The organism is Streptomyces sp. CAI-85 (genome assembly GCF_013363615.1).
In the GTDB taxonomy this organism is placed as follows: Bacteria; Actinomycetota; Actinomycetes; order Streptomycetales; family Streptomycetaceae; genus Streptomyces; species Streptomyces antibioticus_B.
In genome coordinates this window covers 229,301-342,413 of record NZ_JAANNX010000004.1, presented here as the reverse complement: position 1 = coordinate 342,413, position 113,113 = coordinate 229,301, and the positions used below count along the sequence as shown (strand labels likewise).

103 protein-coding genes and 5 pseudogenes (2 of these 108 cut by a window edge) are annotated in these 113,113 nt (G+C 72.1%); 54 read left to right on the top strand and 54 right to left on the bottom strand.

Features of this window, described 5'->3' with window-relative positions:
* Positions 1–35: the start of a cell division protein ZapE gene (zapE, locus tag G6W55_RS08745; RefSeq protein ID WP_175520213.1), read on the bottom strand. It extends 1,072 nt beyond the left edge of the window; 35 of the gene's 1,107 nt are visible here — the first part of the coding sequence; its start codon is at positions 33–35; the stop codon falls past the left edge of the window.
* Positions 36–72: 37 nt separating this feature from the next.
* Here zapE and G6W55_RS08740 point away from each other — a divergent pair, with 37 nt between their 5' ends.
* The 4 genes from G6W55_RS08740 (at position 73) to msrB (ending at position 3,421) form a co-directional block, all read left to right on the top strand.
* Positions 73–858, top strand: coding sequence for a pyrimidine reductase family protein (locus G6W55_RS08740; protein WP_175520212.1), 786 nt, complete (start codon positions 73–75; stop codon positions 856–858).
* A 180-nt stretch (positions 859–1,038) separates the two neighbouring features.
* The gene (locus G6W55_RS08735; RefSeq protein WP_030789634.1) at positions 1,039–1,512 is read left to right on the top strand and encodes a hypothetical protein; all 474 of its coding nucleotides are present in this window, start codon (positions 1,039–1,041) and stop codon (positions 1,510–1,512) included.
* A 90-nt stretch (positions 1,513–1,602) separates the two neighbouring features.
* Complete coding sequence (murC, locus tag G6W55_RS08730; RefSeq protein ID WP_175520211.1) at positions 1,603–2,988, top strand: UDP-N-acetylmuramate--L-alanine ligase; 1,386 nt, start codon at positions 1,603–1,605, stop codon at positions 2,986–2,988.
* A gap of 25 nt (positions 2,989–3,013) precedes the next feature.
* Positions 3,014–3,421, top strand: a complete 408-nt coding sequence (gene msrB, locus G6W55_RS08725) for a peptide-methionine (R)-S-oxide reductase MsrB (RefSeq protein WP_175520210.1) — start codon at positions 3,014–3,016, stop codon at positions 3,419–3,421.
* Positions 3,422–3,467: 46 nt separating this feature from the next.
* On the opposite strand, the gene G6W55_RS08720 is transcribed toward msrB, so the two are convergent.
* The 3 genes from G6W55_RS08720 to G6W55_RS08710 all read right to left on the bottom strand — a co-directional run bounded on the left by G6W55_RS08720 (position 3,468) and on the right by G6W55_RS08710 (position 6,783).
* Positions 3,468–4,484: a lysylphosphatidylglycerol synthase transmembrane domain-containing protein gene (locus G6W55_RS08720; protein WP_175520209.1), complete on the bottom strand. Its 1,017-nt coding sequence runs from the start codon at positions 4,482–4,484 to the stop codon at positions 3,468–3,470.
* Between the two features lie 149 nt (positions 4,485–4,633).
* Positions 4,634–6,094: a cell wall metabolism sensor histidine kinase WalK gene (locus tag G6W55_RS08715; RefSeq protein WP_175520208.1), complete on the bottom strand. Its 1,461-nt coding sequence runs from the start codon at positions 6,092–6,094 to the stop codon at positions 4,634–4,636.
* On the bottom strand, positions 6,091–6,783 hold the full coding sequence (locus G6W55_RS08710) for a response regulator transcription factor (protein ID WP_078635367.1): 693 nt from the start codon (positions 6,781–6,783) through the stop codon (positions 6,091–6,093). The genes G6W55_RS08715 and G6W55_RS08710 overlap by 4 nt, the downstream gene beginning before the upstream one ends.
* 164 nt (positions 6,784–6,947) lie before the next feature.
* Here G6W55_RS08710 and G6W55_RS08705 point away from each other — a divergent pair, with 164 nt between their 5' ends.
* The 5 genes from G6W55_RS08705 (at position 6,948) to G6W55_RS08685 (ending at position 11,331) form a co-directional block, all read left to right on the top strand.
* A complete protein-coding gene (locus tag G6W55_RS08705; protein ID WP_175520207.1) occupies positions 6,948–8,294 on the top strand; it encodes a ferric reductase-like transmembrane domain-containing protein in 1,347 nt (448 codons plus the stop codon).
* 19 nt (positions 8,295–8,313) lie between these two features.
* Entirely contained in the window at positions 8,314–8,700 is a 387-nt protein-coding gene (locus tag G6W55_RS08700) for an FMN-binding protein (protein WP_078635372.1), read from the top strand.
* A 116-nt stretch (positions 8,701–8,816) separates the two neighbouring features.
* The gene (locus tag G6W55_RS08695; protein ID WP_175520206.1) at positions 8,817–9,980 is read left to right on the top strand and encodes an ABC transporter ATP-binding protein; all 1,164 of its coding nucleotides are present in this window, start codon (positions 8,817–8,819) and stop codon (positions 9,978–9,980) included.
* Entirely contained in the window at positions 9,977–10,666 is a 690-nt protein-coding gene (locus tag G6W55_RS08690) for an ABC transporter permease (protein ID WP_175520205.1), read from the top strand. Before G6W55_RS08695 ends, G6W55_RS08690 begins: the two co-directional genes overlap by 4 nt.
* Positions 10,663–11,331, top strand: coding sequence for an ABC transporter permease (locus G6W55_RS08685; RefSeq protein WP_175520204.1), 669 nt, complete (start codon positions 10,663–10,665; stop codon positions 11,329–11,331). The genes G6W55_RS08690 and G6W55_RS08685 overlap by 4 nt, the downstream gene beginning before the upstream one ends.
* A gap of 103 nt (positions 11,332–11,434) precedes the next feature.
* On the opposite strand, the gene G6W55_RS08680 is transcribed toward G6W55_RS08685, so the two are convergent.
* Genes G6W55_RS08680 through G6W55_RS08665 form a run of 4 tightly spaced genes read right to left on the bottom strand, consistent with a single transcriptional unit; the run spans position 11,435 to position 15,767 of the window.
* The gene (locus tag G6W55_RS08680) at positions 11,435–12,034 is read right to left on the bottom strand and encodes an ATP/GTP-binding protein (protein WP_175520203.1); all 600 of its coding nucleotides are present in this window, start codon (positions 12,032–12,034) and stop codon (positions 11,435–11,437) included.
* Positions 12,021–12,461: a DUF742 domain-containing protein gene (locus G6W55_RS08675; RefSeq protein WP_175520202.1), complete on the bottom strand. Its 441-nt coding sequence runs from the start codon at positions 12,459–12,461 to the stop codon at positions 12,021–12,023. The genes G6W55_RS08680 and G6W55_RS08675 overlap by 14 nt, the downstream gene beginning before the upstream one ends.
* Before the next feature lie 43 nt (positions 12,462–12,504).
* The gene (locus G6W55_RS08670) at positions 12,505–12,981 is read right to left on the bottom strand and encodes a roadblock/LC7 domain-containing protein (protein WP_030793193.1); all 477 of its coding nucleotides are present in this window, start codon (positions 12,979–12,981) and stop codon (positions 12,505–12,507) included.
* Complete coding sequence (locus G6W55_RS08665; RefSeq protein WP_175520201.1) at positions 12,978–15,767, bottom strand: sensor histidine kinase; 2,790 nt, start codon at positions 15,765–15,767, stop codon at positions 12,978–12,980. The genes G6W55_RS08670 and G6W55_RS08665 overlap by 4 nt, the downstream gene beginning before the upstream one ends.
* Before the next feature lie 390 nt (positions 15,768–16,157).
* Between G6W55_RS08665 and G6W55_RS08660 the strand changes: the two genes are divergently transcribed.
* Both G6W55_RS08660 and G6W55_RS08655 read left to right on the top strand, forming a co-directional pair.
* Positions 16,158–17,126, top strand: a complete 969-nt coding sequence (locus G6W55_RS08660) for an ABC transporter substrate-binding protein (protein WP_175520200.1) — start codon at positions 16,158–16,160, stop codon at positions 17,124–17,126.
* A 25-nt stretch (positions 17,127–17,151) separates the two neighbouring features.
* Positions 17,152–18,699, top strand: coding sequence for an aromatic amino acid ammonia-lyase (locus G6W55_RS08655; protein ID WP_175520199.1), 1,548 nt, complete (start codon positions 17,152–17,154; stop codon positions 18,697–18,699).
* 13 nt (positions 18,700–18,712) lie between these two features.
* Here G6W55_RS08655 and G6W55_RS08650 read toward each other — a convergent pair whose 3' ends face one another.
* The 7 genes from G6W55_RS08650 to G6W55_RS08620 form a co-directional block, all read right to left on the bottom strand.
* Positions 18,713–20,107, bottom strand: coding sequence for a glycoside hydrolase family 43 protein (locus G6W55_RS08650; protein ID WP_175520198.1), 1,395 nt, complete (start codon positions 20,105–20,107; stop codon positions 18,713–18,715).
* 138 nt (positions 20,108–20,245) lie between these two features.
* A complete protein-coding gene (locus G6W55_RS08645) occupies positions 20,246–20,662 on the bottom strand; it encodes a roadblock/LC7 domain-containing protein (protein ID WP_175520197.1) in 417 nt (138 codons plus the stop codon).
* An 11-nt stretch (positions 20,663–20,673) separates the two neighbouring features.
* Positions 20,674–22,932, bottom strand: a complete 2,259-nt coding sequence (locus G6W55_RS08640) for a nitrate- and nitrite sensing domain-containing protein (protein WP_175520196.1) — start codon at positions 22,930–22,932, stop codon at positions 20,674–20,676.
* A 58-nt stretch (positions 22,933–22,990) separates the two neighbouring features.
* Positions 22,991–23,986 (bottom strand): substrate-binding domain-containing protein, encoded by a 996-nt coding sequence (locus G6W55_RS08635; protein ID WP_175520195.1) that lies wholly within the window; start codon positions 23,984–23,986, stop codon positions 22,991–22,993.
* Between the two features lie 266 nt (positions 23,987–24,252).
* On the bottom strand, positions 24,253–24,708 hold the full coding sequence (locus G6W55_RS08630) for a tellurite resistance TerB family protein (RefSeq protein WP_030793173.1): 456 nt from the start codon (positions 24,706–24,708) through the stop codon (positions 24,253–24,255).
* A gap of 49 nt (positions 24,709–24,757) precedes the next feature.
* Positions 24,758–25,198, bottom strand: a complete 441-nt coding sequence (locus G6W55_RS08625; RefSeq protein ID WP_175520194.1) for a DUF6114 domain-containing protein — start codon at positions 25,196–25,198, stop codon at positions 24,758–24,760.
* Positions 25,195–25,863 carry a DUF6230 family protein gene (locus tag G6W55_RS08620; protein WP_175520193.1) on the bottom strand — a complete coding sequence of 223 codons (669 nt, stop codon included), beginning with the start codon at positions 25,861–25,863 and terminating at the stop codon, positions 25,195–25,197. The genes G6W55_RS08625 and G6W55_RS08620 overlap by 4 nt, the downstream gene beginning before the upstream one ends.
* Before the next feature lie 637 nt (positions 25,864–26,500).
* Between G6W55_RS08620 and G6W55_RS08615 the strand changes: the two genes are divergently transcribed.
* Positions 26,501–27,136: a Tat pathway signal sequence domain protein gene (locus G6W55_RS08615; RefSeq protein ID WP_175520192.1), complete on the top strand. Its 636-nt coding sequence runs from the start codon at positions 26,501–26,503 to the stop codon at positions 27,134–27,136.
* Between the two features lie 18 nt (positions 27,137–27,154).
* Here G6W55_RS08615 and G6W55_RS08610 read toward each other — a convergent pair whose 3' ends face one another.
* A complete protein-coding gene (locus tag G6W55_RS08610) occupies positions 27,155–28,117 on the bottom strand; it encodes a lytic polysaccharide monooxygenase (RefSeq protein ID WP_175520191.1) in 963 nt (320 codons plus the stop codon).
* A gap of 359 nt (positions 28,118–28,476) precedes the next feature.
* On the opposite strand from G6W55_RS08610, the gene G6W55_RS08605 reads away from it, so the two are divergent.
* Complete coding sequence (locus G6W55_RS08605; RefSeq protein WP_175520190.1) at positions 28,477–30,294, top strand: S8 family serine peptidase; 1,818 nt, start codon at positions 28,477–28,479, stop codon at positions 30,292–30,294.
* Between the two features lie 117 nt (positions 30,295–30,411).
* On the opposite strand, the gene G6W55_RS08600 is transcribed toward G6W55_RS08605, so the two are convergent.
* The gene (locus tag G6W55_RS08600) at positions 30,412–31,098 is read right to left on the bottom strand and encodes a ScbR family autoregulator-binding transcription factor (RefSeq protein WP_175520189.1); all 687 of its coding nucleotides are present in this window, start codon (positions 31,096–31,098) and stop codon (positions 30,412–30,414) included.
* A 198-nt stretch (positions 31,099–31,296) separates the two neighbouring features.
* Here G6W55_RS08600 and G6W55_RS08595 point away from each other — a divergent pair, with 198 nt between their 5' ends.
* The 5 genes from G6W55_RS08595 (at position 31,297) to phsA (ending at position 38,492) form a co-directional block, all read left to right on the top strand.
* Positions 31,297–32,199, top strand: coding sequence for a ScbA/BarX family gamma-butyrolactone biosynthesis protein (locus G6W55_RS08595; protein WP_175520188.1), 903 nt, complete (start codon positions 31,297–31,299; stop codon positions 32,197–32,199).
* A 71-nt stretch (positions 32,200–32,270) separates the two neighbouring features.
* A complete protein-coding gene (locus tag G6W55_RS08590; RefSeq protein WP_175520187.1) occupies positions 32,271–32,918 on the top strand; it encodes a ScbR family autoregulator-binding transcription factor in 648 nt (215 codons plus the stop codon).
* A gap of 55 nt (positions 32,919–32,973) precedes the next feature.
* The gene (locus G6W55_RS08585) at positions 32,974–34,158 is read left to right on the top strand and encodes a damage-control phosphatase ARMT1 family protein (RefSeq protein WP_175520186.1); all 1,185 of its coding nucleotides are present in this window, start codon (positions 32,974–32,976) and stop codon (positions 34,156–34,158) included.
* Between the two features lie 131 nt (positions 34,159–34,289).
* The gene (cyc2, locus tag G6W55_RS08580; RefSeq protein WP_175520185.1) at positions 34,290–36,479 is read left to right on the top strand and encodes a germacradienol/geosmin synthase Cyc2; all 2,190 of its coding nucleotides are present in this window, start codon (positions 34,290–34,292) and stop codon (positions 36,477–36,479) included.
* Positions 36,480–36,569: 90 nt separating this feature from the next.
* A complete protein-coding gene (gene phsA / locus G6W55_RS08575) occupies positions 36,570–38,492 on the top strand; it encodes an O-aminophenol oxidase PhsA (protein WP_175520184.1) in 1,923 nt (640 codons plus the stop codon).
* On the opposite strand, the gene G6W55_RS08570 is transcribed toward phsA, so the two are convergent.
* Positions 38,480–39,214: a hypothetical protein gene (locus G6W55_RS08570; RefSeq protein ID WP_175520183.1), complete on the bottom strand. Its 735-nt coding sequence runs from the start codon at positions 39,212–39,214 to the stop codon at positions 38,480–38,482. The two genes, phsA and G6W55_RS08570, sit on opposite strands and share 13 nt — an antisense overlap.
* An 87-nt stretch (positions 39,215–39,301) precedes the next feature.
* On the opposite strand from G6W55_RS08570, the gene G6W55_RS08565 reads away from it, so the two are divergent.
* The 4 genes from G6W55_RS08565 to G6W55_RS08550 all read left to right on the top strand — a co-directional run bounded on the left by G6W55_RS08565 (position 39,302) and on the right by G6W55_RS08550 (position 43,162).
* Positions 39,302–40,168 carry a LysR family transcriptional regulator gene (locus G6W55_RS08565; RefSeq protein WP_175520182.1) on the top strand — a complete coding sequence of 289 codons (867 nt, stop codon included), beginning with the start codon at positions 39,302–39,304 and terminating at the stop codon, positions 40,166–40,168.
* Between the two features lie 107 nt (positions 40,169–40,275).
* Positions 40,276–40,845 (top strand): PDZ domain-containing protein, encoded by a 570-nt coding sequence (locus tag G6W55_RS08560; RefSeq protein ID WP_175520181.1) that lies wholly within the window; start codon positions 40,276–40,278, stop codon positions 40,843–40,845.
* Positions 40,846–41,000: 155 nt separating this feature from the next.
* Positions 41,001–42,128, top strand: coding sequence for an aminopeptidase P family protein (locus tag G6W55_RS08555; RefSeq protein ID WP_175520180.1), 1,128 nt, complete (start codon positions 41,001–41,003; stop codon positions 42,126–42,128).
* Positions 42,129–42,190: 62 nt separating this feature from the next.
* Positions 42,191–43,162, top strand: a complete 972-nt coding sequence (locus tag G6W55_RS08550; protein ID WP_175520179.1) for an aminoglycoside phosphotransferase family protein — start codon at positions 42,191–42,193, stop codon at positions 43,160–43,162.
* A 49-nt stretch (positions 43,163–43,211) separates the two neighbouring features.
* Here G6W55_RS08550 and treZ read toward each other — a convergent pair whose 3' ends face one another.
* A complete protein-coding gene (gene treZ / locus G6W55_RS08545) occupies positions 43,212–44,957 on the bottom strand; it encodes a malto-oligosyltrehalose trehalohydrolase (protein WP_175520178.1) in 1,746 nt (581 codons plus the stop codon).
* Positions 44,958–45,129: 172 nt separating this feature from the next.
* Here treZ and G6W55_RS08540 point away from each other — a divergent pair, with 172 nt between their 5' ends.
* From G6W55_RS08540 to G6W55_RS08530, 3 genes are all read left to right on the top strand, one after another.
* Positions 45,130–45,681: a DUF1707 and FHA domain-containing protein gene (locus tag G6W55_RS08540; protein WP_175520177.1), complete on the top strand. Its 552-nt coding sequence runs from the start codon at positions 45,130–45,132 to the stop codon at positions 45,679–45,681.
* 171 nt (positions 45,682–45,852) lie between these two features.
* Complete coding sequence (locus tag G6W55_RS08535; RefSeq protein WP_375372439.1) at positions 45,853–47,172, top strand: M14 family zinc carboxypeptidase; 1,320 nt, start codon at positions 45,853–45,855, stop codon at positions 47,170–47,172.
* Entirely contained in the window at positions 47,169–47,717 is a 549-nt protein-coding gene (locus G6W55_RS08530) for an SSI family serine proteinase inhibitor (RefSeq protein WP_205071161.1), read from the top strand. The genes G6W55_RS08535 and G6W55_RS08530 overlap by 4 nt, the downstream gene beginning before the upstream one ends.
* Before the next feature lie 41 nt (positions 47,718–47,758).
* Here the strand turns inward: G6W55_RS08530 and G6W55_RS08525 are convergent, their stop codons facing one another.
* From G6W55_RS08525 to glgX, 3 genes are all read right to left on the bottom strand, one after another.
* Positions 47,759–49,009, bottom strand: a complete 1,251-nt coding sequence (locus G6W55_RS08525) for a M14 family zinc carboxypeptidase (RefSeq protein WP_175520176.1) — start codon at positions 49,007–49,009, stop codon at positions 47,759–47,761.
* A 176-nt stretch (positions 49,010–49,185) separates the two neighbouring features.
* The gene (gene treY / locus G6W55_RS08520; RefSeq protein ID WP_175520175.1) at positions 49,186–51,564 is read right to left on the bottom strand and encodes a malto-oligosyltrehalose synthase; all 2,379 of its coding nucleotides are present in this window, start codon (positions 51,562–51,564) and stop codon (positions 49,186–49,188) included.
* A 123-nt stretch (positions 51,565–51,687) separates the two neighbouring features.
* Positions 51,688–53,796 (bottom strand): glycogen debranching protein GlgX, encoded by a 2,109-nt coding sequence (gene glgX, locus G6W55_RS08515; RefSeq protein ID WP_175520174.1) that lies wholly within the window; start codon positions 53,794–53,796, stop codon positions 51,688–51,690.
* Between the two features lie 191 nt (positions 53,797–53,987).
* Between glgX and G6W55_RS08510 the strand changes: the two genes are divergently transcribed.
* The 4 genes from G6W55_RS08510 to G6W55_RS08495 all read left to right on the top strand — a co-directional run bounded on the left by G6W55_RS08510 (position 53,988) and on the right by G6W55_RS08495 (position 58,357).
* Entirely contained in the window at positions 53,988–54,812 is an 825-nt protein-coding gene (locus G6W55_RS08510) for a Tat pathway signal sequence domain protein (RefSeq protein WP_175520173.1), read from the top strand.
* Between the two features lie 72 nt (positions 54,813–54,884).
* Positions 54,885–56,204 carry a copper amine oxidase gene (locus tag G6W55_RS08505; protein WP_175520172.1) on the top strand — a complete coding sequence of 440 codons (1,320 nt, stop codon included), beginning with the start codon at positions 54,885–54,887 and terminating at the stop codon, positions 56,202–56,204.
* Positions 56,205–56,306: 102 nt separating this feature from the next.
* Positions 56,307–57,545, top strand: coding sequence for an SAV2148 family HEPN domain-containing protein (locus G6W55_RS08500; protein ID WP_175520253.1), 1,239 nt, complete (start codon positions 56,307–56,309; stop codon positions 57,543–57,545).
* A gap of 86 nt (positions 57,546–57,631) precedes the next feature.
* Positions 57,632–58,357, top strand: a complete 726-nt coding sequence (locus G6W55_RS08495) for a 3'-5' exonuclease (RefSeq protein ID WP_175520171.1) — start codon at positions 57,632–57,634, stop codon at positions 58,355–58,357.
* Between the two features lie 59 nt (positions 58,358–58,416).
* Here the strand turns inward: G6W55_RS08495 and G6W55_RS08490 are convergent, their stop codons facing one another.
* Positions 58,417–59,280, bottom strand: a complete 864-nt coding sequence (locus G6W55_RS08490) for a phosphotransferase enzyme family protein (RefSeq protein ID WP_175520170.1) — start codon at positions 59,278–59,280, stop codon at positions 58,417–58,419.
* Positions 59,281–59,372: 92 nt separating this feature from the next.
* Between G6W55_RS08490 and mgt the strand changes: the two are divergent.
* Positions 59,373–60,615, top strand: a pseudogene (gene mgt, locus G6W55_RS08485) (macrolide-inactivating glycosyltransferase).
* Between the two features lie 60 nt (positions 60,616–60,675).
* Here mgt and G6W55_RS08480 read toward each other — a convergent pair.
* Positions 60,676–60,786, bottom strand: a pseudogene (locus tag G6W55_RS08480) (aminoglycoside phosphotransferase family protein); the annotation flags it as partial.
* A 395-nt stretch (positions 60,787–61,181) separates the two neighbouring features.
* On the opposite strand from G6W55_RS08480, the gene G6W55_RS08475 reads away from it, so the two are divergent.
* The 7 genes and pseudogenes from G6W55_RS08475 to G6W55_RS08455 all read left to right on the top strand — a co-directional run bounded on the left by G6W55_RS08475 (position 61,182) and on the right by G6W55_RS08455 (position 65,828).
* Positions 61,182–61,484 carry a helix-turn-helix transcriptional regulator gene (locus tag G6W55_RS08475; protein ID WP_175520168.1) on the top strand — a complete coding sequence of 101 codons (303 nt, stop codon included), beginning with the start codon at positions 61,182–61,184 and terminating at the stop codon, positions 61,482–61,484.
* Positions 61,485–62,457: 973 nt separating this feature from the next.
* Complete coding sequence (locus G6W55_RS08470; protein WP_175520167.1) at positions 62,458–62,802, top strand: hypothetical protein; 345 nt, start codon at positions 62,458–62,460, stop codon at positions 62,800–62,802.
* Positions 62,799–63,449 carry a DUF5819 family protein gene (locus G6W55_RS08465; protein WP_175520166.1) on the top strand — a complete coding sequence of 217 codons (651 nt, stop codon included), beginning with the start codon at positions 62,799–62,801 and terminating at the stop codon, positions 63,447–63,449. Before G6W55_RS08470 ends, G6W55_RS08465 begins: the two co-directional genes overlap by 4 nt.
* Complete coding sequence (locus G6W55_RS08460) at positions 63,446–64,570, top strand: HTTM domain-containing protein (protein WP_217686651.1); 1,125 nt, start codon at positions 63,446–63,448, stop codon at positions 64,568–64,570. The genes G6W55_RS08465 and G6W55_RS08460 overlap by 4 nt, the downstream gene beginning before the upstream one ends.
* A gap of 28 nt (positions 64,571–64,598) precedes the next feature.
* Positions 64,599–64,897 (top strand): annotated as a pseudogene (locus tag G6W55_RS38540) (rRNA adenine N-6-methyltransferase family protein); the annotation flags it as partial.
* Between the two features lie 13 nt (positions 64,898–64,910).
* A pseudogene (locus G6W55_RS38535) lies at positions 64,911–65,124 on the top strand (macrolide-inactivating glycosyltransferase); the annotation flags it as partial.
* A gap of 158 nt (positions 65,125–65,282) precedes the next feature.
* A complete protein-coding gene (locus G6W55_RS08455; RefSeq protein ID WP_030793080.1) occupies positions 65,283–65,828 on the top strand; it encodes a DUF1697 domain-containing protein in 546 nt (181 codons plus the stop codon).
* A 126-nt stretch (positions 65,829–65,954) separates the two neighbouring features.
* Here the strand turns inward: G6W55_RS08455 and G6W55_RS08450 are convergent, their stop codons facing one another.
* The 16 genes from G6W55_RS08450 to G6W55_RS08375 all read right to left on the bottom strand — a co-directional run bounded on the left by G6W55_RS08450 (position 65,955) and on the right by G6W55_RS08375 (position 82,048).
* Positions 65,955–66,710 (bottom strand): transglutaminase-like domain-containing protein, encoded by a 756-nt coding sequence (locus G6W55_RS08450; RefSeq protein ID WP_254876153.1) that lies wholly within the window; start codon positions 66,708–66,710, stop codon positions 65,955–65,957.
* A gap of 66 nt (positions 66,711–66,776) precedes the next feature.
* Positions 66,777–67,517, bottom strand: a complete 741-nt coding sequence (locus G6W55_RS08445) for a sirohydrochlorin chelatase (protein WP_175520165.1) — start codon at positions 67,515–67,517, stop codon at positions 66,777–66,779.
* An 11-nt stretch (positions 67,518–67,528) separates the two neighbouring features.
* Positions 67,529–68,452 carry an ABC transporter permease gene (locus tag G6W55_RS08440; RefSeq protein ID WP_175520164.1) on the bottom strand — a complete coding sequence of 308 codons (924 nt, stop codon included), beginning with the start codon at positions 68,450–68,452 and terminating at the stop codon, positions 67,529–67,531.
* A complete protein-coding gene (locus tag G6W55_RS08435) occupies positions 68,439–69,224 on the bottom strand; it encodes an ABC transporter ATP-binding protein (RefSeq protein WP_175520163.1) in 786 nt (261 codons plus the stop codon). The genes G6W55_RS08440 and G6W55_RS08435 overlap by 14 nt, the downstream gene beginning before the upstream one ends.
* Before the next feature lie 36 nt (positions 69,225–69,260).
* Positions 69,261–70,373: an aliphatic sulfonate ABC transporter substrate-binding protein gene (locus G6W55_RS08430; protein ID WP_175520162.1), complete on the bottom strand. Its 1,113-nt coding sequence runs from the start codon at positions 70,371–70,373 to the stop codon at positions 69,261–69,263.
* 235 nt (positions 70,374–70,608) lie between these two features.
* Entirely contained in the window at positions 70,609–71,937 is a 1,329-nt protein-coding gene (locus tag G6W55_RS08420) for a sulfate adenylyltransferase subunit 1 (RefSeq protein WP_175520161.1), read from the bottom strand.
* 2 nt (positions 71,938–71,939) lie between these two features.
* Positions 71,940–72,875: a sulfate adenylyltransferase subunit CysD gene (cysD, locus tag G6W55_RS08415; protein ID WP_175520160.1), complete on the bottom strand. Its 936-nt coding sequence runs from the start codon at positions 72,873–72,875 to the stop codon at positions 71,940–71,942.
* Positions 72,872–73,432 carry an adenylyl-sulfate kinase gene (gene cysC, locus G6W55_RS08410; protein WP_063754151.1) on the bottom strand — a complete coding sequence of 187 codons (561 nt, stop codon included), beginning with the start codon at positions 73,430–73,432 and terminating at the stop codon, positions 72,872–72,874. The genes cysD and cysC overlap by 4 nt, the downstream gene beginning before the upstream one ends.
* 6 nt (positions 73,433–73,438) lie before the next feature.
* A complete protein-coding gene (locus tag G6W55_RS08405) occupies positions 73,439–74,149 on the bottom strand; it encodes a phosphoadenylyl-sulfate reductase (RefSeq protein WP_175520159.1) in 711 nt (236 codons plus the stop codon).
* Positions 74,146–74,325, bottom strand: a complete 180-nt coding sequence (locus G6W55_RS08400) for a hypothetical protein (protein WP_175520158.1) — start codon at positions 74,323–74,325, stop codon at positions 74,146–74,148. The genes G6W55_RS08405 and G6W55_RS08400 overlap by 4 nt, the downstream gene beginning before the upstream one ends.
* Positions 74,322–76,019: a nitrite/sulfite reductase gene (locus G6W55_RS08395; RefSeq protein WP_175520157.1), complete on the bottom strand. Its 1,698-nt coding sequence runs from the start codon at positions 76,017–76,019 to the stop codon at positions 74,322–74,324. The genes G6W55_RS08400 and G6W55_RS08395 overlap by 4 nt, the downstream gene beginning before the upstream one ends.
* Before the next feature lie 127 nt (positions 76,020–76,146).
* A complete protein-coding gene (locus G6W55_RS39525) occupies positions 76,147–76,230 on the bottom strand; it encodes a putative leader peptide (RefSeq protein ID WP_309474722.1) in 84 nt (27 codons plus the stop codon).
* Positions 76,231–76,357: 127 nt separating this feature from the next.
* A complete protein-coding gene (locus G6W55_RS08390; RefSeq protein ID WP_175520156.1) occupies positions 76,358–76,930 on the bottom strand; it encodes a GNAT family N-acetyltransferase in 573 nt (190 codons plus the stop codon).
* Between the two features lie 125 nt (positions 76,931–77,055).
* Positions 77,056–78,429: a hypothetical protein gene (locus G6W55_RS08385; RefSeq protein WP_175520155.1), complete on the bottom strand. Its 1,374-nt coding sequence runs from the start codon at positions 78,427–78,429 to the stop codon at positions 77,056–77,058.
* 193 nt (positions 78,430–78,622) lie between these two features.
* Positions 78,623–79,990: a GAF domain-containing protein gene (locus G6W55_RS08380; protein WP_175520252.1), complete on the bottom strand. Its 1,368-nt coding sequence runs from the start codon at positions 79,988–79,990 to the stop codon at positions 78,623–78,625.
* A 408-nt stretch (positions 79,991–80,398) separates the two neighbouring features.
* On the bottom strand, positions 80,399–82,048 hold the full coding sequence (locus G6W55_RS08375; protein ID WP_175520154.1) for an acyl-CoA dehydrogenase family protein: 1,650 nt from the start codon (positions 82,046–82,048) through the stop codon (positions 80,399–80,401).
* Positions 82,049–82,219: 171 nt separating this feature from the next.
* Between G6W55_RS08375 and G6W55_RS08370 the strand changes: the two genes are divergently transcribed.
* Positions 82,220–83,413, top strand: coding sequence for a YihY/virulence factor BrkB family protein (locus tag G6W55_RS08370; RefSeq protein ID WP_175520153.1), 1,194 nt, complete (start codon positions 82,220–82,222; stop codon positions 83,411–83,413).
* A 37-nt stretch (positions 83,414–83,450) separates the two neighbouring features.
* Here G6W55_RS08370 and G6W55_RS08365 read toward each other — a convergent pair whose 3' ends face one another.
* Complete coding sequence (locus G6W55_RS08365; RefSeq protein WP_175520152.1) at positions 83,451–84,287, bottom strand: NmrA family transcriptional regulator; 837 nt, start codon at positions 84,285–84,287, stop codon at positions 83,451–83,453.
* Positions 84,288–84,405: 118 nt separating this feature from the next.
* Here G6W55_RS08365 and G6W55_RS08360 point away from each other — a divergent pair, with 118 nt between their 5' ends.
* Both G6W55_RS08360 and G6W55_RS08355 read left to right on the top strand, forming a co-directional pair.
* Entirely contained in the window at positions 84,406–85,356 is a 951-nt protein-coding gene (locus G6W55_RS08360; RefSeq protein WP_175520151.1) for an AraC family transcriptional regulator, read from the top strand.
* Between the two features lie 10 nt (positions 85,357–85,366).
* Positions 85,367–86,059 (top strand): AraC family transcriptional regulator, encoded by a 693-nt coding sequence (locus G6W55_RS08355; RefSeq protein ID WP_175520150.1) that lies wholly within the window; start codon positions 85,367–85,369, stop codon positions 86,057–86,059.
* Here the strand turns inward: G6W55_RS08355 and G6W55_RS08350 are convergent.
* The 3 genes from G6W55_RS08350 to G6W55_RS38300 form a co-directional block, all read right to left on the bottom strand.
* The gene (locus tag G6W55_RS08350) at positions 86,036–86,443 is read right to left on the bottom strand and encodes a VOC family protein (protein WP_175520149.1); all 408 of its coding nucleotides are present in this window, start codon (positions 86,441–86,443) and stop codon (positions 86,036–86,038) included. The two genes, G6W55_RS08355 and G6W55_RS08350, sit on opposite strands and share 24 nt — an antisense overlap.
* An 81-nt stretch (positions 86,444–86,524) precedes the next feature.
* Positions 86,525–87,088, bottom strand: coding sequence for a peptide deformylase (locus G6W55_RS38305; RefSeq protein ID WP_309243659.1), 564 nt, complete (start codon positions 87,086–87,088; stop codon positions 86,525–86,527).
* A complete protein-coding gene (locus tag G6W55_RS38300) occupies positions 87,085–88,059 on the bottom strand; it encodes a helix-turn-helix transcriptional regulator (RefSeq protein WP_217686650.1) in 975 nt (324 codons plus the stop codon). Before G6W55_RS38300 ends, G6W55_RS38305 begins: the two co-directional genes overlap by 4 nt.
* Positions 88,060–88,206: 147 nt before the next feature.
* On the opposite strand from G6W55_RS38300, the gene G6W55_RS08340 reads away from it, so the two are divergent.
* From G6W55_RS08340 to G6W55_RS08325, 4 genes are read left to right on the top strand one after another with little or no spacing between them, the layout of a single operon-like run.
* Positions 88,207–89,364, top strand: coding sequence for a glycosyltransferase family 1 protein (locus tag G6W55_RS08340; protein ID WP_175520148.1), 1,158 nt, complete (start codon positions 88,207–88,209; stop codon positions 89,362–89,364).
* Complete coding sequence (locus G6W55_RS08335; RefSeq protein ID WP_078635471.1) at positions 89,361–90,065, top strand: hypothetical protein; 705 nt, start codon at positions 89,361–89,363, stop codon at positions 90,063–90,065. Before G6W55_RS08340 ends, G6W55_RS08335 begins: the two co-directional genes overlap by 4 nt.
* Positions 90,062–91,297 (top strand): hypothetical protein, encoded by a 1,236-nt coding sequence (locus tag G6W55_RS08330; protein WP_175520147.1) that lies wholly within the window; start codon positions 90,062–90,064, stop codon positions 91,295–91,297. The genes G6W55_RS08335 and G6W55_RS08330 overlap by 4 nt, the downstream gene beginning before the upstream one ends.
* Positions 91,291–92,217, top strand: a complete 927-nt coding sequence (locus G6W55_RS08325) for a glycosyltransferase family 2 protein (RefSeq protein ID WP_175520146.1) — start codon at positions 91,291–91,293, stop codon at positions 92,215–92,217. Before G6W55_RS08330 ends, G6W55_RS08325 begins: the two co-directional genes overlap by 7 nt.
* On the opposite strand, the gene G6W55_RS08320 is transcribed toward G6W55_RS08325, so the two are convergent.
* From G6W55_RS08320 to G6W55_RS08310, 3 genes and pseudogenes are all read right to left on the bottom strand, one after another.
* Positions 92,154–92,690 (bottom strand): ATP-binding protein, encoded by a 537-nt coding sequence (locus G6W55_RS08320; RefSeq protein ID WP_245177835.1) that lies wholly within the window; start codon positions 92,688–92,690, stop codon positions 92,154–92,156. The two genes, G6W55_RS08325 and G6W55_RS08320, sit on opposite strands and share 64 nt — an antisense overlap.
* Before the next feature lie 198 nt (positions 92,691–92,888).
* Complete coding sequence (locus G6W55_RS08315; RefSeq protein ID WP_175520145.1) at positions 92,889–93,521, bottom strand: VOC family protein; 633 nt, start codon at positions 93,519–93,521, stop codon at positions 92,889–92,891.
* A gap of 81 nt (positions 93,522–93,602) precedes the next feature.
* Positions 93,603–93,836, bottom strand: a pseudogene (locus tag G6W55_RS08310) (NUDIX domain-containing protein); the annotation flags it as partial.
* A gap of 124 nt (positions 93,837–93,960) precedes the next feature.
* On the opposite strand from G6W55_RS08310, the gene G6W55_RS08305 reads away from it, so the two are divergent.
* Positions 93,961–94,566: a hypothetical protein gene (locus tag G6W55_RS08305; protein WP_175520143.1), complete on the top strand. Its 606-nt coding sequence runs from the start codon at positions 93,961–93,963 to the stop codon at positions 94,564–94,566.
* 147 nt (positions 94,567–94,713) lie between these two features.
* Positions 94,714–95,583: an oxaloacetate decarboxylase gene (locus tag G6W55_RS08300; RefSeq protein ID WP_175520142.1), complete on the top strand. Its 870-nt coding sequence runs from the start codon at positions 94,714–94,716 to the stop codon at positions 95,581–95,583.
* Between the two features lie 19 nt (positions 95,584–95,602).
* Here the strand turns inward: G6W55_RS08300 and G6W55_RS08295 are convergent, their stop codons facing one another.
* Together G6W55_RS08295 and G6W55_RS08290 are read right to left on the bottom strand one after the other, a co-directional pair.
* Positions 95,603–96,631 (bottom strand): LacI family DNA-binding transcriptional regulator, encoded by a 1,029-nt coding sequence (locus G6W55_RS08295; protein ID WP_175520141.1) that lies wholly within the window; start codon positions 96,629–96,631, stop codon positions 95,603–95,605.
* A 149-nt stretch (positions 96,632–96,780) separates the two neighbouring features.
* The gene (locus G6W55_RS08290; protein WP_175520140.1) at positions 96,781–97,797 is read right to left on the bottom strand and encodes a hydroxyacid dehydrogenase; all 1,017 of its coding nucleotides are present in this window, start codon (positions 97,795–97,797) and stop codon (positions 96,781–96,783) included.
* 430 nt (positions 97,798–98,227) lie between these two features.
* Between G6W55_RS08290 and G6W55_RS08285 the strand changes: the two genes are divergently transcribed.
* Positions 98,228–100,021, top strand: coding sequence for a carboxylesterase family protein (locus G6W55_RS08285; protein WP_309243658.1), 1,794 nt, complete (start codon positions 98,228–98,230; stop codon positions 100,019–100,021).
* A 349-nt stretch (positions 100,022–100,370) separates the two neighbouring features.
* Here the strand turns inward: G6W55_RS08285 and mmuM are convergent, their stop codons facing one another.
* Positions 100,371–101,354 carry a homocysteine S-methyltransferase gene (gene mmuM, locus G6W55_RS08280; RefSeq protein ID WP_175520138.1) on the bottom strand — a complete coding sequence of 328 codons (984 nt, stop codon included), beginning with the start codon at positions 101,352–101,354 and terminating at the stop codon, positions 100,371–100,373.
* A 166-nt stretch (positions 101,355–101,520) separates the two neighbouring features.
* Here mmuM and G6W55_RS08275 point away from each other — a divergent pair, with 166 nt between their 5' ends.
* From G6W55_RS08275 to G6W55_RS08260, 4 genes are all read left to right on the top strand, one after another.
* A complete protein-coding gene (locus G6W55_RS08275) occupies positions 101,521–102,930 on the top strand; it encodes an RICIN domain-containing protein (protein ID WP_175520137.1) in 1,410 nt (469 codons plus the stop codon).
* Between the two features lie 91 nt (positions 102,931–103,021).
* Positions 103,022–104,071: a rhamnogalacturonan acetylesterase gene (locus G6W55_RS08270; RefSeq protein WP_175520136.1), complete on the top strand. Its 1,050-nt coding sequence runs from the start codon at positions 103,022–103,024 to the stop codon at positions 104,069–104,071.
* Positions 104,072–104,155: 84 nt separating this feature from the next.
* Entirely contained in the window at positions 104,156–105,847 is a 1,692-nt protein-coding gene (locus tag G6W55_RS08265) for a DUF2264 domain-containing protein (RefSeq protein ID WP_175520135.1), read from the top strand.
* Positions 105,848–105,896: 49 nt separating this feature from the next.
* Positions 105,897–106,274 carry a VOC family protein gene (locus G6W55_RS08260; RefSeq protein ID WP_175520134.1) on the top strand — a complete coding sequence of 126 codons (378 nt, stop codon included), beginning with the start codon at positions 105,897–105,899 and terminating at the stop codon, positions 106,272–106,274.
* A gap of 7 nt (positions 106,275–106,281) precedes the next feature.
* On the opposite strand, the gene G6W55_RS08255 is transcribed toward G6W55_RS08260, so the two are convergent.
* From G6W55_RS08255 to G6W55_RS08245, 3 genes are all read right to left on the bottom strand, one after another.
* Positions 106,282–106,671 carry a hypothetical protein gene (locus tag G6W55_RS08255; protein WP_175520133.1) on the bottom strand — a complete coding sequence of 130 codons (390 nt, stop codon included), beginning with the start codon at positions 106,669–106,671 and terminating at the stop codon, positions 106,282–106,284.
* A 73-nt stretch (positions 106,672–106,744) separates the two neighbouring features.
* Entirely contained in the window at positions 106,745–107,434 is a 690-nt protein-coding gene (locus tag G6W55_RS08250) for a maleylpyruvate isomerase family mycothiol-dependent enzyme (RefSeq protein ID WP_175520132.1), read from the bottom strand.
* 73 nt (positions 107,435–107,507) lie between these two features.
* Positions 107,508–107,930: an ATP-binding protein gene (locus tag G6W55_RS08245; protein WP_175520131.1), complete on the bottom strand. Its 423-nt coding sequence runs from the start codon at positions 107,928–107,930 to the stop codon at positions 107,508–107,510.
* A gap of 367 nt (positions 107,931–108,297) precedes the next feature.
* On the opposite strand from G6W55_RS08245, the gene G6W55_RS08240 reads away from it, so the two are divergent.
* The 3 genes from G6W55_RS08240 (at position 108,298) to G6W55_RS39205 (ending at position 112,667) form a co-directional block, all read left to right on the top strand.
* The gene (locus G6W55_RS08240) at positions 108,298–109,065 is read left to right on the top strand and encodes a Scr1 family TA system antitoxin-like transcriptional regulator (RefSeq protein WP_375372438.1); all 768 of its coding nucleotides are present in this window, start codon (positions 108,298–108,300) and stop codon (positions 109,063–109,065) included.
* Entirely contained in the window at positions 109,062–109,268 is a 207-nt protein-coding gene (locus G6W55_RS08235) for a DUF397 domain-containing protein (RefSeq protein WP_175520129.1), read from the top strand. Before G6W55_RS08240 ends, G6W55_RS08235 begins: the two co-directional genes overlap by 4 nt.
* A 495-nt stretch (positions 109,269–109,763) precedes the next feature.
* Complete coding sequence (locus G6W55_RS39205) at positions 109,764–112,667, top strand: glycosyl hydrolase (protein ID WP_303049893.1); 2,904 nt, start codon at positions 109,764–109,766, stop codon at positions 112,665–112,667.
* A 57-nt stretch (positions 112,668–112,724) separates the two neighbouring features.
* Here the strand turns inward: G6W55_RS39205 and G6W55_RS08225 are convergent, their stop codons facing one another.
* Positions 112,725–113,113: the 3' portion of a TetR-like C-terminal domain-containing protein gene (locus tag G6W55_RS08225; RefSeq protein WP_175520127.1), read on the bottom strand. It continues 205 nt past the right edge of the window; only the last 389 of its 594 coding nucleotides appear in the window; the start codon falls outside the window, past its right edge; the stop codon is at positions 112,725–112,727.

Below are 113,113 nucleotides of genomic sequence, written 5' to 3'. Positions count from 1 at the left end.
GCGTCGATACCGGGAGCGGGGGTGGAAGAGGACACGGTTCCCCATGCTAGTCGCCGTGCCAGACTGCCTGGCATGCGACGGCTGTTCCCTGTGACCGACCAGACAGTACCGACGGCCTCCGGCGGCGAGCGGGAGTGGAGTCTCGACGAGCTGGCCGAGGCGTACGCCTATCCGCCGCCCGCTCCCGGCGAGCCCCGGCCCTGGCTGCGGGCCAACATGGTGTCCACGCTCGACGGCGCCGCCCAGCACGACGGGCGGTCCCAGCCCATCTCCACCGCCGCCGACATGCGGATCTTCGGCACCCTGCGGGGGCTCGCGGACGTCGTCGTCGCGGGCGCGGAGACCGTACGGCAGGAGCAGTACCGGCCGGCCCGCGCGCGGGCGGAGTTCGCGGCGCGGCGGGAGGCGGCCGGGCAGGGGCCCGCCCCGGCGGTCGCCGTGGTCACCGCGAGCCTGGACCTCGACTTCTCGCTCCCGCTGTTCACCTCCCCCCTGGTGCCCACGCTGGTGCTGACCGGCGCCGCGGCCGCCCCCGACCGGGTGGCCGCCGCCGAGAAGGCGGGCGCGCGGGTGGTGATCGCGGGCGACGGCATGGGCGTCGATCCCGCGCGCGCGGTCCGGGCGCTCGCCGAGCTGGGGCACACCCGGCTGCTCACCGAGGGCGGCCCCCGGCTGCTGGGGCAGTTCGTCGCCGCCGGGGTCCTCGACGAGCTGTGCCTGACCGTCTCGCCGATGCTCACCGCGGGGGACGCGCAGCGCATCGCGGGCGGCCCGTCGGTTCCGGTGCCGCAGCGCTTCGCACTGATGTCCCTGCTGGAGGAGGACGGGTTCCTCTTCGGCAGGTACGGGCGGGCCTGAAACGGCCGTGCGGGGTTATGCGTGCAGGTGTGCGAGGTGTGCGCCCCCGGATCCGACACCCCCAAGGTCCCGAAAACGGCGGAATCTGTCGTTCCGGTTAGCTTCGGGTGGGCAGACTAGGACTCGCAGTTCCCGTGCTGGCACGGGGAAGGATGGTTTCCGCAGGAGAATGGGGCGCTGGTGTTCACAAGCGTGTTGATGATCGAGAAGGCCCTGACGTCCGCAGACGTGGAGTTCGTCGCCACCTTGCACGGGGACGAAGAGGTCTCCTTCCATGTGCTGCTCCAGCCACGCGGCGACCAGGCCGACCGGTTGCTGCGGGCCATCGACGACGTGGCGCTCGGCGAACTGGACGAGGCCGCGCGCGAGCGGGAGACCCCCGAGGGGGAGGAGGCGAAGGGGTTCGGGGAGAGAGCCCTGGAGGTCTCCCTCCAGGCACTGAACGCGGCCGGCCACGACGCGACCGGACGGCTGGTCGAGGACCATCCGCTGGACGCGCTGAAGACCCTGGTGGAGGAGGCCGGGGCGGACGAGGTGATCGTGCTCACCGACCCGCACTACGTCGAGGAGTTCTTCCACCGCGACTGGGCCTCACGGGCCCGCCACAAGGTGGGCGTGCCCGTGCTCAAGCTGTTCTCCCACAGCAAGGCGTGAGGCGTTCCGTACGGCGACGGCCCGTGCCGCAGGGGCCGTGCCATAGGGTTCGGGATGACTGAACGTTCGCCGTACCACCAGGAGACACGCATGGCACCCGGCCTTCCTCCCGCCATGGACCGACCGCACTTCATCGGCATCGGCGGCGCCGGGATGTCGGGGATCGCCAAGATCCTCGCGCAGCGCGGCGCCCGGGTGGCCGGCAGCGACGCCAAGGAGTCGGAGACGGCCGCCGCGCTGCGCGCCCTGGGCGCCACCGTGCACATCGGGCACGCGGCGGAGCACCTGGCCGACGACGCGAGCTGTGTCGTGGTCTCCTCGGCGATCCGTCAGGACAACCCCGAGCTGGCCCGCGCGGCCGAGCTGGGCGTCCCCGTCGTGCACCGCTCCGACGCGCTCGCCGCGCTGATGGACGGGCTGCGGCCGATCGCGGTCGCGGGCACCCACGGCAAGACGACCACCACCTCCATGCTGGCCGTCTCGCTGTCCGCGCTGGGCCGCGGCCCCTCCTACGCCATCGGCGGCGACCTGGACGCGCCCGGCTCCAACGCGCTGCACGGCGACGGCGAGATCTTCGTCGCCGAGGCGGACGAATCGGACCGCAGCTTCCACAAGTACGCCCCCGAGGTCGCGATCGTCCTCAACGTGGAGCTGGACCACCACGCCAACTACGCCTCGATGGACGAGATCTACGAGTCCTTCGAGACCTTCGCCGGCCGGATCGTGCCCGGCGGCACCCTGGTGATCTCCGCCGACCACGAGGGCGCGCGGGAACTGACCCGGCGGCTCGACGGCGTGCGCGTGGTGACGTACGGCGAGGCCGAGGACGCCGACGTCCGGGTGCTGTCCGTCGTACCGCAGGGGCTGAAGAGCCTGGTCACCGTCCTGCTGGACGGACAGGAGATCACCTTCACGGTGTCCGTGCCCGGCCGCCACTACGCGCACAACGCCGTCGCCGCGCTGACCGCCGGTGCCGCCCTCGGCGTCCCGGCCGGGGAACTCGCCCCCGCCCTCGCCGCCTACACCGGCGTCAAGCGCCGCCTCCAGCTCAAGGGCGAGGCCGCCGGGGTCCAGGTCATCGACTCCTACGCCCACCACCCGACCGAGATGACGGCCGACCTGGAGGCGATGCGCGCGGCCGCCGGTGACGCCCGCATCCTGGTCGTCTTCCAGCCGCATCTGTTCTCCCGCACCCAGGAGCTGGGCAAGGAGATGGGCGAGTCCCTCACCCTGGCCGACGCCTCCGTCGTCCTCGACATCTACCCGGCCCGCGAGGACCCGGTCCCCGGGGTCACCAGCGCCCTGATCATCGACGCCGCCCGGGCCGCGGGCGCGGACGTGACGCCGGTGCACGACAAGGGCGAGGTGCCGGACGTGGTCGCGGGAATGGCCAAGCCCGGGGATCTCGTTCTCACCATGGGCGCGGGCGACGTGACCGACCTGGGCCCGCGCATCCTGGACCGTCTCGCACGGTAGTTCCCCAGCAGAAGGGTTGAGGCTCATGTCGTACGACGTCGAGAAGCCGGACGAGCAGTGGCGGGCGGAGCTGACGCCCGCCGAGTACGCCGTGCTCCGGCAGGCCGGCACGGAGCCCGCCTTCACCGGGGAGTACACCGACACCAAGACCGAGGGCGTGTACTCCTGCCGGGCCTGCGGCGCCGAACTGTTCACCTCCGACACCAAGTTCGCCTCGCACTGCGGCTGGCCGTCCTTCTACGACCCGAAGGACACCGACGCGGTGGAGCTGATCGAGGACCGCTCCCACGGAATGGTCCGCACCGAGGTGCGGTGCGCGCGCTGCGGCTCGCACCTCGGGCACGTCTTCGCCGGGGAGGGCTACCCGACCCCGACCGACCAGCGGTACTGCATCAACAGCGTCTCGCTGCGGCTCGCGCCGGACGAGGGCTGAGGCCCGCGGCCCGGGTGGCGTTCTTCGCGTTGTTCAGAGGCCCCGCTCACAGGTGCCGCCGCTGCACCAGCGCCGAGAGCACCAGCATCCCGGGCAGCAGCGGCACCCACACCGTCAGCGTGCGGTAGCCGATGACGGTGGCCGTGGCCAGGGCCAGCGGGGCGCCGTAACCGGCCAACGCCAGCACCAGGGCCGCGTCCACCGGGCCGATCCCGCCCGGCGCCGGGACGGCCCCGGCCGCGGTGCTCGCCGCGAGGAACGCGAAGAGCAGCTCGGGCCAGCTCAGCGGCAGCCCGAGCGCCTTCCCCACCGACGCCACCACACACGCCTGGATCAGCGGCGCCGCCAGCGCGCCGCCCCACAGCGGCACGAACCTGCCCGGGCGGGTGTGCAGCCGGCGGACGTCGGTGAGGGCCGTGCGCATAAACCCCAGTGCGGGACCGCGCAGCGGCCGGACCACGCCGACCAGCAGCGCGCCCACCGCGGGCGCCAGCACGATCCCCACGGCCGCCAGCAGCAGGGCGCGGTCGTCGGGGATGAGCGCCGCCACGGGGGCCATGAAGAGGAAGGCGAGCACCAGAGGTGTCTTCGCCAACGCCCTGACCAGCGAGTACAGCCCGATCGACGCGGTCGCGCGGGCCAGCGGGACACCCTGCCGCTGGAGGAAGCGGACGGTGACCGCGTGGGCGCCGAGGCTCGCGGGCAGCACATGGTTCGCGGCACCGGCGGCGATCTGGGAGGCGATCAGCAGACCGGGCGGCAGCCGGTCCTGGATCGCGCCCTGCCGGACACAGGCGGCGGCGACCGCGCCGAGGTAGGTGAAGAAGAGCCCGGCCAGCAGCCACCACGGATCGGCGGTGGCCAGCCGCGCGGTGCCGTCGCGCACGGCGGGCCAGTCGACGGCCGCCCACACCCCGAGATACAGCAGCGGAAGCAGACTGAGCGCGTACCGGGCGAGGGTGGCGGCGGGGAGACCGGGGGACGGGGGCACGGGTTCCGGCGGCGGGGGGACCGGCGGGGCCGCGGCGGCGGTGGGGGCGGTGTCGAGCGGGAGCGAGGTCACGGCGCACGTCGTCCTTCCACGTCACGTGTCCGCACGCGGCAGCGGTGACGGATCAGGCCCTGGGCACAGAGGCGGGGAGGCGGGGCGCGGCGGGTACGGCGGCGCACGGTACGGCGACGCTGTGAGAGTTCTGCCCGTGCCCCCGCGCGCTACGCCCCCGGCCCGCCCAGCGGCAGCGTCACCGTGAACACCGTCGCCCCCGGCCCGCCGTCCAGGTCCAGGGTGCCGCCGTGGGCCTGGACCAGGGAGCGGGCCACGGACAGCCCGAGGCCGCTGCCCCCGCGGTCCCGGCTGCGGGCCTTGTCGACCCGGTAGAAGCGGTCGAAGACCTGGTCGCGGTCGCCCGGCGGGATCCCGGGACCCCGGTCGGCGACCCGCACCCGTGCCGTCCCGCCGGCGGCCAGCACGCCGACCGAGACCGGGGTGCCGGGCGGGGTGTGCACGGCCGCGTTGGTGAGCAGGTTGTCCAGCACCTGACGGACCCGGTGCGGATCGAGCCGCAGCCGGACCGAGGCCGGGCCCGGCAGGACCGTCAGCGGGTGGCCGTGATGGCCGGCCCGGAACGCGTCGGCCGCCTGCCCGACCAGGTCCACCAGATCGGTGTCCGCCATCCGCAGCGGGGCGGCGTCCACCTCGGCCGCGTCCAGCCGCGCGAGCAGCAGCAGATCGTCGAGGAGGAACCCCATCCGGGCGGCCTCGGCGCGCAGCCGGGCCAGATGCCGCTCCCGCTCCTCGGGCGCGTTGGCGGCCGCGTACTGGAACAGGTCGGCGTAGCCGCGGACCGACATCAGGGGTGTACGCAGTTCGTGCGAGGCGTCCGCGACGAACCGCCGCAGCCGCTGCTCCGCCTCCGCGCGCACGGCCAGGGAGGCGTCGATGTGCTCCAGCATCGTGTTGAACGCCGTCCGCAGCTCCTCCACCTCGGGCCCGCCGCCCGGCGCCTCCGCGCGCAGCGGCAGCCGGGACGCCGACTCGGACAGGTCGTGCGAGGCGATGCCGTGCGCGGTGCGCGCCATGTCGCTCAGCGGCTGGAGACCGCGCCGCAGCATCGCCCGGCCGAACACCACCAGGGCCAGCAGCGCCAGACCGAAGATCACCACCTGGATCGTGACGAGCATCCGCACGGTGTCCTCGATGCCGTCCAGCGGCGCGCCGCTGACCAGGATCACCCCGGGCTCCACCTCACAGGCCCGCAGCCGGTACCCGCCCTCGCCGTCGAGGTGCGCGGTGCGCAGCACCTCGGTGCCGGTGGCGGTCCGCTCACGGGCCAGGGCGGTGAGCACACCGACGTCCTCGGGGACATCGGCCGGGTCCTCCGGCCCGCGCAGCACGGGGACGCCGCCCCGGACGTCGTACACCGCGTAGTACCACCTGTAGTACTTCTTGCCGGCGAGCGTGCCGGAGTCCGCGATGCTCTTGGACTGGGCGACCTGCGCGAGCTTGAGCTGGTCGTCGAGCTGCGCCGACAGATAGTCCCGCATGTACGTCGTCAGGGCGGTGCCCACCACGGCGAACACCACCAGCGCGAGCGCGCCGAGACCCAGCGCGAGCCGGGTGCCGAGCCGGAGCCGCCGGTACGACCGGCGCAGGCCCCTGAGGCCGCCGCTCATTCGGACGCCTGGCGTATCGCGTACCCGAAGCCGCGGACCGTCCGGATCAGCGGGTCCTCGCCGGTCGCGTCGAGCTTGCGGCGCAGCCGGCTGACGACCAGTTCCACCACGTTGGAGCGACCGCCGAAGCCGTACTCCCAGACATGGTCGAGGATCTGCGCCTTGGTGAGGACGGTCGGCGATCTGCGCATCAGATAGCGCAGCACCTCGTACTCGGTCGGGGTCAGGGTGAGGGGCCGTCCGGCGCGGCGCACCTCGCGGGTGTCCTCGTCCATGGTCAGGTCCGCCACCCGCAGGACCGAGCGCTGGAAGGCGGGCCCGGCGCTGCGCCGCAGCACCGTCCGCAGCCGCGCCATCAACTCCTCCACCGCGAACGGCTTCACCAGGTAGTCGTCACCGCCGCGGGTCAGTCCCGCCACCCGGTCGGCCACCCCGTCGCGGGCGGTGAGGAACACCACCGGCACCATCGTGCCGGAGCGCCGCAGCCGGTCCAGGACACCGAAGCCGTCGAGGTCGGGCAGCATCAGGTCGAGCACCACGATGTCCGGACGGAACTCCGCGGCGCGGCGCAGCGCTTCCTCGCCCGAGTTCGCGGTGACGGCGTCCCAGCCCTCGTAGCGGGCGACCGTCGCCACGAGGTCGGCGATCGGCGGGTCGTCGTCCACGACGAGGAGTCGTACTTTTTCCACCCGCCCATACTGCGCCACCGGCCCCGGACCGCAGCAGCCCCGTCCGCCGCCCGCCGAAGATCGATACGCCTTTGAAAGTCGTACGACAGGAAAACGACAGCGAAGCACGGCGAAGCTCGGGTTCCGAGGATCCGGACCAGGATCCGATCAAGGAGCTTCCTTCCGTGACGACCGTCCCCACCGCCCCGTCGCCGCCCGTGTCCCCCACCTCGGTACGGCCCGCAGCCGTGGCCCGCACCGGCCTGTACGCGCTGCTCGCGGCGAACGCCGCCGTCGTGACCCTCCTCGCCGTCCAGGCGGGCTTCGCCTCCAACGCACTCGTCGTCATCGGCCGGTTCGCCGGGCTGTACGGCGCCCTGCTCATGGCGTTCCAACTGCTGCTGGTCGCCCGGCTGCCCTGGCTCGACCGCCGCATCGGCATGGACCGGCTGACGAACTGGCACCGCTGGACCGGCTTCGGCCTGCTCCGGACGCTGGTCGCGCACCTGGTGTTCATCACCTTCGGATACGCCCGGTCCTCGTCGCTGGACCCGGTGAGCCGGCTCGTCGACCTGGCCGAGACCGTCGAGGGCGTGCTGCGCGCCACCGTCGCGACGGCGCTGATCCTGGTCGTCGGCGCCGTCTCCGCCCGCCGGGCCCGCCGCCGACTGGCCTACGAGACCTGGCACTTCATCCATCTCTACACCTACGCCGCCGTGGTCCTGGCCTTCACCCACCAGGTCGCCGTCGGGACGACCTTCACCGCGTCGGCCGCCGCCACGGCGTACTGGTACACCCTGTGGATCACGGCCGGGGCGGCACTGGTGACCGGCCGGCTGCTGCTGCCGCTGCGCCGCAACCTCCGCCACCGGCTGCGCGTCGAGGCCGTCGTCCCCGAGAACGACCAGGTGGTGTCCGTGTACATCACCGGACGGCACCTGGACCGACTGCCCGCCCGGGCCGGCCAGTTCTTCCTGTGGCGGTTCCTGACCAGGGACCGCTGGTGGCAGGCGAATCCGTACTCCCTGTCGGCCGCGCCCGACGGCACCCGGCTGCGGCTCACCGTGAAGGCGGCCGGTGCCGGTTCCGCGTCCCTGCGCCATCTGCGGCCCGGCACCCGGGTGTTCGCCGAGGGACCCTACGGCGCGTTCACCGCGCTGCACCGCACCCGACCCGCCTCCCTGCTCATCGCCGGCGGGGTCGGCGTCACGCCGGTCCGGGCGCTCCTGGAGGAGATCGACGGGCATGCCGTGGTGGTCCACCGGGTGGCAGCGGAGCGGGACGCCGTGCTCCACGACGAACTGCGTCAACTGGCCCTCGCCAAGGGCGCCGACCTGCACCTGGTCACCGGGCCGCCGGTGCCGGACCGGCTGGGTCCGCGCGAACTGGCCGCGCTGGTACCGGACATCGCCGAACGGGACGTCTTCCTGTGCGGGCCGCCGCCGATGATGACCGCGGTCCTCGGCACCCTGCGCGAACTGGGCGTGCCCGCGCGGCAGATCCACTTCGAACGCTTCAGCCTGGCCGGATGAAACAGGGAGAAACAGCACCGTGAAGCGAGCTCTGCCCGTCCTGGTCCTGTCCGTGGCGGGACTGATCCCCGTCTGGCGCTACGAGCCGTCGGCCCCTGCCGCGTCGTCCGTCTCCGTGGACCCTGCGGAGGGAAGCGCCACCGCCGGGGACACCGTCACCGGGACGACCGTCCGCACCGAAAAGGGCGACGTCCAGGTCCAGTTGACCTACGACGGGGACACGATCACGGCCGTGAGGCTGCTCAAGCAGCCGGACCATCCGCAGACCGCGGCCGCCGTGCCCCGGCTGATCGCGGCGACCCTGGAGGCGCAGAGCGCGGACATCGACACGGTGTCCGGCGCGACGGTCACCAGCGACGGCTACCGGGAGTCCCTCCAGGCCGCGATCGACGCGCGGGGCGCCTGACCCGTCTCCCGTCAAAACCCCCGCAACACAAGCGGTCTAGACTCTCCCCGCAACGGCTCGAACTCAGATGGCCGAGAACGGGCGGATCGTGGCAGACCCGAAGGGCGTTCGGCGTTTTGATACGGATAGATTCAGTCACCAAGCGGTACCCGGACGGCACGGTGGCGGTGGACCGGCTCTCCCTGGAGATACCGGACCGCGCGATCACCGTCCTCGTCGGCCCCTCGGGATGCGGCAAGACCACGACACTGCGGATGATCAACCGGATGGTGGAACCCAGCGAGGGCACCATCTCCATCGACGGCCAGGACACCCGGCAGCAGCCGGTCAACAACCTGCGCCGGTCGATGGGTTACGTCATCCAGAACGCCGGGCTCTTCCAGCACCGCACGATCGTCGACAACATCGCCACCGTGCCCCGGCTGCTGGGCTGGAGCAAGGACAAGTCCCGTGCCAGGGCACGGGAGTTGATGGAGCGCGTCGGCCTCGACGCCTCGTTGGCCAAGCGCTACCCCTACCAGCTCTCCGGGGGCCAGCAGCAGCGCGTCGGCGTGGCGCGGGCGCTCGCCGCGGATCCGCCGGTGCTGCTGATGGACGAGCCGTTCTCCGCCGTCGACCCCATCGTCCGCAAGGGTCTCCAGGACGAACTTCTGCGCATTCAGGCGGAGTTGGGCAAGACGATCGTCTTCGTCACGCATGACATCGACGAGGCGGTCAAGCTCGGCACCATGGTCGCCGTACTGCGCACCGGCGGCCGGCTCGCGCAGTTCGCGCCGCCCGCCGAGCTGCTCTCCCAGCCGGCCGACGCGTTCGTCGAGGACTTCCTCGGCGCCGACCGCGGCATCCGGCGCCTGTCGTTCTTCTCCTCCGCCGGACTCGACCTGCTGACCACGCCGATCGTCGCCGTCGACGCGAGCGCCGCGCAGATCGCCGCCCGCACCTCCGACGACGTCCCCTACCTCCTCGTCACCGACCTGGACGGCAGGCCGCTCGGCTGGAGCGAGCCGCGGGAGCTGACCGCCGGGGACGTCGACACCGGCCGGCTGCTGCCCTACGGGCGGCCGTTCGTCGCCGGGCGGGACTCGCTGCGGGCCGCGCTGGACTGCGCGGTGCTCTCCCCGACCGGCTGGGCGGTCGCCGTCGACGGCGAGGGACGGGCCGCCGGTGTCGTCTCCCAGACGGCCATCGGCGAGGCGATCCGCGGCGCCCACGCCACCGAGACCGACGCCGCCGACGCCCTCGCGGAGCGGCCCGCCGCCGTGCAGAAGGCCGCCCGGTGAACCGCTTCTTCGACATCCCCAGCGACCTCCAGCACAGTTGGGCCGGTCTGATCGGGCTCCATCTGCGCGAGGCGCTGCTGCCGGTCCTGGGCGGACTGCTGCTCGCGCTGCCGCTCGCCCAGCTCTGCGTCCGGCTGCGCTGGCTGTACCCGCCCGTCCTGTGGGTGACGACGGTCCTCTACGCGATCCCGTCGCTGGCGTTCTTCGTCGTCCTCATCGACTACACCGGCCAGACCGAGACCACGGTGATGATCCCGCTCACCGTCTACACGCTCGTCGTCCTGGTCCCGGCGATCGTCGACGGCGTCCGCTCGGTCCCGCAGGAGACCCTCGCCGCCGCCTCCGCCATGGGCTTCGGACCCGTACGCCGGTACGTCCAGGTGCAGTTGCCGATCGCCGTGCCCGCCATCATCGCGGGCCTGCGGGTGGCGACGGTGTCCAGCATCAGCCTGGTCAGCGTCGGCACCCTGATCGGCAACCAGGGCGCCCTCGGCAACCTGCTGCACGACGCGACCATCTACAACCGGCCCGAACTCGCCTGGAACGCCGTGCTCACCATGGCCGTCCTCGCGATCCTCGCCGACGCCCTGCTGGTCGGCGCCCGGGTCCTGCTGACGCCGTGGATGCCGAGCGGCACGGCGGGACGCGCCGACCTCCGCGCCCGCAAGGAGGCGGTGGCCCCGTGAACGTACTCCACTACGTCCAGGCGTTCTTCGGCGACCACGCGCACTGGCAGGGCTACGACGGCATCCCCACCCGGGTGGGCGAGCACATCGGGTACACCCTGGAGGCGCTCGCCCTGGCCGCCCTGATCGGACTGCCGGTCGGCCTGCTCACCGGGCACTTCGGGCGCGGCGGGAACACCCTGTCGCTGATCGCCACCGCCGCGCGGGCGCTGCCGACCTTCGGTCTGCTGGTGCTGATGACCATGCTCATCGGCTTCGGCATGCTGCCGGTGATGATCCCGCTGGTGGTGCTCGCCGTCCCGCCGATCCTGGTCACCACCTACGAGGCGGTGCGCTCCGTCGACCGGTCCCCGGTGGACGCCGCGCGGGGCATGGGCATGCGGGAGGCCGGGGTCCTGCTGCGGGTCGAACTCCCGGTCGCCCTCCCGCTGATCCTGGGCGGGCTGCGCTCGGCGGCCATCCAGATCGTCTCCACGGCCACCATCGCCGCGTACGTCAGTCTCGGCGGCCTCGGCCGGTACATCGTCGACGGTCTCTACCAGCGCGACTACGAGAAGGTCGTCGGCGGCGCCACCCTGGTCGCGGGGCTGGCCCTCGTCACGCTCGGGCTGTTCTGGGCGGTGGGCCGGGTCGCGGTCTCGGCGGGGGTGCGGCGGAGCGACTGACCCGGGCCGGACGCACAAGGGCGGCTCGCCGGACGGTCTTTCCGTCCGGCGAGCCGCCCTTCGTGTCCGAGCCACCCTTCGTGTCGCGGCGTACGGCCCGTGCTCAGCTCTGGGTGCGGGCCAGTGCCTGTTCCAGGACGACCAGCAGCGCGTCCCGCACCGAGCCCCGTTCACGGGCGTCGAAGACCAGGATCGGGACGCCTTCGGACACGTCGAGGGCCCAGCGGACCTCGTCCAGCGTGTGCGCGACCCGGCCGTCGAAGGCGTTGACGGCGACCGCGAACGGGATCTGCTTGTGCTCGAAGTAGTCCACGGCCGCGTAGCAGTCGTCGAGCCGGCGGGTGTCGACGATGACGAGGCCGCCGACGGCGCCCTCCACGAGGTCGTCCCACATGAAGCCGAACCGTTCCTGCCCGGGGGTGCCGAACAGGTAGAGCTTCAGGGTCGGATCGATGGTGATGCAGCCGAAGTCCATCGCGACCGTCGTGGTGGTCTTGGTCGGGGTGTGGCTGAGGTCGTCCACACCCGCGGCGACCTCGGTGATGGCGGCCTCGGTGGTGAGCGGCTCGATCTCGGAGATCGAGCCGACGGCGGTGGTCTTGCCGACGCCGAAGCCGCCCGCGATCACCAGTTTCACCGGCAGCGGCGGCCGCACGGCGGCCTGGCCGGTCCGGGTGCGGACCAGCGGTTCAGTCGGAGTCACGGAGTACCCCCCGGGAGTCGGGGATGGCCCGCAGGCCATCGATAACCCTGCGCAGTACGGACGCGTCATGGGTGACGCCGGAGTCGGGCACGTGCACGGAGAGCTGCCCCGCCGTCCGCAGGTCCTCGGCGAGGACCCGCACCACGTTCAGGTGCAGCTTCAGTCTGGCGGCGATCTCCGCGATCGACTGCGGTTGCCTGCAAGCGGCGACGATGTCGTGCTGTTCGAAGGAGAGCCGGTCGAGCACGGCGAGTCCCTCACTGGTGGCGACCAGTTGGGTCTCGACTGGCATCGTCCGGCCGGACGACGCCTCGCCCGCGCCCGCGACCCGGCCCGCGGTGACCAGGAAGGGCCGTACGGCGGACGCGGGGCGGACCGGTACGAGTCCGTCGTCGTCCACGTCGTCCGGAGTCCGGCCGTCCGCCATCGGTGTCGTTCGCTTCCTCTGCGGTTCCTGCGGTGCCGGACGCTCAGCGCGTCCGCGTGGCGCCGACGCTGTTCTTCAGCTCCAGCACGAGCTGCGGACTGAGCGCGGTGCCCGCGCGGTTGGCGAACACCGTCATCTCGTAGGCGATGTTGCCCAGCTTGGCCTCCTTGTCGGTGACCACGCCGAGCACGGCGCCGCTGCCGATCGCGGAGACCAGGACGTGACCGCCCTCCAGATCGATGATGACCTTGTTCAGACCGCCCAGGCCGTAGTTGCCGGAGGCGCCCGCGGCGAGGCTGGTGATGCCGGAGACGATCGCGGCCAGCCGCTCGGAGTCGGCGTGCTCGCGCAGTTCCGACACGGCGATCAGCAGGCCGTCGGAGGACACCGCGATCGCGTCCACGACGCCCGCCGTCTCGGTGGCGAAACGGTTGAGCAGCCAGGTGAAGTCGGCTGCCGCTGCGCGCAGATCGGTCGGCGTGGCGTCTCCCGAGGGAGTCTCACCTGTCGACGTGCTCACTGCTCGGCTCCTTCCGGAAGGTGGTTCTGGTGGTGCTCGGTGGGGGTGGGTTCGGGGCTCGGTTCAGGGTGCCGTTCGGGTGTCGGCTGCGGGTGCGGCCGCGTGTGTTCGCCGGTGTCGCCGACCGAGTCGCGGTGGGCGCGTTCGACGGCCTCCTCGAACTCCTCCAGCGCGCTGCGGACGGCGTCCGCGTCGGCGGGGCGGGCGGCCTGGCGGGCCGCCTGCTGGGCGGCGTCCGGGGTGGTCCGCAGGGTCGCTCCGCGCACCCGGCGGCGGAGGGGGCGGGGGCCGTCGTCGCCGGTGGCCATGGCGGCGGCGGGTGAGGCGTGGCCGTTGGCGGGTGTGCGGTCGGGGCTGGGTGTGGGTGCGGGTGCGGGTGCGGGTGCGGGTGCGGGTGCCGGTGCTTGTGCCGGTGTCCGTGCCTGTGCCTGTGCCGGTTCCTGCTTCGGCTCCGGGGCGGTGGCCAGGGGCGACGTGCCCTCGGAGCTGGTGCGGGGGGTCGGGACGGCCGGGACGCCGGAGCGTACGGGGGCCGCCGGCGGGACGGGGGTCACCGGGTCGGGTGCGTCGGCGGTCTCCTGCGGGGCGGTCGCCTCGGAGGATGCCTCCTCGACGGACTCGTGCCCCGCGGCCGTCTCCTGCTCCTGCTCGCGGCGTGGCACCCGGCGGGGGAGCGGGCCGGCCTCCTCGGCCTCCTCGGTGACGGCCCAGGACGGCACGGAGTTCGCGCGGGACGGGCCCGCCGACGGCGCCGACGGGGCGGGCAGCTCGGCCGGGGCCGAGGCGTCCGCCGGTCCGTCCACACCGCTCAGCGTCAGCAGCAGGGACGACGGGATGGTCACCTCGGCCGTCACACCGCCGCCCGGGGTACGGGAGAGGGCGACGTCGATGTCCCAGCGGCGGGCCAGGGCGCCGACCACGAACAGGCCGAGCACCTTCGTCGGCACCAGGTCGAGACGCTCACGGCGCACCAGACGGGCGTTCTCCTCGGCCAGCCGCTCGGCGCTCATGCCGAGGCCGTGGTCGGCCACGGTGATCGTCGCGCCGCCCTCCGAGGAGTCCACCGCCACCTCGACGGCGCTGCCCTCGGGCGAGAACGACACCGCGTTCTCCAGGAGTTCGGCGATCATCAGCGTCAGGTCGCCGATGATGTCGGGCTCCACGATCGTCTCGGAACCGGCGTACAGCCGTACCCGCTGGAAGCCCTCGATCTGGCCGAGCGCGGCGCGCACCACGTTGGTGAGCGCGGTCGGCCCGGAGTCGAGGACGGTCTCGCGGATGCCGGCGAGCAGCATCAGGCTGTCGGCGTTGCGGCGGAGCCGGACGGCGATGTGGTCGATGGAGTAGAGGCGTTCGAGCAGCGCCGGGTCGGTCTCGCCGCGCTCCACCGCGTCGATCAGGGCGAGCTGACGGGTGGTCAGGTTGCTGACGCGGCGGCCGACGTTGCCGAACATCTCGGCGACGTTGCGCCGGCTGAGCACCTGGCGCTCCAGCAGGGCGGCCGCGGTGGTCTGCACGTTGTTGAACGCCTCGGCGAGTTCGCCGATCTCGTCGTCCGCGGTGACGGGCAGTTCGCGCAGCTTCGGCGGGCCGGACTCCTCGGCGTCGTCGTCGGCCACCCGGGCCAGCTCGCGCCCGGCGATGTCGGCGACCTCCTGCGCGGCGCCGGTCAGCGCCAGCACCGGCCGGACCACGGAACGGCGGACCAGCACCGAGAAGGCGATCCACAGGACGAAGCTGAGCAGCGCCAGGTTCAGCAGCAGACCGGCGCGCAGCTCGGCGCTGGAGGCGGCCTCGTCGGCGCGGTCGGCGATGTCGTCGATCAGCGACGTGGTGATCTTCAGCCGCATCTCGGACTGCGCGCTGTACTCGGGGTAGGAGGCGAGGGCCGCCCGGAACGCGGTCCGGATGTCGGCCTTGGACTCCGCCTGCAACGCCGAGGGATCCACGGCGAGTTCGGCGAAGTGCTGGCCGATCACCGCCTGCGAGGAGTTGTGCTCGATGCCGTGCAGCCGGTCGGTCTGCGCCTCGGTGGCGAAGCGGGCGAACCGCTCGGCCTGGTACTGGTACACCTCGTAGGAGCCGACCGCGCCGGTGAACTCGATGAGCGCGTTGCTGTCACCGGTCCGGGCGGAGAACACGCCGGTCTCGTAGGCGCCGTGCGCGGCGTCGGCGCGCAGCAGCGAGTCGAGCAGATTGCCGGTGAAGGTGGTCGCCAGACCGGTGTTGCGGTCCAGACCGAGGCCGTCGATGAGGGCCTTGGACGCGTTCGCGTACGCCGGGTCGATGTTGTCGGCGGGCAGATAGCTCTGCTCGATGGTGTCCCGCAGGCCGGCCAGACCCTGGACCTCGCGCAGCGCCTGTGCCTCGGTGTCGGGCAGCCGGTCGCCGAAGGCGTCGACCACCTTGCGGACCTGTGCGTCGACCGCGAGCTGGGACTGCCGGTAGGCGTCGGTGGAGGGCGTGCCCCCGTCGAACGACGCCTGGTAGCGCACGGAGAGCAGGACCGCCTGCTGGTGCTCGTCCTGGAGTTCGGCGACGAGCTGGGCCACCTGGGCGCTGTCCCGCACCAGTTGGGCCGCCGACTCGGCACGGTTGGACTCCTGCACCAGATCGACGATCAGGTACGTGAGGAGCAGGGCGATCACCGTCAGCGGGATACCGACGAGTACGTTCAGCTTGCGCTGGAAGGGCCATCGGTCGGCGAATCCCCGCAGTCCCCGTCGCGGGGACGACGGTGCCGAACGGGCCGACCGGGCGGGCGCGTCCACCTCTTTCGTGGACACCGGGCCTCCTTCAAGGGGGTGTTGCGAGCGTGATGACGGGCACACGTGTGACCGGATGTGCGGAACGGCACCCGAGCGGCCCCCGCACACCGCCGTGGTTGACGTCAACTCTGGGGACACTATCGCTTCTTTGTACGGCCCCGTGTGTTGCCCTACGTCAAGAATCCATTACGAAGCGCCCCCAGGTTCTGCACGTTTGGCGGCCGAACAACACACAAGTCCCCACGAAACAAACCCAATCGGCAGTCGGACCGCACTTGACTGACCAAGAACGGGGTGGATTGGATCAGGCCAGGGCGTTTACCCGTCCGCCGGCCCCGGCCGTGCCGACGTCATGCCCGACAGCTCCACCGCGACACGTCCTCGCCCCCCAGAGCTCGGAACGGAACCGTGACTTCCAACGCCCACAGCAGCAGGTCCAGGTCCTTCAGGAACCACCCCGGCGCGGCGGCGGTCGCGCTCGCCGCGAGCGCGGCCCTGCTGGCGGGATGTTCCTCCTCGTCCGACGACACCGCCGACGACCCCCTGGCCGGTGACAAGGCGGCCGGCGGCACCGTCGTCGTCGGGTCCAACAACTTCGCCGAGAGCATCCTGCTCGCCGACATCTACGGCGAGGCCCTGAAGGCCAAGGGCATCAAGGTCTCCTACAAGCCCAACATCGGCAGCCGCGAGACGACGTACGGCCTGCTCAAGAACGGTTCCATCACCGTTCTGCCGGAGTACAACGGCTCGCTGCTCGCCTACCTCGACCCCAAGGCCGAGCAGAAGTCCCTCGCGACCGTGAACGCGGCCGCGTCGGCCAAGCTCGACTCCAAGCTGACGCTGCTGGAGTCCTCGCCGGCCGAGGACAAGGACTCCGTCACGATCAACGCGGAGACCGCCGAGAAGTACAACCTCACCGGTGACTCGACGCTGGCCGACCTCAAGGACATAGCGCCCGAGCTGATCCTCGGCGGCTCGCCGGAGTTCCAGACCCGGCAGCAGGGCATGGTCGGCCTGGAGTCGGTGTACGGGCTGAAGTTCAAGTCCTTCAAGGCGCTCGACGCGGGCGGCCCGCTGACCCAGGCGGCGCTGAAGAAGAACACCGTGCAGGCGGCGGACATCTTCACCACGGACCCGACGATCACCAAGGAGAAGTTCGTCGTCCTCCAGGACCCGGAGAACCTCTTCGGGTTCGCCAACGTGACGCCCCTCGCCTACAAGAGCGGCCTCACCCAGGAGGCGATCGACGCGCTGAACGCCGTCTCCGCCAAGCTGGACACCAAGACCCTGCTCGACCTGGACTCCCAGGTGCAGTTGGAGAGCAAGGACCCGCTGGACGTCGCCAAGGAGTGGCTCAAGTCGGTGGGCCTGGACTGATCCCGGCCCCACCCCTGAACCACCCGTGGACCGCACCCCGGACGGCCCCGGCCGGGTCGTCCTGAACGGCACCACCCTCACCGTCGGCGAGCTGATCGCGCTCGCCGACGGTGCGGCCGTGCCCGCCGTCGCCCCCGAGGCACGCGACCGCGCCCTGCGCTCCTGGCGCGCCGCCGAACGCCTCGCCGCCACCGGGAGCCTGTACGGCCGTGGCACCGGCGTCGGCGCGCAGCGCTCCGTGCCGGTCGACCCGCACGACGAGCGCGCGCACGGGCTGCGGCTGCTGCGCAGTCACGCGGGCGGCGCCGGGGCGCTGCTTCCGGCCCGCCAGGTCCGCGCGATGCTCGCCGTCCGCGCCAACCAGCTCCTCGCCGGCGGCTCCGGCATCCAACCCGCCTTTATCGACGCCCTCACCGAGGCCCTGCGCCTGGGCGTCCACCCGGAGGTCCACGAGTACGGCGCGGTGGGCACCGGCGACCTCACGGCCCTCGCTCAGACCGGACTCACGCTCATAGGCGAACGCCCTTGGGTGGAAGGGGAGTTGACGGCTGCGGTGCAGCCCGCGGTGCTTCAGGGCGGACCCGCGCCAGAGGACGCACCGCCCGCGGTGCCGGCGGGGCCCGCCGCGCTTCCCGCCCCCGTCACCCTCCGTCCCGGTGACGCGCTCGCCCTGCTCAGCAGCAACGCGCTCGCGCTCGGGCAGGCCGCCCTGGCGCAGTCCGGTCTCGACACCCTCCTGCGGGCCACCCACGCCGTCGCCGCGCTGTCGCTGGCCGCGGTGTCCGGCTCGGCGGAGGCGTACGCGGCGCCCGTGCACGCGCTGCGGCCCTACCCCGGCGCCGCCCGCGCCGCCGCCGAGGTACGGCGTCACCTCGGGCTGGACGAGCGGGCCCCGGGGCCGCCCGGCCGGCGGATCCAGGACCCGTTCGGCTTCCGGGCCTTCCCGCAGGCCCACGGCTGCGCCCTGGACGCCGCCGACCGGCTCCGCGAGATCGTGGAGGTGGAGGTCAACTGCCCTTCGGAGAACCCCGTCATCACCCCCGACGGCACCGCCGCCCACCACCACGGCGGCTTCTTCGCCGCGCCCCTGGGCCTGGCCCTGGACGCGGCGAACCTCGCCCTGCTCCAGACCGCCCAGCTCTCCGCCGCCCGGCTCACCGCGCTCGGCGACCCGGGGCTCACCGGACTGTCCGCCTTCCTCGCCGTAGGGCCCGCGAGCAGCTCGGGCACGATGATCCTGGAGTACACCGCCAACTCGGCACTCGCGGAGCTGCGTTCGTGCGCCGCCCCGGCCTCGGCGGGACACGCCGTCCTCTCCCGGGGCCTGGAGGAGGCGGCGAGCTTCGCGGGCCAGGCCGCCCGCCAGACCCTGCGGGCCACGGACGCCTACGCCACCGTACTGGCCTGCGAACTGGTCTCCGCCGTACGGGCGTTGCGGCTGCTGCCCGCGCCGCCGCCGGTCGACGCGTTCGCCGTGGCGTCGGCCGCCCTGCCGCTCGGCACGGACGACCGCCCGCTCACCGGCGACGTGACGGCGGCGACGGAACTCCTGCCGGTACTGGCCGCGTTGTGAGGCGTACGGCGGATCAGTGGCCGACCTGGAAGGTGGCGTCCTGCCGGTCCGTGGCCGTCGACACCGGGTCCACGCGCAGCACGTAGTCGGCGTGCCGGAGATACCGGGTCGGGTTGTTGTACGACCGGAAGGACGTCCAGCTCGCGTCCGCCAAGCCCGCCGTACGGTGGAAGGTCGCGTCGGCCGCGAACACGGCCGTGCCGTCGTCGCCGTCCAGGCGCATCTGGTAGTCGTAGTGGCGCAGATAGCGGGTCGGGTAGTTGACCGACCGGAAGGACACCCCGGAGCTGTCCGCGAGGCCCGGCACCAGCGTCCACAGCGAGTCCTTGTACGGCTCGACCGGGTAGACGTCGATCCTGCCGACGAAGCCGGAGTGGCGGACGTAACGGGCCGGGAAGTTGTAGGACTTGAGGCGGTTCCAGGCCGGGGCGCCCCAGTGGTCGAGCAGGGCGGTGTGCTGGGCCGCGGTGATCGTCGTGATGCCGCAGTGCTTGGAGTTGACCGGCTGGGTGTAGGTCCGCTGGTCGAGCGGGGTCCAGGTGCCCGACGCCAGGTCGCCCGACTGCCAGGCGTAGAAGACGCCGTTGGGGGTGTACGTGTCTCCCCAGAGCCACCAGCTTCCGGTGGTGAGGGATCTGACCAGGGTCGGTGCCTCGGTGCCGCCGTGCGCCACGCCCGTGCTGAACTCCGTGAAGCTGCCCGGGTCGAGGGAGGTGGACCGGGCGCCCACCAGGGTCTGGTTCTTCTTGAAGTAGAGGTAGTTGACGCCGTTCACGCCGACGGCCATGTCGCCGTCGATCACGTCGTACCCGGGGTCGAAGAAGACCTGGGGCGCCGACACCGTCACGAAGTCGGTGGTGTGGTTCACCATCAGCACGTTGTGCCCGCTGGAGTTCACCGACGAGTAGATGATCGCGTACTGGCCGCGTCCGGCGTCCCAGAACGCCTCCGGGGCCCAACTGTGGGTCGTCATGCCGTGCAGCTTCAGCCGGTGGTAGCCGGTGAAGGTGCGCAGGTCGGTGGAGTTCCAGACGTGGATGTACTGGCTGTTGTAGCTCCAGTCGGTGCCCTTGAGGTCGGTGGCGAGCACCACGAACGTGCCGTCCTGCTTGCGCAGCACGAACGGGTCGCGCAGTCCGAGCGCGCCCTCCGTGGGCGTGACCACCGGGTCGTTCCCGTTCAGCGGGGTCCAGCGCAGTCCGTCCGTGCTGACGGCCAGGTGCAGGCCGTAGTCGGTGCCGTCACCGAGGTTGGTGGACTCGGTGAAGTAGCTCATCACATACGCGGCGTCGGCCGCCCGGGCGGTGCCTGCGCCGAGCGTCAGGGCGCCGGTCGCGGCCAGCGGCGCGGTGGCGGCCATCCCGAGGACGAGACGGCGGGAGGGGTGCGGGCGGGGCGAGGGGGTCATGCGTGCTCCAACCGGTGCCGTATGGTCGATATCTCGAACGTGGTTCGGCGAGTCGGTCAGAAGGTAGGGGTGAGGCCGAGGGGCGTCAATCGGCTCAGCGGGCTTGGCCGGAAATCGGCGACAGCCCGCTGAGTGCGATCAGATCCCGCCCAGACCGTTCCGCGGCGCCGCGCTGAGGTGCTCGCCGATCTTCTTCACCAGCATGTTCATCTGGTACGCCACCACGCCGACGTCCGCCTTGGAGCCGGTCAGCACGACGAGATTGGCCCCCGGTCCGGCCGAGGTGAGGATCAGATAGGTGTGGGCCATCTCGATGAGCGCCTGGCGCACCGGGCCGCCCCGGAAGTCCATGCTGACGCCCTTGCTGAGGCTCATCAGACCGGACGCGGTCGCGGCCAGCCGTTCGGCGTCCTCGCGCAGGAACCCCGTCGACTTGCTCACCACCATCCCGTCCTCGGAGAGCACGACGGCCTGGTTCACATCGGCGACCCGGTCGACCAGGCCGGTGAGGAGCTGGTCGAGCTGGGGGTTGGTGGCGGGGACGGGGAGTGTCATGGCGGTGTCCTTCATGAGCGGTCGGCGGGAGGGAGGGGGGTCGGGGTCTTCGGCGGGTCGGTGACCGCGTCCGGGTCTGTGTCGGCGTCCGCGTCGGTGTCCTCTGCGTCTTCCGCGCGGGCCTGGAGCGTGCCGCGCTGGAACGCGCCCAGCGAGGAGGCGGCGCGTTCTGCCGTGAAGTCGTCCGAAACGGCAAGAGAGTTGAGCGATTCGTGGTCCTCCGCGCGCGGTTCGACGACGAGGTTCGCCCGGTGAGTGCCCTGAGGCCGGGGAGTTCGCGGAGTGCGCGGGGTCCGCCGGGGGAGCGGTGCCGGGCCCGGGGCGGGGGGCCGGGGCCGCTCGTCGCGGACCACGATGTCGGGCGGGAGGAGCACGAGGGCGGTCGTGCCGCCGTACGCCGAGGGGCGCAGTGTCACGGAGATGCCGTGCCGGGTGGCGAGCCGGGCGATCACGAACATGCCGAGCCGCAGGTCGTCGGCGAGCGCCACCACGTCGAAGGCCGGCTCCACCGCCAACTGGGCGTTGAAGGAGGCGTAGTCCTCCTCGGACAGACCGAGCCCGCGGTCCTCGACCTCGATGGCCAGCCCCTCGGCGGCCGGCGCGGCCCGCACCTCGACCGGGTTCGGTGCCGGTGAGTAGGAGGTCGCGTTGTCGATCAGCTCGGCCAGCAGATGGATCACGTCGGCCACGGCGGGCGGCACGATCGCCGCCTCCTCCGCGGCGCGCACCTCCACCCGCCGGTACTCGGCGACCTCGCCCACCGCGCCGCGCAGGATGTCGGCCAGCGCCACCGGCTCGGGCCAGGTGCGGCCGGGCCGGCCCCCGCTGATGATGACGAGGTTCTCCTGATAGCGCCGCAACTGGCTGGCCGTGGAGTCGAGTTCGCGCAGCCCCTTGAGCACCTCGGGGTCCCGGTGGGCACGTTCCAGGGTGTCGAGCTTGCCGAGCTGGAGGTTGACCAGGTTCTGGCTCTGCCGGGCGATGCCCAGGATGACCTTCTGGAAGCCGCGCCGGGTGTCGGCGAGTTCGACCGCGGTGTGCACGGCGGTGCGCTGGGCCGTGTTGAACGCCTGGGCCACCTGGCCCAGTTCGTCGCCACCGTAGTCCAGGGGCGGGGCCGCCGAGTCCACGTCGACGGTCTCTCCCCGGTCGAGCCGCGTCACCACGTCGGGGAGCCGCTCCTGCGCCAGGCTCAGCGTGGCCAGCCGCAGCCCGCGCAGCCGCAGGGACAGCGACCGCGTGATCCGCCAGGACATCGCCACGCACAGCAGCAGCGCCACCAGACCGCCGGTGCTCAGCGCGCCCGCCTTGACCAGCAGCCCGGTCGCGTCGTCCGCGCTGCGGGTGAGGAGCGCCCCGGTCTCCTGCCGGATGAGCGCCGAGTAGGCGTCGGAGACGTTCACGAGCGCCGCCCGCCACTGCCTCCCCACGTCCGGCAGCGGGATGTCGCCGTCCGCGGTGCGGTCCGGCCGGGCTGCCAGCACCTGGTCCTCGATGGCCTCCAGGGTCCGCCACTGCGCGCTCCGCAGGATCTTCTCGGTCCTGGTCTTCGTGGAACCGGTGAGGGTGGGGACGATCTGGTCCCGCACCAGCCAGCGGCGCGCGTTCACGGTCTGGGTGAACGCCGCCCAGGTCGGCTCGTCCATCCGCCGCCGCGGTCCGGCCAGGGTGAGGTAGAGGTCCTCCTCGGAGACCAGTTCCGCCGCGTGCTCCAGCGCGACGAGCGGTCCGGCCTGGGAGGCGAGGTCGCCGTCGTCGACCTGCGACAGCTCCTGGAAGGCGTGGATCTGGTCGTCGATGATCGAGGTGTACTGGTCAAGCGCCTGCGCGGCCGTGATGTCGGTGGGGTCGTCGACCTGGCCCCGGTAGTACTCCAGGCTGCTCACGGAGGCGACCACCGAGTACATGCGGTCCCGGACCCGGGCGGGCGCCTGCTGGATGTCGTCGGCCCGCGAGACGAGCCGGGCGACCGCCTCGTCCGTCTGCAGCCGCGCCGCCTCCAACGGCGCCCTGGCCCCCTCGGGCGTGGCCAGCCACACGGCCGACAGGCTGCGCTCCCGCTGGAGCGCGAGCGTGGCCTCGGTGCCCATGGCGCCGGTCGACCGGCTCAGTTCGGTCTGCGCGCGCAGCCGCAGTCCCTCCGAGAACATCTGGATCGTCGTCACGCTCCACATCGCGGCGAGGGTGACGCCGGGCACCAGGGCGAGAAGGATCAGGGAGAGACGTATGGAGCCGATACGGCGGCGCCGGGCACCGGTCCGTGCAGACATGGTCGTCCTAGCGGGGAGGCATGCCGGACGCGCTGTCCGGGCGGGGCCAACTTAGCGGTCAGCGGGTGCCGTTGGCGGCGAAGCGGGCCACCGAGGCGACATCGGCCTTCGTGACGAAGGCGGGGCCGGTCAGCACCGGGGCCACACCGCCGCCGCTGACGTTGCCGTTGGTCTCGTGGAGCCAGAGCGCGTCCACGGCGAGATAGCCCTGGAGATAGGGCTGCTGATCGACGGCGAACTGCACCCTGCCGTCGCGGACCGCCTCGACCAGCTCCCCGGTGAGGTCGAAGGTGGCGACCCGGGCCCCGCTGCCCGCCCGCTTCACCGACGTCACCGCGGCGAGCGCGAACTGCGCCCCGTTGGTGATGACTTCGTCCACGTCGGGGCTGCGGCGCAGCGCCGCCGTCACGGCCGCGGTCATCGCGTCCATGTCGGTGCCGTCGACATAGAGCATCTCGGTGCGCCCGGCGAAGGTCTTCTTCACGCCAGCGCAGCGCGCCTCCAGGGCGATGTTGCCGCGCTCGTGGATGACGCACAGGGCGTGCTCGGCGCCGAGGTCGTCCAGCCGGTCGCCGACGGCGCGGCCCGCGAGGCTCTCGTCCTGGCCGAAGTACTCCAGGAGTCCGGCCGAACGCCAGGCGTCGATACCGGAGTTGAGGCCGACGACCGGGATCCCGGCGGCCCGGGCCTCGGCCACCGGCTTCGCCATCGCCCGCGGTTTGGCGAGTGTCACCGCGATGCCGTCGGCCTTGTCGCGGATCGCGTCCCGCACCAGCCGGGCCTGTCCGGCGGCGTCGGCGTCGCTCGCGTACGTGAGGTCGACGCGGTCCTTGGCGGCCGCCGCCTCGGCGCCCTTGCGGACGCGTTCCCAGAAGACGTCGCCCTCGGCCCCGTGGGTGATCAGGACGACCTTGATCCGGCCGGGCGCGCGGCCCGCCGCGCCGGAGTCCGGACCGGGGGAGGCGCCGGCGGTGCAGCCGGCGAGCAGGGGACCGAGGAGAAGACAACAGACGGCGGCCAGAACGGCCGGGGCGGTGGCGCGGGGAGTGGTCATGGGGGGCTGCACCTCGCTGTGCGGCAGAGCAGGAGGAAGGGCCGGCTCCGCCGGTGCGCGGGGGTGGGGCACCGGGGGAGACCGTGCGTAGGCTCGGAGCCAACCGCCAGTGACCACCGGTAGTCAAGTGAACGCCCGTACATACCTGAGGACTTGCCGCCGCCGGGGTGCCGTGCGGCCTACGACCGCCCCCGCAACCGTGCGTCCCGAGGGGCGGGCCGGTGGTGCGTCCGGCCCGCCCCCGGGACTCACGGAGGTGGGGTCGCTCAGAGGTCGAACTCGTGCGGCGGCAGGTCGAGGGCGTAGCACGCCTCGCGGACGACCGCCTGCTCGTCCTTGTCGAAGTGGCCGTCGGCGCCGCCGATGACGATGCCGATCTGGACGACGGCCCGTGCCTCGGCCGGCTTCTTCTTGGCCTTGGCCACCTCCTGGAGCACGCTCACCTTGCCGAAGGCGAAGTCGGCGGTGAGCTTGTCGAGGTTGGCCTCGAAACGGCGGCGCAGATCGTCGGCGGGGAAGTTCTGGAGCACCTCGTTGCCCGCGATGAGCTGGGCCACGCGCTGCCGCTCCGAGGGGTCGACGGTGCCGTCCGCCGCCGCGACCAGGGCGCACATCGCCATGCTCGCGTCCCGGAAGGCACCGCTCTTCAGGTCGTTCTTCTTCGCCGTCAACTGGGTCTGCATCGTCGACGCGGACTCCTTGATGCGGTCCCACAGGGCCATGTGCGCTCCTGACGCTCGTGATCCAAATGCCTCTACAGCAATGTAGAAACTATCGGACCGACGAAAAGGTTCCGGCGTCAGCGCGCCGCGCGCGGCGGCTCACCCTCGGCTCCTGGTCGGGCAGCCAGCCGAAGGTCAGACAACTGCCCACGACCCCCAGCAGGATCCCGACGACGAAACCGCCGATGTTCGACGTGAGCCAGGTGCCCAGCGACAGCAGCACGGCCACCACGGAGTAGAACAGCCGCTGGGCCGGGTTGAAGAGGATCAGCAGACCGCAGAGCACCATCAGGGCCGGCAGGAGATAGCCCGCCAGGCCCTGCATGCCGACGTGCAGGATCACCGGCAGCGGTGCCTTCATGGTCAGCAGGATCTCCCCGCCGGCCAGCGTGAGCAGGACCCCGCCCGCGAAGGGCCGGCGGCCCCGCCACTGCCGGAAGCTGCTCCGCCCCCGGCCGAGGCCGTCCCGCCACCGCCGGGCGCGGCTCACTGCGGGCAGCCCTTGCCGCCGAACCGCATGTGCAGGTTGGGGAGTTTGAAGACGGCGGCGGTGGCCGCGTAGTTGTGCTGGTACAGGTCGGTGATGACGACGCTGTCCGCCTGCTGGCCGTATACGCCCTCGGGGCCCTTGATCGGCACCTTGTCGAAGGTGCTGGAGTCCCGGCCGATCTCGATGTTGTTGAACTCGGCGTTGCCCGTGATGTCGTCGGAGTCGATGGCGAGGTTCTTCACGCTCACCGGCGTGGAGCCGTCGCCCGCGGTCAGCACGAGCTGGATGCCGCCGAGGTCGACGCTCTGGCAGAGATTGGTCAGCTTGCCGTTCTTCACGACCGAGGTGACAACCAGCACCTGACCGCCGGTGTCGCCCTCGTTGGGGCTGTTCTCGATCATGTTGTCGAGGCCGCCGAACTGGGCGAACCCCTCGCCTTCGAGTTTGTCGGCGGTGACCACGAACGGCATGCCGGAGATCGCGAACTGCACCCCGAGGGCTCCCTCGGCGGTGAGGACCGCCAGTGCGGCGGCGACCGCGGCGGCGGGCACCGCCATCACCGCGGCCCGGCGCAGCCGGACCCGGCCGCGTCTGGCCGCGGATCCGTTCTCCGGCTCCCCGGGGGTGTTCTCGGCGGACGACGTGACGTCCGAGGACGAGGCCATGTCTGCTCCCATGCGCTGAAGTCGTGCGAGGTGGGCTTCAGTGGCGCGTTGTCCTGGCGCGGACAGCGGCTGCCGCGCACCGCCCCTGCGACTCCCGGAGGACGTAAGGGCTTTCTGGTTACGCGGCAGTAGCCATCGAGGAAGTTACCGATGGTTACACCAAGGGGTCAAGGGAGTTGTGGAAAAACCGTGTTCATCGCCAACTTACCTACAAAGTATTGACGTTGACGGAGTATCAGGTCTACAACTCTCGGTGGCCCCAGCCCGGATCCGTGGCGCCGGATCCGTTCCCGCGGCGTGCTCCGCCGCGTCCCGGACGTTCGCATCACGACCGGCGGTTTCCGTCCCCGCGACGGGCCGCCGGCGCACGAGTCCGCATCCCCCCACGGAACCGGCGCGGCCGGCCGGAGAGTACCCACCCCCCCGTGCTTTCCGGCCGGCCCCGGCCGGTCCCGCCCGGCCGCCGTCACCGGTCCTTCACGTACGGAGAAGACGTCCCGGCCCGGCGACGGCGGCCCCGTCGACCGCCATCCCCCCATCACCCATCCCCCCCATCACCCCCCATCGACCTCCCATCACCCCCATCGACCCCCACAACTCCCCCATGAGCGTCATCAGTTGAGAAAGAGGCACCCGCATGCGTATTCGCCCCCTCCTTGCTGTCGTCGGCACCGCTGTCGCCCTCACGCTTCCGGCCATCACCCCGGCCGCGGCGGCCGGCGCGGTCCTCACCACCGCGGGCGGCGACGTCGCGGTCGGTGACGTCCTGAACGCGTCGCTGGCCTCCGGCACCAACGCCACCCTCTACTCCAGCGCGACCGGCACCAGCGGCGTCACCTGTGCCGGCTCCGAGTTCGCCGCCACCGTCACCGACAACCCGGAGGCGCCCGGCACCGCCACCGAGTCGCTCACCGCGCACTCCTTCGGCAACTGCTCCGCGAACGTGGTCGGCGTCCTCGGCGTCACCAGCATCACCGTCAACAACCTGCCCTACACGGCGAGCGCCTCCTCGGACGGCACCCTCACCGTCACCCCGGCGAGCGGCTCCACCATCCAGACCACGGTGGTGCTGCGCACCCTGCTCGGCTCCATCAACTGCGTCTACCAGGCACCCAGCCTGACCGGCACGTCCGACAACACGGACAGCAGCATCACCTTCACCGCCCAGCAGTTCACCAAGTCGTCCGGCTCCTCGCTGTGCTTCGCCAACGGCTACTTCACCGCGAAGTACGCCCCGGTGACCAGCGGCGGCGCGGCGGTCAGCGTCAACTGACGCTCGACGTACAGCGGTTCAGCGCCTGCGCAGGCGCAGGAACAGCGCCGTGGCGCCGGTGAGCGCCAGCACCGTGGCCGCGCCACCCGCCAGCAGGCGGGTGGACGGTCCGGAACCCGCCTCGGTGGCGTTCGCCACCGGGGCGCCCTGCCCGGTGTCGGCGGCGGACTTCGCACCGTCGCCGGTCCCCGCCGCCGCGGTCGACGCCGACGGGCTCGCGGAGACGGGGGACGGGGACGACGACGGCGACGCGGACGCCGTGGGCGTGGCCGAAGGGGACGCCGACGGCTTCTTCGTCGCCGTCCCGCCCTGCTGCGCCCCGGCCCCGCCGCCCGTGCCGCCGCCCGGGAACACCACGTCCGAGCACGAGTAGTACGTGTCGGGCGTGCTGGTGTTCTGCCAGATCGTGTACAGCACCTGACGGCCCGTCCGGCCGGCCGGCAACTGCGCGGCGAACCGGTACGCGCCGTTCGTCAGCTTGGGGTCCTTGATCTCGGCGAACGGCCGGTCGGGGAGGTCGCTCCAGGTCAGCGGCCGCGACGGGTCGTAGCCCTGCTTGGTCAGATACAGCTTGAACGTGCCCGTGTGCGGGATCGTCGACGCGTACGTCATCCGCAGCGTCCCGCCCGGTGTCACCTTGGTCGACGGCCAGTCGGAGCGCGCCAGGTCGAGGCCCTTGTAGGCGGGCAGCCCGCCGCTGCACAGCTTGCCGTCCGGCACGGTCTGCCGGTCCCGGCCGTTGACGTTCGGGACGCGCAGGTTGTCCCAGGCGGTGAACGGGGAGCCGTTCGCGGCGACGGCGGCCCGGCAGGCCGCGCTGCCGTTCTGCGCGCCGTCCGGGGAGCAGCCGTACACCCGGCTCACCGGATCCGTGGGCGCGCCGTGCGCCAGGGCGGGACCCGCGGCCCACAGGTTCACCAGGAGCGGGGTCACGGCGGCGGCCGCCAGGGCGGCGGTGCGGTGTGCGGTCATCCGGGGCATCGGGGAGGTCTCCTCGGCCGGCGGGAACGGTCTGTCCGCTCCAGTACGGGAATCCGGCCCGGCGCGTTCACCGCGGCGAAGGGCCGGTACGCGCCCCCGCCGTAGGGGCCGAAGCGGGGCATCGGCGGTCAAGTCGCCGAGGTGGAGGGTGGGTTTCCGGCCGGATCGAGGGTTTCCCCTGTATCCCTGTGACCTTTTCTTTGCCTATCGTTCCACCACAGCCGACCCACAGGTAACCCCTGGACGAGTCCGCTGCCGCGTTCTGGCCGGCCCTCGCGCCCCACCCCCCTCCGCTTCGACGTCGAAGCGTCTCGACCGCCGCTCCGCGCTGCCCGGAGCCGGCCAGGAAAGGCACGCCCTTGCGCCCCACACCCGCTCCCCGGCGGAAGCTGATATCCGCCGCGGCGCTCTCCGCCGCCCTGCTCACCGTCGCGTCCACCGCGTCGGCCGCCGCCCAGGACGCCGTCGTCCCCGGCTCGTCCGCCGCCGCGGCCGCCGTTCCCGCGGCACAGACCGAGGCCGCGCCCGGCACCCCGGCCGAGCGTCTGATCGTCGGCTACAAGTCCGGTGCCGCCGAGGCCACGTCGAACGCCGCCGCGAAGGCCGACGCCGCCGCCAAGGGCGAACAGGCCGGCGAGGACCTCGACTTCAGCCGCCGGCTCGGCACCGGCGCCGCCCTCGTCGACCTGGGCGAGAACCTCACCGGCGCGGACGTCGCCGACGTCGTCGCCCGCTACCGGGCCGACCCGCAGGTCGCCTATGTGGTCCCGGACCGCCTCAACACCCCCAAGGCGGACCCCAACGACACCGAGTACGCCAAGCAGTGGGACCTCTTCGAGTCCACGGCCGGCATGAACGTGCCCGGTGCCTGGACCACCACCACCGGCGCCGGTGTGACCGTCGCCGTCATCGACACTGGTTACGTCGCCCACTCCGACCTGGCCGCGAACGTCGTCGCCGGCTACGACTTCATCGGCGACACCGCCGTCTCCGCCGACGGCGACGGCCGCGACGCCAACCCGGCCGACCCGGGCGACTGGTACAACGCCAACGAGTGCGGCTCCGGCGTCCCCGCCGCCTCCTCGTCCTGGCACGGCACCCATGTGGCCGGCACCATCGCCGCCGTCACGAACAACAACAAGGGTGTCGCGGGCATCGCGTACGGCGCGAAGATTTCCCCGGTCCGGGTCCTCGGCAAGTGCGGCGGCTACGACTCCGACATCATCGACGCGATCACCTGGGCGTCCGGCGGCACCGTCTCCGGTGTCCCCGCCAACGCCAATGTCGCCAAGGTCATCAACATGAGCCTCGGCGGCGACGGGGCGTGCACCTCGGCGACCCAGAGCGCGATCACCGCCGCCGTGAACCGCGGCACGACCGTCGTGGTGGCCGCAGGCAACGAGAGCGACAACGTCGCGAACCACTCGCCCGGCAACTGCAACAACGTCATCTCGGTCGCCGCGACCAACCGCACCGGCGCCAAGGCGTCCTACTCCAACTACGGCTCCCTGGTGGACATCTCGGCCCCCGGCGGCCAGACCAGCACCGGCACCGCCAACGGCATCCTGTCCACGCTGAACTCCGGCACCAAGACGCCGTCCACCGAGAACTACGCCTACTACCAGGGCACCAGCATGGCCACCCCGCACATCGCGGGCCTGGTCGCGCTGCTGAAGTCGGCGAACCCGTCGCTCACCCCGGCGCAGATCGAGGCCGCGATCAAGAACAACGCCCGTCCCCTGCCCGGCGCCTGCTCCGGCGGCTGCGGTGCGGGTCTGGCGGACGCCGCGAAGACCGTGGCGGCCGTGACCGGCACCGGCGGCTCGACCGGCACCGTCTTCTCCAGCAGCACCGCGGTGGCGATCCCGGACCGGGGCGCCGCCGTCGAGTCCCCGATCACCGTGACCGGCCGCACCGGCAACGCCCCGAGCGCGCTCCAGGTCGGTGTCGACATCACCCACACCTACCGCGGTGACCTGGTGATCGACCTGGTCGCCCCCGACGGCACCGCCTACCGGCTGAAGTCCGCCAGCTCCTCGGACTCCGCGGACGACGTCGTCACCACGTACACGGTGAACGCCTCCTCCGAGACCGCCAACGGCACCTGGAAGCTGCGCGTCCAGGACACCGCCGCGCAGGACACGGGCCGGATCAACGGCTGGAAGCTGACCTTCTAGACCGTGAACGACGGGCGGGCCGGCCGGTGTGGATGGACACCGGCCGGCCCGCCGCACGTCTGTCCTGAAGAGGCGCCCTCAGGGGCGGTCGTCAGGGGGCGTCCTCAAGAGGTGTCCTCAGGAGGCGGCGCGTTCCTCGGTGTGCTCCTTGGTGTGCTCCTCCGCCCACTCCGGCGACGCGGCCAGCACCCGCAGCCCCCGGTCCGCCCGCGCGTCCAGGGCCGGCAGCAGGCCGGGCACGGCGATGCTCGGCAGGATGTGCTTCCACAGCACCGCGAGACGGTCGCCCAGATCCGCCCGGCCGGTCAGCGCCCGCGACATCAACTGGACGCCGGTGAACGCGCCCACGAGCAGTTCCACCGTCTCCGGCGGCTTCACCGTCGGCAGCAACTCACCCCGGTCACGGGCCACTTCGAGCAAGGTCGTCAACCGCCGCGCCCACTGGAGGAACGGCTCCCCGTGATCCACCCCGGCGGGCGTCTCCTGGTCCACCGCCAGCCGTACGCTGCCCCGCAACAGCGCGTTGCCCAGCAGCCGTTGGCCCACCACGAACGTCATGTCGACGATCTCCTGGAGCTTGCACGGCTGCGGCGGCACGGCCCCGAACGGCACCTGCTCGTCCAGCACGGCCCGGGCCAGCGACTCCTTCGACGGGAAGTGGAAGTACAGGGCGCCCTTGGTGACTTCGGCGCGCTCCAGGACCATGGCGATGGTGGTGGACGTGTAGCCGTGCTCGTCGAAGACCGCGCCGGCCGCTTCCAGGATCGCCCTGCGCGTCCTGATGGCGCGCTCCTGTTTCGCCATAAGAGCCCCTTAACGGCACCTAGTTGGCCGTTCCCACCGATCGTCCACTGGTCCGGCCCGATCATAGGATGCCGTCGACTGATCTCATTGAAAACAAACCGGTCGCCTCGTACTCTAACGCCAACCGGAGCGGACGGTCCGCCGTCTGCCGTTGCCTTCGGGAGACCGTGGGAACCGTGGGGACCCGTAGGGAGAGACATGACTCGACCACGGCAGCTTGCCGACGCTCCGACGCTGACCGCAACCGTGCCGCGCCAACTGGTGCACCGTGCGGCCGTCGCGGAGACCCTGCTCACCGGCTGGCGGCGGACGGCCGCCGACCGCTTCACGGTGTCCGCGCAGTGGCCGCGAGCACACGGGTTACACGTGTCCCCCGACTGGACGGCCTACGACCCGCTGCTCGTCGTCGAGTCCGTCCGGCAGGCCGGAACGCTCCTCGCGCATACCGAGTACGAGGTACCCCTGGATCATCAGTTCGTCCTCCAGGAGTTCCAAGTCGACACGGAGGCAAGCGGGTTGGCCGTCGGGGCGCTCCCGGCCGAACCCGAGATCGAGATCGCGTTCACGGACGTCGCCCTGCGCGGCCGCCGGCTGACCTCCGCCCGCTACACCGCGCGCGTCCTGCGCGACGGCGGCCAAGTCGCCTTCGCGGACGTCGCCTTCACCAGCGTCGGCCCGTCCGTCTACCGCAGACTGCGCGGCGGCCGCACCCCGCACTCGGTGACCGTACCGCCCGTGCCGCCCGGGCTGCCGCCGGCCACCGTCGAACGCCCCCTGCCCACCGACGTCGTCCTCGCCGCGACCGGACGCCCCGACCGCTGGCGACTGCGAGTAGATACCGCACACCCCGTTTTCTTCGACCACCCGCTGGACCATGTCCCCGGCATGCTGCTCCTCGAAGCCGCCCGCCAGGCGGCCCGGTTGCACAGTCCCGCGGGGCGTGCGCCCGTGGCGTACCACGCGCGCTTCCACCAGTACGCCGAGCTGGACGAACCCCTGTGGATCGACATCAAGGGCGACGACGCGACGGGCCTGCAAGTCGTGGGCACACAGGGGGAGTCGACGTTTTTCGAGTGCCTGGTGGGCACCGCGACGCCGTGAGCTATTGTGTACAGGGGGTAAGAAACAAACGGCACGACCCGTTCTTTACCGGCCCCGGGAGAGTCCACTCGATGGCGAGGCAGTTACGCGCCGAACAGACCCGCGCGACGATCATCACGGCCGCAGCCGATCTGTTCGACCGGCACGGCTACGAGTCGACCAGCCTCAGTGACATCGTCGAGCACGCCCATGTCACCAAGGGCGCCCTGTACTTCCACTTCGCGGCGAAGGAGGACCTGGCGCACGCCATCATGGAACTCCAGTCCCAGGCCTCCCGCCGCGTCGCCGGGGACATCGACGACCGGGGCTATCCCGCCCTCGAAGCGTTGATGCGCCTCACGTTCGGCCTCGCGCGGCTGTCGGTCGAGGGTCCGATCGCCCGCGCGGGGCTCCGCCTCGCCACCGGGGGAGTCGCGGTCAAGCCGCCGCTGCGCCATCCCTTCACCGAATGGCTGGACCTGATGAGCCGTCGGCTGGTCGGCGCGGTCAAGGAGTCCGACATCCACCCCGACGTCGACGTGGACGCCGTCGCGCACTCCCTGGTCTGTTTCTTCGTCGGCACCCGGGTCGTCGGCCGCTCCCGCGAACCCGCCGCCCGGCTGCCCCGCCGGATGGCCGAGATGTGGCACGTCCTCATCCGCGGCCTGGTCCCGGTGCCCCGCCGCCCCCGCTACCTCACCCTGGCCGCCCGCCTGGAACGGGAGATCATGGCCGGCTGACGGCCGCGGCGAGGACGACCCGGGAAGGCGATGGGCGCGCGGTACGGTGAGCCGCATGCCCGACACCCCCGCCCCGCCGCCCGTGATCCTCGGCGACGAGCCCGGCTCCTTCCCCCACGGCGTCCTGGCCGAGCGCCACCCGGCGATCATCCGGCAGGTGCGGGACGCCTTCCCCTACGACCCCGCCGTCCACCACGCCCTGGACGCGCTGCTGGAGAGCTGCACCAAGGGCGTGATCGAACCGCTCCCCGCCGAGGCGCACGACCTCGCCCACTGGCGGGAGTGGGGCCTCGACGGATACGTGGGCCGGTCCTGGTTCGACGTGCCGTGGCTGTGGTCCGAGAGCTACTTCTACCGCCGACTCCTCGACGCCGTCGGCTACTTCGGGCCCGGTGTCTGGCAGGGCATCGACCCCTTCCGCCCCTTCAAGCTCGCCGAACTCGACGCGCCCGAGACCGACGAGGAACTGGCCGCCCTCGACGCCCTGGAGACCCGCCCCGCCGACGAACGCGCCCGCGCCCTGCTGCACGGCTCGCTCTGGGGCAACCGCGCCGACCTCGGCTTCCGCCTCTCCGACAGCGGGGCCGCCGCGCGCGACGCGGTACCGGCACTGGTCGCCGACGACAGCGAGGCGCTGTGGGCTCTGCTCCCACCCGCTGACAAGGCACCCACCGTCTGTCTGATCGCCGACAACGCCGGCCGTGAGCTGATCCCCGACCTCCTCCTCGCCGCGCACCTCCTCGCGACCGGCCGGGCCGGACGGGTCGTCCTGCACGTCAAGCCGTACCCGTACTACATCTCCGACGCCACGCCCGCCGACGTCGTCGACGCCCTGCGGAGACTGACCGCCGCGCCCGGAGCGGCCGCCGAGCACGGCCGACGGCTGTGGGCGGCCGTGGCGGACGGCACCCTCACGGTCCGCGCCCACCCCTTCTCCGCCGCCCCGCTGCCGTTCACGGACCTCCCGCCGGACCTGCGCGCCGAGTTCGCCGGGGCGGCCCTCACCCTCGTCAAGGGCGACCTCAACTACCGCCGTCTGGTGGGCGACCGCCGCTGGCCGCCGACCACCCCGTTCGCCGACGTCACCGCGTACTTCCCCGGCCCGGTGGCCGCCCTGCGCACCCTGAAGTCCGATGTGATCACCGGCCTCTCCGCCCGGACCGAGGCCGCCCTGGTCGCCGCCGAGGAACAGCGCTGGCGCACCGGCGGCACCCACGCCCTCGTCCAGGTGCGCCCCTGAGGGGACCTGGGGGACCCGGGGGTCCACCCCGAACTCCCGCCCCGCGCACCCCTTCCCGCCCGATTCACTGGATGGTGTGATCATGTGGTGCCGTGCGGATGGGTGCCGAAGGGCACGGGTAGGGCCCGGCCATGAAGCAGCCGTTCGAACTCCCGCACTTCTACCTGCCGCACCCCGCGCGGCTGAACCCGCATGTCGAGGAGGCGCGCGCGCACTCGACGCGGTGGGCGCGCGACATGGGCATGCTGGAGGGGTCCGGGATCTGGGAGCAGGCCGATCTCGACGCGCACGACTACGGTCTGCTCTGCGCCTACACCCACCCCGACTGCGACGGCCCCGCCCTGTCGCTGATCACCGACTGGTACGTGTGGGTGTTCTTCTTCGACGACCACTTCCTCGACATGTTCAAGCGCACCCCCGACCGCGCCGCCGGCAAGGCGCACCTGGACCGGCTCCCGCTGTTCATGCCGCTGGACCCGTCGACACCCGTCCCCGAGCCGCTCAACCCGGTCGAGGCGGGCCTGAAGGACCTGTGGGCGCGCACGATTCCCGCGATGTCGCCGGACTGGCGCGCCCGGTTCGCCGTCGCGACGGAGCATCTGCTCAACGAGTCGATGTGGGAACTGTCCAACATCAACGAGGGACGGATCGCCAACCCGGTCGAATACATCGAGATGCGCCGCAAGGTGGGCGGCGCCCCCTGGTCGGCCGGTCTCGTGGAGTACGCGACCGCCGAGGTCCCCGCCGCCGTCGCCGGGACGCGGCCGCTGCGGGTGCTGATGGAGACGTTCTCCGACGCCGTCCATCTGCGCAACGACCTGTTCTCCTACCAGCGCGAGGTGGAGGACGAGGGGGAGAACAGCAACGGCGTGCTCGTCCTGGAGACGTTCTTCGGCTGCACCACCCAGGAGGCCGCCGACACCGTCAACGACGTCCTCACCTCCCGTCTCCACCAGTTCGAGCACACCGCGTTCACCGAAGTCCCCGCCGTCGCCCTGGAGAAGGGGCTGCGGCCCGACGAGGTGGCCGCGGTCGCCGCGTACGCCAAGGGACTTCAGGACTGGCAGTCCGGCGGCCATGAATGGCACATGCGCTCCAGCCGCTACATGAACGGCGGCGCGGTCTCCGCCGCACCGTGGCAGCGGCTGACCGGCCCCGGCACCTCCGCCGCCGACGTCGGCGCGCTGCTCGCCTCGGCCGCCGCGGAGCGTCTGCGCGCGTACGCGCACGTGCCGTTCCAGAAGGTCGGCCCCTCGCTGCTGCCCGACTTCCACATGCCGTACCAGGTCGAGCTGAGCCCGCACCTGGAGGCGTGCCGGCCGCGGCTGACCGCCTGGATGCACACCATGGGCATGCTGGAGGAGGGCGTCTGGGACGAGGAGAAGCTCGCCGCCTACGACCTTCCGCTCTGCTCGGCCGGCCTCGACCCGGACGCCACCCCGGAGGCCCTCGACCTCAGCGCCCGCTGGCTCGCCTGGGGCACCTACGGCGACGACTACTACCCGCTGGTGTTCGGCGGCCGCCGTGACCTCGCCGCCGCCCGGCTGACCACGGCCCGGCTGTCGGCCTGTATGCCGGTGGACGGCGAGGAGGCGCCCGTCGTCCCCGTCAACGCCATGGAGCGCGGTCTGATCGACCTGTGGGCCGTCACCACCGCCGCGATGACCCCGGACCAGCGGCGCACCCTGCGTGACGCGGTCGACGCCATGACCGAGAGCTGGGTGTGGGAGCTGTCCAACCAGCTCCAGAACCGCGTCCCCGACCCGGTCGACTATCTGGAGATGCGCCGCGCGACCTTCGGCTCCGACCTCACCCTGAGCCTGTGCCGGATGGGCCTGGGCCCGGCCGTGCCGCCCGAGATCTACCGCACCGGGCCCGTCCAGGCCCTGGAGAACGCGGCCATCGACTACGCGTGCCTGACCAACGACGTGTTCTCGTACCAGAAGGAGATCGAGTACGAGGGGGAGATGCACAACGCGATCCTCGTCGTGCAGCACTTCTTCGGCTGTGACTATCCGGCCGCGCTGGCCGTCGTCCACGACCTGATGACCCAGCGCATGCAGCAGTTCGAGCACATCGTCGCCCACGAACTCCCGGTCCTGTACGACGACTTCGACCTGCCGGCCGAGGCGCGCACGGCGATGGACGCCTATGTGGCCGACCTCCAGAACTGGCTGTCGGGCATCCTCAACTGGCATCGCCGGGTGGACCGTTACAAGTCCGCCTACCTGGCGAGCCGGGCGCACGGGTTCGTCCCGGACCGCTCTTCGGCCACTCCGCCCCCACACCTGATGCTTTCCGGACTTTCATATACGGAATAGGGCATTCGGGGAACTCGGGAGGGGCGCCGGGCGTCTCATGGGGCAAGGGGAACGACCGACAGAACACGGGGGTGTTCGACCTTGACCGACATGATCGAGCAGAGCGACGACCGGATCGACCAGACCGACGGCGTCTTGGCGGACGGAGTCCTCGCGGACGAAGTCCTGGCGAAGGAGCGGGAGCAGGCGCCGGCGCCCGGTGAACTGACTCCGTTCGCCGCGCCGTTGACCGTCCCGCCCGTCCTGCGGCCCGCGTCGGATGACGTGACGCGCGAGACCGAGATCGCCCTGCGCCCCACCTGGGTGCGTCTGCACCCGCAGCTCCCGCCCACCCTGATGTGGGGCTACGACGGCCAGGTGCCGGGCCCCACCATCGAGGTCCGGCGCGGACAGCGCGTCCGGATCGCCTGGACCAACCGCATCCCCAAGGGGAGCGAGTACCCGGTCACCTCCGTGGAGGTGCCGCTCGGTCCGCCGGGCACCCCGGCACCGAACACCGAACCGGGGCGCGGCGGCGTCGAACCCAACAAGGACGTCGCCGCGCTGCCCGCCTGGTCCGTCACCCATCTGCACGGCGCGCAGACCGGCGGCGGCAACGACGGCTGGGCGGACAACGCGGTCGGCTTCGGCGACGCCCAGCTCTCCGAGTATCCGAACGACCACCAGGCGACCCAGTGGTGGTACCACGACCACGCCATGAACATCACCCGGTGGAACGTGATGGCGGGCCTGTACGGCACCTACCTCGTCCGTGACGACGAGGAGGACGCCCTGGGCCTGCCCTCCGGCGACCGGGAGATCCCGCTGCTGATCGCCGACCGCAACCTCGACACCGACGAGGACGGCCGGCTCAACGGACGGCTCCTGCACAAGACGCTGATCGTCCAGCAGTCCAACCCCGAGACCGGCAAGCCGGTGTCCATCCCGTTCTTCGGCCCGTACACCACGGTCAACGGCCGGATCTGGCCGTACGCCGACGTCGACGACGGCTGGTACCGGCTGCGGCTGGTCAACGCGTCCAACGCGCGCATCTACAACCTCGTCCTGATCGACGAGGACGACCGGCCGGTGACGGGCGTCGTCCACCAGATCGGCAGCGACGGCGGACTGCTGCCGCGCCCGGTGCCCGTCGACTTCGACGACACCCTGCCGGTGCTGAGCGCCGCCCCGGCCGAGCGCTTCGACCTGCTGGTCGACTTCCGCGCGCTCGGCGGCCGCCGGCTGCGGCTGGTCGACAAGGGGCCGGGCGCGCCGGCCGGAACGCCCGATCCGCTGGGCGGGGTGCGCTACCCGGAGGTGATGGAGTTCCGGGTCCGCGAGACCTGCGAGGAGGACTCCTTCGCGCTGCCCGAGGTGCTCTCGGGGTCCTTCCGCCGGATGAGCCACGACATCCCGCACGGCCACCGGCTGATCGTGCTCACCCCGCCCGGCACCAAGGGCTCCGGCGGCCACCCGGAGATCTGGGAGATGGCCGAGGTCGAGGACCCGGCCGACGTCCAGGTCCCCGCCGAGGGCGTCATCCAGGTGACCGGCGCCGACGGCCGTACGAAGACGTACCGCCGTACGGCACGGACGTTCAACGACGGTCTCGGCTTCACCATCGGCGAGGGCACCCACGAGCAGTGGACCTTCCTCAACCTCTCGCCGATCCTCCACCCCATGCACATCCACCTGGCCGACTTCCAGGTCCTCGGCCGCGACGCCTACGACGCGTCCGGCTTCGACCTCGCCCTCGGCGGCACGCGCACCCCGGTGCGGCTCGACCCGGACACCCCGGTCCCGCTCGCCCCCAACGAACTGGGCCACAAGGACGTCTTCCAGGTGCCCGGCCCGCAAGGGCTGCGCGTGATGGGCAAGTTCGACGGGGCGTACGGCCGGTTCATGTACCACTGCCACCTCCTCGAACACGAGGACATGGGCATGATGCGGCCGTTCGTCGTCATGCCGCCCGAGGCCCTGAAGTTCGACCACGGCGGGGCGCACGGCGGCCACGGCGAGGGTCACACGGGCTGACGCTCTGTCCGCGCGGCGTGCTCCACCGCGGCTCGCGCCAGCGCCCGGACCATCGGGTGCGGACGCGAGCCGTCGCCGGACAGCTCCGGCTGGAACAGGGACGCCAGGAAGAAGGGATGGCCGGGCAGCTCCGCCATCCGCACCTGGCCGTCGGTGTCGTGCCCGCCGAAGCGCAGCCCGTGCGCGGTGATGGTGTCGAAGTGGCGGGCGAGGCCGTAGCGGCAGGAGTAGCGCTCGACCGTGCGCTCCGCGCCGATCACCGAGTGCGCGAGCGAGCCGGGGGTGAGGAGCACCGTGTCCTCGTGGCCTTCGAGCGAACAGGCCAGCAGGGCCAGCAGCGGGTCGGGGGCGTCCGGGTCGTTCTCGGCGTGCGCGATGTCCGGCAGCCCGCACACGTTCCGGGCGAACTCCAGCAGCGCGTGCTGGAAGCCGCCGCAGGTGCCCAGGAAGGGGACGCCGTCCTCGCGCGCGGTGCGGATCGCGGCGAGCACCCCGGCCTCGCTGCGGTAGGGGCTGCCGGGCACCACCCACACCGCGTCGAAGCCGCGCACCGCGTCCGGGGCCTCGGCGTCCTCGGAAGGGATCCAGTAGGTGTCCAGGACCAGCCGGTCCCGCTCGGCCAGGGCGTCCAGCAGAAGCGGGATACGGGTGTGCGAGACGACGTTCGGGGAGCGGTCGCCGACCAGGGCGACCTTGGCGATCTGAGCAGTGCTGGAAGTCATGGACCTCATCCTGGGCGGGCGCCCCGGTTCACGTCCAACGATGATCACTGCACTCTCCATCAGCAGAACTGATGAGAGGGTGGCGGCATGGACCCGCACCTCCTGCGCACCTTCGTCACCGTCGCCCGCCTGGCCTCCTTCTCCGAGGCCGCCCGGGAACTCGGCTACACCCAGTCCGCCGTCTCCCAGCACATCGCGGCACTCGAACAGGACCTCGGCGCGCCCCTGCTCACCCGCCGCCCGGTCGCGCCCACGACGGCCGGCGAGCGGCTCCTCGAACACGCGGGACCCCTGCTGCTGCGCCTGGAAGCGGCCCGCGCCGACGTCGTCCGGCTGGCCGCCGCGCCCGACCTCGGCCTCACCCTGGCCGCCGCGCCGACGGCCCTCACGCCCCGGGTCCTGGCCGCCCTCCCGGCCGCCGGGGTGACCCTGCGGGTACCGGCCCGCGCCGCCGTGCCCGCCGCCGTCGCCGCCGGCACGGCCGACCTGGGCCTGGTGGACGGCCTGGCCGCGCCCAGCGACCCGCTCCGGCTGCCCGACGTGGCCCCGCTGACCACCTACGGCGTGGCGGAGGAGCCGGTCTGCGTCCTGCTGCCCGAGGCCCACCCGCTGGCCCGGCGCGGCGGACTGCGGCTCGGCGACCTCGCCGACGCGCGCTGGCTGGACGCCCCCGACACCGCCCTGCCGCTGGAGGAGCTGCGCGCCGCGAACGGCGGCCGCGGCTTCCGGCCCGCCCTGCGCTACGACGGCACCGACGTCCGCGCCCTGACCGGCCTAGCCGCCGCCGGACACGGCCTCGCGGTCCTGCCCCGCACGGTGGCCGCCGGCGTCCCGGGCGCCGTCGCCGTCCCGCTCACCGCACCCCGGGTCGTCCACCGGATCGAACTCGTGTACGCCGGTACGCCGACGGGTGCGGCGGCCGCGCTCGTGACGGCGCTGTCCGCCCGGGGCTGAGCGGGCCGCGGGGCCGCGACTACCGCCGTTGACCCTGGGTCAGTCTCACTCGTTCGTGGCAGGTCGGGCGCCGTCGCGCCGGGTAGAGCACCAGCCGGAGGCGATCCATGGAACAGACCGCGTTGCGTCCCAAGCCGCTGCCCGGCCAGGAGCCCGGCGACGACACCGACCCGGGCGGCCGGACCCCGCGCCCGCACGCCGCCCGCCGCAGGCACCGGCGGCTCGCGACCCTGCTGACCGGGCTGCTCGTCGGCACGGTCCTCGTCCTGACCGGCGTAGGACTCGGCACGGTCGGCGCGACCGTGATCGGCATGAGCAGGCTCGCGGAACTCCAGCGGGCCTCCGTGTCCACGGCGCCGCCCCGCCCGGCCGCCCCGCCCGCCTCGCCCGCCCCCGCGGAGGCGCCCGCCGCCCGGGCGACCCTCGGAGTGGAGGTCATGGACGCGGACCGGGCAGGCGCCCGGATCGTCGCCGTCGACGTCCCCGGGCCGGGCTACCGGGCCGGTCTGGTGCGCGGTGACGTCCTGCTGAACTTCGGCGGGACCCGGATCGACTCGGCCGCCGACCTGCTGCGGGCGGTGCGAGCGGCCGGACCCGGCGAGGAGGTCGAGCTGACCGTCCGTCATGAGAGTGGCGCGCACCAGCAGTTGAGCGTCGTGCCCGGCGTCGTCACCTGAAAGCCGCCCACCGGGACGAAGTGTCCGTCGGACGGCGGCCCGACCCGCTCTCCGGGCCCGGCGCGGGGCGAAAACCCGTGCGACCGGCTCGCGCGGCCCCCGCAGTGCGGGCAGGATGCTGCCCGTAGTCACCACGTCCGTCCAGGGAGGCCCGGATGACCGGCATCGCACGTGCGCCCTTCGCCGCCGAGGACTACCGGGCCCGTATGGAACGGGCCGCCGGCCAGGCCGCCGACGCCGGCCTCGCCGGACTCCTGGTGGCCCCGGGCCCCGACCTCGTCTGGCTCACCGGCTACGCGCCCACCGCCGCCACCGAACGGCTCACCCTGCTCGTCCTGGTCCCCGGCGCCGACCCCGTCCTCGTCGTACCGACCCTGGAGGCCCCCGACGCCGCCAAGGCGGCCGGCGCCCCCGCGCTCACCCTGCGCGACTGGACCGACGGCAAGGACCCCTACGCCGCCACCGCCGGCCTCCTCGACGCGTCCGGCCGGTTCGGCATCAGCGACAACGCCTGGGCGATGCATCTGCTGGGCCTCCAGCGGACGCTGCCCGCCACCTCGTACACCTCCCTCACCGAGGCGCTGCCCATGCTGCGGGCCGTCAAGGACGGCGCGGAGCTGGAGCTGATGGCGGCCGCCGCCGAGGCCGCCGACCGGGCCTTCGAGGAGATCAGGAAGGTGCGCTTCAGCGGCCGCCACGAGACCGAGGTCGGCGCCGAACTCGCCGAGCTGCTGCGCCGGTTCGGGCACTCCCAGGTCGACTTCACCATCGTCGCCTCCGGCCCCAACGGCGCCAACCCGCACCACGAGGTCGGCGGACGCGTCATCGAGGAGGGCGACATGGTCGTCCTGGACTTCGGCGGCCTCAAGGACGGCTACGGCTCCGACACCTCCCGCACCGTGCACGTCGGCGAACCCACCGACGAGGAACGCCGGGTGCACGACCTCGTCCGCGAGGCCCAGGAGGCCGGATTCCGCGCCGTGCGCCCCGGCGTCGCCTGCCAGGAGGTCGACCGGGCCGCCCGCGCGGTCATCACCGACGCCGGGTACGGCGAGTACTTCATCCACCGCACCGGCCACGGCATCGGCGTCACCACCCACGAGCCGCCCTACATGATCGAGGGCGAGGAGCGGCCGCTCGTGCCCGGCATGTGCTTCTCCGTGGAGCCCGGCGTGTATCTGCCCGGCCGGTTCGGGGTGCGCATCGAGGACATCGTCACCGTCACCGAGGACGGCGGCCGCCGTCTCAACCACACCACCCGCGAGATGGTCCTCGTGGACTGACCCCCGCGACCCCTCAGGAGCCCGGAACTGACGGAACCCACCCGAACGGCAGCGGCGCGACCATGACCCAGGCACCGGTACCCACCGCGGACACCGTCCGCGGGCTGGTCCGCGCGCTCGTCGAGGAGAGCGGCAGCGGCGGCCCGGGCCCCGAGGTGCGGCCGGTCCGCGCCGAGGAGCCCGCCTACACCTGGTGGGTCGGCCCCCGGCACGTCCTGCGGCTCGCCCCCGACCGGGACGCCTCCGCGCGGCAGCGCCGTGAACTGCGGCTGCGCGACCTCGTCCGGCCGCACGTCCCCGTCGCCCTGCCGACCGGCCTCGCCCAGGGCGAGTGGTCCCCGGGGCTCGCCTACACCCTCGACACCAGGCTGCCCGGCGGTACGGCCGAGGAGCACGACGTGTCCGCCGTCGGCGAGGCCGACCTCGCCGGGCTGCTCGGCGGACTGCGCGAGGTGCAGCCCCGGCAGGCCGACGCGCTCGGCGTGCCGCGCGCCGCCCCGCGTTCCCTGGAGGCGCTGCGCCGGATGGCCGTCGCCGCCGCCCGCCGTCTCGCCCGCGCCGACGAGTTCGACGCCGCCCTGCTGAACCAGCTCACCCCGCCCGGCGCGGCCCAGCTCGCCGCCCGGCCGGCCCCGTCCGTCCTCGTCCACCACCGGCTGCGCGGCGAGCACCTGGTGGTCAGCGCCGACGGCCGGGTGCGCGGCGTCCTCGGCTGGACGGACGCGGTCCTCGGCGACCCCGCCGAGGACATCGCCGGACTCGCCCTCGCGGTCGGCTCCGGCGCGGCCGTCCGCGCCGCCACCCTCGCCGGCTACGGCGCCCGCCCGTGCCTGCGCGGTCTCTGGCTGGCCCGCTGCGACAGCGTCGTCCGCCTCGCCGAACGCCTGGAGGGCCACGGCGCCGACGAGCCCCTGCCGCTGTTGCGGAACCGGCTGCGGCGGGCCTGGGAGGCGATCCTGCTGGAGCGGGTGACCGAGTTCCGGGAGGACGGAGGCGACGAGGACGAGGGAGACCCGGCAGGGGACGCCGTATAGCCGTATCGCCGCACAGCCGTACCGCGGGCGCTCGCCCCCGCCCCTGCTCCTACTCCTGCTCCAGCACCACGCACGACTCCGCCGGCACCCGCAGCAGTCCGTCCTCGCCCGGCCCCCGCACCGGCTCCCACGCGGCCAGGATCCGGGCCGGGCGGGTGCCGAGGGGGATCTCCGCGGTCTCCTTGCCGAGGTTCACGGCGACGCGGACGTCTCCGCGCCGGAACGCCAGCCAGCCGGCCTCGGCGTCATGGGCGACCTTGATGTCGGTGAGGTCGGGGTCCGTGAGGTCCGGGTGCGTGTGCCGCAGCGCGATCAGCTCCCGGTACCAGGCCAGCACACGCGCGTGCGGTGCGCGTTCCGGCTCGGACCAGTCCAGGCAGGAGCGGTCGCGGGTCGCCGGGTCCTGCGGGTCGGGTACCTCGTCCTCGGCCCAGCCGTGCTCCGCGAACTCCCGCCGCCTGCCCCGCCGTACGGCCTCCGCCAGCTCGGGGTCGGGGTGGTCGGTGAAGTACTGCCAGGGGGTGCCGGCCGCCCACTCCTCGCCCATGAACAGCATCGGCGTGAACGGCGCGGTCAGCGTGAGGGCCGCCGCGCAGGCCAGCAGGCCGGGGGAGCGGTGCGCCGACAGCCGGTCGCCCTGGGCGCGGTTGCCGATCTGGTCGTGGGTCTGGCTGTAGCCGAGCAGCCGGTGCCCCGGGATCCGGGTCCGGTCCAGCGGGCGGCCGTGCCGGCGGCCCCGGAAGCCGGAGTACCCGCCGTCGTGGAAGTAGCCGCCGGTCAGGGTCTTGGCGAGCGCGGTGAAGGGGGCGCGCGCGAAGTCGGCGTAGTAGCCCTGGGACTCGCCGGTGAGCGCGGTGTGCAGCGCGTGGTGGAAGTCGTCGTTCCACTGCGCGTGCAGCCCCAGGCCGCCCGCCTCGCGGGGCGTGACGAGCCGGGGGTCGTTCAGATCGGACTCGGCGATCAGGAACAGCGGCCGGTCCGTCTCGGCGGCAAGTGCGTCCACCGCCGCCGACAGCTCCTCCAGGAACGGGTACGCGCGCGTGTCCGCCAGCGCGTGCACGGCGTCCAGCCGCAGCCCGTCCAGCCGGTAGTCCCGCAGCCACGCCAGCGCGCTGCCCAGCAGGAACGCCCGCACCTCGTCCGAGCCCGGCGCGTCCAGGTTGACGGCCGCGCCCCACGGGGTGTGGTGGCGGTCGGTGAAGTACGGCCCGAACTCCGGCAGATAGTTCCCCGACGGCCCGAGATGGTTGTGGACGACGTCCAGGACGACACCCAGGCCGAGTTCGTGCGCCCGGTCCACGAACCGCTTCAGCGCCTCGGGCCCGCCGTACGGTTCGTGCACCGCCCACAGCGCGACCCCGTCGTACCCCCAGCCGTGCCGGCCGGGGAACGGGCACAGCGGCATCAGCTCGACATGGGTGACGCCCAGCGCCGCGAGATGCCCGAGCCGCCCGGCGGCCGCGTCCAGGGTGCCCTCACGGGTGAAGGTGCCCACGTGCAGCTCGTAGAGGACCGCCCCGGGCAGGGCGCGGCCGGGCCACGGGACGCGCCAGTCGTAGCGGCCGTGGTCGACGACCGCGCTCAAACCGTCCGGGCCGTCCGGCTGGCGGCGCGAGCGCGGATCGGGGCGCACCGGGCCGTCGTCGAGCGCGAACCCGTACCGCGACCCGTCCTGCGCGCGTGCCTCGCCGGTCCACCAGCCGGCCCGCTCGGGATCGCGCTCCAGCGCGCTCGCGACGCCGTCGCACCGGAGCGTCACACGATCGGCCTGCGGTGCCCACACCTCGAACTGCACGGACGGTTCCCCTTCGTCTGCTGAGCGTGATGGCGTGCGTCCATCGTGCTGCACCGGGGATCGATCCGCTTTTGAAACACCCCCATTGCACAGGGTGGCGTCGGCCACGCGCGCGTGCGGGCGTTCACTCGTTTTCTGGACACCCGGGGTTCACTGACCGACAATCACGAGCGTGACGTCGTCTTTCGAGTTCAACGCGTATCCCGCCCGGCTGTCGGACGTGGAGCGCGACAAGGCGCTGAAGGTGCTGCGTGACGGCGTCGCCATGGGCCGCCTGTCGCACGACACGTTCATCCGGCGCATGGAGCTGGCCCTCGCCGCCCGCCGCTCCGAGGAACTCGTGGCGCTCACCGCCGACCTGCCCAAGGAGAGCCGGCTGTCCCGGGTGATCTTCGGGAGCGTGGAGGCGGTGTCCGGGTTCACCGTACGGCTGCGGCGGGCCTGGCAGGCCGAGCGGCTGCCCAAGCTGCTGCTGCCGCACCCCGGCACCGAACACGCCCTGCGCATCGGCCGCGACCCGGCGAGCGGGCTGCGGCTGACCCATGAGAGCGTCTCGCGGGTGCATGCCGAACTCAGCCGCCAGGGCGGCATGTGGGTGCTGCGCGACCTCGGCTCCACCAACGGCACGACCGTCAACGGCCGTCGGGTCATCGGCGCCGCCGTGGTCCGCGAAGGCGACATGGTCGCCTTCGGCCGGATCGCGTTCCGGCTCTCGGTGAACTGACCCGGACAGACCCCCACATCGGCCCCGCGAGGCTCAAGTCCCCCCGTCCGGGGCGGTGTTGACGAACCCCTGGCCGATGACTCACTGTGCGTATGCCGGACACGCCCGGTGAACCGACGGCGCCGCCCCGTGGAGGTGTGCCCCCTGCCGCCCCTCCCGCGCTACCCGACCGTGGACGAACTCGCGGCCCGCGCCGCCCTCCTGGCCGGCCGCCGCTCACGGGACGCCCGGCTGCGCCGCGTCGGCGTCTCGCGCGCGGGCACCCCCCTGTGGCTGCTCTCCCTCGGCCGGGGCTCCCGGCAGGCCCTCGTCGTCGCCGGACCGCACGCCAACGAACCGGTCGGCGGCGCCACCGTGCTGCGCCTCGCCGAACGCGTCCTGGCCGACCCCCGGCTCACCGAGGGCGCCGACGCCACCTGGAACCTGCTGCTCTGCCTGGACCCCGACGGCCTGCGCCGCAACGAGGGCTGGCTGACCGGCCCCTACAGCCTCGGCCGCTACTTCCGGAACTTCTTCCGGCCCGGCTTCCACGAACAGCCCGAGTGGCTGCCCGACGGGGCGGCCGCCGCCGCGCTCCCGGAGACCCGGGCCCTGCTCCGCCTCCAGGACGAGCTGAAACCGTTCTTCCAGTGCTCGCTGCACGGCGTCGACGTCGGCGGCGGCTTCGTGGAACTCACCCGCGACCTGCCCGGCCTCGACCGCCGGATGGCACACGCCGCCGCCCGCCTCGGCATCCCGCGCGAACTCGGCCCCTACGACACCCTGTACTGGCCCCGGCTGGGCCCCGCCGTCTACCGCATCCCCCGGCCCCGCCCGCGCGGCCTGGCCGCCGCCATCACCGAGGCCGCCGTCGAGTCGACCTGGTGCCACCCGCTCCGCCACGGCACCGTCACCGCCGTCGTCGAGGCGCCCATGTGGGGCGTGCCCGGCGTCCAGGACGGCGCCCCGCCCGCCGACCCCGGCGCCGCGCTGCACGCCGTCAGCACCGCCCTGCGCCACGACGCGCGCGTGCTGGAGCACCTCCTCGCGCGCGTACGGCCCCACCTCGGCGGCACGCCCGACGCGGCGCGCCTCCTCGCCCCCGTGGACGACTACCTCCTGGTCTGCCCCGGCCTGGCCGACGCCTGGGACCCGGCCACCACCGACCCCGCCCGTCCGCTGCCGCCGCTCACCAACGCCCATCTGGCCGCCCTGCGGATCGCCGGCCGCCGGATCGCCGTACGCACCGCCGGCCTGCTGCACCAGCTCGTCACCCGCGCGGGCCGCGACCCGGCCGGCGCGCTGCCCGTGCTCGACCGGCTCATCGACGCCTGGTGCGCCGCCTACCGCGACGACAGCGGGGCGCGCTGGATCCCCGTCGCCCGCCAGGCCGAGTACCAGGCGCGCGTGGTGCTCGCCGCCTTCGACCTCGCCGGACGGCACGCGCCGCGCGCACGAACGGGTGAGCCGCACTGGGGGACCCGGTCCGCCGTGCCGATGCACCGGGAATGACGCACTTCCTCCCCACCGCGCCCCGCCGGCGCGCCCTTCCCGCCGTCGCCGCCGTCCTCCTCCTCGCCGCGGCCGCCGTCCCGGCCCACGCGGCCTCCGGTGACGCGCGCCCCGGCGACTGGCTCCGGCTCACCGTCACCCGGGGCACCGGACAGTCCGGCGAGACCCGCAGCGCCGTGCTGCTGTGCGCGCCGCCCCAGGGCCACTCCCGGGCCGCCGAGGCGTGCGGACAGCTCGCGGCGGCCGACGGCGACCCCGCCCGGCTCGCGCCGCGGCCCGGCGCCATCTGCGCGATGCTCTACGCCCCGGTCACGGCCCGCGCGAGCGGACGGTGGGGCGGGCAGCCGGTCGAGTTCAGCCAGACCTACGGCAACGACTGCGAACTGGAGGCGCTGACGGGCGCGGTGTTCGCCCTCGACAAGACGGACGCGGGGGACGGCACGGACCTGGCGGGGGCCGCCGGCCTGGCGGACATGGCGGGTCTCGTCGACCTGACGGACCTGGCCGAGCTGACGGGGGCGGGGGCGGCGACGTCCGGGATGTGACCGGGGGAGCGTGGGCGGTGTAGGGCTCACGCGCGTATGTCCTACGCCGCCCCCTCGCGCGCGTGCAGCGCCGCCGCGACCACCGTCCGCGACTGGTGCTCCACCTGGTGCTCCAGCGGCACCCAGCGGGCCCGGAAGCGGACGGCGAACGCGTCGCTCCACGTCTCGACGAGCTGTTCGAGACGTGGGGCCGCGTGGTCGTCGGTCTCCTGGAGGACCCGCCACAGCATCGCCGCCGCCCGGAGCGGCAGCCGGCGCGCGAAGGCGTCCACACTGCCGACGTACGCCATCGTGGTGTCCGCGGGCGGCACATGGATCCAGTCCGAGGCCAGCCCGGGCACCAGCTCCAGCGCCCACTTGGCGGCCCGCAGCAGCGGCCCCTCGTCGCCCTCCAGCCGGGGCAGCGCCTCGGTGAGCACCCGCTCCACCTCCCGCGCGTCCCGCTGGAGCCGCTCCGCGAGGCGCCGGATCGCCGCCGCCGGGGCGGGATGCGGCGCCGGGTCGTCCACCAGGTCGCTCGCCCACATCGGCACCTCCACGACCGCCGTGAGACCGCCGTAGCGGTGGGCGTGGTACCAGGTGCTGTGCCGGGCGTCGTCCGGCATGCTCGGGTAGGCCGCCTCCGCGCCGGGGTCCGGCATCACATGCACGCCGGGACCGGACGCCGGCCAGCCCGCGGCGTCCGAGGCGCCCGTCTCCACCGGGATGTGGAGCTGCGCCGCCGACTTGGCGAACGGCTCCGCGAGCCCCGGGATGTCCCGCGTCAACTGCACCCAGCTCCCGCCCAGATCGGTGCCGTGCAGCGTCACCTGGAGATAGGGGCGCAGTTCGTCGATGACCCGGGTCAGCGCCCGGGTCTCGGGCGGCAGCCGGTCCGGCGGCAGCACGGCCGGCGACCACTCCGGCTGCTCGGGCCCGGCCGGCCGGAAGAAGCCGAGGTGGTACTCCAACAGGCTGCGCGGTGCCGGGGTGATGTGCAGGCTCGCCCCGTCGGGGTCCGCGCACAGCAGGAAGTGCCAGGACGTACCGGTGCGCAACTCCCGTTCGTGCAGCACCCGTTCCGCCAGGGCCAGCAGGGTCGGGCCACCGGTCGGCTCGTTGGCGTGGGCCCCCGCGACGACGAGGACGGCGCGCCGCGCGTGCCCCACCGACAGCAGGTGCAGCGGGCGGCCCGCGCGGGAGAGACCCACCTGCCGCAGCACACACAGGCCGGGGTACTGGGCGGTCAGCGCCCGTGCGGCGCTGGTCAGTTCGGTCACCGTCGGGTAACGCAGCACCGGCAGGAGACTCACCCCCGTTATGTCCACCCTGCTCGCATTCCGCAGTACCCCACGGCCCCGGTGAACTGTCAAGTGGTCCCTCGGGGCGGCGCCAGGGGGCGCCCGGAGGCAGAGGCGCACGGGCCGGACCGCCGCGCGCCTATGCCGTCGGCACTTTTCGGCCGCAGGGCCGGGTCACCGGTTCCCGTTCAGCCGACCCGCTCCAGCAGGGCCACCGGCAGCCGTTCGAACAGCTCCGCCACGCGCGCGTGCCCGGTGAACTCCCGCCCGGTCCCCTTGGGGGCCAGCGCGTCGGCCCACCGCCCCGGCGGCAGCGGCAGCAGGGTCTCCCCCCAGCCGCCCGCCTCCGCCAGCCGCAGCGACAGCCGGGTCACCGCCGTCACCACCTCGCCGGAGCGCGCGAAGGCCAGACAGTGCGCGGCGGCCGGCCCCTCGGCGACCAGCGGCTCGTACGACGCGGACGTGCCGAAGACCTCGGGCCGCCGCCGGCGCAGCCGCAGCGCGGCGGCGGTGACCGAACCCTTCACGCTCTCCCCGGCCGCCTCACCTCCGCCGGCGGGCTCCGGCTGCGGGAAACGCACCGGGCGCCGGTTGTCGGGGTCCACCAGCGCCAGGTACTCGTGCTCCGTGCCCTGGTAGACGTCCGGCACCCCCGGCATCGTCAGATGGACCAGCGCCGTGCCGAGCACATTGGCCCGGATGTGCGGGGCCAGCTCCTCGCGCAGGGCCGCCACCCGCCGCCCCGGCACCCCGCACGGCCCCGCCGTGACGAACGCGGCCACCATGTCCTCGTACGGCGGCTCCTGCTCGGTCCAGGTCGTGTAGAGGCCCGCCTCGCGCGCGTGCTTGAGCATCGCCTCCCGGATCCGCTCCGGGTCCGCGGGGCCGAGCCCGAAGGCGGTCTGCCAGGCCGCCCAGGCGAGCTGCCCGTCCGGCTCCGCCTCCTCCGCGTGCGTGGCCCGGGCCAGGACCTCCGCCCACCGTCCGGGGCACTCGGTGAGCACCGCCAGCGCCGCGCGCACGTCGGCGCTGCGCTTGGTGTCGTGCGTCGACACCACCGTTCCGCCGGCCGGCCAGTCGCGCTGCACGCGCGCGCAGTACGCGTGGAAGTCCGCCGGGGACACCCCCGGGGCACCGGGCTCGCCACCCACCTCGTTCGCCGCGAGGAAGGGCACGTACCGGTAGAACGCCGTGTCCTCCATCGCCTTGGCGCGCAGCGCGGACGCCGTCTGCGCGAACCGGGCCCGGAACTCCGCGCGCGCGGGACCCGTCCCGCCGAGCACCAGCGCGCGCACCACGTCGACCGCGCCCGCCTCCTCGGGCACCACGAAGGCGGGCCGCGCCTCCTCGGCGGCCTCCTCGGTGACCACGGCCGCCGGGTCGCCCGAGGCGTACGGCCGGTACACCTCCAGCCGCACCAGCAGCTCCACCAGCGCCGTGCGCAGCGCCCAGGGCGCCCGGTCGCGCAGGGCGGGGTCGTGGGACGTCGCGCACACGCGGGAGGCGGTCCGGGTCAGCCGGTCCAGTTCGGCCGCCAGCTCGTGCGAGAGCACCGCGTACGCCGCCCTGCGCGCGGTGGCCGCCCAGTCGCCGCCCCGGTCCGTCTGCGGGGCCGCGAAGCGCCGGTAGTGCTCCAGCAGCTCCCCGGCGCCCTCCGGGTCCGTGAACAGGCCGTCGACGCGGCGCAGGGCGTCGTATCCGGTGGTGCCGGCCACCGGCCAGGAGGGCGGCAGGCGCTCGTCGTCCGCGAGGATCTTCTCGACGACCGTCCAGCGGCCGCCGCCGGCCTCGTGCAGCCGTTCCAGATAGGTGTCGGGGTCGGCGAGGCCGTCCGGGTGGTCGACGCGCAGCCCGTCGAGCACGCCCTCGTGCAGCAGCCGCAGGATCGTGCCGTGGGTCGCCTCGAACACTTCCGGGTCTTCCACCCGCACCCCGATCAGCTCCGAGATGCTGAAGAACCGCCGGTAGTTCAGCTCGGTGCGGGCCAGCCGCCACCACACCGGCCGGTACCACTGGGCGTCCAGGAGCTGCGGCAGGGGCAGCTCCTCGGTGCCGTCCCGCAGCGGCAGGACGTGGTCGTGGTAGCGCAGGACGCCGTCCTCGACGCGCAGGTGCTCCAGCTCGGCGCCGACGGGACCGCCGAGCACCGGGACGAGCACCTGGCCGCCGCCCGCCTCCCAGTCGATGTCGAACCAGCGCGCGTACGGCGACTTCGGGCCCTCCCGCAGCACCTCCCACAGGGCGCGGTTGTGCCGCGGGGCCATCGCCATGTGGTTGGGGACGATGTCCGCGACCAGGCCGAGCCCGTGCTCGCGCGCGGTGCGCGCCAGCTCCCGCAGGCCGTCCTCGCCGCCGAGTTCCGCACGCACCCGCGTGTGGTCGACCACGTCGTAGCCGTGGAGGGAGCCGGGCACCGCCTCCAGGACCGGTGACAGATGCAGATGGGACACACCCAGCGAGGCCAGATACGGCACCGCGGCCGCCGCGGCGGCGAACGGGAACGCGGGCTGGAGCTGCAACCGGTAGGTGGCCGTGGGCACGACGGGGACAGCGGGCGCAGGGGTCATGCAACCCTACGTACCCGCCCGGCCCCGATTCGTGTCACCCGGGCCCCGACCGGGTGCCCCCGGCCGGGTCGCCGCCCGCACGCGCGCGTGTCGTCACGCCCGCCCGTCGCCCCGTCGTCCCGGCTACGCGGGCCGCTGGAGGACCGTCATGCTCCGGTCCACCAGCGTCAGCCGGTCCCCGGCCTGCACCTTGCGGCCGCCCTCCCGGGGCACCGCGGCCGGGTCCGCCGTGTCGACGACCACCTGCCACTGCCGCCCGTGGTCCACCGGCACCACGAACTCCAGGGGCCGGGAGGAGGCGTTGAAAAGGAGCAGGAAGGAGTCGTCCGCGATCCGCTCCCCGCGCGGGCCGGGCTCCGAGATCGCGTTGCCGTTGAGGAACACCGACATCGCCGACGCCTGCGCCCGGTCCCAGTCCCGCTGGACCATCTCCTCGCCCTCCGGGGTGAACCAGGCGATGTCCGACAGCTCGTCGTGGGTGCCCTCCACGGGCCGCCCGTGGAAGAAGCGGCGCCGCCGGAACACCGGATGCTCCCGGCGCAGCCACACCAGCGCCCGGGTGAACTCCAGCAGCTCGTCGCCGTCCCGCGGCCAGTCCACCCACGCCAGCTCGCTGTCCTGGCAGTAGGCGTTGTTGTTGCCCCGCTGGGTGCGCCCGAACTCGTCCCCGTGGCTGATCATGGGCACGCCCTGGGACAGCATCAGCGTCGCCACGAAGTTCCGCATCTGCCGGGCCCGCAGCTCGCGCACCCCGGGATCGTCGGTCTCGCCCTCCACCCCGCAGTTCCACGACCGGTTGTGGCTCTCGCCGTCCCGGTTGTCCTCCCCGTTGGCCTCGTTGTGCTTTTCGTCGTACGACACGAGGTCCCGCAGGGTGAACCCGTCGTGGCAGGTCACGAAGTTGATGGAGGCCAGCGGCCGGCGCCCGTCGTCCTGGTAGAGGTCGGAGGAGCCGGTCAGCCGGGACGCGAACTCCGCGAGCGTGCGCTGCTCGCCGCGCCACAGATCGCGCACCGTGTCGCGGTACTTGCCGTTCCACTCGGTCCACAGCGGCGGGAAGTTGCCCACCTGGTAGCCGCCCTCGCCCACGTCCCACGGCTCGGCGATCAGCTTCACCTGGGACACGATCGGGTCCTGCTGCACCAGGTCGAAGAACGACGACAGCCGGTCCACCTCGTGGAACTGCCGGGCCAGGGTCGCCGCCAGGTCGAAACGGAACCCGTCGACATGCATCTCGGTGACCCAGTAGCGCAGCGAGTCCATGATCATCTGGAGGACGTGCGGGGACCGCATCAGCAGCGAGTTCCCGGTGCCCGTGGTGTCCGTGTAGAAGCGGCGGTCCTCCGACAGGCGGTAGTACCGCTCGTTGTCGATGCCCCGGAAGGACAGCGTCGGCCCCAGGTGGTTGCCCTCCGCGGTGTGGTTGTAGACCACGTCGAGGATCACCTCGATGCCCGCCTCGTGCAGCGCGCGCACCGCCGACTTGAACTCCAGCACCTGCTGGCCGCGGTCGCCCCACGAGGCGTACGCGTTGTGCGGGGCGAAGAAGCCGATCGTGTTGTAGCCCCAGTAGTTGTTCAGGCCCATGTCGACCAGCCGGTGGTCGTTGACGAACTGGTGCACCGGCATCAGCTCCAGCGCCGTCACCCCGAGCGTGGTCAGGTGTTCGATCAGCGCCGGATGGGCGAGCCCCGCGTAGGTGCCGCGCAGCTCCTCGGGCAACCCCGGATGGCGCATCGTCAGACCCTTGACGTGCGCCTCGTAGATCACCGTCCGGTGGTACTCGGTGCGCGGCGGCCGGTCGTCACCCCAGTCGAAGTACGGGTTGACCACGACCGACGTCATGGTGTGCGGCGCCGAGTCCAGGTCGTTGCGCCGATCGGGGGCCCCGAAGTGGTAGCCGTACACCTCCTCGCCCCAGCGCACCTCCCCCGCGACCGCCTTCGCGTAGGGGTCGAGGAGCAGCTTCGCCGAGTTGCAGCGCAGCCCGCGCGCGGGCTCGTACGGACCGTGCACCCGGAAGCCGTAACGCTGTCCGGGCATGATGCCGGGCAGATACGCGTGCCGTACGAACGCGTCGCTCTCCCGTAGTTCCACCGCCGTTTCCGAGCCGTCGTCGTGCAGCAGACACAGCTCCACTCGGTCCGCGGCCTCCGTGAAGACCGCGAAGTTCGTTCCGGCGCCGTCGTACGTGGCACCGAGGGGATACGCCTCTCCAGGCCAGACCTGCATGGAACGACTCTTTCAGGTGTGCCGCCGCGCCGCTGGCGCCTTGCCCCCGAGTCTCCCCGAAAGTGAGGGAACCACCTGCGACTTACGGCCCTCTTACCTGGCGACCAGCGCATACGCCGGCATACGGCGTATGCCGAACCAGTGGGGCAATCAGACGTACTCCCGCGCATCAGGGGGAGTAGGGGGCAATTGTGCGCACGACAGTGCGCCGCCACCTGGGCAAGGTGGTGGCGGGAACGGCCCTCGCGGTGGCCGCGACAGCCGTGATGGTCGGCATCACCCTGCCGGGTACGGCGGGGGCGGACGACACCGGGGGGACCAGGGCCGGACAGACGGCCGGACAAGCGACAGGACAGGGCGCGGCCGACGGCCAGGGGGGCGCGGTGGCGCCCGGCGTCGTCGAGGAGGCCCCGTCCGAGGGCCAGAAGGGCACGGGCCGCGACCCGCTCACCGACGACGAGCTGAAGCGCGTCGAGCGCATCGCGCTCAGCCGCCAGCTCTTCAACGCGGCCCAGGACGTCGAGGGCGACCGCGGACCGCAGCGCCTCGGCGTGGACCTCGCCGCGCCCGAGGCCGACGAACTGGACGACCCGAAGGCGCCCCGGCGCGCCGACGTGACGTTCTACGACTACAAGAACGACTCGGTGGTCACCAAGACCGTCAACCTCGACACCGGCAAGGTGGAGAACACCGCCACCCAGACCGGGGTCCAGCCGCCGCTGAGCAGCGCCGAGCAGGACGAGGCGGCCCGGCTGCTGATCGCCGACCCGCTCGGCGCCGGACTGCGCGCCGACTACCAGGACGCGACCGGATCCAAGCTCGCCTCGCCCGATCAGCTCCAGCTCGCGAGCATGATCTACCGCGCGGTGCCGGGCGCCCAGCCCGCCGCGCTCGACGCCTGCGGAAAGCACCGCTGTGTGCGCCTGCTGCCGAAGGTGAAGAACGGCCCGTGGATCGACGCGCGGTCCCTGGTGATCGACCTCAGCACCGGAAAGGTCGTCAAGCTCACCGGCTGAGCCGTGCCGCGTCCGCCCTTTCCGCCTTCCCGCTCGCTCCGCGTGTCCTTCATGTCTAGGAGTCATGTCCACATGCGCGTGAACCACATCAGCCGTACCCGCAAGGGAGCGGCCTTCGGCCTGTCGCTGGCCGCGCTGGCCGCCGGCGCGACCGCCGGGGCCGGCCCCGCCGTCGCCCAGCCCAAGGCGGCCCCCGCCCCGGCCGCCGATTGCAGCGCCGCCTACCGCATCGAACAGAAGCTCTCCACCGGCACCACCTGGCGCATGTGCTGGCGCTACGAGGCCAAGTCCGGGCTCGTCCTGGAGAAGGTGACCTACCAGCCGCCCGGCGAACCCAAGCCGATCCGGGTCCTCACCAGCGCCAAACTCGCCCAGATCCACGTCCCGTACGACGACGGCAAGAACGAGTACAACGACGTCACCGACTACAACTTCGGCTCCGGGCTGGTGAATCTGGCCCCCGCCGAGTGCCCCGGCGGCACCATCAAGACCGTGAAGGTCCCCGAGTCCTTCGACCCGGAGCACCCCAACGTCAAGGGCCTGTGCACCACGACCCGTTCACGCGGCCACGCCTACCGGATGCAGGCCGACACCGGCAACAAGGTCTACCAGGCCCAGGGCAAGGACCTGCTCGTCTACACGGTCAACAAGGTCGGCTGGTACGAGTACATGACGGAGTGGCGCTTCTCCGACGACGGCACCGTCAACATGAACGTCGGTGCCACCGGCAGCCTTTCACCCTTCGACTACGACGCGGGCGACGGCCGCGGCTGGCCGATAGGCAAGGGCGCCAAGGCGTACGCCACCAGCCACAGCCACAACGTCTTCTGGCGGCTGGACTTCGGCCTCGACGCCTCCTCGGCCAACAAGATCGAGCAGTACGACTCGGTCGTCAGCCCGCCGGCGAGCGGCCAGCAGGGCCCGACCGCCAAGACCAAGCGCACCCCCGTCACCAAGGAACTCGCGGGCGACGCCAAGAACATGCGCTGGTGGCGGGTCGTCAGCAACATCGGCAAGAACAAGGACGGCCACCCGCGCAGTTACGAGCTGGTCCCCGGCGCCACCACCAAGTACTCCGGACGTCCCTTCACCAAGCACGACGTCTACTTCACCGAGTACAACAAGTGTGAGATGTACGCCAACAACAACCCCCTCGCCTGCGGCGCCGGTCACCCGAAGTCCGTCGACAAGTGGGTCAACGGCCAGACCCTCAAGCACCCGGTGACCTGGGTCAACGTCGGCTTCCACCACATCGCGCGCGACGAGGACCAGCAGCCGATGCCGGTCCACTGGCAGGGCTTCTCCATCGTCCCCCGCGACGTCACCGCTATGAATCCGCTCACTCCGCCCGCCCTCGCGGGTCAGAACGGTCGTCCGAACAACGGAAGTTGAGAAACGACCTGCCCATCCGGCTGCATCGCCGACCGCTCCCGGAGTACCCTTCCTTGATCGTTGGCACAGGGAGAGCTCGGGGGAGCGGAAGGCGGTGCGCGGGTGGGCTCGGGAGGGCTGGAGCTGCCCCCTGGTGACGACAGTCACGAGGGGAACTCCACAGACGCCCCGCCCGGCACGGTGTCCCTGGCCCGGCCGATGGAGACCAACTCCATCGGCCCGGAGCTGGACTGGGACGCCGACGCCTGGCGCGAGGTACGCACCCGCGCCCAGCGGGCCGGCCGGGCCTACATCTGGCTGAACCTCGTGGAACAGCGGCTGCGCGCCGTCGTGGCCGCCGTACTGCGCCCCATCTACGAACCCGTCCACGGCGACGACTGGGTGGTCGCCGCGGCCGGCCCCGCCGGACAGGAATGGGTGCAGCGCGCGGTCGCCGTCCGCGAAGTCAGCCGCCGCAAGGGCTACTTGCTCGACCCGGCCGACGACAACGTCATCTCCTTCCTGACGTTGCCCCAGCTCCGCGAGCTGATGGTCCAGCACTGGCCGTGCTTCGAGCCGTACTTCGACGACCGCCGGGACGTCGAACTCGCCCTGGACGAGCTGGAGGTGACCCGCAACGTCGTCTCCCGCAACCGCGCCCTGTCCGAGGCCGTCCTCGGCCAGGCCGAGCGGGCCTCCGCACGGCTTCTGGAGATGCTCGGCACCAGCGGCGACGTACCGTCCGCGCGCCGGCTGCCCGTGGACGCCGTCGAGGACCTCGTCGGCGACCGGTACGCCGACGTCGTCGCCGTCCACTCCGACCGGGTGCGGCTGCTGCGCCAGTTCCCGGCCGAGGACATCTTCGACGGCTCCCGGCGCATCGACGCCATCGGCATCGGCCTCAACCTCCTGGTGCAGAACTTCTCCGGCCGCCGGCTGGTCCGGCTCGCCGAGGCAGGCGCCCGGGTCCGGCTGCTCTTCCTCAACCCGGCCTCCAGCGCCGTCAAGCGGCGCGAACGCGAACTGGGCATGAAACGCGGCGAGCTGAGCCGCTCGGTGGAGATGAACATCCTCCACATGCGCCGCGTCCGCTCCCGGCTGCGCGACCCGGGCGCCTTCCAGATCCAGGTGTACGACGAGACGCCCCGCTTCACCGCCTACCTCGTCGACGGCGACGGCACCGACGGCGTCGCCGTCGTCCAGTCCTATCTGCGGCGGATGCGCGGCATGGAGGCGCCCGTGCTGGTGCTGCGCAACGGCAGCCGGGTGGTCAAGTCGGGCGAGGCGGAAGAAGTCGGACTTTTCTCGGCGTACCGCGAGGAGTTCGAGCTGGCCTGGGCGGATTCGCGCCCTGTGTCCTGAAGGGGAGGGCTCTCCTCGCATTGTCAGTGGCCCGTGCGAAGGTGGGGACCACTGGGGGAAAGCACCACCGAGAAGGGGGGCCACACATGGCCTGGTACCAGGAGCTGCTGGTCGGCTTCGACCTGGAGACGACCGGGACGGACCCGCGCGAGGCGCGCATCGTCACAGGGGCCGTGATCGAGGTCAGGGACGGACAGGTCCTGGGGCACCGGGAGTGGCTCGCAGACCCGGGCGTGGAGATCCCGGCCGACGCCGTCGCCGTGCACGGCATCAGCAATGAGCGCGCCACCGCCGAGGGCCGCCCCGCCGACCGGGTGGCGGACGCCCTGGCCGACGTCCTGACCGGCTACTGGCGCGCCGGAGTCCCGGTCGTCGCCTACAACGCCGCCTTCGACCTCACCCTCCTCACCGCCGAACTGCGCCGCCACGGACTGCCGTCCCTGCGCGACCGCCTCGGCGGCGCGGACCCGGCACCGGTGATCGACCCGTACACCATCGACCGCCGGGCCGACCGCTACCGCCGCGGCAAACGCACCCTGGAAGCGGTCTGCGCCGAGTACGGCGTCCCGCTCGACGCCGCTCACAACGCCTCCGCGGACGCCCTCGCCGCCGCCCGGCTGGCCCGTGCGATAGCCGTCCGGCACCCCAAGATCGCCGCCCTCGGTCCGGCCGAGCTGCACAGCCGTCAGATCGAGTGGTACGCCGAATGGGCGGCCGACTTCCAGAGCTTCCTGCGCCGCAAGGGCGAGCCGGACGCCGTGGTGGACGGCGTCTGGCCGGTCCGGGAGTTGGCGGACACCCCCGCCGGCTGACGCCCCGGCCGGGACTGCGCCGGGCGCCGCTTCCCCGGCGTCCCGTCCCCGGCGCCCCGTCAGAAGGGGTGCCAGCGCACCGCCGTGTCCCTGTCCCGCAGGGACGCCACCCGGCGCTCGAACTCCGCGCGCGCCCTGGGGTTCGCGGGCGCGTGCTGGGCCACCCAGGCGCAGCTCGCCGTCTCCCGCGCGCCGCGCAGCACCCCGCACCCCTCCCACTCCCGCACGTCCCAGCCGTACGCCTCGGTGAAGGCGTCGTACTCCCGCGCGGGCAGCCCGTAGCGGTCCCGGGAGAGGGCCATCACCACCAGATCGTGCTCCCGCAGATCGGCGGAGACGGTCTCCAGGTCGACCAGGACCGGACCGCCGGGCCCGATGTGCACATTGCGGGGCAGGGCGTCCCCGTGGATCGGCCCCGGCAAGAGATGCGGGGTGAGGGCCGCGGCCGCCGTCGCGAAGCCGTCGCGGCGCTCGCGCAGATAGGCCGCGTCCGCCGGGTCGACCGCGTCGCCCGCCAGCCGCAGCCAGCGCTCCACCCCGGACAGCAGATCGCGCGGCGGCAGCCCGAAGGCCGGTGCGGGCAGGGCGTGCAGCCGTCGCAGCAGCACGGCCAGATCGCCCGGTCCGGCGGGCCGCACCGGATCGGGCAGCCGGTGCCACACCGTCACCGGGTGCCCGCGCACCAGCAGCGGTTCCGGCGCGGCCGCCCGTACCGCCGGGACGTCCGCCTCCGCCAGCCAGGCCGCGACGTCCAGTTCCCGCCGGGCCCGGTCCAGGAGTTCGGCGGTCCGGCCCACCTTCACCACCAGGTCGCCGGCGGCGAAGACGGCGTTCTCGCCCAGGGCGAGCAGCCGCGCGTCCCCGGCCGGGCCGGGCAGCACCCTCGCCGAGGCCAGTACGTCCCGCGCCGCCGCCTCGTCCATCGCCGCCTCCGTGCCGTCCGTCCGTCTGCCGTTGCCGGTGATCAGTCTCGCATTCGCACAGGTCGGACGGTGTGCGCGGATCCTTCCCGGAATTGCGGTTGCACGAGACGTCTCGTCTCGCCTAGGGTCTGTGGCATGACCCGACGACGCGCCCACATCGCCATGTTCTCCATCGCCGCCCACGGCCACGTGAACCCGAGCCTGGAAGTGATCCGTGAGCTGGTCGCGCGCGGCCACCGGGTCACCTACGCCGTCCCGCCCCTGTTCGCCGAGAAGGTCGCCGCGACCGGAGCCGAGGTGAAGCCGTGGAACTCCACGCTGCCCTCGCCCGACGACGACCCGTCGGCCTGGGGCACCACCCTCCTGGACAACGTCGAGCCGTTCCTCGCCGACGCGATGCAGGCCCTGCCGCAGTTGACCGCCGCCTACGAGGGCGACGCACCCGACCTCGTCCTGCACGACATCACCGCCTACCCGGCCCGGGTCCTGGCCCACCGCTGGGGCGTGCCCGCCGTCTCGCTCTCCCCGAACCTGGTCGCCTGGGAGGGGTACGAGGAGGAGGTCGCCGAGCCCATGTGGGCCGAGCCGAAGCGGACCCCGCGGGGGCAGGCGTACTACGCCCGCTTCCGGACCTGGCTGGAGGAGAACGGCCTGACGCTCGACCCCGACACCTTCATGGGCCGCCCCGACCGGTCCCTCGTACTGATCCCCAAGGCCCTCCAGCCGTGCGCCGACCGGGTCGACGAGCGCGTGTACTCCTTCGTCGGCGCCTGCCAGGGCGACCGCACCGGTGAGGGGGAGTGGACGCGGCCCGCCGGCGCCGAGAAGGTCGTCCTGGTCTCCCTGGGGTCGTCCTTCACCAAGCGGCCCGACTTCTACCGCGAGTGCGTGCGCGCCTTCGCCGGCCTGCCCGGCTGGCACCTGGTCCTCCAGATCGGCCAACATGTCGACCCGGCCGAACTGGGCGCCCTGCCCGGCAACGTCGAGGTGCACTCCTGGGTGCCGCAGCTCGCGATCCTGCGGCAGGCCGACCTGTTCGTCACCCACGCCGGCGCCGGCGGCAGCCAGGAGGGGCTGGCGAGCGCCACCCCGATGATCGCCGTACCGCAGGCCGTGGACCAGTTCGGCAACGCCGACATGCTGGCCGCGCTCGGCGTCGCCCGGCGGCTGGACACCGAGGAGGCGACCGCCGAGGCGCTGCGGCGGACGGCCCTCGCCCTGGTCGACGACCCGGAGGTGGCCCGCGCGCTCGACGGCATCCGGGCCGAGATGGAGAAGGAGGGCGGCACCCGCCGCGCGGCCGATTTCATCGAGGCGGAGCTGCCCCGGCGGTGACCACGGGAAAGGGCCCGTCGACTCCCCCGAGAGTCGACGGGCCCCGGATCACCCGGCCGGGCCGGCGGCGAACACCGCGTTCTCGCCCAGAGCGAGCAGCCGTGCCTCGCGGACCGCGCCGGGCAGCACTCCCGCCGCGGCCAGTACGTTTCGGGCCCGTGCCTCGTCCACCTCCCTCGCCCACGTCGTCGACCGTCGGGTACCGGCCATCCGCCGTCAGTGTCGCACCGGCTCAGGCCGGGCAGTGTGCGCGGTGCCCAGTCGCAACCCCACCTCCCTCGCGGCCGCCCTGTCCAACATCGCATGATCGAGGAGGAGGGGCGGGTGGACGGCGCCGCCCCTGGCCACGACCCGCGCCGAGATTAACAAGGGGCTACGCGATCTCCGACGCTTTCACTCTCGCCGACCACCTTGCCGTGAACTGACCTCTTCCACACGGCGGTTGGCTTATATGCACGTCAACGGGGCACCGCTCGCCTATGATCGGTCGAAACGGGGCCCCGCGTGACGTGACTTACGACCAGAGTGGCGCCACTCGGGGTAATTCATCATAACGGAGCGTAGTTATGCGTGCGGAAGAGTCGACCGCGAGGGGAACCGCGGCGTCGACAGCCCTGGCACACCAAGGGCTTGACCAGCTCACTAGGCGTGAACGAGAGGTGCTCCTGCTTTTGGCGGACGGCTTGGGGAACCGGCAACTGGCGCGAGAACTTGGAATAGCGGAACGAACGGTTCGCGCCCATTTGGCAAGTGTCATTCAGAAACTGGGGGTGCAGTCACCACTCCAGGCCGCATTGGTCGGCGATCGGTGCCGCTCAATTATTCGATCGGGTATCGCCACCGAGGAAGACATTGCCGACTACCGGTAGTTCGTTGACCCGGCGGTGATGTGGGTTGACGAACTACCGGTAGTCGCTTTCCAAGCCGCCCACGCGACCCACCACCCAACTTGTGCCCGTACGGCACGAGTGGCGCCATCCCACTGGACAGCGCTGCGACGACGGCCTCATCCACACCGGGCCCGGTGTTCCGCTGGGCGACCCCTATCCCGCCCGACCCCAGGCCTCCGGCAGTCCGACCCCGGGACCGGCGAAGGGCCGCGCATCGACGGCGTCCGCGTGACTACGGAGGAGATCCACACGGGGAAACAGGTCGAGACGGGTGCCCGCAAGCGGCCAAGATCCTCGCCTCCGGTCTGTAGGGCTGGCTGGGCGAGCTGAAGACGGCGGCGGAGGCGCGGTCGGCTGAAAGGCAGGCCGAGAACGTCGAGGGACCCAGCCGCCTGGACGCCGGTGGGAATCGTGGGGCCCTTAGCTGATGCCCGCCGCCGTCAGGCGGCGGGCATCAGTGCGTGGAAGCGGGAGGTTCTGGTGGTCACCGAGCTCGATTCTGCTGGATGTGGCCCTCGCGGTCGCGCTGGGTGAGGACCGCATGCGGGGCCTGCTGTGGGCCGAGCCGGCGGTGTTCGAGCCGGTGCCTCCGATCCGACGGTGCCCCGGCTGGTCGACAGGCTGGCAGCGTGAGGGAAGCGGGACGTTGACCGCGCTGCGGCAGACTCGCGCCCAAGTCCGTGAACAGAGCCGAAGGGTCCGTCAGCGAGCCGGCGGAGCCTCATGCAGGATCGCTGCCACAGGTATTGCCGATTGAGGCAATGCCGAAACTGGTACTGCCGCAAGTGCCAATGGCCAGTTCCTCATGCTTTCACCATAGTTGGAGGCGCGAGTCGACCGGTCGACCCCCGGCGCTTGACCGGCCGTCCTGTGCGTACGCCCAGCACATCCAGGACGCAGACACGCGACCTGGTCCTGGTAATTCGCGTTCGAAGACCTTGAGGAGAATGAGATGCGGAAGAAGACAGTCGCCACCGCAATAGGGGTGGCTCTCAGCGGTGCGGCTCTGGTGATATCCACTCAGGGCTCAGCGCAGGCAGTCAGGGCCCAGCCTGTGGCCGATACAACGACTACCTCCGGAGCTGTGAACAAGCCCGACGTTCAGCCGAGGGCCCTCGGCAGTGTGCTCAGGGGAGCGACGGTCGCCAACAGGGTCGTATCGGTCGCCAGAGCCGCACGCCAGTATCACAAGATGACGACCCGGATTGGCCAGCACCAGGCCAGGGGTGTGGGGGGAGTGGCGCCGGCGGAGGTCGAGATCGCCGGCTCTAGCGCGGACACGGTCTTCGACAAGTGACCGAGCAGTATCGCGTGGTCCGGAGGGCGGTGCTACTCACAGGCGCCGCCCTTCTCGGCGTGCACTTCACCATGACCGCGCTCTCCCAGGCCCCGCTGAGCCCCGCGAAGGTCCGCTACCAGGAGACGGTCAACGCCTATATGCAGCCGTACTTCGCCCAGACCTGGTTGCTGTTTGCCCCGGATCCCCTCACCGACGACCGGGGCATCGTGGCCCGTGCGAGGTGCGCCGACAACACGGTGACCAAGGACTACGACGTCACCACCCCGTACATCAAAGACGTGCAGGACAGCAGGTTCTTTCCGTCCCGCATGTCGCGGCTGGTCACCGGCCCTGTCCAGGAGATCAACAACAGCGACGAGTTGCTGAACCGGCTGCGCAACGATTCCCAGAACGACAAGAAGCCCCTGTTGCCCCTGATGCCTCACGAGAAGAGATCCCAGAGCGCGACGGTCACCTACCTGTCTCGCTACTCCCTGACTCAGATGCCGCAGGCGTGCGACGGAGATGTGCAAGCCGTCCAGGTACGGATGTATATCCACCAACTCCCCCCGTGGTCCAAGAGGAATGCACCGGAGGGAGCCACGGACGAGGGCAAGGTAGAGGTCTACGACTTCCCCTGGCGGAAGGCGAGCGCTCTGCGATGAAGGCCAACAAGCTGCTTTCCTCCCCCTTCTCCGCCCTCGACGACTGGTCCAGTCGTCCGGTGAGCGTGCTGGGCGTATCTGCCGCGCGGGCCCTTCTGGGTTTCGTCTGTTTCATGTACTACGTGAGCCAGTACAGCGACCGCCGCTATCTTTTCGGCCCCAATGGTGTTCTGCCCCATGACGAATTCGTCCTCCAGCTCCGGGACTCCGGCACCTTCAGCATCTACTCCTGGAGTTCTTCTCCACTCTGGTTCGACCTCGTATTCCACGCTGGGGCACTGGTCGCACTGGCCGTCATGCTGGGTATCGGCGGACGGTGCGGACTAGCTGTCCACTGGGTGTTCCTCTGGTCGATCTATCAGCGGCAACCCGTGCTTCTCGACGGCGGCGAAAACCTCGCGTACCTCGTTATCCCCATGCTTCTGCTGACTCGTTGCTACGATCGGCTGGCATTTTCGACGGGAATAGCACGCCGCCTGACGCGACGCCTGCACGGCGGGGTACGGGCAGTTTCAACGCCCCTTCACAACCTCGGAGTCGTCGCGATCTGCGTGCAGATCTGTCTGGTCTACATGGTCAGTGGGCTGTACAAGGTGCAGGGGCAGGTATGGCAGGACGGCACCGCGCTCTTCTACATCCTGCGAGTCCCCGAGTTCACCCTGCCTGGCGTGTCTGAGCTTGTCTACGGCAATGACCTGCTGGTCTACGCGGGCACCTACTCCTCGGTCCTCTTCCAGGTCTACTTCCCCCTCGGCATCCTCGTGCGGCGCATCCGCCCGTGGGCGGCCCTGGTCTCGATCGGGTTCCACGTGTCCATCGCCGTGCTCATGGGATTGACGAGCTTCGCGCTGACCATGGTGGCCTGCGATCTCATCTTTCTCAGCGGGGGCATCGAACGGACGCTCACGCTCGCTCGTCGCGCGTACAAGCGGGTGATACGACTGCGGAACGGGAGCGGCCCCGGCGGGAACTACTCTGGCGGAGACGACCCGCCGGGGCTCTCCGGCACCCCGGGCTCCGACACCGACCGCACCGAGGATCAGAACGGCCACCGCCCAGCCGTGGTGCCCGGACCGTCGCCCGAGCCTGGGGGTTACGAAGAACCGGGGGTCCTCGCATGACCACCCAGCTCGAGTACGCCCGCAAGCGCTGCTGGACCGGATCGGTCGGCACAGGTTCCGGCCCGTGCCGGGGGTGGACGCCGGGGTCCCGTACATCGATCGGCGTGCCGTCGCGCTGCTCGACGACGCCGCTTACCGAGGCCTGCGGTGTCTGGTCGAGCCGGGCTTCGCCGAGGTCGGGGGTTCGCTGCACGCGTCGCTGCGGAGGGCCCGTCCGAGGCGGCGGATCAACGCCGCGTTCCGGGCCGCGGGTGTGGATCCCGGGGTGCTCGTGGGGGAGTGGCGCCGGAACAGTGGCTGCGGCTGCACGAGGCGCTGACCCCCTGAACCTAACCAGGGGCACGAGACGCCTCGTCCCGCATACTGTCAGGTGCATGACTGTTCGTGCCCACATCGCCATGTTCTCCATTGCCGCCCACGGTCACGTGAACCCGAGTCTCGAGGTGATCCGCGAACTCGGGGCGTGTGGCCACCGGGTCACGTACGCGATCCCGCCCGTCTTCGCAGACAAGGTCACCGGGACCGGCGCCGAGGGGAAGCTCTGGAACTCGACCGGGCGCTCCCGCCGCCGGCCCGGGCGGCCAGGCCCCGTACCCGAGTTTCCTGCTTCCCCATGACGGGCTTGCCCCCTTGTGATACCGGGAGATCTCGGGGGCGATGATCAGGGGTCCGCCCACCGCCCCACCGCTGGGACAGGTCTTACGCTGAGGTCATGACGACGATGTACGCCGCACTCCTGCGCGGAATCAACGTGGGCGGCAACCGGAAGCTCCCGATGGCCGGGCTGCGCACCCTGATGGAGGGCCTCGGCCACGACGGCGTCCGTACGTACCTGCAGAGCGGCCAGGCCGTCTTCGGCACCGATCACGGCGACGAGGAGTCCCTCGCCGCTGAGCTCGCCCAGGCGATCGAGAAGCAGTTCGGCTTCGCCGTCGACGTGATCGTCCGCGACCACGCCTATCTGAAGGCGGTCGCCGAGGCCTGTCCGTTCCCGGCCGCCGGCCTCCAGCCCAAGCAACTGCACGTCACCTACTTCTCCGCCCCCGTCGACGCCGAGCGTTTCGCCGGGATCGATCAGGCCGCCCATCTCCCGGAGGAGTTCCGCCTGGGCGATCGCGCCCTCTATCTCTACGCCCCCGACGGCCTCGGCCGCTCCAAGCTCGCCGAGCAGCTCGCCCGCCCCCGGCTGACCAGGGGCTTGATCGTCACCACCCGCAACTGGAACACCGTGGTCAAGCTCGTGGAACTGACAGAGTGACCCGCCGGACGCCGCCGTAGGCGGTGCACGAGGTGATCTCGTCCGGCAGAGCCGGCCGGGGATCCTCGTACAGCCGACGCAGCTCCGCCTCACCGGATGCCTCGGATGCCGCCGCGACCGCGTCGATCACGGCGAGGTCCTCCTCGGTGAGCGAGCCGTCGTCCAGGACCGGCCGGCCTCAGTCGTCCCGGGCAGCACCTCGACCCCGTTGCGGGCGGCCGGGTCCCGGCGCACGTCGGCCCGCACGAACCACAGGCCCGTGTACGCCAGCCCCGCGATCCCGTTGAGGTCCCGCACACCGAACGACTCCGGGTCGGCCCGCCCCTCCCGGCACATCCGCCAGGCGTCGACCGCCTGCAGGAACGCCTCACGGGACAGGTCGACCGGGTCGAAGGGCACGTCGTACCCGTGGTGGACCTGCGGGTCGGCCAGCCGCAGGCTCCCGTCCGGGGCCAGGTACTCGGTGATCCAGTGGTCGGCGTGGAAGTCCTCGTCGAAGTACGTGACGAAGCCGCAGCGGATCCGGGCCGGTGTGCCCGTGGCCCGCAGCAGCGAGCAGTGCAGCAGGGCGAAGTCCCGGCAGGTGCCGACGAACCGCTCCTCGGGCGGCCGCGGTGCGGTGAGCGGCCGGTCCGAGCGGCTCCGCAGGATGCGCAGCAGCTCGCCGACGTACCGCGACTCGGCGTCGTCGCGCAGCCGTTGTACGGGGATGGCATGGCCGAAGCGCCCGCCCTCGCCGCGATGGATGATCAGATCCCGTACGAGCGAGGCCAGCCGGCCCGGATCGCGCGGGAGGCCGGTGATGCCGGCGCCGAGGTCACCGAGGTCACCGGGGTCGCTGTAGGGCGTCTGCTTCAGGTATCTGCCGTGGAAGTCGTCCATGCGGCGCATGCTCGGCCCTGCCCCTGGGGCAAGGTCGACTCCGCCCCGGGACGAACCCGGGGGCCCTCAGGCCCCTACAGCCGCCAGTGCCGGCATCCGCGCCTCGTCGTACCGTTCCAGGAGGAGGCGGGCCACCTCCGGGGACGGGCCCAGGACGTCGGCGAGGATGTCCGCTTCCGTCGCGCCGTGGGCGATGCGGTCCGGCAGGCGGCCGGGGGCCAGGACGTACGGGGCCACGGCGACCCGGGCGCAGCCCAGCCTCCGTAGCGCGCGTACCGCGTCCTCCGTGCGGGGGAGGGCCGCGGAGGCGAACGCGGGTCGCACGGCGCACCAGCCGGTGTGCCGCCACTCCCGCGCGATGTCTGCGATCACCGCGATCGCCTCCGGGTCGGTGGACCCCGCCGAGGCCAGCACGACCCCGGTCGAGGACTTGTCGGCGGGGGTCAGTCCCGCCTCGTACAGGCGCCGCTCCAGTGCCGAGATGAGGAGCGGGGACGGGCCCAGTACCTCCGCCTGGCGGATCCGCAGGTGCGGGGGCGCGTCCCGCAGGACCGCCGGGATGTCCGCCTTGGCGTGGAAGGCGCGGGTCAGCAGCAACGGCAGGGCGACCACGTCGCGTACGCCCCGCGCCGCCAGTGACTCCAACACCCCCTGCACGGAAGGGATGTTGAAGTCCAGGAAACCGGTCTCCACGCGCAGCCCGGGCCGCAGCGACCGTACCCGCCGCACCAGGGCGTGGACGGTCGCGGCGTGCCGTGGGTCACGGCTGCCGTGGGCGACGACGAGGAGGACCGGTTCCCGGTGCACGACGAACCTCCTCAGCCCTTGACCAGCAGACCGCGGCTGCGCAGCACCCGCCGCTCCAGCGGACTGAAGATCAGCAGGTCGATGGCGATGCCGACGAAGAGGATCAGGATGATCGCCTCGAACACCATCGACATCGAGCTGGCGTTGCGGCCGTTCTCCAGGAGCGCGCCCAGGCCGATGCCCAGGTCCGGCGAGGAGGCGATGATCTCCGCCGCCATCAGCGAGCGCCAGGAGAACGCCCAGCCCTGCTTCACGCCCGCCAGATAGCCGGGCAGCGCGGCCGGCAGCACGATGTGCCAGGCGCCCTTGAGCCCGGTGGCGCCCATCGTGCGGCCCGCCCGCAGGAACAGCGGCGGCACCTGGTCGATGCCGGACACCAGACCGTTGGCGATGGACGGCACCGCGCCCAGCAGGATGACCGCGTACATCATCGAGTTGTTCAGACCCAGCCAGAGCACCGCCGGCGGCACCCACGCCACCGACGGCAGCGACTGGAGGCCGGACAGGATCGGGCCGATCGCCGCCCGCACGAACTTCACCCGCGCCACCAGCAGCCCCAGCGGGGTGCCGATGGCCAGCGCGAACACGAAGCCGAGCAGACCGCGCGAGACGCTGGTCCAGATGTACTCCAGAAGCCGGCCCTCCAGCCAGGCTTCCTGGAACTCGGCGCCGACGTCGCCCGGTGAGGGCAGCTTCGTCGGATCGTCCACGATCTTGAAGGTGATCAGGGCCTGCCAGACCACGATCACCACGGCGATCGCGACGATCGGCGGCAGGATCTTGTGGACGAAGGTCTGCCGGAACGGCGTACGGCTGACGACCCCGGTCTCCAGCGCGTCGAGCCCCGCCTCCACCGAGGCGAGCCGCTGCGCCTCGTCCCGCTCCGCGTCGTCCCCCGTGCGGGTGTCCGTCGACTTCGTCTCAGTGCTGGCCATGACGGCGGATCTCCCCACGCAGGACTTCGGTGATCTCCAGGGACAGTTCGGCCACGGGCGCGTCCTCGATCCGACGCGGCTGCGGGATGCCGACCGTCCATTCGCGCGCGATCCGTCCCGGCCGGGAGGACAGCAGGATGACGCGCTGCGCGAGACGGACCGCCTCCCGCACGTTGTGCGTGACGAACAGGACGGACAGCCCCGTCTCCTCCCAGATCCGGGTCAGTTCGTCGTGCAGCACATCGCGGGTGATGGCGTCGAGCGCCGCGAACGGCTCGTCCATCAGCAGCAGCCGGGCGTCCTGCGCGAGGGCCCGCGCCAGCGCGACGCGCTGCCGCATACCGCCGGACAGTTCGTGCACCCGCTTGTCGTACGAGCCCGTCAGCCGGACCAGTTCGAGCAGTTCCTCGGCGCGGCCGCGCCGGTCTGCCTTGGCGACCCCGCCCAGTTTCAGGGCGAGTTCGATGTTCTTGCCCGCGGTCAGCCACGGGAACAGGGCGTGCTCCTGGAACATCAGAGCGGGACGCCCGTCGGTGGTGATGCTGCCCGACGACGGGTCGTCGAGACCCGCCACCAGGTTCAGCAGTGTGGACTTGCCACAGCCGGAGGCCCCCAGGAGGGTGACGAACTCGCCCGGCGCGACATCGAGGGTGATGTCGTCCAGGACGAGCTGCTGCCCGGCGGGACCGGCGAAGGACTTCGAGACGTGCTCGATGCGCGCGGCGTGCTCCACCGTCTCGGCACCGGCGGCCTTGGCGAGGGTGGTGGCCATGGTCGTCACCTCCTGGGGACTTGGCGGACCGTCGGGTTACTTGACGCCGAGACCGGCGTCGTCGACCGGGCTCTCACCCGCGGCCGCGAGGACCTTGTTGAGGAGCGTGAGGTCGTAGATGCCCTTCAGCAGCGGGTCCTCCAGGAGACCGGCCTTCACCGCGTACTCGGCCTCGGTGTTCAGCGTGGAGGCCAGCGGGTCGTTGGTGAACTGGATCGACTTCCACGCCGGGTCCAGGACGTCCGCCGGCAGCTCCTTGCCGGAGTCCACCTTGAGCTGGGCGTTGGCCGCGGCCTTCGCCTCGTCGGGGTTGGCGTTGATGTACTTGTTGGCGTCGACGGACGCCTTCAGCACCGCCTCGACGGCCTTCGGGTGCGCGTCGAGGAACTTCTGCGACACGATGATGTTCGTGATCACGAACTTCTTGTCGGGCCACAGGTCGGCCTCGTCGAACAGCACCTTCGCGCCCTCGGCGACCAGCTTGGACGCGGTCGGCTCCGGCACCCAGGCGCCGTCGATGGAACCGGCCTTGTAGGCGTCCGGGGTGACCTTGTTGTCCGTGCGGATGACGGAGATGTCACCCTTGCCGCTCTCCGCGTCGACCTTCCAGCCCTGCTCGGAGGCCCAGTTGAGGAGCGCCACGTCCTGGGTGTTGCCGAGCTGCGGGGTCGCGATCCGCTTGCCCTTGACGTCCTTCACGGACTTGATCTTGTCGGGGTTGACCACGAGCTTCACACCGCCGGAGGCCGAACCGCCGATGATGCGCAGGTTCTTGCCCGCGGACTTGGTGTAGCCGTTGATCGACGGGGAGGGGCCGATCCAGCCGATGTCGATGGAGCCCGAGTTGAGCGCCTCGATCTCGGAGGGGCCGGCGTTGAAGACCTGGTAGGTCGCCTTGGTGGCGCCCAGGGCCTTCTGGAAGTAGCCCTTGTTCACGCCGACGAGGGCGGTCCCGTGGGTCAGGTTGCCGAAGTAGCCGATCTTGACGGAGTCGAGGCCGTCGATCTTCTTCGCGCCGGCGGCGACCTTCTGGTTGGACGAGTCGTCCTTGGCGTCGGACCCGTAACCGCAGGCGGCGAGGGTGAGCAGGGGAAGTGCGGCTACGGCGGCGAGGCCGCGGCGAAGAAGCGTGGAGCGGGTGGCAGGCACGGGAGGGGTTCCTCTCGTTGGCCCGGCGGTCACGGGTTTCAGGTCGTGGCCGGGAAATCGGCAGTCGGTCTTCGTCGCTTCCGGGACGTCGGGTGGGGGGACGGGGCGCGCAGGCAGTGCGCGTACGTCAGGCCGCACATCGGGCCACCCCGCCCTGCCCGCTGCCGAGGGCGCCGCTGCCGACACGGCCGCCCTCCTTCGCGAACGTCGAGTAGTAGTCGGTGGAGTTCATGTCTCAGAAGTCCCAACCGTCGTCGTCGGACTGGTCCTTGACCGGCTCGGGCGAGGCGAACGACTCGCCGACCATGCCGGCGGTGAGCGTGGTGCCGTCCGCGGGGTCGATCAGGATGAACGAGCCCGTGCGGCGCGAGTCCGCGTAGGAGTCCACCGGCAGCGGCTCCGCGGTACGGATCTTCACCCGGCCGATGTCGTTGGCGACGAGCTGCCCCGGGTGCGGGTGCAGGGACAGGTCGTCGAGCGTGAGGCGGGACGGGATGTCCTTGACGATCGCCTTGACCGTGCGGGTGCCGTGCTTGATCAGCACCCGGTGCCCGACCGTGAGCGGCTGGTCGGCCACATGGCAGACGGTCGCCTCCACGTCCTGGGTGGTCGCGGGCGCGTCCTTGGTGGGCACGATCAGGTCGCCGCGCGAGACGTCCACGTCGTCGGCGAGCAGCACGGTCACCGACTGCGTCGTCCACGCCACGTCGACCGGCGTGCCGAGCAGGTCGATCCCGGCGATCGTCGTCGTACGGCCCGACGGCAGGACCGTCACCGGCTCGCCGACCCGGAACGTGCCGGCGGCGATCTGGCCGGCGTAGCCCCGGTAGTCGGGGTGGTCGGCGGTCTGCGGCCGGATCACGTACTGCACGGGCAGCCGGGCGTGGCAGTGCGCCAGGTCGTGGCTGACCGGGACGGTCTCCAGGTGCTCCAGGACGGTCGGGCCGCCGTACCAGTCCATGTTCGCGGACGGTTCCACGACGTTGTCCCCGGCCAGCGCCGAGATCGGGATGGCGGTGACCTCCGGGACGCCCAGCTCGGTCGCGTACGCCGTGAACTCCTCGGCGATCGCGGCGAACACGGACTCCTCGTAGTCGACCAGGTCCATCTTGTTGACGGCGAGGACCGCGTGCGGGACGCGCAGCAGGGCCGCGAGCGCCGCGTGCCGGCGGGTCTGCTCGACGACGCCGTTGCGGGCGTCGACCAGGATCACCGTCAGCTCGGCGGTGGAGGCGCCGGTGACCATGTTGCGGGTGTACTGCACATGCCCGGGGGTGTCGGCGAGGATGAACCGCCGCCGCGGCGTGGCGAAGTAGCGGTAGGCCACGTCGATGGTGATGCCCTGTTCGCGCTCGGCGCGCAGCCCGTCGGTGAGCAGGGCGAGGTCCGGACCGTCCTGGCCCCGGCTCGCCGAGACCCGCTCCACGGCCTCCAGTTGGTCGGTGAGGACCGACTTGGAGTCGTGCAGCAGCCGTCCCACGAGGGTGGACTTGCCGTCGTCGACGGAACCGGCGGTGGCGAACCGCAGCAGCGTGGTGGCGGTGAGTTCCGCGGTCGTGCTCATGCTTAGAAGTACCCCTCGCGCTTGCGGTCTTCCATCGCGGCCTCCGAGAGCTTGTCGTCGGCGCGGGTCGCGCCACGCTCGGTGAGCCGGGAGGCGGCGATCTCGGTGATGACGGCGTCCAGCGTCGTGGCGTCGGAGTCCACCGCGCCCGTGCAGGACATGTCACCCACCGTCCGGTAGCGCACCAGCCGCTTCTCGACCGTCTCGCCGTCCTTGGGACCGCCCCACTCGCCGGCCGTCAGCCACATCCCGGACCGCTGGAACACCTCGCGCTCGTGCGCGAAGTAGATCTGCGGCAGCTCGATGTCCTCGCGGGCGATGTACTGCCACACGTCCAGCTCGGTCCAGTTGGAGAGCGGGAAGACCCGGACGTGCTCACCGGGGGCGTGCCGGCCGTTGTAGAGGTTCCACAGCTCGGGGCGCTGGCGGCGCGGGTCCCACTGGGAGAACTCGTCGCGCAGCGAGAACACGCGTTCCTTGGCCCGCGCCTTCTCCTCGTCGCGCCGTCCGCCGCCGAAGACCGCGTCGAACTTCTCCGCCTGGATCCGCTCGGTGAGCGGCAGCGTCTGGAGCGGGTTGCGGGTGCCGTCGGGGCGTTCCCTGAGCACACCGCGGTCGATGTAGTCCTGCACGGACGCCACGTGCAGACGCAGCCCGTGGGCGGCGACCACCCGGTCGCGGTACTCCAGCACCTCGGGGAAGTTGTGCCCGGTGTCCACGTGCAGCAGCGAGAAGGGCACCGCGGCGGGCGCGAACGCCTTCAGCGCCAGGTGCAGCATGACGATGGAGTCCTTGCCGCCGGAGAACAGGATCACCGGGTTCTCGAACTCCCCCGCGACCTCGCGGAAGATGTGCACCGCCTCGGACTCCAGGGCGTCCAGGTGGGAGAGGGTGTACGGGCGGACCGTGCCCTCGTGCGCCTCGGCTACGGCGGTCACACCAGTCCCCTCTCGGTGAGCAGCGCGTACAGCGACGCCGCGGACTCCTGCACGGTCTGGTCCTGGGACTCGATCCGCAGATCGGGCGACTCGGGCGCCTCGTACGGGTCGTCGACACCGGTGAGCCCGGTCAGCCGGCCCGCCGCCTGCTGGGCGTACAGGCCCTTCACGTCCCGCTCGCTGCACACCTCGACGGGGGTCGCGACATGCACCTCCAGGTAGGAGGTCCCGCTCTCCTGGTGGCGCTTGCGGACCGCCTCGCGGCTGTCGGCGTAGGGGGCGATCACCGGGACGAGCGCCTTCACGCCGTTACGGGCGAGCAGTTCGGCGAGGAAGCCGATGCGCTGCACGTTGGTGTGCCGGTCCTCGCGGGAGAAGCCGAGGCCCGCCGAGATGAACTCGCGTATCTCGTCGCCGTCGAGCACCTCCACGAGGTGGCCCTCCTCGCGCAGCCGGCCGGCCAGCTCGTACGCGATGGTGGTCTTGCCGGCGCTCGGCAGACCCGTGAGCCAGACGGTGGCTCCGCTCGTCACGTGGTTCTCCAATGTCGGTGTCATGGGGGGTCAGCCGTGCAGTCCGCACTCGGTCTTGGCGCGTCCGGCCCAGCGGCCGGCGCGGGCGTCCTCGCCTTCGAGGACCCGGCGGGTGCAGGGGGCGCAGCCGACGGAGGCGTAGCCGTCCGTCAGCAGCGGGTTGGACAGCACACCGTGCTCGGTGAGGTACGTGTCGACGTCGTCCTGCGTCCAGCGGGCGATCGGTGAGATCTTGACCTTGCGGCGCCGCTCGTCCCAGCCGACGACGGGGGTGTTCGCCCGGGTCGGCGACTCGTCGCGGCGCAGTCCGGTGGCCCAGGCCGTGTAGCCGGCGAGCCCCTCCTCCAGCGGGCGCACCTTGCGCAGCGCGCAGCACAGGTCGGGGTCGCGGTCGTGCAGCTTCGGCCCGTACTCGGCGTCCTGCTCGGCGACGGTCTGACGGGGCGTCAGGGTGATGACGTTGACGTCCATCACGGCCTCGACGGCGTCCCGGGTGCCGATGGTCTCGGGGAAGTGGTAGCCGGTGTCGAGGAACACCACGTCCACGCCCTTGAGGACCCGGGAGGCCAGATGGGCGACGACCGCGTCCTCCATGGACGAGGTGACGCAGAAGCCCTTGCCGAAGGTGTCCACCGCCCACCGGAGGATCTCCAGCGCGGAGGCGTCCTCCAGATCGCGGCCCGCCTGCTCGGCGAGCGCCTTCAACTCCTCGGTGTCACGGTCTTCCTGAAGCGTCGTCATATCCGGTCCCCTCCCGGTTCGGTGCGCCGGACGCCCCGGGCGAGCAGCCCGAGGAACGTCAGCCTGAATGCGCGGTTGCACGCCGCGCATTCCCAGGCGCCGTGACCCTGCTCGTTGGGACGCAGGTCCTCGTCGCCGCAGTAGGGGCAGTGGAAGGGGGCGGCCCGCTCGCTCATGACAGGGCCTCCTCGTCGGCGCGCGCGGCCCAGGCGGCGAACCGCTCGCCGTCCTCGCGCTGGTCCTGGAACCGCTTCAGCACCCGCTCGACGTAGTCGGGCAGTTCCTGGGAGGTGACCTTCAGACCGCGGACCTTGCGGCCGAAGCCGGCCTCGAGGCCGAGCGCGCCGCCCAGGTGCACCTGGAAGCCCTCGACCTGCTCGCCGTTGCCGTCCAGGACGAGCTGTCCCTTGAGACCGATGTCCGCCACCTGGATACGGGCGCAGGCGTTCGGGCAGCCGTTGATGTTGATGGTGATCGGCTCGTCGAACTCCGGGATACGGCGCTCCAGTTCGTCGATCAGCGAGGCGCCGCGCGCCTTCGTCTCGACGATGGCGAGCTTGCAGTACTCGATGCCGGTGCAGGCCATGGTGCCGCGCCGGAAGGGGGAGGGCCGGGCGGTGAGGTCCAGCGCCTCCAGCGCCTCGACCAGCGAGTCGACCTGTCCCTCCTCGACGTCGAGGACGATCATCTTCTGCTCGACGGTGGTGCGGACCCGGCCGGAACCGTGCGCCTCGGCCAGGTCGGCGATCTTCGACAGCGTGGTGCCGTCCACCCGGCCGACCCGCGGCGCGAAACCGACGTAGAAACGTCCGTCCTGCTGCCGGTGCACGCCCACGTGGTCGCGCCAGCGCTCCACCGGCTCGGCGGGCGCGGGGCCGTCGACGAGCGTGCGGTGGAGGTACTCGGTCTCCAGGATCTGCCGGAACTTCTCGGCGCCCCAGTCGGCGACCAGGAACTTCAGCCGGGCGCGGGTGCGCAGCCGCCGGTAGCCGTAGTCGCGGAAGATGCCGATGACGCCCGCCCAGACGTCGGGGACCTCGTCCAGCGGCACCCAGGCGCCGAGCCGGACACCGATCTTGGGGTTGGTGGACAGTCCGCCGCCGACCCACAGGTCGAAGCCCGGCCCGTGCTCGGGGTGTTCGACGCCGACGAAGGCGATGTCGTTGATCTCGTGGGCGACGTCGAGGAGCGGGGAGCCGGAGATCGCGGTCTTGAACTTGCGGGGCAGGTTGGAGAATTCCCTGGTGCCGATGTACCGGCTGTGGATCTCGTCGATCGCGGGGGAGCCGTCGATGATCTCGTCCTCGGCGATGCCCGCCACCGGCGAGCCGATGATCACACGCGGGGTGTCGCCGCATGCCTCGGTGGTGGACAGCCCGACCGCCTCCAGGCGGTTCCAGATCTCGGGGACGTCCTCGATGCGGATCCAGTGGTACTGCACGTTCTGCCGGTCGGTGAGGTCCGCGGTGCCCCGGGCGAACTCCTGCGAGATCTCGCCGATCACCCGGAGCTGCTCGGTGGTCAGCCGGCCGCCGTCGATGCGCACGCGCAGCATGAAGTACTTGTCGTCCAGCTCCTCCGGCTCCAGGACCGCGGTCTTGCCGCCGTCGATCCCGGGCTTGCGCTGGGTGTACAGACCCCACCAACGCATGCGGCCGCGCAGGTCGTTGGGGTCGATCGAGTCGAAGCCGCGCTTGGAGTAGATCGTCTCAATGCGTGTCCGCACATTGAGACCGTCGTCGTCCTTCTTGAACTGCTCGTTGCCGTTGAGCGGGGTGAAGTGGCCCGCGGCCCACTGACCCTCGCCACGGTGACGGCTCACCTTGCGGCGGGGCGCGGAGGCAGCAGGGTTCTGCGGGGTGGCGGCCATGGTGAAATCGTCCTTCGGGACAGGCGGAAAGCGGCTCTGACCTGCGCGCACAGGCGCATGGGGCATGACTGCGCATCATTGCGCGGCAGGAAGCTCGAAGCGGAAGACGTCGGTGGTGCTGGGGCTCTCAGCTCACCGGACAGATGGCGCTGGACATGCGGCCGAGGTCGACGTGCCGCCGACTCACCAAGGCAATTCCAGTTCCGGACATGACGGAAGCGTGGCACGGCGTTCTGGACACAGTCCACCTTCGTCCGCGATGCGGACACCCTTGTCCCGAGATGCGAGACAAGGGTGGTGTCCGTCACAAGCTGCGCGCCACCTCTTGTCGGTGCAGGTCAGACAGGGTATGCACCCGGCCAGGGGCCCGGCGTGGACACCTCGCGCTGCTCCTCGACCTTGGTGTCGAACAGCGTGAACCCCCGGCGCTGGTAGTTCGCCATCGCGTGCTCGCCGTCCAGGCTGCACGTGTGCAGCCAGACCCGCTTGGTCTCCGGCAGTCCCGGCCAGCGCTCCGCGAGATCCCAGGCGCGGGCGGCGCCGTACGACAGCAGATGGCCGCCGATCCGCCGGCCGCGGAAGGCGGGGATCAGCCCGAAGTAGACGATCTCCACCACACCGTCGTCCTGCGGCTCCAGCTCGACGTATCCCGCGGGCGTGCCGTGGTCGTACGCCACCCAGGTCTCGACGCCCGGCCGCGCCAGATGCTCCGCCCAGCGCGCGTACGGCCAGCCCAGCCGGTCGATCCAGCGGATGTCGCCGCCGACGGACGCGTACAGGAAGCGGCTGAACTCGGGCGAGGGGATCCCGGCGCGGACGATCCGGACGTCGCCGTCCGGCGCGGCGGCCGGCAGCAGGTCGGTCGGCGCGGTCTGCTCCAGGGACCAGGTGGTCACGGGGATGTTCGTCATGCCGCCAGGGAACCACCCGGCCTGCGCGTCTGTCGATCGCGGCCGCGCCCGCGCCCCGGCGCGCGCCCCCTGGGCCCGCTCCTCGAAGGGCGTGCACCGCACCGCCGCGCACGCGCCCCGCCCGGCTACCGCACCGCCCGGGTCAGGGACATCAGCGGCAGGGCGAACAGCACCCGCTCGGACTGGGTCCACACCTCGCCGGTCTCCTGCCAGTAGGACAGGGACTCGGTCTGCGGACTCCAGCAGCGGTGGCTCTCCGCGTCGTCGCAGAGCGCGGGCCGGGCCGCCGGGTCGCCGCCCTTGCCGTCGGCGGGGCGCGCGAAGCCGCCGTCGCTCGCGTCGCCGTCGTCGTCCTCGCGGTCCGGGTCGACGGCCTGCCGCCACAGTTCGCCGTGCTCCTCGCGCGCCTCCGCCGCCCGGGTCACGTACCAGCCGCCCGCGTACGACAGGACGCCCCGCAGTCCGGTCACCTCCGTGGCGTACGCCTCCGACGCCTGTACGAGCCCGGTGTCGTCGGCCGCGAGCAGCCCCTCCTCGCCCGGGAGCGTACTGAAGGGCCAGCGCCACAGCCGGGCGTCACGGTCCCCGTCGTCCAGGGTCCACTCGCCGGCGACCAGGCTGTCCGGCGCCGTACTGCGGTCGAGGGAGACCGTCGCGGGATGCGCCGCGCCCTTCGCGTCGCTCAGCCGGTAGCCGGCGATCGCCGGAAGGACGTAGCGGGCGCCGTGCGCCGACCAGCCGCCCGGCACCCGGCCGACCGCCTCGGACTCCACGGTGGCGCGCTGCACCCGGTTCATGTCGTACACGTAGAGCGCGGACCGGTCCCCGTCGTCGGCGGTGACCAGCAGCTTGTCCTGGTACCAGACCATCCCGGACACATGCGAGACCAGCCCCCGGTAGTCCCGCCCGCCGTCCACCGGCACGGCCAGCAGCGCCCAGGTGTAGGAGAGGTGACCGAGGTCGTTGGCGTCGACGAAGGCGACCCGGGCCAGCCCCCGGTCGGCCGCCGTGCCGCCGCTGCGGGACCAGGCGGAGAGGATCACCCGGTTGGTGCCCCACACGCCGTCGTCGTCCGCGTCCCCCGAGGTGGTGACCGCGCCCGGCCGCCAGCCGTCGGTGTCCTGCGGGTTCCAGCAGTACGCGCGGGTCGCCGCCGGGGAGACCGGCAGGGCCGCGCGCTCGTCGGAGGTGCAGTCGACGCCGTCGCGCAGGGTGTGGTCCGCGCCCGCCAGCACCGCGCCGACCCCCACCGGGCGGCCCATCGCCCCGGCGAGCCGGTCCAGGGACGCCTGCGGCACCAGTTCCTCGGTCAGCCCGAGCGGGACGGTCTCGGCGGCCGACGTCAGCGGCTTGAGACCACCCGGACCGTCGTCGGTGACCGTCGCCTGGGAGGCGCTGATCAGGGTGGCGGCAGCGGTGAGCGCGAGGGCGGTTCCCGTCAGGAACCCGCGCAGCGCCCTGCCTCGCCTGCGCCGACGGTGTCGGCCGCGATGTCTCATTCGTCCTCCCGAGTCGGGCCAACTGCGCCTGTTGATCCGTACGTTGATCGAGGAGCAGGTGGGGTGACCCGTGGAGGAATGCTACGGCAGCCGACCCGCGTCACGGCCGAAGACCGCGCAAATACACCGAAGGTGGCACCCGGTGCAGCGGCGCGGCCACGGTGCGCACACGGGGACGGCACCGCGGACCCCGTCATGAACTTCCGTCCCGCCGCGCCGTGTCGGGGCCCGCCGTGTCCCGCCCAGGGGTGCCCGGCCGCGCCGTGTCGCGCCGCGGGGTGTCCCGCCCCGCCGTGTCGCGGCCCCGGACCACCGCGGGCGCCGTCGAGTGCGGCAACAGGTCCCGGGGATCGGCCGGCAGCAGCACCTCGACGTCCGCCTCCTCACGGAAGCGGTACGGCCGGTGCTCCAGGAACCCGCCCAGATACCGCCGTACCCGGGACAGCTCGGCCCGGACCGTCACCCGGCGCGCCGGGTCGCCGAACATGTCCTCGGCCAGCCCCGACGCACTGCGCCCCTCGCGGCGCACCGCCAGCAGATACAGCAACTCGGCGTGCCGGGGCGTGAGTTCGTGCGACCAGTCGCCCGCGCCGCCCGCCACCGACACCGACCAGCGGCGGGGCCGGCTCAGATCCAGCACGATCCGGGTGCCGCCCGCCGGCGCAGGTTCGGCGCTCTCGGGGGAGGGCCGAACCAGCCAGCCCCCGGCCAGCGGCTCCAGCACGCACGGCCCCAGCGCGGGCAGCTTGCAGGGGCCCGCCGACGGCGACTTGGGCAGCGCGATCCGCCCCGGGTACGGCATCCCGGTCACCGCCGCCGTCCAGCCGTCCGCGTCCACCACCGCAGCCCGGCCCCCGAGCCGCGCCAGCACCGGCGCCGCCACGGCCCGCAGCCGCTCCAGCGAACGCGTGTGCAGCTCCCGCAGTCTGGCCTCGGCGAGCTTGGCCACCGCGTCCACCCAGGCGAGCGTCGCCGGATGCATCGTCTCCAACGGGCCGCTCACATCGACCACTCCGAGCAGCCGCCCGTCCCGCGGATCCGTGATCGGCGCGCCCGCGCACGTCCACGCGGCGTGCGACCGTACGAAGTGCTCGGCGGCGAACACCTGCACCGGCCGCCGGACCACCGCCGGAGTCCCCACCCCGTTGGTGCCGACGGTCTCCTCCGCCCAGTCGGCGCCCAGTTCGAAGCCGAACCCGTCCGCCTTGCGCAGCACCTGCCCGCTGCCCTCCCGCCACAGCACCCGGCCCTCCGCGTCGGCGACGACCATGATGTGGTGGGCGACGTCCGCGACGGACAGCAGCCCCTCGCGCAGCACCGGCAGCACGTCCCGTAACGGAGACTCCTCGCGCCGCCGCCGCACCTCCTCCGCGCTCAGCAGCCCCGCCCGGACGTCGTGCTCGGGATCGACCCCGCTGCGCAGCATCCGCCGCCAGGACTCCTCGATCACCGGGCGCGGCGCGACCGGGGTGCGCTGACCGGCCAGGGCCGCGTCCCGCACCTCGTGGAGCACCCGCGCCGCCCGCGCGGCGTCCACGGCCGCGAACCGCGGCACGTTCATCGGCGGACGGGCCACAGGAGCCTCCCGGGGAGCGCGCTGACGGGACGACCGGATGTCAAGTTCCTGCGCCGACTGTTTCCGGTCTTGTCGGCGGTCCCCATCTTGCCGTCCACGGGGGACGGAAGGGACCACTCCGGTCACAACCACCGGGAAGTTGCAACCCCCTGCAACCCTGGTGAACACGCGTACCGTGTCCGAAACTTGAGGCACGCCGTCCCGAGCGGCGATGCCGGCCTCGCAGGGCCAAGGCTGCGGGGGTGGTGCCGTGTCGGCGCAGCACCACCCCCGTGACCTGTCGCCCACCGACCGGACCACGCCGGGCCGCCCCTCGTGTCGGTCGCGCGGGGCCGCCCCTGGTGTCGGTCGCGCGGGGCCGCCCCTCGTGTCGGTCGCGCGGGACGCCCCGGCTCAGGCGTACGGCGCGGCCCGCTCCACGATCGCCGCGAGGGCCGGCCCCGGCGGCAGCGTCCCGAACGCCCCGCCCCCGTCCCCGCCCAGCCGCGAGGCGCAGAACGCGTCGGCGACCTCCGGCGGCGCGAACCGCACCAGCAGCGCCCCCTGGAGCACCAGCGCGAACCGCTCCGCCAGCCGCCGTGCCCGCGCCTCCACCTCGCCCAGATCGGCCAGTTCCGTCAGCAGCCCCTTGATCGCCCCGTCCAGCCGGTGATCCGCGCCCCGGGCCGCGCCCACCTCCTGGAGATACGCGTTCAGCGCCGCCGGCTCCCGGCGCAGCGCCCGCACCACGTCCAGCGCCTGGATGTTGCCCGCGCCCTCCCACACCGAGTTCAGCGGCGACTCCCGCACCAGCCGCGGCATCCCGGACTCCTCGACGTACCCGTTCCCGCCGAGACACTCCGCCGCCTCCACCACCAGCGGGGCGCACCGCTTGGTCACCCAGTACTTCGCTGCCGGCACCGCGATCCGCAGCAGCGCCCGCTCCCGCTCGCTCCCGTCGTCGTATGCCGCCGCGAGCCGCAGCGCGAGGGTCGTCGCCGCCTCCGACTCCACCGCCAGATCCGCCAGTACGTTGCGCATCAGCGGCTTGTCCACGAGCTTCCCGCCGAACGCGGCACGGTGCGTGCAGTGGTGGACCGCCTGCGCCACCGCCTGCCGCATCAGCCCGGCCGAGCCCAGCACACAGTCCAGCCGGGTCGCCGCCACCATGTCGATGATCGTGCGCACCCCGCGCCCCTCGGCACCGACCCGCCGCGCCCACGTCCCGTCGAACTCCACCTCGGCCGACGCGTTCGACCGGTTGCCCAGCTTGTCCTTGAGCCGCTGGAGCAGGAACGGGTTGCGGCTGCCGTCCGCCAGCACCCGCGGCACCAGGAAACACGTCGGACCGTCCTCCTCGGCCGCCCCCGCCGTCCGGGCCAGCACCAGGAAACCGTCCGACATCGGCGCCGAGCAGAACCACTTGTGCCCGGTCAGCGTGTACGTCCCGGCCTCGGCGAGCGGCGCCGCCACCGTCGTGTTGGCGCGGACGTCGCTGCCGCCCTGCTTCTCCGTCATCCCCATCCCGAACAGCGCCCCCGCCTTCAGCGGGGCGGGCCGCAGCTCACGGTCGTAGATCACCGACGTCAGCCGTGGCTCCCACTCGGCGGCCAGCTCAGGATCCGCGCGCAGCGCCGGCACCGCCGCGTGGGTCATCGACAGCGGACAGCAGGTGCCCGCCTCGACCTGCGTCCACACCAGGAACCCCGCCGCCCGCCGCACATGCCCGCCCGGCCGGACCCAGGCCGCCGTCAGCCCCGCCCCGACCCCCTTGCCGAGCAGCCGGTGCCACGCCGGATGGAAGTCGACCTCGTCGATCCGCCGCCCGTACCGGTCGTGCGTGCGCAGCCGCGGCGGATACGCGTTCGCCTGCTCCGCCCACTCCTGGAGCTGCGCCGCCCCGGCGGACCGCCCCAGGGCCGACAGCTCCCCGCGCGCCTCGTCGAGCAGCTCCGGAGCGAGGTGGCGCTCGACCGCGGCCACCAGGGCCCGGTCGGTCCCGTAGACGTCGTAGCCGGTCAGCGGAGGGGGCTGATTGGTCACCGTGTGCGTCCTGCCTGCCATACCGCGAACCTACCCCCGGGTACGGCGGTCATGACCGCCGTACGACAGCGCGTCGCCCCCGCCGACCGGTGGTCCGTCACCCCGCCGACCGGTGGGCCCGTCACCCCGCCGACCTGTGGCACGGCGCCGCCGGAGGTGAGTACGGACCCGAACGGCGGATACCTTTAGGGCGTGCAGCCAGCAAGTCAGTCATCCGAGCAACCTGGGAGCCCCTCCGGGCGTCTCCACCGGGCGCGTGCCCTCTACCGGAACGTCTCCAAGCGCAGGACCGCCTGGCTGCTGCTCAAGGACACCGTCAACTCCTGCATCGAGTACCGCATCCTCGGCCTCGCCGCCGAAGCCGCCTTCTTCACCCTGCTGTCCGTGCCGCCCCTGCTGCTCAGCCTCATCGGCCTGCTCGGCTACGTCGACGACTGGACCGGCACCGACTCCATCAGCAGCCTGGAGAACAACCTCATCGAGGCGTCCCGCACGGTCCTGTCCGACAAGGGAGTCAGGGAGATCGCGCAGCCGATCCTGGACGACGTGATGAAGGGCGGCCGGCCCGACGTCATCTCCATCGGCTTCCTCTTCGCGCTCTGGTCGGGATCCCGGGCCGTGAACGTCTTCATCGACACCATCACCGTCATGTACGGCCTCGACGGCGTGCGCGGGATCGTCAAGACCCGGCTGGTGGCGTTCCTGCTGTTCGTCGCCGCCCTGCTGATCGGCTCGGTCGCGCTGCCCCTGATGGTGGCCGGTCCGGACGCCGTGGTGCGGATCGTGCCCTGGTCGACGACCGTGGTCCAGGTCCTGTACTGGCCGGTCGTGATCGTCCTGTCGATCGCCTTCCTGACCACGCTCTACCACGTGTCCGTGCCCGTGCGCTCCCCGTGGATCGAGGACGTCCCCGGCGCCCTCGTCGCCCTCGCCATGTGGGTGCTCGGCAGCTTCCTGCTGCGCATCTACCTCACCAACACCATCGAGGGCGCCACGATCTACGGCTCCCTCGCCGCGGCCGTCGCCGTCCTGCTGTGGATCGGTGTGTCCGCCTTCGCCGTGCTGGTCGGCGCCGCCGTCAACGCCGCGATCGACCGGGTCTGGCCGGCCGCCGCCACGGCCGCCGCCCGCGCCGCCAACGAACGCCAGCGGGAGGAGGAGGTCACCGAGTACGTCGCCCGGCTGGCCGCCGCCCGCTCCCACGAGGACGACGACCCCGACGACCCGGACATGCCCTCCGAGTTCCCCGAACGCTGGTCCCGCTTCCTCCCCCCGGACGACGTCACGGCCCGCCTGCGCACCCACGCGAGAACCGCGCCCAAGGGGCATGGGCAGCAGCAGGAGCACGGGCAGGGCGGGGAGGACGACTTTCCGAGCGGCAAGTAGGGGGTTCCCGGCCGGTGTGTGAGGGGGCTCCCGCGGCTCAGGCTTTCCAGGCCCCGGCGTCCGCCGCCTCCCGCGCGTACTCCGCGAAGTCCCGTGGCGCGCGCCCCAGCGTCTCCCGGACGCCGCCGTCCGACAGATACGCGTTACGGCCGTCCAGCAGCGACCCGAACAGCTCCACCAGGAACTCCACCTCCCGCGGCGGCACCCCGAACCCCGCGAGCCGCTCCCCGTACTCCCGTGCCGGCACCGGCGTGTACGTCAGCTCCCGGCCCGCCGCCCGGCCCACCTCGGCGACCGCCTCCCCGAACGTCAGCAGCCGCGGCCCCGACACCTCCAGCACCCGCCCCTCGTACCGCTCGCCCGCCGTCAGCGCCGCCACCACCACCTCGGCGACGTCCCGCAGATCGACGAACGGCTCCCGCACCTCCCCGCCCGGGAACACCAGCTCACCGCCCAGCCGCAGCTCCTCCACCAGCGGCCCCTCACTGAAGTTCTGCGCGAACCACGCCGCCCGTACGACGGTCCAGCGCGCCCCCGGCACCCGCACCGCCGCCTCCGTCGGCAGCGCCTGCTCCTCGCCCCGCGCGGACAGCAGCACCAGCCGCCGCACCCCGAGCGACACCGCCTCCTCGGCGAACAGCCCGACCAGCCGGGCCGCCTCCGGGGAGCCCACGTCCGTCGGGAACACCAGGAACGCCGCGTCCGCGCCCCGCAGGGCCGGCTCCCACGTCGCACGGTCCCGCCAGTCGAAACCCCGCGCGCGGGAAGCCGCCCGCACCGTCAGACCCGCCGCCTCCGCGGCCCGCGCCACCCGGGCACCCGCCCGACCGGTCGCCCCGGTCACCACCACCGTCATGCTCGTTCGTGTCGTCATGCCCCCAGTGAATCGCCGTCCGCCGCGCGTTCCCATGGCCGAAAGGCTCATTCCCATAAGCGCGCGTCCACGCCTCCAAGCGTGCGTCCACGCCTCGGCGCGCGTCTACGCTGACCGCATGGACGCTCTCGCAGGACTCCTCGAGGGCCCACGCGCGCGTGGCGCCCTCATGATCCGCGCGTGCTTCGACCCGCCGTGGTCCGTACGCGTCGAGGACGGGGCACCGCTGACCGTGATGCTCATGGTGCGCGGCGAGGGATGGGTCGTACCGGACGACGGGGAGCGGATCCGGCTCACCGCCGGTGACCTGGCCATCGCGCGCGGACCCGCGCCGTACACCTGCGCCGACGACCCGGTCACGCCCCCACAGGCCCTGATCCTGCCGGGCGGACGGTGCGCGTACCCCGACGGACGCCTGCTCAACGGCTCCATGGACCTCGGCGTCCGCGCCTGGGGCGACCGGCTCGACGGCTCCACGGTCCTGCTGATCGGCACCTATCTGATGCGCGGCGAGATCAGCGCCCGGCTCCTGGACGCCCTGCCGCCGCTGCTCTCCCTCACCTCCCGGGAGTGGCCCTGCCCGCTCACCCCGCTGCTGATGGACGAGATCGCGCGCGACGAACCGGGCCAGGAGGTCGTCCTCGACCGGATGCTCGACCTGCTGGTCATCGCCGCCCTGCGGGCCTGGTTCGCCCGCCCCGAGGCGGCGGCCCCGGCCTGGTACCGGGCGCAGGCCGACCCGGTCGTGGGGCGCGTCCTGCGGCTCGTCCAGGACGATCCGGCCCACCCCTGGACGGTCGCCTCCCTCGCCGCGAAGGCGGGCGTGTCCCGTGCCGCCCTGGCCCGCCGCTTCACCGCCCTCGTGGGCGAACCCCCGATGACCCACCTCACCGGCTGGCGGCTCGCCCTCGCCGCCGACCGGCTGCACGCCACCGAGGAGACCATCGGCGCGATCGCCCGCCAGGTCGGCTACGGCAGCGCCTTCGCCCTGTCCACCGCCTTCAAGCGCATGTACGGCGTCAGCCCGCAGGAGTACCGGGCACGGGAGGCGAGGCCGGGGGCGGCGTAGCCTGGCGTACGTGTACGAGGAACGGCCCTCCCGGCTGTCCGGCGCGGTGGTCTGGACGAACACGCCCACCCCGTCGCCGGGGCGCAGCACGTCTCCCGTCCTGCCGGACGGCTGCATGGACCTGCTCTGGCACGAGGGCACGCTGTTCGTGGCGGGCCCCGACACCCGGGCGTACCACCCCGACGGCCCGCCCACGCCCTGGACCGGCATCCGCTTCTTCCCTGGCACGGCCCCGGCGCTCCTGGGCGTCCCCGCGCACGAACTCCTCGACCGCCGAGTCGAGTTGACGGACCTCTGGCCCGCCGCGGAGGTACGCCGCCTGACCGCCCGGATCGCCGCCGCACCCCACCCGACGACGGCCCTGGAGAACCTCGCTTTGGAACGGGCGGCGCCACCCGACCCGCCCCTGCGCCGACTCGTCACCGCCCTCGCCTCGGGCCGCCCGGTCGCCACGGTCGCCGACGAACTGGACCTGTCCAGCCGCCAGTTGCACCGCCGCTCCCTCACCGCCTTCGGCTACGGCCCCAAGACCCTGGCCCGCATCCTCCGCCTCCAGCACGCCCTGGCCCTGGCCCGCGAGGGCCTGCCCTACGCCGACACGGCAGCCCGCTCCGGCTACGCCGACCAGGCCCATCTGGCCCGCGACGTCAAGGAGTTCACGGGCCGAACGCTCGGATCCCTACTCGGCGGCCTCAGCGGCTAGCGGGGCGAACAGATCGACGGCGTTGCCGTCCGGGTCGTGCACGACGGCGTACCGCTGCCCCCAGAAGGCGTCCCACGGCTTCAGCTCGCCATGATGACCGGCGCCCACCAACTCCTCGTACACCGCGTCGACCTCGTCCGGCCCGTCACAGCGCAAGGCGAGCGCGTGCCGCCCACTGCCGACCGGCGCACGCCACCCCGGATGGAACGACCGCACGGTGTCCTCGGTGTCCAGCAACAACCGCAACCCACCGGCCACCCCGGCCTCGGCATGAGCCTCCCGCTCGGCCCCCTCGGGAAACGCGAACCCCAGCCGACGGTAGAAGGCGACAGCGGCGGCCATGTCGGAGACGACCAGCCCAATGGCATCGAATCGTGTGCTCATGGGGCCACGGTAGGAAGGAACCGGCCGACAGGTCTTGAAGAAAACGGACAGGACAGCGCGGGGAGCTTCTCTCGCCGGCCGTCACTCGTACGCCCAGGCCCGGCCGGTCTGCCGGTACTCCTCCACCGGAATCGGATCGACCCCGGTTCTCATGCGGGTGGTGTACAGCAGGCCGTCAAGATGGTCGACCTCGTGGTGGATGAGGCGGGCGAGGCCACGTTCGTACACGGCGGTGACGGGTTCGCCGGTCAGAGCCGTGGTCTCGACGGTGATCCTCAGGGGGCGGGGGACGAGGCCGCGGACGTCGAAGAAGCTCAGGCAGCCTTCGTACTGCTCGTCCAACTCGTCGGAGCGGGAGGTGATCCGTGGGTTGAGCAGGATGATGGCCGGGGCGTCGCCGGGCGGCTGGACGACGGCGGCGGCGCGTCCGATGCCGATCTGTGGAGCGGCGATGCCCATGCCCTTGGCGAAGGGGTGGACCCGGCCGATCCGTTCCATGGCGGTGAACAACTCGTCCGTGGTGCGCTCGGCCTCGTCGCGTTCTGCGGGCAGGTCGAAACCGCGGGCCCTTTCGGCGAGGATGCCGGCTCCGTGCTGGACGACGCCGAGGTCTCGCATCTGCTGACTGGGCCGCACGTCGGTCACCTGAACTCCCCTTGATTCATGTCGCGTTCGGGCCGTGCCCGAAAACGCCACTCCAGACGGTACCGAGCGTGCAGGGCAGGTGTGGTCGTGATCCACGTGAACCGCCTTAGCTCCCCGTCGTCGCTGAGCACAGGCGGGGTCCGCAGCGGAGAGGCTTCGGCGGTCATGGACGTCTCGGTGCCCCACACGACGGGGTCGAGCGCGGTGAGGAAGACGAGTTGGACTTCGAGCTGTTCGGTGGGCAGGCGTACGGCCCGCTGGAACCAGTTGCCCCACTTGTCGTCGCCGACGGTGTAGGCGTACTCGATCCACACGGACTCACCCGGGTAGAGCGGGAAGCGGCCGTGCTCGTTGTCGAACACCAGCCAGACTTCCTTGAAGGCGTCGCGGTCGTGTTTCACCTGCCAGCTCATCGCCTCGCCCCGGCAGGTCGCGGCGAGGGCGAGTTCGTCCCAGGTCAGCGGGTGGGCCCGGTAGTGCGCGTTGGAGCGCTCGGGGTCGCCGGGGTAGCGGTCCACGGAGATCCGGATCAGGTACCGGGTCACCGGTTCATCGCCGGTGTTCCGCAGTCGGCGGCGCATGGTGAGCCGGTACTTGCTGCCGTCGTACTGGAGCCGTGCCGCGTCGTGTTCGACGACGAGGGCCGATCCGGTCGCGTACGGCTGCTCGGGCCTGCGCTGGGCGGACGGAGCGGCTGCCGGACGTCGGGTACGGGCCCGCACCTGCTCGTATTCGCACCAGCGCCGCCAGATCGCCTTCCCGGCGTTCAGAGCTTCGTCGGCGAGGCGTGAGAACTCCTCGCTGGGCTTGTGACGGCCCGACTCGACATGGCTGACGTAGGACGGGTCGAACCCCATGGCCAGTGCCAGCGCCCGCTTGGACATTCCGCGTACTTCCCGCCACCGTGCCACTTCGGCCGCGTAGTCCCCGGCCGCCTGCTCGACGGTGATCTCGTCGCCCTGCGCGTCCATCGAACGCCGCCCCCGCGTCACTTGTTGGTGAGCATGAATGAACCGTGAGTGATCCAAGTTCATCATCCCGTCATGGCCCGCGTCGCCGGTTTCCTTCCCTCACCGGCCCGGATCGACCCTCCGGGCGGACAGAGGGAGGCGACGCACATGCGAGTGCTGTACCTGCTCAACATCTCCAACCCGGACCGGCTTTCGGCCGACTCGGGGTGGATCTTCGCGGATCTGCTCGCTCCGGCCCTGGCCGACGCCGGGACCGAAGTGACCGTCGCCGCACCGGCGGCGGCCGGGGATGCCCGCTGCGGCTTCCACCGGACGAAAACACCGGGGACGAAGTACCGGGCCCGTTTCTCCGCGGACATCGATGAACTGGTGGCCCTGATCCGGGGCGTCAGGCCGCACGCGGTGGTGGCCAACCAGATCGAGGAGGCCCCGGCGATCCGCACTGCCCTCCTGGAGGCCGGATCAGACGCACTGCTGGCCGGGTACTGCCACTACCTGCCGTTCTCCTTCACCAGCGGAGGCCGGCTCCTGCTCGATCCGTCCTTGAACGACGCGGGGCTCGGACAGCCCGTCCTGCTGGCCTTCGCCGCCGGGCTGGCCGCCTGCGACCGGGTGATGGTCCACTCCTCCACGGCCGCCTCCTGGGTGTCGGACGCTGCCGCCCGGATGACCGTGGACCTCGGCGAGAAGCTGCGGGTGGTGCCCGCCCCGCGTGACGAGCGTCTTGTCCGCGCTCCCGTCACCGGCCGGCCCACCTCCGGCGCCGGGGCGATCGGTGTCTACAACCACCGGCTGTACGCGCACTACGGCACCGAGCAGTTCGTGCACCTGGCCCGCGACCTGGCCGCCTCCGGCGTCATCCGGCTGCGGGTGATGGACCTGTTCGGCCGACGCCGCGCCGAGCGCACGGGCCTGGACGACAGCCCCGAGAACATGCGCGACCAGCTCGCCGCCCTGCCCCACGTCCAGATCGTCTCCGACCGGGGTGACCGGGTCCGCTACAAGAACCTGCTGGCGGGCGCCCGCTTCGGCATCGCTCCCTTCCGTCCCGGCTGCCCCTGGTCCATGAGCGTGATCGACTGCCAGGGCATGGGGCTGCCGGTCATCTCACCGAGCCTCGGCTGGCTCGCCCAGCACATCGATGCCGAGCTGTGCTTCACCACCCGGGCCGAGGCCGTCGCCCTGGCCGAACGCCTCGCCACCGACGACGAGTTCCACGCCCTGCACGCCAAGCGCGCCCACGCCTCCACCGCCGACCTCGCCCCGGCCCTGGTCGCCGCCCGCTACCTGGAGGCGATCGCGTGACCAGGTTCGACGCGGTCTTCCTCTCCTACGACGAGCCGATGGCCGGTTCCCTCCACGCCCGCCTGCAACGGACGCTCGGCGGGATGGTCAAGCGCGTGCACGGTGTGCACGGGATGCGCCGGGCCTACCGGCTGTGCGCCGAGGTCGTCGACCGTGAGCAGTTCTTCCTCTCCGACGGTGACTTTGCCATCGACACCGGCTTCGACCCCGCCGTCGTCGCGCCGCTGGACGAGGGCGTGTCCATGCGGGTGTGGAGGGCGGTCAACCCGGTCAACGGACTGACATACGGATACGGCGGGCTGAAGCTGATCCGCCGCAGTGCGCTGCGCGAGATGGGCGAGGCGGTGGACGTGCTCGCCGCCCTTCCGGGCCGTATCGAGTTCGCCGAACAATGCGCGGGCGTCACCCGGTTCAACCAGAGCCCCTTCCACGCTTGGAAGGCCGGTTTCCGTGAGTGCGTGATGCTCGCTCGCGGCAGCGAGTACGGCATGGCCGACGACGACGCCCGCAGACGAGTCGAGGCGTGGACCATGAGCCGGGACGGGGAGTTCGCCGCCTACGCCGCCGCCGGAGCCCAAGAGGGCGTCGACTTTGCTCGTGGGGCCGCCGGCGCCCCCAAGCTGTTCGACCACCTCAACGACCCCACCTGGCTGCGGGATCGCTTCACCGCCACCCATGGGGACCAGGCGGTCTCGGGATGACCGGTCCGCTCGTACTCATCGAGCCGTACGCGAACCGGCTGGGCGGCCACCACCAGCGCACGCTGGTGGTGCTTGCCCAGGCCCGCCCGGGCAGCCTGGCCATCGCCCCGCACGGGATCGCCCGCGAGACGGTCACGGCCCTGCGGGAGGCCGGCGCGCAGTTGGCGACCGCCCCGGCCGGGCGAGCCGCGGCAGTGCTGCTGGCCGTGTCCCGCCTCATGGCCGGGCTCGCCGCAGCAGGGCAGGGCATCTTCCGCTCGCGCCGCTGGCCCCACCGCCTACGGCGGCTGCCGCATCAGATCACCCTCATCGCCCGCTGCCTGGCCGAGGCATCGGCTCTGCGGACCTCCCGCCACCTCCGGCCCCACGCCGGGGCGGTGGTGATCCTGACAGCGAGTGAGGCTCTGCACGGGGCTGCGGCCCTCCTCGGCGGACAGCCGCATCTGCGGTTCGTCCACGAACAGGTCACGACCGAGGACGCCGCCGTACGGCTCCTCGCCAGACTTGCCCGCCGGGGCGAGAAGCGGGCCGTCGCGGTGTACCCGACACAGGCGGTGGGCGATCGGATGGCGGCGGCCTTCCCGGATCTGGCTGCGGTGGTACGGACCTTCGCGGTCGACGACGGCCGCCGCCTGACCGACGCCGAACGCGAGGGCGGCCGGACTGCCTTCGGTATCCCCGCCGCAGAAGCCGTGGTGTGCCTGGTGGGCGGATGGTGGCCCTACAAGGACATCGCCGTCATCGATGCCGCCCTGTCCCGGCTGGAGGAACCGCTGCACCTCCTGGTCATCGGGGCCCCGCTCGACGCAATCGTTCTCGAACGGTGGCGGGCCCTGCCCGACCTGAGCCTGCACACCGTGTCCGGCCCTGTCACGGACGCCGTGCTGCGGCTGGTCTACGCCGCGGCCGACGCCGCCCTGGTCGCCCGGCACCCCGGCATCGGCAAGGAATCCGGGCTGGTGATGGATGCCGCCCGCCTCGGTGTCCCTCTGATCGTCTCCGACCACGATGCGGCCCTCACCGCCCGCCTTCGCGGCCTGCCCTGGGCCCTGACCTTCCCCGTGGGCGACCCGAACGGGCTCGCCGACGCGCTGCACACCGTCATCCGCCGACCAGTTGGCCGGCCCGGCACCGCCGCACCCCGCCTGCTGGGCATGCAGACGGCCGACGAGCAGGCCGACTTCCTCACCCACACCTTCGCCTCCCTCCGTACGAAGGGGTCACGATGCTGATCACACCTCCGCCGCTGGTCTCCGTCATCGGCCCCGTCGAAGTCCCGCTGCTGGCCGCCTGGGTATGCCACTACCGGCTCCTGGGCATCGAGCGGTTCCTCATCGCCTTCCACTTTCCCGAACACGTCCCCGAGGAGCGGCGGCACGAACTCCTGGCCGCCAGTCGAGAGCTGGGCATCATCCCCACCGCTGTCGGCACCGGCCCGTGGCACGAGCACACCAACGGCGCACTCAGGGACGCCCTGCGGCAGCAGGCGGGGCCCGGCTGGCACCTGCTCGCCGACGCCGACGAGTTCCAGCAGTACCCCGTTCCGCTGGACGAGATGATCGCCCGGGCCGAGCACGCCGGGCACCGCGTGGTGGGCGGGCTGATGCTCGACCGTGTCACCGCTGACGGCTCCCTTACCGGCTGGGACCCGCAGACGGGCCTGGACACGGCGTATCCGCTCGGCGCCTTCCTCACTCACCGGCTCCTGCGCGGTGACCCGCGCAAGATCGTGCTCGCGCACTCCGGCGTCGCCGTGGCCTCCGGAAACCACCGCGCCGAGGGTCACCGTCCGGCCAACCGGCCACCGGTCGCCGTTCACCACTTCAAGTGGCGCGACGGAGTACGGCAGGACATCGAACGGCGGGCTGCGCACTCGGCGGACGGAACCTGGAAGACCGGCTCCCCGGCCCGGCTCGCCGAGGCCCGCCGACTGCTCCAGCACCTTCGCCGGCACGACGGCCGAATCGCGGTCGACTCCCCGCACCTGGGCTTCCGGCCCGTCTCACTCCGGACCGTCCCCGCCGCATGGTGGGCCGCACAGGCGACCGGGCTGGTGACCACCTGGCGGCCGCCGACCGCAAGGGAGAATCAGAACCAGTCGGGCCCGATGATCTCCTCGCCCTCGCCCTCGGGCGGTTCGAACCGGGCGTAGAAGTCGTCAAGCGCCGACTCCGTGACGGTCAGCGCGTTGGCGTCCTCTCGCAGGTTGCGCTCCCCGAGGCGCCGCAGCAACTCGGCCCGCTCGACAGGGAAGTACAACAGACGCGGCCGACCGCCGGCCTCTTCGACGAGCTTCTTCCACTCGAGGCGGGCGGAGCGCAGCCACAGCCCGTGATCCAATACGACGTCCCGGCCTGCTGCAACCAGCTTCGCCAGGCGCTCACGCACCTCGGCGACCACTGGAGCCTCCAGGGCGAAGTAGTCCCGCTCCGGATAGTCCACGCCGTAGCGGCCGTGCCGGGCGTGAACCAGCTCATCCACCGACAGCCGCACCACTCCGGCCGGCTCCAGCCGCCGCTGGGCATACATGGTCTTGCCCGACCCGGTCAGCCCGACCAGCAGATACACCACCGGCCCGGCCTCCCGACCGTGGTCGGCAGCCCGGCTGGGCTCCACCGCCTTCACCCGCGCACTCCTCCTCGCGCTCCACGGATCGCTCCTGAAGCCCAGCCTGCCACCCTTCGTGTGGATCGGCGACGACACTTGCCGGGCGCACACCCTTCGCGTGGCGACCTCCTGATCCGAATCGACCTCATGCAGGGCTCCAGGCGGAGCATCTGTCCGAGGTACAGGCGTGGACGGGACGGCAGTCACCGGGGACCGTCAGGTGAAGGTGACCGGCCCGTTCGGGGTGTCGAGGGTGAAGGAGAACCCCGCGGGCCCCTCGCCGATCACCAGATCCGTCCCGAGGGCGCTGAGCACGGGGCGGACCTCCTCGGGGTCGGGTGCGGTGGCGGTCAGTGCCAGCAGCGGGGTCAGCGGCAGATCCGACGCGGACGGGTGGACCGCGTCGACCCAGTCGATCAGGAACGGCACCAGACCGGAGGGATGCGGGGTGCCGCCGTCGGTCAGCCGCCACTCCAGCAGTGTGCCGTCCGGCCGCCGTCGGCTCATCTCTCTCACATCACCCGGGTCATAGCCGTGGACGCGGACAGTGGCGACCGTGGCGTCGATGTCGGACGGACTGATTGCCCAGGTGATCGTGCGCGCCGAGTCGAGCCCGTCCACACCGAAGGGGCGAGGCCCGGCCGGCGCGGACTGCTCCGGGTCCGGCCCGAGGATCTCCAAGTAGGCCCCACCACCCAGCCCGACCAGGCAATTACGAGTCCCGAACCCGATATGCACCCCACCCGGCGCCGGCACCACCCCGGTACGCCGAGCGAACTCGGCCACGGTCGCCGCCAGGTCGGGAGTCGCGAGGACGATGTGGTCGAGGTGTGCCGGAATGGTGTTCATCCCGCCCGACCCTACGCGTAGGGCACCGAAATCACCTTGCCTTACGAACAGTTGTGCGTCCCGCGTGTCTCGTGTGCGTCAGGATGAACTCCAGCGTTGCAGGACCGCGGTCGTGGTGATGGGCTCGCCGGGCTCGCTCTTGCCGATCGGCAGGTCCCACTTGCCCTGGGCGAACTTGGCGTTCCGGCCGCGCTGGAGGAGGACGATCCGGTCGGTGTCCCGGTCGTGGACGATGACGGCGGCGACCAGCACGGTCATGGACTCGACGGCGGGCGGCAGGACTTCGGGCTGGGCGTCGGACTGCGGCTGAGCCACGGTGGGGGTCCCTTCGTCGGCTGGTCGGTGGGCAGCTTAGGTCAGTGCCGTGCGCTCGCGGCGGGAACGCGTACGGCACCGAAATCACCGCGCCGGGCGAACACCTGTGCGTCAGGATGAGTGCATGATCCGTACCGTGCGCGTTCTCCCCGTGCTCCTGCTGCTGCCCGCCCTCGCCGTCGCCTGCGGTACCGAGACGGCCGCGGGTGCGGATCCTGCCGAACTTGCCTCTCGTGCCGGTGCGTTGGGGATCGCCCCGGAGCATGTGTACGTGACCGACGCCTCCGGCTACACGCTCGCGCAGCAGTCGGTGGGTGTGTTCGGGGACGACGGGTTCTCCGCCGTCTATGTCTCGCAGGGGGAAGGCAAGCAGCTTCAACTCAGTGTGGATCGCGGGAGCATGACCGCCGAGAGTTGTCCGGAGCAGCCCGTGGGTGACTCCTCCGGTACGTCCACGACCTGTGTCCGTGACGGTGACTTCTGGTTCCGCAGTGCCGGGAAGCGGCGGGAGTTCGCGGTGCCGAAGGAGGGGTTCGTCATTCATCTCGGGGGCGAGGGCGTGCCGCGGGACGTGTTGCGTGAGGCCGCCGAGAATCTCCATCGGCCGTCCGCGGACGAGTTGGACGCCCTGCTGCCCCCGGCGACGGGCCGTGGTGAGCCGGTGGAACGCGGCGACCTGCCCTCGGAGGGTGACGGGGCGCCCGACAACAGCGTGGGCGAGGGCGGATGAGAGAGAGCGGCGACGCCTTCCAGTGACGTTTCTGCGGTGAACCGTGTGCTCCGAAGGAGTGAGTGCGGCCGGAGGCGAGGCGTACGGGCGAGGGCCGCGCGGAGATCCTCGGAAGTCGGTGACACGGCTACCGGGAGGAACCGGACCTTGACGTACGGCAACAGGCTGCGGGAGCGGATCGCGGACCCGGGCACGACCCCGCTGATCGGCGTGTACGACATGTACTCGGCGTCGATCGCGGCGCAGCACTACGACGGCATGTTCGTCTCCGGCTTCGGCTTCGCGGCCTCGTACTACGGGTTGCCGGACATCGGATTCATCGCCTGGCCGGACATGATGGCGTTCGTGCAGCGGTTGCGGGGCGCGTTCCCGGCCCACCATCTGCTGGTCGACATCGACGACGGTTACGTCGATCCCGAGGTCGCCTGCCATGTGGTGGAGGGCCTGGAGCGGATCGGCGCGTCCGGTGTCGTCCTGGAGGACCAGCAGCGGCCCCGTCGCTGCGGGCACGCCGACGGCAAGCAGGTGCTGCCGCTGCACGAGTACCTCGCCAAACTGGAGTTGGTGCTCGCGACCCGCCGGGACCTGGTCGTCGTGGCCCGCACCGACGCCACCGACGAGGACGACATCCTGCACCGCGCGGAGACCCTCGCCGCCACCGACGCGGACGTGGTCCTGGTCGACGGCGTCCGCAGCGTGGAGTGGATCCGGCGGATCCGGAAGGTCACCGGGGACAAGCCGTTGCTCTTCAACCAGATCGCGGGCGGCAAGTCCCCACGCCTCTCCCTGACCGAACTCGCCGAACTCGGCGTGGACGTGGCGATCTACAGCACCCCGTGCCTGTTCGCCGCCCACGAGGCCGTGCACTCCGCGCTCACCGAACTCCGGCGCACCGACGGCCGGTTGCCGGCGTCGGACGCCTCGGACGCGGTCGGTGTGGGCACCGCCACCCGACTGCTGGAACGCAACATCGCGCGCCGTCGGCCGGCGGCGCGGGAGGCGGAGGCCGGCGTCTGAGCCGGGAGGGGCGTCACGATCAGCGTGCGGGGACGGGCGGCGGTGCCGTGCTCGCCCGTTCCACCAGCCGCGTCGACAGTTCGGTCCTGGTCCCCTCCGGGCGCTGCCCGTCCACCATCCGCACCAGCAGCCGCAGGGCCGTGGCCGCCATCTCCGCCAGCGGCTGCCGGACGGTCGTCAGGGCGGGGGAGGCCCAGCGGGACTCCGGCAGATCGTCGAAGCCGACCACGCTGATGTCGTAGGGAATCCTCAACCCCCGTTCCAGCACGGCCCGGTAGACGCCGAGGGCCATGCGGTCGGAGCAGACGAAGACGGCCGTCGGCGGCTCCGGCAGGTCGAGGAGTTCCCGCGTCCGGCGCTGGGCGGTCGACTCGTCGAAGCCGCCGTCGCGGAGGTACTCGGCCCGGACCGGGAGCCCGGCCGAGGCGAGGGCCGAGCGGTAGCCGGCGACCCGGGCGCCGCTGCACGGTGTGCGGCGCGGTCCGCAGACGACGGCGACGCGTTCGTGCCCGAGGGCGGTCAGATGCTCGGTCGCGGTCACCCCGCCCTGCCAGTCCGCCGCCCCGACCGACACGACCCCGGGCGGCGGCTCGGCCACCGGGTCGATCATCACGTACGGGATGCGCCGGTGGGCCAGCAGGGCGAGGTGGGAGGCCGTCGGTTCGGTCCGGTCGAACAGGACGCCCGCCGAGCCGCGCGCCGCCAGCCGGTCCGGCCAGCCGCGCCGCGCGCGTCCGCCCCGCACCCGGGGCGGCGCGGCCGAGACCACCAGGTCCAGCCCGGCCTCGTGCGCCGCCTCCTCCACGCCGTGCAGGACCGCCCCCGACCTGGAGTGGTTCAGCGAGGGCACCACCAGGTCGACCAGCCGGGGCGGCTTGATCTGGTCGAAGCGTGGCCTGCGGACGTAGCCGAGCCGGTTCAGCGCCTCCGTGACCCGGCGGCGGGTCTCGGGGGCCACGTCCTCCCGCCCGTTGACCACCTTGGACGCGGTCGGCACGGACACCCCCGCCTCGCGCGCCACCACGGCCAGGGTCGGTCCGGTCGTCATGCCCGCACCGCCGTCGCGTGCGCCCTGCGCATCATGAAGGACCACCTCTCCGACCCCGGATGGAAAGCGCTTGCTATCCTAGGTCGGCCGTCGTGGCACGTGAAGAGACCGCGGGCCGGATGTGGCGGCTGCGGCGGATGTGCTCGATGTCAGGCGACCCGGGTGAGATCCGCACGCCGTACCCGGTGCGCGAGCGGCAGCCCCGCCGTGACGCGGTCGAGTTCGTCGGCGACGATCCCGCCCATGCGCTGGAGTTCGTTGCCGAGGGACCCCGCGATGTGCGGGGTGAGGAAGACGTTGGGCAGGCGGTAGAGCGGGGAGTCCGCGGGCAGGGGCTCGGGTTCGGTGACGTCCAGGACGGCGTGCAGACGGCCCGAGACGAGTTCGTCGACGAGCGCGCCGTGGTCGACGAGGGCGCCGCGCGAGGTGTTGATCAGCACGCCGCCGTCGCGGATGAGCCCGAGCCGGGCCCGGTCCAGCAGATGCCGGGTCTCGGGGATGTCCGGCGCGTGCAGCGTGACGATGTCGCTGAGCCGCAGCAGATCCTCCAGCGGCAGGAGCTGGGCCCCGAGGTCGGCCGCCTCGCCGGGGTCGAGGTAGGGGTCGTGGAGGAGGACCTCCAGGTCGTGAGGGCGCAGCAGGCGCAGGAGCCGGCGCCCCACGCGCGAGGCGCCGACGACCCCGACCCGGCGGCCGTGGTTGCCGGTGCCTGCGGTCCGGTCGGGCGTGGGCGGCACGTGGGTGCGGCGATACCGGTCGCGATGGCCGAGCGCGTCCTTGCCGGCGAGAAGGATCATGGCCAGGGTGTACTCGGCGACCGGGACGGCGTTGGCGGTGACCGCGCTGGAGACGGTCACCCCGCGATCCCAGAGGGCCTCGCCGACCAGTGACCGGACGGAGCCCGCCGCGTGCAGCACCGTGCGCAGCCGGGGCGCGACGGCCAGGGCGTCCGCGTCGAGGCGGGGGCAGCCCCAGCCGGTGATCAGGATCTCGGCGTCGGCGAGGGCCCGGCCTGCGGTGGTGTCCGTGAAGTCCCGGACGACGAGCGCGGGGTCGATGCCCGCCGCGCGCCGCAACCGGGCCATCAGGGGTGGCGGGAACAGCAGCGGCAGATGCACCGGATCCATGGCGAACACGGCCCTGGGCGGCGGCGGGGCGTCGGGCATGACCCTCCCGGAGGCCGGGGAAGCGGGGGTGACGGGATGGCGGGATGGCCGGGGGGAAGCGGTTGCTGAAAGCGCCTTCTACGGTAGGTCGGGTGCGGAGAGGGGGTCAATCGGTCGGAGGGAGCCTTCACAGGTTCCGGGGTTCCGGCTGAGGGGAGGGGGCGCCCGTGGTCCCTCGAACGGCCCTGTCTCGGGGCCCCTGCGCCGGAATAGCGGCCGTCCTTGTGGTGCTGTGGAGGTACCGGTGCACTGGCACGACGGCGTGACAGCGCGGCGAAGGGCTGGTGAGCAGATGACGGCGGACCAGACGGGCCAGACGGGCCAGACGGACCCTGCGGACGACACCCGGCCGGATCCCGGGGCGGGCGCCCGGCGGGAACGCGGACCTGATCCCCGGAGGGAACCCGAAGCCGACACCCGGCCGGACCCCGTGGTCGGTACCCCCTACGGGGCCGTACGGGGTCGGTACGAGCGTGGCGTCGCCGTGTTCCGGGGCATCCCCTACGCGGCACCCCCCTTCGGACCCCGACGGTTCCGGCCGCCCGAGCCGCCCGAACCCTGGGACGGGGTCAGGGACGCGGGTGTGTTCGGCCCGACGGCGCCGAAACCGCCGTACTCCGAAGCCTTCGCCCAGTACCTGTCCGACCCGGTCGTGCCGGGGGACGACTGTCTCAACCTCAACGTCTGGACGCCCTCGCCCGGCCCCGACGCTGGCCTGCCTGTCATCGTATGGCTGCACGGCGGCGCCCTGACCAGGGGTTCCTCGGGTGTCCCGGTGTACGACGGGCAGCACTTCGCCCGCGACGGCGTCGTCTTCGTGTCGATCAACCACCGCCTGGGCGTCGAGGGGTACGGCCTGTTCCCGGACGCCCCCGCCAACCCCGGGCTGCGCGACCAGCTCGCCGCGCTGGAGTGGGTGCACCGGTCCGTCAGGGCCTTCGGCGGGGACCCCGACAGGGTCACCCTTGCGGGGCAGTCCGCAGGGGCGATCAGTATCGGCGCGCTCATCGCCGCCCCGCAGGCGCAGGGCCTGTTCCGGCGGGCCGTCCTCCAGAGCGGGCCGCCGGAGGCGTTCGAACGGGACAAGGTCCGGCGCATGGTGCGCCGGATGGCGACCCGGCTCAAGATCCCGGCCACCGCCGAGGCGTTCGCCGCCGTCGACCGCGATCTGCTGCTGCGCACGCAGGCCGACGTCGGCAGGCTCAGCAGCCCGGTGCTGGGCGGCCCTGCCTTCGGCATCGTCGTGGACGGCGATCTCGTCCCGCGCGATCCGCTCGAAGCGCTGATCGAGGGCGGCGTGGCCGAGGGCGCCGACCTGCTGCTCGGCTGGACCCGGGACGAGTACCGGCTGTGGCTCGTCCCCGGCGGCCTCCTGGAACGCGTCGACCGGCTCGGCCCCGTCGCCCTCGCCGGTGCCATGGCCCGCTGCCACTGCGGCCACGAGGTGCCGCGCGGCTACCGCGTCCTGCACCCCGAGTCCGGTACCGCCGACATCGTCGGCCAGATGGTCACCGACCATCTGCTGCGTCTGCCGTTGCACCGGCTGGCGGACGCCCGGCCGGGGAGGGCGTACGTCTACGAGTTCGCCTGGCCCTCGCTCCGTCCCGGTCTCGGCGCCTGCCACGCTCTGGAACTCGGCTTCGTCTTCGGCACCGGCGACACCCCCGAGTCCGCGAAGCTCGCCGGCGAGGGCGCCCCGCACGACCTGGCCGCCGAGATGCACGGCGCGTGGGTGCGGTTCGCGCGCACCGGCGACCCGGGCTGGCAGCCCTGGGACGCGACGCACCCGGTGCGGATCTTCGGCGACATCGACGCCCCTGGTGAGAGGGGCGGGGCGGGTGACATCGACGCACCCCGTCAGGGTGACAGGACGGGTGACACCGACATCGCCGGTCGGAGTGACAGGACGGGTGATACCGACCGTGGGCGTGCCGTGCGGGAGCCGTACACCGCGTACGGCCCGCGCGACGCGGAGATGGCCCTGTGGGCGACGGCCGCGGCCGCCGAACGGTCCGCACGGGCCGTCGTACCGCCGTCGGAGCCGGTGCCCGCCGGCCGGGCGACCCGCGGCACGGAACTCAGGTCGGTGGTACGACGGCTGCGGCGGGCGAGGGGAGCGGAGGGAACAGAGGGAAGGGACGGGACGGAGGGGACGGAGGGGACGGAGGGGACGGAGGGGACGGAGGAAGCCGGGGGAGGAGCCGGCCGCACGGGCCGGCGGTGAACTCCGGTCCTGACGGGGCGCCTTCGGGGCCTGGCGGGGCGCTTCCCTGGCTGTGCGGGGTGTCTTCCGGACCCGGCGGGGTGCTCGAAGGCGCGACCACCGCGATCGGCGAGTCCGATGGCCACCCGCTCCCTCTGCCGGACGCCTCCCGGCTCTACCCGATCGCCGTCGGTGAGCGCGGCAGCGCCTGGATGGACCGACCTGACCGCGCGTGGCGCGGCGGGCCACGGCTCCCGGCCCGGTCGTTCCGGGCCAGGCGGGGCGCCCTCGGGCCAGGCGGGGCGCCTCCCCGACCCAGCGCCGCGCCTCCCGGGCCGGCTAGGGCCCTTTCCGCTCGGCCCCTCTCCGCCTACGCCGCCCCGAGCGTCCGCGCGATCGAGGCGACCGCCTCCGGTCCCACCCGGCAGCAGCCGCCGATCAGCCGGGCGCCCGACTCCCGCCAGCGCAGCACCTCTTCGGCGGCGAACGTGGAACGGCCCCGCCACGCGCGCGTGTCGGCGTCCCAGACCTCGCCGCTGTTGGGGTAGACGACGACCGGCTTGCCCGTGACCCGTGCCGCGGTCGCTACGGCGGCGTCCACGTCGCCGGGCACACAGCAGTTCACCCCGACCGCGATCACCTCGTCCCGGCCGTCGGCCAGGGCGAACGCCTCCTCCAGCGGCTGACCGGCCCGCGTACGGTCACCGGTGATCGAGTACGACAGCCAGACCGGCACCCCGAGTCCGCGCACCGCCCGCAGCAGCGCCTCGGCCTCGTCGGCGTCGGGCACCGTCTCCAGGGCCAGGACATCGGGTGCGGCGGCGGCCAGCGCCTCCAGGCGGGGGCGGTGGAAGCGTTCCAGTTCGTCGACGCTCAGCCCGTACCGGCCCCGGTACTCCGAGCCGTCCGCCAGCATCGCCCCGTAGGGGCCCACCGACGCGGCGACCCACAGCGGGCGCGTGACGCCCTTGTCCCGGGCCTGCCGGGCCGCGTCCCGGGCCAGTTCGACGCTCAGCGCGAGCAGCCGGGCGGCCTCATCGCGCCCGATGCCCCGGTGCGCGAAACCCTCGAAGGTGGCCTGGTAGCTGGAGGTGATGGCCACGTCGGCGCCCGCCTCGAAGTACGCGAGATGCGCCTCGGTGATCGCCTCGGGCCGCTCGGCGAGCAGCCGTGCCGACCACAACTCGTCGCTCAGATCGTGCCCGGCGGCCTCCAACTGGTTCGACATGCCGCCGTCGAGGACGACGGTCCCGGCGGTGAGAGCCTCGGCGGGGGAGGCGTCCGCAGGGGAAGCGTCAGCGGGAGTCGGAGCGGGAGCGGGAGTCGGAGCGGGACGTGGGGTGTCGCTGGTCATGCCACGACGCTAATCCCCTGCACGGGCCTACCGGCACGGTAAGGGCTTTCTGGCAAGTCGCACCCGACCCGTTGACCTGCCCATGCCACCCCTCTACCTTCCCAGTGTTCGTCATTCCATATGTCGTTCGTGATACCGAACGGGCCGGGCAGACGGAGGAACCCCGATGAGACGTGCGTACACCACCCTGCTCGCCCTCTGCCTGACCCTGTTCGGCGCCCTCGCCACGGCGGGACCGGCGGGGGCCGTGACCCGGACCGTCCCCAACGGCGTTCAGTTCACCGACACTTCGGGGAACGTCGTGCACGCGCACGGCGGCGGGATCATCAAAGTCGGCGACTACTACTACTGGTTCGGCGAGGACCGCAACGCGGACAACACCTTCCGCTCCGTGGACGCCTACCGCTCCACCGACCTCAAGACCTGGGAGTTCAGGAACCGTGTCCTGACCCAGTCCAGCGCCGCCGAGCTGAACACCGCCTACATCGAGCGGCCCAAGGTCGTCTACAACGCCGCCACCGGCACGTTCGTCATGTGGATGCACAAGGAGAACGGCACCGACTACGGCGAGGCCCGGGCCGCCGTCGCCGTCTCCGGCACGGTCGACGGCGCCTACACCTACCGGGGCAGCTTCCGTCCGCTCGGTGCGCACATGTCCCGCGACATCACGGCGTTCGTCGACACCGACGGCACCGGATACATGGTCTCCGCCGCCAACGAGAACTACGACCTGCACATCTACCGTCTCACCGCCGACTACACGGCCGTCGACAGCCTGGTGGCCAACCCCTGGCCGGGCGGCCACCGCGAGGCACCGGCCCTCTTCAAGCGCAACGGCGTCTATTTCATGCTGACTTCGGGGGCGACCGGCTGGAGCCCGAACCAGCAGCGGTACGCCACCGCGCCCAGCCCGGCCGGCCCCTGGACGGCGATGACGAACGTCGGCGACTCCACGGCCTACGGCTCCCAGACCGCGTACGTCCTTCCCGTGCAGGGGACTTCGGGCACCTCGTACCTCTACCTCGGCGACCGCTGGGGCAACTCCTTCGGGGGTACGGTCAACGACTCCCGTTACGTCTGGCTGCCGTTGACGTTCCCGTCCTCGACCTCCCTTTCCATGGCCTGGAGTCCGGAGGTCACCGTGGACACGGCCGCCGGTACGGTGAGCGGGACCGCCGCCACCTACGAGACGCTGATCGCGCGGCACTCCGCCAAGTGCGCCGACGTCACCGGTCAGTCGCTGTGGCAGAGTGCGCAGATCAAGCAGTACGACTGCAACGGCGGCGGCAATCAGAAGTACTGGTTCAGGTCCGTGGGGGACGGATTCCATCAACTCGTCGTGCGTCAGAGTTCGTTGTGTGTGCGGGAGAACGCTGCCGCGGTCACCCAGGAGAACTGCGACGCGACCGACACCGCCCAGCAGTGGTCCCTCACGACGACCGGGAACTACGTGAACGTGAAGTCCCGGGCATCCGGCGAATGCCTGGACGTGAGCGGTGCGTCCACCGCCAACTCCGCCGCGATCATCACGTACACCTGCAACGGCGGGACCAACCAGCAGTGGACGCGCGGGTGACACGCGGGTGACGCACGGGGTCTAGAAAGCGCTTGCCCGGAGACGGTACGGTCCAGCCGCCAGGACTGCCGTCGTACCGGAGGAGCCCGCAGTGAGACGACTCGCCCTCGCCGTGTCGGCGGCGCTGACCCTGACCGCCGTCTGCACGGCCGCCCCCGCCACCGCCCAGGCGGACGGCGGCCCGGCCCCGCTCGGAATCGCCAACTGCACAGCCACCGCCTGCCACTTCGACGTCCCGCCCGGCATCTACCACGTCCGGCTCGTCCTCGGCGGCGACACCGCGTCGAGCACCGCCGTCACCGGCGAGACCCGGCGCGCGCTGCTCGCCGAGACCGCCGTACCGGCCGGCGGACGTGTCACCCGAGGCTTCACGGTCGACGTCCGCACCCCCGAGGGCGAACCGACGGGCGCCGAGGGGACCGCCGGCCTGGACCTGGCGTTCGGCGGGACGGCGCCCGCGCTCGCCGCGATCAGGGTCACCCCGGCCCGGCACGCCCACCGTCTCTTCCTCGTCGGCGACTCCACGGTCTGCGACCAGCCCGGCGAGCCCTACGCCGGGTGGGGACAGGAGCTGCCGCAGTACCTGCGCGAGGGCGTCGCGGTCGCCAACCACGCCGACTCCGGGGAGAGTACGGTCACCTACCTGGGGAACCCGCTGCTGTGGGCCACCGTGCAGGCGCGGGTCCGGCCCGGGGACCTGGTCCTGATCCAGCTCGCGCACAACGACAAGACGACCGACGAGGTGACGTACCGGGCCAACCTGGAGACACTGGTGGCGGGCGTCAGGGAGAAGGGCGGGCGACCGGTTCTGGTGACCCCGATCGTGCGCCGCTGGTTCAACGCCGACGGCACGCTCGACAACGCAACAGCCCTTCTGGTCAACGGACTCGGCGTCGACCACCCGGCGGTGATCCGCTCGGTCGCCGCCGAACGGGACGTCCCGCTGATCGACCTCACCGCCCGGACCAAGGCACTCGTGGAGTCCCTGGGCGTCGAGGGCTCCAAGGCGCTGTACCTGTACAACGAGAAACGCGACAACACGCACACGTCCGTCCACGGTGCCACGGTCTACGCGGAGTTGGTCCGCGACGAACTCGTCACCCGGCATCTGGTGCCCGAGGGCATGGTGCGGGTGGGATGAAGCCCCTGGGGGCGCCCCGACCGGAACCGGGGCGCCTCCAGGCCCGTACCCCTACGGGGCGCGGAGAAGAAACGGAAACCGCCGATGCGCCTGCCCCCGCCCGATCACGCCCTCAGCCCCCTCACCGGCTACACCCGCGCCCACTGGGAGGCCGCCGCCGACGCCCTGCTGGCCGCCGTGACCCCGTACGCCACCGAGGGTTACGCCCTCTACCACCTCCCCGGCGACCACGAGAGCTGGTCGGGCCGGCTCTCCGACGGGCTGGAGGGGTACGCCCGTACGTTCCTGCTCGCCGCCTTCCGCCGTGACGAGACGGCGCTGGAGCGCTACGCCGACGGCCTGGCGGCCGGGGTCTCGGGTGTCTGGCCCCGGATCGAGGACCGTGGCCAGCCGCTGGTCGAGGCCGCGTCGATCGCCCTCGCCCTGCGCCTGACCCGCCCCCTCCTCTGGGACCGTCTGGACGACGCCGTACGCGGGCGCGCGGCGGACTGGCTCGGCGACGCGCTGACGGCTCAACCGTGGCCCTGCAACTGGGAGTTGTTCCCGGTCACGGTGGGCGGCTTCCTGGAGTCGGTCGGCGCCGAGCCGGAAGCCTCCCGGGCGGCGATCGACCGCGGCCTGGAGCGCATCGAGGAGTGGTACGCGGGCGACGGCTGGTACAGCGACGGCCCGGGCCGCGCCTTCGACTACTACAACGGCTGGGCGATGCACCTCTACCCGGTCCTGCACGCCTGGCTCGCCGACGACCCGGACCTCCTGTCACTCTACGGCGACCGCCTGGAGGCCCATCTCGCCTCCTACGCCCGCCTGTTCGGCGGTGACGGCGCGCCGTTGCGCCAAGGCCGTTCCCTCACCTACCGTTTCGCCACCGCCGCGCCCCTGTGGCTGGGCGCCCTCACCGGCCGGACGCCACTGACCCCCGGCGAGACGCGTCGACTGGCCTCGGGCGCGCTGAAGTACTTCCTGGAACGGGGTGCCGTCGACCCCCATGGTCTGCTCACCCTCGGCTGGCACGGTCCCGACACCTCGGTCCTCCAGGGCTACTCGGGCCCCGCCTCCCCCTACTGGGCGAGCAAGGGTTTCCTCGGCCTGCTCCTGCCGCCGGAGCACGAGGTCTGGACGGCCCGAGAGGAACCGGGCCCGACGGAGCGAGAGGACGCGGCGACGCCGTTGCCCGCCCCCAACTGGCTTCTCCAGTCCACCCGTTCGGACGGTCTGGTCCGCCTCCACAACCACGGCAGCGAGGACGCCCGCTACGACCCCCACTACTCCCGCCTCGCGTACTCGACCCTGACGGCGCCCTCACCGTCGTACGACAACAGCGTGATCCTCGACGGCGACCCGACCCGCACCGGCATCGAACCGCTCGGGGTCGGCGAGGGCTGGGCCGCGTCCCGGCACACGGCGGGCGGGGGAGCGAGGGTGACCAGCGTTGTCCTCGTGCGAGGAGCGGCGGAGGTACGCATCCACCGGGTGACGGGGGCGCCCCAGGGGACTCCCGTAAGGGTGACGGGCTGGCCGACCGAGAACGCGGAACTCCTGCCCGCCCTGGGCCTGGACGACTCCCTGACGGGCCACATCACCGACGACACGACGTCGTTCGTGGCACTGGCGAGACTCACGGCGGACCCGGCCACGAGGTCGGAACCTCTACCGAAAACGGTCTCCGTACGACGTCCGACACCGAACGAGCTCGACGTCCACTGGCAGGACGGCCCGGCCTGGCGCGTGACCCTCGGCCGGGACACGGTGGAAGTAACGCCGCTCGCCGACTGAGGAGTTGATCTCCGTTGCCGAGGGGAAGCGCGTGCAGAAGAATCCGTCCATGACGTCTGCCATCCATCACGTGACCTTCTCCTGCTCCGACGCCTACGCCCTGGGCAGCTTCTGGTCCGAGGTCCTGGGCCAGCCCCTCCACGACGACGACAAGCCGGGTGACCCGGAGGCGCTGATCGAGGGCGCGGGGCTGCTCTTCGTGACGGTCCCGGACCCCAAGACGGCCAGAAACCGCGTCCACCTCGACCTCCAGCCACAGGACCGCACCCGCGACGAGGAGGTCACCCGCCTGCTCACCCTCGGCGCCACCCTCCTCGACGACCAGCGCCGCCCCGACGGCACGGGCTGGGCCGTCCTGACCGACCCGGAGGGAAACGAGTTCTGCGTGGAACGCAGCGCGGCGGAACGGGCGGCTACGGCGGGCTGAGAAGGGATCAGCGGGTGGGGAAGGACGCCAAGGCGACTTCCCATTCGTCAGCCGCATGGAGCAGTGCGGCCTTGTCCAACCGCACTTCTACGAAGAACTGGTAGATGTCGGCCCCGTCGTCACCTTGCTGCCAAGGCGGGGCCGCCTCCAAGGACAGATGGACCCGAAGTACCGCTCCGGCATCGTCCCGGGCGGCGAGGCTGAAGGCCAGGACCGGCTCGACGAACCATGTGTCCGGTGACAACTCGCCGTCGTCGTCAGGGCCGGACACGGCGACCGCCCCCGCTGCCACCGCACGCGCTTCGTGGGTCAGCAGACAGGGATCGCCTCCGACGGTGGGGAACTGGTAGCGCAGCGGGCGGAGGTCGACAGTGTTCGCGTGATCGCTCAATCGCACCGCCGCAGGATGTCACGGCCCGTGCCCGTCCAGCGCCTTCATTCTTGCCGGTACCGACGTCTCGTGACCCAGGTCAGGGGACCAGTGGCCCCGCCAGCACCGCCGACCCCGCCTCGCGGTCCCCCTCCCAGGTCACCGATTCCGTGTCCCGGGGCTTGCGGCCCCACAGCAGCAGGAGAAGGTCCTCGGCCGTGCCGGAGAGGTGGGCGAGCGGTTCACCCGGGCCGTAGGTCACGGAGTGGCCGGTGTCGGTGGTGGTGAGGCGTACGGCGTGCCCGGGCGGGCTCGCGGCGCCCTTGGCGATCATGCGGAGCGCCATCGTGTCGAAGACCTCGGCGACGCCGTCGGCGGCGAGTGCCGGGTTCATCGGTGTCGGCTTGCCGAGGGCGTGTTCGGCGTCCCAGCGGTGCATCAGCGTCTCCTGGCTGCGGCGCCGGCGCCAGAAGCCGACCGTGTGCGGCGGGAAGAACGTCCACGCCTCGGTCGCGGGATCGACCGACAGGGCCTGCATGAGCGCGTCCGACGTCTCGGCGTACCAGTCCTTGAGGGCGGCCCGGTCGCGAGGGGCGGCATCCTCGTCGTAGCTCTTGCCGTGCCGTTCCCGCACGGCCGTGGCGGCCCACAGGTTTCCCGCGCCCATGTGTGCGGCCAGATCCACCAGCCTCCAGTCGCCGCAGTGCTCGACGGGAGCCGACAGGTCTCCGTCGTCCAGCAGAGCCCCGAACGCGTCCAGCTCACGCCTCAGTTCAACCAGGTAGTCCACGGGGTCACGGTACAGCCCACCGATCGGCGTCACGGTCCGGCCGACCTGCCGACATGTGGGCGCGGAGCAGGCGTCACGTGGGGGTGGTGTCGTGCCGCACCTCCGCCCAGACGGTCTTCGTGTACGCGTCGTGGACCGTGCGTCCCCAACGGTGGGCGTGGGCCTGGACGAGGAGCAGTCCACGGCCCGAGGTCCCGTCGGCGGGCTGTGGCGCCGCGTGCGGCGGAGGCAGGCGCTCGGGGCGGGTGTCCGTCACCTCGATGCGGAAGAGGTCGGGCAGGAGCAGCAGCGCGAGCCTGAAGTCCCGGCCGGGCAGGCTGCCGTGGCGGATCGCGTTCGATGCCAGCTCGGCGGTGACCAGGGCGGCGGCACGGGCCGGGTCGGAGTCGTACGGCAGGCCAGTCCACTCGGTGAACTGCTGGACGGCGAGTTGGCGGGCGAGACGGGCACCGCGTCTGGTGCTGCTGAAGCGCAGGGCCAGTTGACGTGTGGGCATGAGAGGTGGCTTCGGCGGTTCGTCGGTGAGCTGATGGTGAGTCACGCATGCAGCGTGGCGGGGTGGACGACCTGACGACCAGGTACGGCGGCCGTACCTCGCCCTTGCGGTACGGGGTGCGCGGACGGCTGTGGGGTTGGTTGTACGGGGCTTGTACGGGCGTTGTACGGGTCCGGCTCGTGTCCCGTTCCCGCAGATCGCGTTGGACATGGACCGGCGGCGAGGGCGGCCGAGGGCCGGCTGCGGAGGGACGGAAGGGCGTGGGAGTGTGAGGACGGCACGGGACGTACGGAACACGCGGACGGAGCGGGGCGCGAAGCTCAAGGACGAGGGAGCCGATACGCCAGGGGTGTGGTCGGCCTACGGGGTGCTGTTGCAGTACCTGCGCAAGCGGGCCGGGTTGAACCAGCACCAGCTCGGGGACGCGATCGGGTACTCGCTGGAGCAGGTGGCCTCGGTCGAGCAGGGACGGCGACCGGCGAAGGCGGCGTTCACTGCGGCGGCGGAGCGGGTGTTGGAGGCGGGCGGTGTTCTGGAGGCGCTTCAGGGAGAAGTGGATCGGGCCAAGTTGCCCAGGTTCTTCAGGAACTTCGCGCTCTTCGAGGCAGAGGCGGTGAGCCGGTTCGACTACGAGCCGTCGCTGGTGCCGGGGCTGTTGCAGACGGAGGTGTACGCGCGGGCTCTGTTCGCCGGGCATTGCCCACCGCTCAACGAGGAGGCGATCGACCGGCATACGGAAGCGCGGCTCGGTCGGCAGAAGCTACTGACCCGAGTGCCGCTCGCAGAGTTGTCCTTCATCATCGGCGAGGAGGCACTGCGGAATCCGGTGGGCGGCATGGAGGTCATGCGCGGACAATGGCAACACCTACTGGAATTGGGGGCGTTGCGGAACATGGAGATCCAGATCATGCCTGCCGCATGTGGGTCCCACCCCGGCTTGAACGGCCCGTTCGTGGTGCTGGAGACCAAGGATCACCAGCACCTCGGCTACATCGAGTCTCAGGAAGTCGGGTGCGTCGTGCATGACCCTGCGGAGGTCAGTGCCTTCGGGTTGCGGTATGGCAAGCTGCGGTCGCAGGCTCTGAACGGCGTCGAGTCTTTGCGGCTCATCGAACGGCTGGCGGGAGAGACATGAGCGTGGAGCAGGTATCCGAGGACGTAGGCGGGCTGCGCTGGTTCAAGAGCAGCTACAGCGGATCCGGCGGCGGCAACTGCGTGGAGGTGGCCGCGGGCCTGAACGCCGTGTACGTACGGGACTCGAAGGCCGTGGGCGGCGGACCGGTACTGCGGGTCGGCCAGGGCCAGTGGGAAGCGTTCGTGGCACTCGCGGCGCAGTAGTAGGAAGCACGGCGGCAGGGGCAGGCGGAGCCAGTTCTGGCGCGCCTGCCCCTGCCGCACGTCCCGGTCCTGGTGACGGCCTGATAGGCCGTCAGGGCGTTTCACCTGGGAAGATTCTCTGATCTCGGCGCGGCCGCACCGCGACTGAAAAGGCGCGCCGCGCACCCCGCCCCGCGGCCACTCCGTCACCGTTGCGCGAACACCGCAACCACCTTCCCGCACAAGCTAGTTGAACGATCCCTGTGACTTGTATTGACGCCCCCTTGGGGTGAGCCTAGCCTTCCCGGCTTGAGAGCGCTCTCAAGCCGCAAGAGTCCCCACTTACCGGCGTCACTCCCTGGGATATGAAAGTCCGTTCGGGCCGCTTCCCGGGTGTGGGTCGGGCATTCGCTCTGCCTCCTGTCGAAGGGTGCCCCCATGCCAAGTGCCAGTGTTCAGCCATTGGCCGCCGTGCCGAGATCCGCTCCTACGCCCTGGCGGCGAGCGGTGCTGTTCATGACCCTCGCCGCCCTGCTCGGCGCGGTGCTCACCGTGCTCAACTCCACGTCGGCCGACGCCGGCACGGTGGGGGCGGGCAGTTACACCACCACGGCGCCCGGTCCGCTGCCCTCGGGCTGCGGAGACCTGTCCACCAACCCGCGCCGCTGGGTGACGGACAACGCCCCGTCAGGTGGCGTGCCCACCAACGACTGGTGGTCGTCGATCCTGTGGAAGCGCACCAACTGCGCATACGGCGAGCCCCTGTTCGCCCAGCCGCTCGGCTTCCGCGCCCAGTCGGGCGGGCTCGGCGTCTCCTACAGCACCACGCCGTCGATCTCCGGCAGCGCCAAGGGCGTGGGGGAGTACCACTACGAGTACCAGGAGGACTTCGTCGCCGGTGTCACCGGTCTCGCCGCCCCCGAGGTGAAGGTCGACGACTGGAGCGACTGGACCGTCACCCCCTACCTCAGCGACGGCACCCGCACCCTGCGGGCGACCATCGGATCCGGACTGCCGTTCACCTACTACCGGGCGACCGGCGGCAACGCGCAGATCAAGGCCGCGGCCGGCGCGACCGTCGACGTCTGGTCCAACTCCGGTTCCAGGATCGGCTATTCGGTCAACGGCCACGACTACGTCGCCTTCGCCCCGACCGGCGCCACCTGGACGGTCAGCGGCTCCACCTTCACCTCCACCCTCGCGGGCAAGGACTACTTCTCGACCGCCGTCCTGCCGACCACCTCGTCCACCCCGGCCGCCGACCGCACCGCGCTCGCGACCGAGTACACCAAGTACGCCCACGCCCACGTCACCGGCACCGCCGTGTCCTACCGGTACGACGAGGCGGACAGCACCCTGACCACCACGTACCGCTTCACCACCACCGCCCGTGAAGGCTCCGAGACCGGCACGGCCGCGGCCCTACTCCCGCATCAGTGGCGCTACTTGGCCGGCGGCAGCCCGCTGCCGCAGACGTACGTCTCCTCGCGCGGCCCGCTGAAGGTGCTCACCGGCATCACGTCCTTCACGACCTCGATGCTCTACCACGGAGTGCTGCCCGAGATTCCGGCGGTCGCCGACAGTTCCGGTGCCGACGCCGCCACGCTCCAGACCTATCTGAACGCCGAACTGGGCGACCCCACCCGCCAGCAGGCCGACGACACCTACTGGACCGGCAAGGGCCTCGGCCGCGCCGCACGCCTCGCCGAGATCGCCGACCAGACCGGCAACACCGCCGTCCGCGACGCCGCCCTGTCCGCGATCAAGTCCAAGCTGACGGACTGGCTCACCGCCTCACCGGGCGAGACCGGCCGCCTGTTCTACTACGACGACAAGTGGGGCACCCTCATCGGCTACCCCGCCTCCTACGGCTCCGACCAGGAGCTGAACGACCATCACTTCCACTACGGCTACTACATCGCCGCGGCCGCGACCCTCGCCAAGTTCGACCCCGCCTGGGCCGACAGCGACCGCTACGGCGGCATGATCGACCTGCTCATCCGGGACGCCAACAACTACGACCGCACCGACGAACGCTTCCCCTACCTGCGCGACTTCGACATCTACGCCGGACACGACTGGGCCGCGGGACACGGCTCGTTCGCCGCGGGCAACAACCAGGAGTCCTCCTCCGAGGGCATGAACTTCGACAACGCCCTCATCCAGTGGGGCATCGCCACCGGCGACACGGCCGTCCGGGACGCCGGCATCTACATGTACGTCACCCAGGCCGCCGCCATCCAGGACTACTGGTTCGACACCCGTGACCAGATCTACCCGAGCGCCTTCCCGCACAAGGGCGTCGGCATGGTCTGGAGCAACGGCGGTTCCTACTCGACCTGGTTCTCCAGCGCCCCCGAGCAGATCCAGGGCATCAACCTGCTGCCGGTGACCGGCGGACACCTCTACCTCGGCTACGACCCCGCCTACGTCAGGACCAACTACCAGGAGATGCTGGACCAGTCGGGCCGCACCCAGCCGTCCATCTGGACCGACATCTGGTACGAGTACCTCGCCCTGGGCGACGGCGACGCGGCCCTCGCCGCCTTCCGCGCCAACCCGTCCTTCACCTCCGAGGAGGGTGAGAGCAAGGCCCACACCTTCCACTGGATCCGCAACCTCGCCGCCCTCGGCACCGTGGACACCACCGTCACCGCCGACCACCCGCTGACCAGCGTGTTCGTCAAGAACGGCGCCCGCACGTACGTCGCCTCCAACATCACCGACACCGATTCCACCGTGCGCTTCTCCGACGGAACCACCGTCCAGGTGCCCGCCGGCAGGACCGTCACGGCCGGCGCCCACGTCTGGTCCGGCGGCAGCGCGTCCGGCGGCGACCCGGACCCCGACCCGACCCCGACCTCCACCCCCACGTCCACCCCGACCTCGACCCCCACCTCCTCCCCGTCACCGACCCCGACTCCCACCTCGTCCGACGGCACCGGCTCCTCGCCCACCCTCTATCTGACCGACGACGGGAAGCTGTCGGCCACGGCCGGCACCGCGGGCAGCGCCACGGTCCCGTCCGCCGACGGCGCCAACCGTGACGGCACCCCTTACAAGCCGCTCACCTACACCGCTTCCGGGCTCGACCTGGACCGCACCGGCGGCAGCACCCGGTTCGATCTGTCCGTCGACGCCGGCAACGTCGTCGGCAACGGCGTCCAGATCCAGGTGTCCTACGACTGCTCCGGCAGCGGCGGCACCTGGGACCGCGTCGAGACGTACCGCTACTTCGCCACCGACCCGGTCCCCGGCTGGGAGCACTACACCGAGAGCGCCGGACTGGCCTCCGCGACCGGCACCCTCTGCGATCTGAGCGACGGAACCGTGCAGGTCAAGGTGTGGAACGCCCTGGGCAACGCGCCCAGCACCCTCGGCACCGGAGAGCGGGCGGTCCTGCGCCTGCCCTTCGACTGACCGGGCTGACCGGACGGTCTCCCGACGGCCTGACGCCCGCCTCCGCCGAGGCGGGCGTCAGGCCGATTCCGTGGCGCCGTCGGTCTCGCGGGGCCAGTGGGTGAGGGCCATGTGCAGGGCGTCGACGGCCTTGTCCCAGGACCGCTGGACGTCCCGGGGCGCCCCGAAACCGCCCCCGGCCTCCAGGGCGCAGTACCCGTGGAAGGTGCTGCGCAGCAGACGGACGGCGTCGGTGAGATCCGGTTCGGCCAGGCCGTAGCCCCGGAGCATCCCGTAGGTGATCTCGGCGGTGCGGCGCAGTTCCGGGCTGTCGGCCGCGGCGGACTGGTCGATACGGATCTGGGTCGCCGCGTACCGTCCGGGGTAGCTCAGCGCGTACTCCCGGTACGCCCCGGCGAAGGCGACCAGCGCGTCCCGGCCCGCCAGCCCGGCGACGGCCACCGCGA

What these genes read in the sequence shown, in the direction of transcription:
- G6W55_RS08740 (WP_175520212.1), top strand. Translation starts at nt 73, where the DNA reads ATGCGACGGCTGTTCCCTGTGACCGACCAGACAGTACCGACGGCCTCC.
- murC (WP_175520211.1), top strand. Translation starts at nt 1,603, where the DNA reads ATGGCACCCGGCCTTCCTCCCGCCATGGACCGACCGCACTTCATCGGC.
- msrB (WP_175520210.1), top strand. Translation starts at nt 3,014, where the DNA reads ATGTCGTACGACGTCGAGAAGCCGGACGAGCAGTGGCGGGCGGAGCTG.
- G6W55_RS08715 (WP_175520208.1), bottom strand. Translation starts at nt 6,094, where the DNA reads ATGAGCGGCGGCCTCAGGGGCCTGCGCCGGTCGTACCGGCGGCTCCGG.
- G6W55_RS08675 (WP_175520202.1), bottom strand. Translation starts at nt 12,461, where the DNA reads ATGGCGGACGGCCGGACTCCGGACGACGTGGACGACGACGGACTCGTA.
- G6W55_RS08650 (WP_175520198.1), bottom strand. Translation starts at nt 20,107, where the DNA reads ATGACCCCCTCGCCCCGCCCGCACCCCTCCCGCCGTCTCGTCCTCGGG.
- G6W55_RS08645 (WP_175520197.1), bottom strand. Translation starts at nt 20,662, where the DNA reads ATGACACTCCCCGTCCCCGCCACCAACCCCCAGCTCGACCAGCTCCTC.
- G6W55_RS08640 (WP_175520196.1), bottom strand. Translation starts at nt 22,932, where the DNA reads ATGTCTGCACGGACCGGTGCCCGGCGCCGCCGTATCGGCTCCATACGT.
- G6W55_RS08635 (WP_175520195.1), bottom strand. Translation starts at nt 23,986, where the DNA reads ATGACCACTCCCCGCGCCACCGCCCCGGCCGTTCTGGCCGCCGTCTGT.
- G6W55_RS08630 (WP_030793173.1), bottom strand. Translation starts at nt 24,708, where the DNA reads ATGGCCCTGTGGGACCGCATCAAGGAGTCCGCGTCGACGATGCAGACC.
- G6W55_RS08620 (WP_175520193.1), bottom strand. Translation starts at nt 25,863, where the DNA reads ATGGCCTCGTCCTCGGACGTCACGTCGTCCGCCGAGAACACCCCCGGG.
- G6W55_RS08615 (WP_175520192.1), top strand. Translation starts at nt 26,501, where the DNA reads ATGCGTATTCGCCCCCTCCTTGCTGTCGTCGGCACCGCTGTCGCCCTC.
- G6W55_RS08610 (WP_175520191.1), bottom strand. Translation starts at nt 28,117, where the DNA reads ATGCCCCGGATGACCGCACACCGCACCGCCGCCCTGGCGGCCGCCGCC.
- G6W55_RS08600 (WP_175520189.1), bottom strand. Translation starts at nt 31,098, where the DNA reads ATGGCGAAACAGGAGCGCGCCATCAGGACGCGCAGGGCGATCCTGGAA.
- G6W55_RS08595 (WP_175520188.1), top strand. Translation starts at nt 31,297, where the DNA reads ATGACTCGACCACGGCAGCTTGCCGACGCTCCGACGCTGACCGCAACC.
- G6W55_RS08590 (WP_175520187.1), top strand. Translation starts at nt 32,271, where the DNA reads ATGGCGAGGCAGTTACGCGCCGAACAGACCCGCGCGACGATCATCACG.
- G6W55_RS08585 (WP_175520186.1), top strand. Translation starts at nt 32,974, where the DNA reads ATGCCCGACACCCCCGCCCCGCCGCCCGTGATCCTCGGCGACGAGCCC.
- cyc2 (WP_175520185.1), top strand. Translation starts at nt 34,290, where the DNA reads ATGAAGCAGCCGTTCGAACTCCCGCACTTCTACCTGCCGCACCCCGCG.
- phsA (WP_175520184.1), top strand. Translation starts at nt 36,570, where the DNA reads ATGATCGAGCAGAGCGACGACCGGATCGACCAGACCGACGGCGTCTTG.
- G6W55_RS08570 (WP_175520183.1), bottom strand. Translation starts at nt 39,214, where the DNA reads ATGACTTCCAGCACTGCTCAGATCGCCAAGGTCGCCCTGGTCGGCGAC.
- G6W55_RS08565 (WP_175520182.1), top strand. Translation starts at nt 39,302, where the DNA reads ATGGACCCGCACCTCCTGCGCACCTTCGTCACCGTCGCCCGCCTGGCC.
- G6W55_RS08560 (WP_175520181.1), top strand. Translation starts at nt 40,276, where the DNA reads ATGGAACAGACCGCGTTGCGTCCCAAGCCGCTGCCCGGCCAGGAGCCC.
- G6W55_RS08555 (WP_175520180.1), top strand. Translation starts at nt 41,001, where the DNA reads ATGACCGGCATCGCACGTGCGCCCTTCGCCGCCGAGGACTACCGGGCC.
- G6W55_RS08550 (WP_175520179.1), top strand. Translation starts at nt 42,191, where the DNA reads ATGACCCAGGCACCGGTACCCACCGCGGACACCGTCCGCGGGCTGGTC.
- G6W55_RS08530 (WP_205071161.1), top strand. Translation starts at nt 47,169, where the DNA reads ATGACGCACTTCCTCCCCACCGCGCCCCGCCGGCGCGCCCTTCCCGCC.
- treY (WP_175520175.1), bottom strand. Translation starts at nt 51,564, where the DNA reads ATGACCCCTGCGCCCGCTGTCCCCGTCGTGCCCACGGCCACCTACCGG.
- glgX (WP_175520174.1), bottom strand. Translation starts at nt 53,796, where the DNA reads ATGCAGGTCTGGCCTGGAGAGGCGTATCCCCTCGGTGCCACGTACGAC.
- G6W55_RS08505 (WP_175520172.1), top strand. Translation starts at nt 54,885, where the DNA reads ATGCGCGTGAACCACATCAGCCGTACCCGCAAGGGAGCGGCCTTCGGC.
- G6W55_RS08495 (WP_175520171.1), top strand. Translation starts at nt 57,632, where the DNA reads ATGGCCTGGTACCAGGAGCTGCTGGTCGGCTTCGACCTGGAGACGACC.
- G6W55_RS08490 (WP_175520170.1), bottom strand. Translation starts at nt 59,280, where the DNA reads ATGGACGAGGCGGCGGCGCGGGACGTACTGGCCTCGGCGAGGGTGCTG.
- G6W55_RS08475 (WP_175520168.1), top strand. Translation starts at nt 61,182, where the DNA reads ATGCGTGCGGAAGAGTCGACCGCGAGGGGAACCGCGGCGTCGACAGCC.
- G6W55_RS08470 (WP_175520167.1), top strand. Translation starts at nt 62,458, where the DNA reads ATGCGGAAGAAGACAGTCGCCACCGCAATAGGGGTGGCTCTCAGCGGT.
- G6W55_RS08460 (WP_217686651.1), top strand. Translation starts at nt 63,446, where the DNA reads ATGAAGGCCAACAAGCTGCTTTCCTCCCCCTTCTCCGCCCTCGACGAC.
- G6W55_RS08455 (WP_030793080.1), top strand. Translation starts at nt 65,283, where the DNA reads ATGACGACGATGTACGCCGCACTCCTGCGCGGAATCAACGTGGGCGGC.
- G6W55_RS08450 (WP_254876153.1), bottom strand. Translation starts at nt 66,710, where the DNA reads ATGGACGACTTCCACGGCAGATACCTGAAGCAGACGCCCTACAGCGAC.
- G6W55_RS08440 (WP_175520164.1), bottom strand. Translation starts at nt 68,452, where the DNA reads ATGGCCAGCACTGAGACGAAGTCGACGGACACCCGCACGGGGGACGAC.
- G6W55_RS08435 (WP_175520163.1), bottom strand. Translation starts at nt 69,224, where the DNA reads ATGGCCACCACCCTCGCCAAGGCCGCCGGTGCCGAGACGGTGGAGCAC.
- G6W55_RS08420 (WP_175520161.1), bottom strand. Translation starts at nt 71,937, where the DNA reads ATGAGCACGACCGCGGAACTCACCGCCACCACGCTGCTGCGGTTCGCC.
- cysC (WP_063754151.1), bottom strand. Translation starts at nt 73,432, where the DNA reads ATGACACCGACATTGGAGAACCACGTGACGAGCGGAGCCACCGTCTGG.
- G6W55_RS08405 (WP_175520159.1), bottom strand. Translation starts at nt 74,149, where the DNA reads ATGACGACGCTTCAGGAAGACCGTGACACCGAGGAGTTGAAGGCGCTC.
- G6W55_RS08400 (WP_175520158.1), bottom strand. Translation starts at nt 74,325, where the DNA reads ATGAGCGAGCGGGCCGCCCCCTTCCACTGCCCCTACTGCGGCGACGAG.
- G6W55_RS08395 (WP_175520157.1), bottom strand. Translation starts at nt 76,019, where the DNA reads ATGGCCGCCACCCCGCAGAACCCTGCTGCCTCCGCGCCCCGCCGCAAG.
- G6W55_RS39525 (WP_309474722.1), bottom strand. Translation starts at nt 76,230, where the DNA reads ATGTCCGGAACTGGAATTGCCTTGGTGAGTCGGCGGCACGTCGACCTC.
- G6W55_RS08390 (WP_175520156.1), bottom strand. Translation starts at nt 76,930, where the DNA reads ATGACGAACATCCCCGTGACCACCTGGTCCCTGGAGCAGACCGCGCCG.
- G6W55_RS08385 (WP_175520155.1), bottom strand. Translation starts at nt 78,429, where the DNA reads ATGAGACATCGCGGCCGACACCGTCGGCGCAGGCGAGGCAGGGCGCTG.
- G6W55_RS08380 (WP_175520252.1), bottom strand. Translation starts at nt 79,990, where the DNA reads ATGAACGTGCCGCGGTTCGCGGCCGTGGACGCCGCGCGGGCGGCGCGG.
- G6W55_RS08375 (WP_175520154.1), bottom strand. Translation starts at nt 82,048, where the DNA reads ATGGCAGGCAGGACGCACACGGTGACCAATCAGCCCCCTCCGCTGACC.
- G6W55_RS08365 (WP_175520152.1), bottom strand. Translation starts at nt 84,287, where the DNA reads ATGACGACACGAACGAGCATGACGGTGGTGGTGACCGGGGCGACCGGT.
- G6W55_RS08360 (WP_175520151.1), top strand. Translation starts at nt 84,406, where the DNA reads ATGGACGCTCTCGCAGGACTCCTCGAGGGCCCACGCGCGCGTGGCGCC.
- G6W55_RS08350 (WP_175520149.1), bottom strand. Translation starts at nt 86,443, where the DNA reads ATGAGCACACGATTCGATGCCATTGGGCTGGTCGTCTCCGACATGGCC.
- G6W55_RS38300 (WP_217686650.1), bottom strand. Translation starts at nt 88,059, where the DNA reads ATGGACGCGCAGGGCGACGAGATCACCGTCGAGCAGGCGGCCGGGGAC.
- G6W55_RS08340 (WP_175520148.1), top strand. Translation starts at nt 88,207, where the DNA reads ATGCGAGTGCTGTACCTGCTCAACATCTCCAACCCGGACCGGCTTTCG.
- G6W55_RS08330 (WP_175520147.1), top strand. Translation starts at nt 90,062, where the DNA reads ATGACCGGTCCGCTCGTACTCATCGAGCCGTACGCGAACCGGCTGGGC.
- G6W55_RS08325 (WP_175520146.1), top strand. Translation starts at nt 91,291, where the DNA reads ATGCTGATCACACCTCCGCCGCTGGTCTCCGTCATCGGCCCCGTCGAA.
- G6W55_RS08315 (WP_175520145.1), bottom strand. Translation starts at nt 93,521, where the DNA reads ATGAACACCATTCCGGCACACCTCGACCACATCGTCCTCGCGACTCCC.
- G6W55_RS08305 (WP_175520143.1), top strand. Translation starts at nt 93,961, where the DNA reads ATGATCCGTACCGTGCGCGTTCTCCCCGTGCTCCTGCTGCTGCCCGCC.
- G6W55_RS08295 (WP_175520141.1), bottom strand. Translation starts at nt 96,631, where the DNA reads ATGACGACCGGACCGACCCTGGCCGTGGTGGCGCGCGAGGCGGGGGTG.
- G6W55_RS08290 (WP_175520140.1), bottom strand. Translation starts at nt 97,797, where the DNA reads ATGCCCGACGCCCCGCCGCCGCCCAGGGCCGTGTTCGCCATGGATCCG.
- mmuM (WP_175520138.1), bottom strand. Translation starts at nt 101,354, where the DNA reads ATGACCAGCGACACCCCACGTCCCGCTCCGACTCCCGCTCCCGCTCCG.
- G6W55_RS08275 (WP_175520137.1), top strand. Translation starts at nt 101,521, where the DNA reads ATGAGACGTGCGTACACCACCCTGCTCGCCCTCTGCCTGACCCTGTTC.
- G6W55_RS08265 (WP_175520135.1), top strand. Translation starts at nt 104,156, where the DNA reads ATGCGCCTGCCCCCGCCCGATCACGCCCTCAGCCCCCTCACCGGCTAC.
- G6W55_RS08260 (WP_175520134.1), top strand. Translation starts at nt 105,897, where the DNA reads ATGACGTCTGCCATCCATCACGTGACCTTCTCCTGCTCCGACGCCTAC.
- G6W55_RS08245 (WP_175520131.1), bottom strand. Translation starts at nt 107,930, where the DNA reads ATGCCCACACGTCAACTGGCCCTGCGCTTCAGCAGCACCAGACGCGGT.
- G6W55_RS08235 (WP_175520129.1), top strand. Translation starts at nt 109,062, where the DNA reads ATGAGCGTGGAGCAGGTATCCGAGGACGTAGGCGGGCTGCGCTGGTTC.
- G6W55_RS39205 (WP_303049893.1), top strand. Translation starts at nt 109,764, where the DNA reads ATGACCCTCGCCGCCCTGCTCGGCGCGGTGCTCACCGTGCTCAACTCC.